98 protein-coding genes, 3 tRNA genes, 1 pseudogene and 1 riboswitch (1 of these 103 running past the window's edge) are annotated in these 115343 nt (G+C 59.1%); of the genes and pseudogenes, 58 read left to right on the top strand and 44 right to left on the bottom strand.

From position 1 onward, the window contains the following. Positions 1-258: 258 nt before the first annotated feature. Positions 259-1731: a pyruvate kinase gene (pyk, locus tag QM007_RS06625; RefSeq protein ID WP_283489240.1), complete on the top strand. Its 1473-nt coding sequence runs from the start codon at positions 259-261 to the stop codon at positions 1729-1731. Between the two features lie 90 nt (positions 1732-1821). Next, positions 1822-2277 carry an SRPBCC family protein gene (locus tag QM007_RS06620; protein WP_283489239.1) on the top strand — a complete coding sequence of 152 codons (456 nt, stop codon included), beginning with the start codon at positions 1822-1824 and terminating at the stop codon, positions 2275-2277. A 338-nt stretch (positions 2278-2615) separates the two neighbouring features. Here QM007_RS06620 and QM007_RS06615 read toward each other — a convergent pair. Continuing rightward, positions 2616-2695, bottom strand: a tRNA-Leu gene (locus QM007_RS06615). Between the two features lie 208 nt (positions 2696-2903). Here QM007_RS06615 and QM007_RS06610 point away from each other — a divergent pair. Continuing rightward, entirely contained in the window at positions 2904-3518 is a 615-nt protein-coding gene (locus QM007_RS06610; RefSeq protein ID WP_283489238.1) for an ANTAR domain-containing response regulator, read from the top strand. A gap of 81 nt (positions 3519-3599) precedes the next feature. On the opposite strand, the gene QM007_RS06605 is transcribed toward QM007_RS06610, so the two are convergent. The 3 genes from QM007_RS06605 to QM007_RS06595 all read right to left on the bottom strand — a co-directional run bounded on the left by QM007_RS06605 (position 3600) and on the right by QM007_RS06595 (position 5593). Further along, positions 3600-3770 (bottom strand): hypothetical protein, encoded by a 171-nt coding sequence (locus QM007_RS06605; protein WP_283489237.1) that lies wholly within the window; start codon positions 3768-3770, stop codon positions 3600-3602. A gap of 25 nt (positions 3771-3795) precedes the next feature. Then, positions 3796-5064, bottom strand: coding sequence for a dicarboxylate/amino acid:cation symporter (locus tag QM007_RS06600; RefSeq protein ID WP_283489236.1), 1269 nt, complete (start codon positions 5062-5064; stop codon positions 3796-3798). 100 nt (positions 5065-5164) lie between these two features. Then, positions 5165-5593 carry a PaaI family thioesterase gene (locus QM007_RS06595; protein ID WP_502949050.1) on the bottom strand — a complete coding sequence of 143 codons (429 nt, stop codon included), beginning with the start codon at positions 5591-5593 and terminating at the stop codon, positions 5165-5167. A gap of 78 nt (positions 5594-5671) precedes the next feature. Between QM007_RS06595 and polA the strand changes: the two genes are divergently transcribed. From polA to QM007_RS06580, 3 genes are all read left to right on the top strand, one after another. Continuing rightward, positions 5672-8485: a DNA polymerase I gene (gene polA, locus QM007_RS06590; RefSeq protein ID WP_283489235.1), complete on the top strand. Its 2814-nt coding sequence runs from the start codon at positions 5672-5674 to the stop codon at positions 8483-8485. A gap of 332 nt (positions 8486-8817) precedes the next feature. Next, complete coding sequence (gene rpsA, locus QM007_RS06585; RefSeq protein WP_185173001.1) at positions 8818-10278, top strand: 30S ribosomal protein S1; 1461 nt, start codon at positions 8818-8820, stop codon at positions 10276-10278. Between the two features lie 328 nt (positions 10279-10606). Beyond that, the gene (locus QM007_RS06580) at positions 10607-12223 is read left to right on the top strand and encodes an inorganic phosphate transporter (protein WP_502949049.1); all 1617 of its coding nucleotides are present in this window, start codon (positions 10607-10609) and stop codon (positions 12221-12223) included. On the opposite strand, the gene QM007_RS06575 is transcribed toward QM007_RS06580, so the two are convergent. Continuing rightward, a complete protein-coding gene (locus tag QM007_RS06575) occupies positions 12220-12909 on the bottom strand; it encodes an IMPACT family protein (RefSeq protein ID WP_283489234.1) in 690 nt (229 codons plus the stop codon). The two genes, QM007_RS06580 and QM007_RS06575, sit on opposite strands and share 4 nt — an antisense overlap. 87 nt (positions 12910-12996) lie before the next feature. Between QM007_RS06575 and coaE the strand changes: the two genes are divergently transcribed. From coaE to QM007_RS06545, 6 genes are all read left to right on the top strand, one after another. Further along, the gene (coaE, locus tag QM007_RS06570; protein ID WP_283489233.1) at positions 12997-13614 is read left to right on the top strand and encodes a dephospho-CoA kinase; all 618 of its coding nucleotides are present in this window, start codon (positions 12997-12999) and stop codon (positions 13612-13614) included. Between the two features lie 230 nt (positions 13615-13844). Next, positions 13845-15677, top strand: coding sequence for a BCCT family transporter (locus QM007_RS06565; protein ID WP_283489232.1), 1833 nt, complete (start codon positions 13845-13847; stop codon positions 15675-15677). An 85-nt stretch (positions 15678-15762) separates the two neighbouring features. Next, positions 15763-17907: an excinuclease ABC subunit UvrB gene (uvrB, locus tag QM007_RS06560; protein WP_283489231.1), complete on the top strand. Its 2145-nt coding sequence runs from the start codon at positions 15763-15765 to the stop codon at positions 17905-17907. A gap of 91 nt (positions 17908-17998) precedes the next feature. Beyond that, on the top strand, positions 17999-19207 hold the full coding sequence (locus QM007_RS06555; RefSeq protein ID WP_283489230.1) for an MFS transporter: 1209 nt from the start codon (positions 17999-18001) through the stop codon (positions 19205-19207). A 162-nt stretch (positions 19208-19369) separates the two neighbouring features. After that, positions 19370-20566 (top strand): TerC family protein, encoded by a 1197-nt coding sequence (locus QM007_RS06550; RefSeq protein ID WP_283489229.1) that lies wholly within the window; start codon positions 19370-19372, stop codon positions 20564-20566. 206 nt (positions 20567-20772) lie between these two features. Further along, positions 20773-21162: an SdpI family protein gene (locus QM007_RS06545; protein ID WP_283489228.1), complete on the top strand. Its 390-nt coding sequence runs from the start codon at positions 20773-20775 to the stop codon at positions 21160-21162. A gap of 106 nt (positions 21163-21268) precedes the next feature. Here QM007_RS06545 and QM007_RS06540 read toward each other — a convergent pair whose 3' ends face one another. Together QM007_RS06540 and QM007_RS06535 are read right to left on the bottom strand one after the other, a co-directional pair. After that, positions 21269-22681, bottom strand: coding sequence for an alpha/beta fold hydrolase (locus QM007_RS06540; RefSeq protein ID WP_283489227.1), 1413 nt, complete (start codon positions 22679-22681; stop codon positions 21269-21271). 229 nt (positions 22682-22910) lie between these two features. Then, positions 22911-25514 carry a DEAD/DEAH box helicase gene (locus QM007_RS06535; protein ID WP_283489226.1) on the bottom strand — a complete coding sequence of 868 codons (2604 nt, stop codon included), beginning with the start codon at positions 25512-25514 and terminating at the stop codon, positions 22911-22913. A 344-nt stretch (positions 25515-25858) separates the two neighbouring features. Between QM007_RS06535 and QM007_RS06530 the strand changes: the two genes are divergently transcribed. The 3 genes from QM007_RS06530 (at position 25859) to QM007_RS06520 (ending at position 29938) form a co-directional block, all read left to right on the top strand. Next, positions 25859-27508, top strand: coding sequence for an ABC transporter transmembrane domain-containing protein (locus tag QM007_RS06530; protein WP_283489225.1), 1650 nt, complete (start codon positions 25859-25861; stop codon positions 27506-27508). Further along, positions 27501-29243, top strand: coding sequence for an ABC transporter ATP-binding protein (locus QM007_RS06525; protein ID WP_283489224.1), 1743 nt, complete (start codon positions 27501-27503; stop codon positions 29241-29243). The genes QM007_RS06530 and QM007_RS06525 overlap by 8 nt, the downstream gene beginning before the upstream one ends. A gap of 65 nt (positions 29244-29308) precedes the next feature. After that, a complete protein-coding gene (locus tag QM007_RS06520; RefSeq protein WP_283489223.1) occupies positions 29309-29938 on the top strand; it encodes a cation diffusion facilitator family transporter in 630 nt (209 codons plus the stop codon). Positions 29939-29986: 48 nt separating this feature from the next. Here QM007_RS06520 and QM007_RS06515 read toward each other — a convergent pair whose 3' ends face one another. Beyond that, complete coding sequence (locus QM007_RS06515) at positions 29987-31495, bottom strand: L-lactate MFS transporter (protein WP_283489222.1); 1509 nt, start codon at positions 31493-31495, stop codon at positions 29987-29989. A gap of 238 nt (positions 31496-31733) precedes the next feature. Between QM007_RS06515 and QM007_RS06510 the strand changes: the two genes are divergently transcribed. After that, entirely contained in the window at positions 31734-33443 is a 1710-nt protein-coding gene (locus tag QM007_RS06510; RefSeq protein ID WP_283489221.1) for a formate--tetrahydrofolate ligase, read from the top strand. A gap of 147 nt (positions 33444-33590) precedes the next feature. Here the strand turns inward: QM007_RS06510 and QM007_RS06505 are convergent, their stop codons facing one another. The 6 genes from QM007_RS06505 to QM007_RS06480 all read right to left on the bottom strand — a co-directional run bounded on the left by QM007_RS06505 (position 33591) and on the right by QM007_RS06480 (position 40028). After that, positions 33591-33839: a hypothetical protein gene (locus QM007_RS06505; protein ID WP_283489220.1), complete on the bottom strand. Its 249-nt coding sequence runs from the start codon at positions 33837-33839 to the stop codon at positions 33591-33593. A 40-nt stretch (positions 33840-33879) separates the two neighbouring features. Beyond that, positions 33880-34047, bottom strand: a complete 168-nt coding sequence (locus QM007_RS06500) for a hypothetical protein (protein WP_283489219.1) — start codon at positions 34045-34047, stop codon at positions 33880-33882. Positions 34048-34207: 160 nt separating this feature from the next. Continuing rightward, positions 34208-35920 carry a D-lactate dehydrogenase gene (dld, locus tag QM007_RS06495; RefSeq protein WP_283489218.1) on the bottom strand — a complete coding sequence of 571 codons (1713 nt, stop codon included), beginning with the start codon at positions 35918-35920 and terminating at the stop codon, positions 34208-34210. Between the two features lie 114 nt (positions 35921-36034). Continuing rightward, entirely contained in the window at positions 36035-38248 is a 2214-nt protein-coding gene (locus QM007_RS06490) for a bifunctional hydroxymethylpyrimidine kinase/phosphomethylpyrimidine kinase (RefSeq protein ID WP_283489217.1), read from the bottom strand. Then, positions 38245-39120, bottom strand: coding sequence for a hydroxyethylthiazole kinase (gene thiM, locus QM007_RS06485; protein ID WP_283489216.1), 876 nt, complete (start codon positions 39118-39120; stop codon positions 38245-38247). The genes QM007_RS06490 and thiM overlap by 4 nt, the downstream gene beginning before the upstream one ends. Further along, a riboswitch (TPP riboswitch) is annotated at positions 39109-39224 on the bottom strand. (Overlaps the previous gene by 12 nt.) 84 nt (positions 39225-39308) lie before the next feature. Beyond that, positions 39309-40028, bottom strand: coding sequence for an MBL fold metallo-hydrolase (locus QM007_RS06480; protein ID WP_283489215.1), 720 nt, complete (start codon positions 40026-40028; stop codon positions 39309-39311). Positions 40029-40192: 164 nt separating this feature from the next. On the opposite strand from QM007_RS06480, the gene uvrA reads away from it, so the two are divergent. The 10 genes from uvrA (at position 40193) to secG (ending at position 52839) form a co-directional block, all read left to right on the top strand. Then, the gene (gene uvrA / locus QM007_RS06475) at positions 40193-43066 is read left to right on the top strand and encodes an excinuclease ABC subunit UvrA (protein WP_283489214.1); all 2874 of its coding nucleotides are present in this window, start codon (positions 40193-40195) and stop codon (positions 43064-43066) included. Positions 43067-43188: 122 nt separating this feature from the next. Then, positions 43189-43875: a lysophospholipid acyltransferase family protein gene (locus QM007_RS06470; protein ID WP_283489213.1), complete on the top strand. Its 687-nt coding sequence runs from the start codon at positions 43189-43191 to the stop codon at positions 43873-43875. A gap of 65 nt (positions 43876-43940) precedes the next feature. Continuing rightward, positions 43941-45941: an excinuclease ABC subunit UvrC gene (gene uvrC / locus QM007_RS06465; protein WP_283489212.1), complete on the top strand. Its 2001-nt coding sequence runs from the start codon at positions 43941-43943 to the stop codon at positions 45939-45941. Between the two features lie 48 nt (positions 45942-45989). Further along, positions 45990-46880 (top strand): RNase adapter RapZ, encoded by an 891-nt coding sequence (gene rapZ / locus QM007_RS06460; RefSeq protein WP_283489211.1) that lies wholly within the window; start codon positions 45990-45992, stop codon positions 46878-46880. Further along, on the top strand, positions 46880-47902 hold the full coding sequence (locus QM007_RS06455; protein WP_283489210.1) for a gluconeogenesis factor YvcK family protein: 1023 nt from the start codon (positions 46880-46882) through the stop codon (positions 47900-47902). Before rapZ ends, QM007_RS06455 begins: the two co-directional genes overlap by 1 nt. A 63-nt stretch (positions 47903-47965) precedes the next feature. Continuing rightward, positions 47966-48946: a DNA-binding protein WhiA gene (whiA, locus tag QM007_RS06450; RefSeq protein ID WP_283489209.1), complete on the top strand. Its 981-nt coding sequence runs from the start codon at positions 47966-47968 to the stop codon at positions 48944-48946. A 303-nt stretch (positions 48947-49249) separates the two neighbouring features. Further along, on the top strand, positions 49250-50254 hold the full coding sequence (gene gap, locus QM007_RS06445; protein WP_283489208.1) for a type I glyceraldehyde-3-phosphate dehydrogenase: 1005 nt from the start codon (positions 49250-49252) through the stop codon (positions 50252-50254). Positions 50255-50404: 150 nt separating this feature from the next. After that, positions 50405-51628, top strand: coding sequence for a phosphoglycerate kinase (locus QM007_RS06440; protein WP_283489207.1), 1224 nt, complete (start codon positions 50405-50407; stop codon positions 51626-51628). Positions 51629-51730: 102 nt separating this feature from the next. Next, positions 51731-52507, top strand: a complete 777-nt coding sequence (tpiA, locus tag QM007_RS06435) for a triose-phosphate isomerase (RefSeq protein ID WP_283489206.1) — start codon at positions 51731-51733, stop codon at positions 52505-52507. A gap of 74 nt (positions 52508-52581) precedes the next feature. Continuing rightward, positions 52582-52839 carry a preprotein translocase subunit SecG gene (gene secG, locus QM007_RS06430; protein WP_283489205.1) on the top strand — a complete coding sequence of 86 codons (258 nt, stop codon included), beginning with the start codon at positions 52582-52584 and terminating at the stop codon, positions 52837-52839. Positions 52840-52910: 71 nt separating this feature from the next. Here the strand turns inward: secG and pgl are convergent, their stop codons facing one another. From pgl to tkt, 5 genes are all read right to left on the bottom strand, one after another. After that, positions 52911-53684 carry a 6-phosphogluconolactonase gene (gene pgl, locus QM007_RS06425; protein WP_283489204.1) on the bottom strand — a complete coding sequence of 258 codons (774 nt, stop codon included), beginning with the start codon at positions 53682-53684 and terminating at the stop codon, positions 52911-52913. Beyond that, positions 53677-54660, bottom strand: coding sequence for a glucose-6-phosphate dehydrogenase assembly protein OpcA (locus QM007_RS06420; protein ID WP_283489203.1), 984 nt, complete (start codon positions 54658-54660; stop codon positions 53677-53679). The genes pgl and QM007_RS06420 overlap by 8 nt, the downstream gene beginning before the upstream one ends. Continuing rightward, on the bottom strand, positions 54657-56192 hold the full coding sequence (zwf, locus tag QM007_RS06415; RefSeq protein WP_283489202.1) for a glucose-6-phosphate dehydrogenase: 1536 nt from the start codon (positions 56190-56192) through the stop codon (positions 54657-54659). The genes QM007_RS06420 and zwf overlap by 4 nt, the downstream gene beginning before the upstream one ends. Positions 56193-56378: 186 nt before the next feature. Next, positions 56379-57485, bottom strand: coding sequence for a transaldolase (gene tal, locus QM007_RS06410; RefSeq protein WP_283489201.1), 1107 nt, complete (start codon positions 57483-57485; stop codon positions 56379-56381). A 26-nt stretch (positions 57486-57511) separates the two neighbouring features. Then, positions 57512-59623, bottom strand: a complete 2112-nt coding sequence (gene tkt / locus QM007_RS06405) for a transketolase (protein WP_283489200.1) — start codon at positions 59621-59623, stop codon at positions 57512-57514. A gap of 455 nt (positions 59624-60078) precedes the next feature. On the opposite strand from tkt, the gene QM007_RS06400 reads away from it, so the two are divergent. Then, positions 60079-61062, top strand: a complete 984-nt coding sequence (locus QM007_RS06400) for a heme o synthase (RefSeq protein WP_502949048.1) — start codon at positions 60079-60081, stop codon at positions 61060-61062. A 98-nt stretch (positions 61063-61160) separates the two neighbouring features. On the opposite strand, the gene QM007_RS06395 is transcribed toward QM007_RS06400, so the two are convergent. The 3 genes from QM007_RS06395 to QM007_RS06385 are packed head-to-tail and all read right to left on the bottom strand — an operon-like array spanning position 61161 to position 64179. Then, on the bottom strand, positions 61161-62339 hold the full coding sequence (locus QM007_RS06395; RefSeq protein WP_283489199.1) for a COX15/CtaA family protein: 1179 nt from the start codon (positions 62337-62339) through the stop codon (positions 61161-61163). Positions 62340-62380: 41 nt separating this feature from the next. Then, positions 62381-63148, bottom strand: a complete 768-nt coding sequence (locus QM007_RS06390) for an ABC transporter permease (protein ID WP_283489198.1) — start codon at positions 63146-63148, stop codon at positions 62381-62383. After that, positions 63145-64179: an ABC transporter ATP-binding protein gene (locus QM007_RS06385; protein ID WP_283489197.1), complete on the bottom strand. Its 1035-nt coding sequence runs from the start codon at positions 64177-64179 to the stop codon at positions 63145-63147. Before QM007_RS06385 ends, QM007_RS06390 begins: the two co-directional genes overlap by 4 nt. A 139-nt stretch (positions 64180-64318) precedes the next feature. Between QM007_RS06385 and QM007_RS06380 the strand changes: the two genes are divergently transcribed. From QM007_RS06380 to QM007_RS06350, 7 genes are all read left to right on the top strand, one after another. Then, entirely contained in the window at positions 64319-65077 is a 759-nt protein-coding gene (locus QM007_RS06380) for a helix-turn-helix transcriptional regulator (protein ID WP_283489196.1), read from the top strand. A 99-nt stretch (positions 65078-65176) separates the two neighbouring features. Then, the gene (gene sufB / locus QM007_RS06375) at positions 65177-66634 is read left to right on the top strand and encodes a Fe-S cluster assembly protein SufB (protein WP_135011742.1); all 1458 of its coding nucleotides are present in this window, start codon (positions 65177-65179) and stop codon (positions 66632-66634) included. 3 nt (positions 66635-66637) lie between these two features. Beyond that, positions 66638-67885, top strand: a complete 1248-nt coding sequence (gene sufD / locus QM007_RS06370) for a Fe-S cluster assembly protein SufD (RefSeq protein WP_283489195.1) — start codon at positions 66638-66640, stop codon at positions 67883-67885. 29 nt (positions 67886-67914) lie between these two features. Further along, positions 67915-68673 carry a Fe-S cluster assembly ATPase SufC gene (gene sufC, locus QM007_RS06365; protein WP_135011738.1) on the top strand — a complete coding sequence of 253 codons (759 nt, stop codon included), beginning with the start codon at positions 67915-67917 and terminating at the stop codon, positions 68671-68673. 27 nt (positions 68674-68700) lie between these two features. Beyond that, the gene (locus QM007_RS06360; RefSeq protein ID WP_283489194.1) at positions 68701-69030 is read left to right on the top strand and encodes a metal-sulfur cluster assembly factor; all 330 of its coding nucleotides are present in this window, start codon (positions 68701-68703) and stop codon (positions 69028-69030) included. 403 nt (positions 69031-69433) lie between these two features. Then, a complete protein-coding gene (locus tag QM007_RS06355) occupies positions 69434-69565 on the top strand; it encodes a hypothetical protein (protein WP_283489193.1) in 132 nt (43 codons plus the stop codon). A gap of 273 nt (positions 69566-69838) precedes the next feature. After that, positions 69839-71101 (top strand): FAD-dependent oxidoreductase, encoded by a 1263-nt coding sequence (locus QM007_RS06350; RefSeq protein ID WP_283489192.1) that lies wholly within the window; start codon positions 69839-69841, stop codon positions 71099-71101. Between the two features lie 109 nt (positions 71102-71210). On the opposite strand, the gene QM007_RS06345 is transcribed toward QM007_RS06350, so the two are convergent. From QM007_RS06345 to QM007_RS06330, 4 genes are all read right to left on the bottom strand, one after another. Then, positions 71211-71465, bottom strand: a complete 255-nt coding sequence (locus tag QM007_RS06345; RefSeq protein WP_283489191.1) for a type II toxin-antitoxin system Phd/YefM family antitoxin — start codon at positions 71463-71465, stop codon at positions 71211-71213. Positions 71466-71524: 59 nt separating this feature from the next. Next, positions 71525-72049, bottom strand: a complete 525-nt coding sequence (locus tag QM007_RS06340) for a mycothiol transferase (RefSeq protein WP_283489190.1) — start codon at positions 72047-72049, stop codon at positions 71525-71527. Positions 72050-72160: 111 nt separating this feature from the next. Beyond that, positions 72161-72412, bottom strand: a complete 252-nt coding sequence (locus QM007_RS06335) for a TipAS antibiotic-recognition domain-containing protein (RefSeq protein WP_283489189.1) — start codon at positions 72410-72412, stop codon at positions 72161-72163. 20 nt (positions 72413-72432) lie between these two features. Continuing rightward, positions 72433-72954, bottom strand: coding sequence for a MerR family transcriptional regulator (locus tag QM007_RS06330; protein WP_283489188.1), 522 nt, complete (start codon positions 72952-72954; stop codon positions 72433-72435). Positions 72955-73343: 389 nt separating this feature from the next. Here QM007_RS06330 and QM007_RS06325 point away from each other — a divergent pair, with 389 nt between their 5' ends. The 5 genes from QM007_RS06325 to QM007_RS06305 all read left to right on the top strand — a co-directional run bounded on the left by QM007_RS06325 (position 73344) and on the right by QM007_RS06305 (position 76156). Further along, complete coding sequence (locus tag QM007_RS06325) at positions 73344-73634, top strand: hypothetical protein (protein WP_283489187.1); 291 nt, start codon at positions 73344-73346, stop codon at positions 73632-73634. 380 nt (positions 73635-74014) lie between these two features. Next, on the top strand, positions 74015-74440 hold the full coding sequence (locus QM007_RS06320; RefSeq protein WP_283489186.1) for a hypothetical protein: 426 nt from the start codon (positions 74015-74017) through the stop codon (positions 74438-74440). Continuing rightward, a complete protein-coding gene (locus QM007_RS06315) occupies positions 74419-74844 on the top strand; it encodes a hypothetical protein (protein WP_283489185.1) in 426 nt (141 codons plus the stop codon). Before QM007_RS06320 ends, QM007_RS06315 begins: the two co-directional genes overlap by 22 nt. Positions 74845-74886: 42 nt before the next feature. Continuing rightward, complete coding sequence (locus tag QM007_RS06310; RefSeq protein ID WP_283489184.1) at positions 74887-75831, top strand: exonuclease domain-containing protein; 945 nt, start codon at positions 74887-74889, stop codon at positions 75829-75831. A 76-nt stretch (positions 75832-75907) separates the two neighbouring features. After that, positions 75908-76156, top strand: a complete 249-nt coding sequence (locus QM007_RS06305) for a nucleotidyltransferase family protein (protein WP_349361505.1) — start codon at positions 75908-75910, stop codon at positions 76154-76156. A 226-nt stretch (positions 76157-76382) separates the two neighbouring features. On the opposite strand, the gene QM007_RS06300 is transcribed toward QM007_RS06305, so the two are convergent. From QM007_RS06300 to QM007_RS06285, 4 genes and pseudogenes are all read right to left on the bottom strand, one after another. Continuing rightward, the gene (locus QM007_RS06300) at positions 76383-77006 is read right to left on the bottom strand and encodes a hypothetical protein (protein WP_283489183.1); all 624 of its coding nucleotides are present in this window, start codon (positions 77004-77006) and stop codon (positions 76383-76385) included. Between the two features lies 1 nt (position 77007). After that, a complete protein-coding gene (locus QM007_RS06295) occupies positions 77008-77391 on the bottom strand; it encodes a hypothetical protein (RefSeq protein WP_283489182.1) in 384 nt (127 codons plus the stop codon). A 52-nt stretch (positions 77392-77443) separates the two neighbouring features. After that, positions 77444-78085, bottom strand: a pseudogene (locus tag QM007_RS06290) (restriction endonuclease subunit S); the annotation flags it as partial. A gap of 19 nt (positions 78086-78104) precedes the next feature. Beyond that, positions 78105-79586 carry a type I restriction-modification system subunit M gene (locus tag QM007_RS06285; protein ID WP_283489181.1) on the bottom strand — a complete coding sequence of 494 codons (1482 nt, stop codon included), beginning with the start codon at positions 79584-79586 and terminating at the stop codon, positions 78105-78107. Between the two features lie 74 nt (positions 79587-79660). Here QM007_RS06285 and QM007_RS06280 point away from each other — a divergent pair, with 74 nt between their 5' ends. Further along, positions 79661-80011 carry a nucleotidyltransferase family protein gene (locus tag QM007_RS06280; protein WP_283489180.1) on the top strand — a complete coding sequence of 117 codons (351 nt, stop codon included), beginning with the start codon at positions 79661-79663 and terminating at the stop codon, positions 80009-80011. Here the strand turns inward: QM007_RS06280 and QM007_RS06275 are convergent. The 6 genes from QM007_RS06275 to QM007_RS06250 form a co-directional block, all read right to left on the bottom strand. After that, the gene (locus QM007_RS06275; RefSeq protein ID WP_283489179.1) at positions 79992-83369 is read right to left on the bottom strand and encodes a DEAD/DEAH box helicase family protein; all 3378 of its coding nucleotides are present in this window, start codon (positions 83367-83369) and stop codon (positions 79992-79994) included. The genes QM007_RS06280 and QM007_RS06275 overlap by 20 nt on opposite strands. 178 nt (positions 83370-83547) lie before the next feature. Next, positions 83548-85470, bottom strand: coding sequence for an ABC transporter ATP-binding protein (locus tag QM007_RS06270; RefSeq protein ID WP_283489178.1), 1923 nt, complete (start codon positions 85468-85470; stop codon positions 83548-83550). Further along, a complete protein-coding gene (locus QM007_RS06265) occupies positions 85467-87221 on the bottom strand; it encodes an ABC transporter ATP-binding protein (RefSeq protein WP_283489177.1) in 1755 nt (584 codons plus the stop codon). The genes QM007_RS06270 and QM007_RS06265 overlap by 4 nt, the downstream gene beginning before the upstream one ends. Before the next feature lie 95 nt (positions 87222-87316). Beyond that, a complete protein-coding gene (locus tag QM007_RS06260) occupies positions 87317-87931 on the bottom strand; it encodes an energy-coupling factor transporter transmembrane component T family protein (protein WP_283489176.1) in 615 nt (204 codons plus the stop codon). Beyond that, on the bottom strand, positions 87928-88737 hold the full coding sequence (locus QM007_RS06255) for an energy-coupling factor ABC transporter ATP-binding protein (RefSeq protein ID WP_283489175.1): 810 nt from the start codon (positions 88735-88737) through the stop codon (positions 87928-87930). Before QM007_RS06255 ends, QM007_RS06260 begins: the two co-directional genes overlap by 4 nt. Positions 88738-88751: 14 nt before the next feature. Then, entirely contained in the window at positions 88752-89354 is a 603-nt protein-coding gene (locus QM007_RS06250) for a biotin transporter BioY (RefSeq protein ID WP_283489174.1), read from the bottom strand. A 191-nt stretch (positions 89355-89545) separates the two neighbouring features. Here QM007_RS06250 and abc-f point away from each other — a divergent pair, with 191 nt between their 5' ends. Continuing rightward, positions 89546-91144, top strand: a complete 1599-nt coding sequence (gene abc-f / locus QM007_RS06245; protein ID WP_237204915.1) for a ribosomal protection-like ABC-F family protein — start codon at positions 89546-89548, stop codon at positions 91142-91144. A 588-nt stretch (positions 91145-91732) separates the two neighbouring features. On the opposite strand, the gene QM007_RS06240 is transcribed toward abc-f, so the two are convergent. Further along, positions 91733-92464, bottom strand: coding sequence for a metal-dependent hydrolase (locus QM007_RS06240; RefSeq protein WP_283489173.1), 732 nt, complete (start codon positions 92462-92464; stop codon positions 91733-91735). A gap of 78 nt (positions 92465-92542) precedes the next feature. On the opposite strand from QM007_RS06240, the gene QM007_RS06235 reads away from it, so the two are divergent. Further along, a complete protein-coding gene (locus QM007_RS06235; protein WP_283489172.1) occupies positions 92543-92809 on the top strand; it encodes a type I phosphoribosyltransferase in 267 nt (88 codons plus the stop codon). An 81-nt stretch (positions 92810-92890) separates the two neighbouring features. Here the strand turns inward: QM007_RS06235 and QM007_RS06230 are convergent, their stop codons facing one another. The 3 genes from QM007_RS06230 to QM007_RS06220 are packed head-to-tail and all read right to left on the bottom strand — an operon-like array spanning position 92891 to position 94617. After that, positions 92891-93859 carry an SURF1 family cytochrome oxidase biogenesis protein gene (locus QM007_RS06230; protein ID WP_283489171.1) on the bottom strand — a complete coding sequence of 323 codons (969 nt, stop codon included), beginning with the start codon at positions 93857-93859 and terminating at the stop codon, positions 92891-92893. A gap of 11 nt (positions 93860-93870) precedes the next feature. Beyond that, complete coding sequence (locus QM007_RS06225; RefSeq protein ID WP_283489170.1) at positions 93871-94113, bottom strand: acetone carboxylase; 243 nt, start codon at positions 94111-94113, stop codon at positions 93871-93873. A 3-nt stretch (positions 94114-94116) separates the two neighbouring features. Next, entirely contained in the window at positions 94117-94617 is a 501-nt protein-coding gene (locus tag QM007_RS06220; protein WP_283489169.1) for a DUF3099 domain-containing protein, read from the bottom strand. Positions 94618-94800: 183 nt separating this feature from the next. On the opposite strand from QM007_RS06220, the gene QM007_RS06215 reads away from it, so the two are divergent. After that, positions 94801-95508, top strand: coding sequence for a beta-ketoacyl-ACP reductase (locus tag QM007_RS06215; protein ID WP_283489168.1), 708 nt, complete (start codon positions 94801-94803; stop codon positions 95506-95508). Between the two features lie 243 nt (positions 95509-95751). Then, a complete protein-coding gene (locus QM007_RS06210) occupies positions 95752-96492 on the top strand; it encodes an SDR family oxidoreductase (protein ID WP_185172947.1) in 741 nt (246 codons plus the stop codon). An 83-nt stretch (positions 96493-96575) separates the two neighbouring features. Here the strand turns inward: QM007_RS06210 and serB are convergent, their stop codons facing one another. Further along, positions 96576-97511 (bottom strand): phosphoserine phosphatase SerB, encoded by a 936-nt coding sequence (gene serB / locus QM007_RS06205; protein WP_283489167.1) that lies wholly within the window; start codon positions 97509-97511, stop codon positions 96576-96578. Between the two features lie 30 nt (positions 97512-97541). Between serB and QM007_RS06200 the strand changes: the two genes are divergently transcribed. The 4 genes from QM007_RS06200 (at position 97542) to QM007_RS06185 (ending at position 100898) form a co-directional block, all read left to right on the top strand. Next, a complete protein-coding gene (locus tag QM007_RS06200) occupies positions 97542-98327 on the top strand; it encodes an ABC transporter ATP-binding protein (RefSeq protein WP_283489166.1) in 786 nt (261 codons plus the stop codon). Between the two features lie 9 nt (positions 98328-98336). Next, the gene (locus QM007_RS06195; protein ID WP_283489165.1) at positions 98337-99215 is read left to right on the top strand and encodes a TrmH family RNA methyltransferase; all 879 of its coding nucleotides are present in this window, start codon (positions 98337-98339) and stop codon (positions 99213-99215) included. A 96-nt stretch (positions 99216-99311) separates the two neighbouring features. Further along, the gene (locus tag QM007_RS06190) at positions 99312-99569 is read left to right on the top strand and encodes a type B 50S ribosomal protein L31 (protein WP_083091002.1); all 258 of its coding nucleotides are present in this window, start codon (positions 99312-99314) and stop codon (positions 99567-99569) included. Between the two features lie 171 nt (positions 99570-99740). Beyond that, the gene (locus tag QM007_RS06185; protein WP_283489164.1) at positions 99741-100898 is read left to right on the top strand and encodes an LCP family protein; all 1158 of its coding nucleotides are present in this window, start codon (positions 99741-99743) and stop codon (positions 100896-100898) included. A 122-nt stretch (positions 100899-101020) separates the two neighbouring features. Here QM007_RS06185 and QM007_RS06180 read toward each other — a convergent pair whose 3' ends face one another. Beyond that, positions 101021-102193 carry an HIRAN domain-containing protein gene (locus tag QM007_RS06180; protein WP_283489163.1) on the bottom strand — a complete coding sequence of 391 codons (1173 nt, stop codon included), beginning with the start codon at positions 102191-102193 and terminating at the stop codon, positions 101021-101023. 115 nt (positions 102194-102308) lie between these two features. Next, positions 102309-104969 carry an aminopeptidase N gene (gene pepN, locus QM007_RS06175; RefSeq protein ID WP_283489162.1) on the bottom strand — a complete coding sequence of 887 codons (2661 nt, stop codon included), beginning with the start codon at positions 104967-104969 and terminating at the stop codon, positions 102309-102311. Between the two features lie 150 nt (positions 104970-105119). Here pepN and QM007_RS06170 point away from each other — a divergent pair. The 7 genes from QM007_RS06170 (at position 105120) to mshC (ending at position 111361) form a co-directional block, all read left to right on the top strand. After that, positions 105120-105205, top strand: a tRNA-Leu gene (locus QM007_RS06170). Positions 105206-105476: 271 nt separating this feature from the next. Continuing rightward, positions 105477-105562 (top strand) — tRNA-Leu (locus tag QM007_RS06165). Positions 105563-105811: 249 nt separating this feature from the next. Beyond that, on the top strand, positions 105812-107317 hold the full coding sequence (locus tag QM007_RS06160) for a protein adenylyltransferase SelO family protein (protein WP_283489161.1): 1506 nt from the start codon (positions 105812-105814) through the stop codon (positions 107315-107317). Positions 107318-107599: 282 nt separating this feature from the next. After that, positions 107600-108562: an L-lactate dehydrogenase gene (locus QM007_RS06155; RefSeq protein ID WP_283489160.1), complete on the top strand. Its 963-nt coding sequence runs from the start codon at positions 107600-107602 to the stop codon at positions 108560-108562. A 153-nt stretch (positions 108563-108715) separates the two neighbouring features. Beyond that, on the top strand, positions 108716-109015 hold the full coding sequence (locus tag QM007_RS06150; protein WP_283489159.1) for a hypothetical protein: 300 nt from the start codon (positions 108716-108718) through the stop codon (positions 109013-109015). Positions 109016-109104: 89 nt separating this feature from the next. After that, on the top strand, positions 109105-109935 hold the full coding sequence (locus QM007_RS06145) for an undecaprenyl-diphosphate phosphatase (RefSeq protein WP_283489158.1): 831 nt from the start codon (positions 109105-109107) through the stop codon (positions 109933-109935). 121 nt (positions 109936-110056) lie between these two features. Further along, entirely contained in the window at positions 110057-111361 is a 1305-nt protein-coding gene (mshC, locus tag QM007_RS06140; RefSeq protein WP_283489157.1) for a cysteine--1-D-myo-inosityl 2-amino-2-deoxy-alpha-D-glucopyranoside ligase, read from the top strand. On the opposite strand, the gene QM007_RS06135 is transcribed toward mshC, so the two are convergent. After that, positions 111358-112248, bottom strand: coding sequence for a PAC2 family protein (locus QM007_RS06135; protein WP_283489156.1), 891 nt, complete (start codon positions 112246-112248; stop codon positions 111358-111360). The genes mshC and QM007_RS06135 overlap by 4 nt on opposite strands. A gap of 172 nt (positions 112249-112420) precedes the next feature. Between QM007_RS06135 and QM007_RS06130 the strand changes: the two genes are divergently transcribed. The 3 genes from QM007_RS06130 to arc form a co-directional block, all read left to right on the top strand. Beyond that, a complete protein-coding gene (locus QM007_RS06130) occupies positions 112421-113488 on the top strand; it encodes a site-2 protease family protein (RefSeq protein ID WP_283489155.1) in 1068 nt (355 codons plus the stop codon). Between the two features lie 65 nt (positions 113489-113553). Then, positions 113554-114588: a tRNA (adenine-N1)-methyltransferase gene (locus QM007_RS06125; RefSeq protein WP_283489154.1), complete on the top strand. Its 1035-nt coding sequence runs from the start codon at positions 113554-113556 to the stop codon at positions 114586-114588. An 87-nt stretch (positions 114589-114675) separates the two neighbouring features. Then, on the top strand, positions 114676-115343 hold the 5' portion of the coding sequence (gene arc, locus QM007_RS06120; RefSeq protein ID WP_283489153.1) for a proteasome ATPase. 1018 nt of this gene lie beyond the right edge of the window; 668 of the gene's 1686 nt are visible here — the first part of the coding sequence; its start codon is at positions 114676-114678; its stop codon lies off the right edge, out of view.

Raw genomic sequence — 115343 nt, 5'->3', positions numbered from 1 at the left:
GTGTGTTCTCAAAGCTGTCAAGCTAGATGACATATTTTGTTTGTTTATGACTGTTCATGTGTGTTTTGGTGGGGTTTGTGTCGAACATTGACACAAAAAGTGCCCAATGCCTCCACCAAAACCTCACGAAGCAACGTATAATGAGGTGTGGACATGTTGGTTTCATGCTGACTATCTGTGAATATGTTGGTTGTTGATTCCCTATCGACAGAAACCGCACCAAAGGTTCTCAGACCCCTACAAACCTAAGGTTGATTGATGAGACGCGCAAAGATTGTTTGTACTATTGGCCCCGCAATTTCTGCTCCTGAGAAGATTGCAGCGGCTATCGAAGCGGGCATGAACGTCGCCCGCCTGAACATGAGCCACGGTGACCACGAGGTTCACACCAACTCATACGCAACCATCCGCGAGCAGGCTGAAAAGCTTGGTCACAACGTCGCGATTCTCGCAGACCTTCAGGGCCCCAAGATTCGCCTCGAAACCTTCAAGAACGGCGCCGAGGTGCTTGAACCTGGCGACACCTTCAAGATCACCACCGAAGACGTTGAAGGCACCAAGGAAATCTGTGGCACCACCTTCAAGGGCCTGCCCGGCGACGTCAAGCCCGGCGACACCCTGCTAATTGATGACGGCAAGATCCGCCTCGAAGCTATCGAGGTCAACGAGACCACCGTGACCACCCGCGTCATCGTTGGCGGCCCTATCTCCAACAACAAGGGCATCAACCTGCCTGGCGTTGCCGTCTCCATTCCCGCTCTGACCGAAAAGGACGAGCGCGACCTACGTTTCGCCCTGAACTTGGGCGTTGACATCATCGCTCTCTCCTTCGTCCGCTCCGGCGACGACATCCAGCGCGTCCACGAAATCATGGCAGAAGAGGGCCGCAAGATTGCCGTCATCGCCAAGATTGAAAAGCCCCAGGCTGTTGAAAACCTGCAGGAGATCGTCGACAAGTTCGACGGCATCATGGTAGCTCGTGGCGACCTGGGTGTGGAATTCCCCCTCGAAGAGGTTCCCCTGGTGCAGAAGCACGCCATTGAGCTGGCTCGCCGCTGGGCAAAGCCCGTCATCGTGGCAACCCAGGTGCTAGAAACCATGATTCAGAACCCCACCCCCACCCGTGCAGAGGCCTCCGACTGCGCTAACGCTATCCTCGATGGCGCCGACGCCGTCATGCTTTCCGGTGAAACTTCTGTGGGTAAGTACCCCATCATCACCATCCAGACCATGGCCCGCATCATCAAGTCCACCGAGGAACGCGGCCTCTTCCGCGTTCCCGAACTGGGCTCATCGCCCCGCACTCGCGGCGGCGCTATTACCCGTGCAGCAGTTAACATCTCTAACCAGCTGGAAGACGTCAAGTACATTGCGGCCTTCACCCAATCCGGTGACACTGCCCGCCGTCTTGCCCGCCTGCGTCCTGCCAAGCCTGTGCTGGCTCTAACCCCTGAGCCCTCCGTCCGAGCCTTCCTGTCCCTGCTGTGGGGTGTTGAAGCTGCTGTTTCACCCACCGCTAAGGACACCGACGAGATGACCGCCGTGGTTGACCGCTACATGCTGGCCAACGGCCTGGCTGAAGCCAACGACATGATTGTCATGGCAGCAGGTTCACCTCCCGGCGTTGCTGGCTCCACCAACACCGTCAAGGTCCACCGTGTCGGTGACCTTGATGACGCCGGCGCTGTGCTGCCTGAAGCTCGCGAAACCGTCGGTCCCTTCACTGACTAAGGGATAAGCGGCTCCGTAAAGCCATGCTGAAGGGCCCCGCTACTTCAAGACCTGAAGTGGCGGGGCCCTTGTCTCTGTAGACTGATCGATATGACACATACTTTACTCACTCGCTCCACCGTTATCGACGCGCCCCTTGAGCGCGTCCGCTCCCTGATTGAGGACCCGCATGCCTGGGAAAGCTGGTCGCCCTGGCAGGAACTAGACCCCGCCATGCAGCAGACCTACTCGGGCGCTGAGAGGGGCGTCGGCGCAAAGATGGTCTGGGCTGGTAACAAGAAGGCCGGTGAGGGCCGCATGACTGTAGTGACGGTGGAGGACAACCTGGTTGAGGTTGATATTGAGTTCATCAAGCCCTGGGCTGCTCAGAACCGTAGCCACTTCAAGCTACAGCCTACCGAGGGCGGTACCGCAGTTGCCTGGTCGATGAGCGGTGAGCAGAATCTGATGATGAAGGTAATGTTCAAGGTCTTTAATATGCAAAAGCGTATCGGTGCTGATTTTGAGCGCGGGCTGGCCCGCCTTAAGGCGGTAGCAGAGGGTTAGGACGCCTGCCTCACCTAAGTTGCCGGGGGAAAGTTCTTCATCATAGAGGGGTCATAGTTGCCTATTGTGATTGAGGAGTGAACTTTAACCTGACTGACAGGTGTAGACTTGTTGTGGTGATTCAGGACCGGAGATTTGGTTTTGAATCGAACCGCCGTAGGAACCACAAGATTAAAGCCTGGCTTCGGTCTTGTTTCCTCACCAGCCCGCCCGAGCCGTCACGGGGAGGGCAGGTTTTATGCGCACAAGAGAAGTAGATTTACTGATCTTGTGTCAACAAAAAACCCTCTCCTGTCAACGGGAGAGGGTCTGTATCGCTCTGACGAGGCGTTTTATTGTGCCCAAGGTGGGACTCGAACCCACACTCCGAAGAACCGCATTTTGAGTGCGGCGCGTCTGCCAATTCCGCCACTTGGGCAAGTGCGAAAGCTCTTCTACAATACACGCTTCTACCCGAGAAAAGCCAATCGAGCATCTTCCTGGAAGAAAAGCCCCGGCCCCTAATATGATAGGGAACAAAGAGGGTACGCACCGTCACCTGTTGCATGCACACCCACAAGGTTGTGCGCGTGCGAAAATAGATAGCGAACCTCAACCAAACGCTGAATTGACCTAAGGAGCAGGGTATGTCAGAGCAGACCACCCAGGAGCCCGAGAACCACGATCAGCAGCCCGCACGCACCGTCGTCGTCGCTGAAGACGAGGCGCTGATCCGCCTCGACATCGTCGAAATCCTCAAAGACCATGGCTTTAACGTCATTGCCGAGACCGACAACGGTAAAAAGGCTGTAGAGCTGGCCGAAGAGCACCGTCCCGACCTGGTTCTCATGGACGTCAATATGCCTATCATGGACGGCATCGAAGCAGCGGGTCAGATTAGCGAGCAGCAGCTGGCCCCGGTCGTCCTGCTCACCGCCTTTAGCCAGAAAGAGCTGGTGGACCGCGCCACTGAGGCGGGTGCCATGGCCTACGTGGTCAAGCCCTTTACCCCCAACGACCTGATTCCCGCCATCGAGGTGGCAATTAGCCGCTATGAGCAGATTCGTGCCCTCCAAGATGAAGTCACCAGCATCAAGGAGCAGTTTGAGACCCGCAAGCTGGTTGACCGCGCTAAGTCCCTGCTGATGACCAAGATGGGTCTCAGCGAGCCTGAGGCCTTCCGCTGGATTCAGAAGACCTCCATGGATCGCCGTCTGTCCATGCGCGAGGTGGCAGAAACCATCGTCAAGCAGGTGCAGTAGGGGAGCGCCCCGTAGCCTATAGCGAAGCCCGCCCTGGCGTGAAGCTGGAGCGGGCTTTACTTTGCTGAAGTAGAGAAGGTGCTAGAGGGCGTCCTTATGGTCGCTCTTAGTTCCGATTCCCCAGAGGGTGATAGCTGCACTCACTGTCACACCAGCCCACCAGAGGCCGCCCTGGCTCAGGGCCGTCACCGTGAAAATGAGGGTCAGGACCAGGAAGATGTTGCCGATGAGTTTGCGGCGTGCTGCAATCATGGTGGGCCTTTCGCGTGCTCAGGGGTTAGTGGGCTGTTGCCAGGGTGCCGTCGCGCTCGTCGGTCTCGGGCAGGTCGTCCTCGTCCGCGCCGAAGGCCTTTGCAACGCGCTCGGTGAGAGAGGCAATAGCGGCGTCACCGGTGACGTTGGTGGCGGTGCCGAAGGAATCCTGAGCCAGATAGAGGGCAATCATCAGGGCAACCATTGATTCATCGAAGCCCAGCATAGACTGCAGCAGGCCGATAGCGGTCATCACAGCACCACCGGGTACGCCGGGGGCAGCAACCATCATCAGACCCAGAACCAGTACCACGGGAATCATGGCGGTGAAGCTCAGGGAGCCGCTGGCCATGTACACCACAGCTACCGCGCAGGAGGTAATGGTAATCATGGAGCCAGAAAGATGGATGGTGGCGCACAGGGGGATAGCGAAGTCCACAATCTTGCCCTTAATACCCACGTTCTTTGCTGAGGCTACGGTCACGGGGATAGTGGCGGCCGATGACTGGGTGCCGATAGCGGTGAAGTAGGCGGGCAGCATGCCACGCAGCATGGTGATGGGGTTGCGCTTGGTGGCGGCACCTGCGACGGTGTACTGGATCGCCAGCGTGCACCAGTGCAGGATGATAACCATGACGAAGACCTTGCCGAAGACCGCAAGAATCTGGCCAACCTGGCCGGCCATGGTCATGTTAGCAAAGACACCCACGATGTGCACGGGCAGCAGGGGGATGATGACGTAGCCCAGGAGCTTTTCGATGATGGTCTGGAAGTCCTGGAAGAGGTTCAGCATGTTCTTGCTGTTCAGGGCGGTGATGCCCAGGCCCATGATGAAGGCCAGAATCAGGGCGCTCATGACCGACATGATGGGGTCAAGAGTGAATTCCAGGTAGCCGGCAGAGAGGGCTTCTTCAGGGTTCTCGAAGGCAGTGAGCTGCTGGCCCTTGAGGATGATGGGGTAAATGAAGTGGGCCACGGTCACGGCAAGGAAGCCCGCTGTGATGGAGGAGGTGTAGGCCAGGCCCACGGTGGTGCCCAGCAGCTTGCCAGCGCCCTTGGCCAGTGAGCCGATGCCGGGCACGATGAAGCCGATGATGATCAGCGGAATCGCGAAGCTCAAGAAGGCACTAAAAATAGTGGAGAAGGAGACGAAGAGCTGGACGACGAAGTCGGTGGGAATGGAGGTTCCCAGGGTGTCGTTGATGCCGGAGATAAGGCCGGGGGTGAAGGCACCGATGAGGATACCGCCGATGATTGCGACGATAATCCACACGAGCAGAGGAATCTTCTTCATGGGGTTCCTTGGTGTTGTGTGGTCTTATGTGCGTTTGCACGGACTGCCAGTTTATCAGGACGCCGTCAGTAGTGCCCGGAGAGAGGGCGGACGCCGGTGGTTAGGGTAGGTCGATGATGTTATTGGTAATGCGGGCGGTGGCAATGAGCTTGCCTGCTTCGTCAGTAATATCAATGGCGTGGACGCAGACGGTGCGGCCCAGCTTGACTGCCCGGCAGGTTGCGGTGACGGTGCCAGAGTGTACTGAACGCAGGTGGGTAATGTTCAGATCAACACCTACAGCCGCCTTCTTCTGATCGACCACCGACAGAAAGGCTGAGATAGAACCCAGTGTCTCTGCCAGGGCTGCTGAGGCCCCACCGTGAAGTAGGCCTACCGGTTGGGTATTACCCTCCACCGGCATGGTGGCGACGGTCAGTTCTGGAGACGCCTCCAGGATGGTAATGCCCAGCTTCTGCGCGAGGGCCCCAGCTCCTAGCTTTTCAAGTATCTGCTGGTAGCGGGCGTCCTGCTCCTGGCTCTGGCTCACGGGTACTCCTTAGAAAATAGGGGGAGATTGTCTGCTTTCAATCCTAGGGTAGGGGCAGGCGGTAGGATGGTAGGCGTGATGACTAGACCTGAAACTTCTGCACCCGGCAAACTCATGCTCATCGATGGGCACTCCCTGGCTTTCCGCTCTTTTTACGGAACTCCGGTGGATGTTTTCGTCAATGCTGAGGGCCAGCACACCAACGCTGTTCACGGCTTCCTGTCGACCCTGATTTCACTCATTAAAAATGAGCAGCCCAGCCATATCATTGTGGCTTTTGACCTTTCTGGGGGTACCTTCCGCACCGAAGAGTACGGTGAGTACAAGGGAGGACGTAACGAAACCCCTCAGGAGTTCTACGGTCAGATTGAGCTAATTCAGAAGATCCTGGAGGCCCTCAACATTCCCTCGGTGACTCTGCCTCGCTATGAGGCCGACGATATTGTGGCAACCTATACCCGCCAGGGGCGCGAAGCGGGTTTTGAGGTGCAAATCGTATCAGGTGACCGCGACGCCTTCCAGCTGGTGACCGATACCGTGACCGTGCTTTACCCGGTGACCACCGGCCCTACCAAGGGTATCCGCTACATGACTCCGGCAGCTGTAGAAGAAAAGTATAAGGTTGCACCTCACCTTTACCCTGACCTTGCTGCCCTGACCGGTGAGCAGGCCGATAACCTACCAGGTGTTCCCGGGGTGGGGCCCGGATTCGCCGCCAAGTGGATTAACGAATACGGCGATTTGAACGGCGTACTTGAAAACGCCGAGAAGATTAAGGGTAAGAAGGGGGAAGCCCTGCGCGAGCATATAGATGATGTGCTCCGCAACCGCCGCCTCAACCGCCTGGTTGATGACCTAGAGCTACCCGTCACCCTGGATGATGCCTACGGTTATACCCCTAATGTAGAAGAACTAGAAGAACTCTTTGACTACCTGGAGTTCAACTCCATTCGCAAGCGCCTAGCGGAGCTTTTTGAGGGTATGGGGCAGGCTATACCTGCGGTTGAGATTGATATTGAAACCGTGGAAACTATCAACAGTGCGGACGCTCTTACCTCCTTCCTGGCGTCCGCCCCCGACGCGCTCACGGCGGTTGAGCGAGCCGTGGAAGTCCCCGAACGCCTAGCTCAGGCCATTACCCTCTGGCCTGTGGTCGATGAGCAGGCCGGCCAAAAGGGGCTAGCCCACGGCCAATCCCTGCACGGTCTCATGCTGGTTACTGGTGCCCGTGCAGCCTATATTGACGTAGAGAAGCAGGCGGACGGCGTCCGCACGGCCCTGTGTGCCTGGCTGGGGGATGCGTCCGCCCCCAAAATCACTTTTGATGTTAAGCAGAACTTTAAGTCACTAGCCGCCTACGACCTGCCCCTAGCGGGCGTCATTGAAGACCCGGTGCTCTCTTCCTACGTCTGTGGTTTCATTCCCACCGTCCGCCGCCGCGGCCACCGCGAAATGCTTGAAGACCTGACCCGCGATTACCTGGGCCAGACCTACCCCGCCGCACCCGAACAAGAGGACCAAGGCGAACTCTTCTCCCTGGAACCGGCTGTCGTTACCGCCCACCAGGCGCTCCTTGCCCGCTACGTTCAAGAACTGGCCTACGCCCTGCACCTTGATCTGGTGGCTAAAAATCAGCTCGGTCTTTACGAAGAAATCGAGCTGCCGGCCGCGTCCGCCCTGGCCCGCATGGAAATTGCCGGTGTCGCTATCGACGCCAGCGCAATCTCAGATCTCAAGAGCTACTACGGTGAACACGTCACTCGTGCTACCGAAGCGGCCTACGAAATTCTGGGGCACGAGGTCAACCTGTCCTCGCCCAAGCAGCTGCAGGGCGTCCTCTTTGACGAACTAGGCCTGCCGACCACCCGCAAACTCAAGAGTGGCTACTCTACCGATGCCGATTCCCTGGAAGGAATCCTAGGCCAGGTGGCCCCCGACAGCCAGGGTGCCTCCTTCCTAGGCGAACTGCAAACCTACCGCGACTACACCAAGCTCAAGCAGACCGTCGAGGGCTTGGGCAAGGCAACGGCCGTGGACGGCCGCATACACACCACCTACCAGCAGAACGCGGCTGCTACCGGGCGACTCTCGTCCACCGACCCCAACCTGCAGAACATCCCGATCCGCACCGAAGAGGGGCGCAAGATTCGCGATGCCTTCGTCGTGGCCCCCGAGCCGGTTGACGGCACCGACTACACCACCCTACTTACCGCCGACTACTCCCAGATTGAAATGCGCATCATGGTGCACCTATCGGACGACGAGGACCTCATTGCCGCCTATCAGGCGGGGGAGGACCTGCACCGCTTCGTCGGCTCAGAAGTCTTCGGCGTCGCCCCCGAGGACGTAACCCCCGAGATGCGCTCCAAGGTCAAGGCCATGAGCTACGGACTTGCCTACGGCCTCTCACCCTTTGGGCTCTCTAAACAGCTGGGTATCAGCGTGGATGAAGCTACCAGCCTGCGCACCAACTACTTCCAGCGCTTCGGCAAGGTCGGTAGGTTCCTGCGCTCCATCGTGCGCGAAGCCCATAAGACCGGCTATACCGAAACCATGTTTGGCCGTCGCCGCGCCCTGCCCGACTTGGCCTCATCCAACCGTCAGCGCCGCGAAGCTGCCGAACGTGCAGCCCTTAACTCGCCCATCCAGGGTACAGCCGCCGACATCATCAAAATCGCCATGATCAACATTGACGAACGCCTGCGTCGCGAAAACCTGGCCACCCGCATGCTCCTCCAGGTTCACGATGAACTCATTCTCGAGGTCGCCGCAGGCGAAGAAAAAATCGCTGAGACCATCCTGGTGGAAGAAATGAGCGGGGCTGCCTCCCTGCGCGTGCCCCTGGACGTGCAGGTCGGTTGGGGTCGCTCCTGGCACGAAGCGGGGCACTAGCAGCCGGTGCGATAGACGTGCGGGCGCCGGTCAACACACCCGGGCGCGGGGTAAGACCAACATCACCCCACTTTCCCGTAAACACGCGGTGAAAACGCCCGCTAAACCATTGACCGGCACACCTGCGCACCCTAGACTTGAATCTGTGCGTGTACAGTGCCCGCCTCGGTGTCCGCACGGCACCCGCACACCATATTGTCCGTATCAACGCTCAATACAGAGAACCATGCGGACCTTACCCCGCGTAGCAGCCCATAGGCTCCACCGCGGGAGCATGTAAGGGCCTGCCTGTATTGACCTAGAAAACTATCCATATTGGAGCCCTACTCTCTATGAGCACCAACGTTCCCCAGGTTGCAATCAACGACATCGGCAACGAAGAAGAATTCCTCGCAGCAGTCGACGCAACCATCAAGTACTTCAACGACGGCGATCTCGTTTCAGGCGAAGTTGTCAAGGTTGACCACGACGAGGTTCTGCTCGACATCGGTTACAAGACCGAAGGCGTCATCCCCTCACGTGAACTTTCCATCAAGCACGACGTAGATCCCGACGAAGTTGTTTCTGTTGGTGACACCGTTGAAGCTCTCGTCCTCACCAAGGAAGACAAGGAAGGCCGCCTGATTCTCTCCAAGAAGCGCGCACAGTACGAGCGCGCCTGGGGCGACATCGAAAAGGTCAAGGAAGAAGACGGCGTCGTTACCGGTACCGTCATCGAGGTCGTCAAGGGTGGTCTTATCCTCGACATCGGCCTGCGTGGCTTCCTCCCCGCTTCACTCGTCGAAATGCGCCGCGTTCGCGACCTGGCCCCCTACATCGGCCAGGAAATCGAAGCCAAGATCATCGAGCTCGACAAGAACCGCAACAACGTTGTTCTGTCACGCCGTGCATGGCTTGAGCAGACCCAGTCAGAGGTCCGCTCAACCTTCCTCAACCAGCTCGAAAAGGGCCAGGTTCGTACCGGCGTTGTCTCCTCCATCGTTAACTTCGGTGCCTTCGTTGACCTCGGTGGCGTTGACGGTCTCGTCCACGTTTCCGAACTCTCCTGGAAGCACATCGACCACCCATCAGAGGTTGTCGAAGTTGGCGACGAAGTCACCGTTGAGGTTCTCCTCGTTGAGCACGACCGTGAGCGCGTCTCACTGTCACTGAAGGCTACCCAGGAAGATCCCTGGCAGGCATTCGCTCGCACCCACGCACTGGGTCAGGTTGTACCCGGTAAGGTCACCAAGCTCGTTCCCTTCGGCGCATTCGTTCGCGTTGAAGACGGCATTGAAGGCCTCGTCCACATCTCGGAACTCGCCGTTCGCCACGTGGACCTGGCAGAGCAGGTTGTCTCCGTTGGTGACGAACTGTTCGTCAAGGTTATCGACATCGACCTCGACCGTCGCCGCATCTCCCTGTCACTGAAGCAGGCCAACGAAGGTGTAGACCCCGAGTCCACCGAGTTCGACCCCGCTCTCTACGGCATGGCTGCAGAATACGACGAGGAAGGCAACTACAAGTACCCCGAGGGCTTCGACCCCGAGACCAACGAATGGCTCGAAGGCTTCGAAACCCAGCGTGCAGCATGGGAGCAGCAGTACGCTGACGCCCAGGCTCGCTGGGAAGCTCACAAGGTACAGGTTGCTAAGGCCCTCGAAGCCGACGCAGAAGCAGCAGCTGCTGCCCCCGCGTCCGCTCCCGCCGAAGCTGCACCCACCTCATACTCATCCGAGAAGCCTGCCGAAACCGGCACTCTGGCATCCGATGAGGCACTTGCGGAACTCCGTAAGAAGCTGACCGGCAACTAGTAGGTGAAGGAAGCGGAGTTCCGATTCCAGCGAAGATTTATTTCCTCGCGCGCTCGGAATCTTCGCTTCCATCCCCGCAAGAAGCTGACCGGCAACTAATTCTCTGAATTAGCCACAGCAAACAGGCGCCCCTTCCACCTTCGGGTGGGAGGGGCCCTTCAGCTTTCCCCGACAATTTTTTGAGGAGGCTAGGAGTAGGCCCAGACTCATACCTATAGTTCATGCGAAAGCTAGGGATAGTTAACCTTGCGTTAACCTTTTGCCCAGACTATTAACAGGGCTCAAATTTTGCCTAAGACCGTATGAACACAACCACAAAGGGGGACTCGTGAATTCCAGCGCGAATTCGGGTTCACAACTTGCAACTCCCGCCTTGCAACGTGATACCACCGACAAATGGTGGCACCTCACCTTCAGCGGCCTCATGGCCGTCTCTCTAACACTCTTTACCCTCTGGTCACTCAACTACGTTGACCAGGAATCACGCACTTTCGTCCTCATTGCTGCTGTGCTTCTGGGCCTCTTCATGGCCTTCAACATCGGCGGTAATGACGTCGCTAACTCTTTCGGAACCTCCGTTGGTGCAGGTACCCTGACCATCAAGCAGGCCCTGCTGATCGCGGCTGTCTTTGAGGTTTCAGGCGCAGTCATCGCTGGCGGCTCTGTGACCGACACTGTGCGTTCAGGCATCGTTGACCTTGGGGCCATCGACCTGGACCCCATGCAGTTTGTCTATATCATGATGGCTGCCCTGCTGGGCGCCGCTATCTGGTTGCTGGTTGCAACTAAGATGGGCTGGCCCGTCTCCACCACCCACTCCATCATCGGCGGTATCGTCGGCGCTGCCCTGACCACCGGGTTCACCACCGGCGCGGGCGGCCTGGATATGGTTCAGTGGAACAAGATCGGCCAGATCGCTATCTCATGGGTTCTTTCACCGGTCTTGGGCGGCCTGTTCGCCTGGTTGCTCTTTGGCTTCATTAAGAAGTACATCCTGGGCTACAACGAGAAGGTCGATGCGGCCATGCTCGAAATCAAGAAGCACCAGGAAGAAGAGCGCGCAGCCCACACCCCCCACGTTGGTGTTCAGCGTATTACCGACCTACAGGCGGACGCCTACGCTAACGCCATGCTGCGTAAGAAGAAGTTCAAGCTCAAGAAGCTTGACCCCGAGGCGCCTGAGAGTGAGTACTACCGTCAGGTACACAAACTCGACATGAAGGCCAAGCGTGCTGACTCACACCGTGCCCTCGAAATCTACGTTCCCATCTTGGCTGCCTTCGGTGCAGCCCTGATTGCTGCCATGCTGCTCTTCAAGGGTCTGGACAACCTTGAGCTGGGTATATCAACCATGGGCAACGTCATGATTATGGTCATGGTCGCAGCCATTGCCTGGGTGAGCGTTTCGGTCTTTGCCCGCAGTCTGCAGAAGCAGGAGCTCTCCCGCGCCACCTTCACTATCTTTGCCTGGTTGCAGGTCTTCACCGCAGCTGCCTTCGCCTTCAGCCACGGTGCTAACGATATCGCGAACGCTATCGGCCCCTTTGTCGCTATTCTTGATGTTCTCAGAACCGGCGCCATCGGTGAAGAGGCTGTTGTGCCCATGCCTGCCCTGGTTACTTTCGGTGTTGCCCTGATTGTTGGTCTCTGGTTCGTTGGCCGTAACGTCATTGCTACTGTTGGCCACGGCTTGACCAAGATGCACCCCTCGTCAGGTTTTGCGGCAGAGCTTGCTGCTGCCGGCGTGGTCATGGCTGCCTCGGTTTTGGGTCTGCCCGTATCGTCCACCCACATTCTGATCGGTGCGGTTCTGGGTGTCGGTATCGTCAACCGCTCAGCTAACTGGAAGCTCATGCGTCCCATCGCCTTGGCCTGGGTTATTACCCTGCCTATTTCAGCCGCTATCGGCTCAGTAGGTGTGCTGGCTATTTCAGCAATCTTCTAGGCTAGATCCACCCACTGGGTTTGACCCCACGAAATGTGCCCTGCGCCGGCTGTCAGCTCGGCCAGGGCCTTTTCTGTATGTGTGAGGGCGGTGCGGTCGTCAAATACTCCCAGGGTGATCTCGGCGCCGCTGGCTGTGTAGTCGGTACCCAGTACTGTATAGCCGAGAGCTCGTAGGTCATTTTCGAAGCGTCCGGCTTCGGCGTGGGAAGCGGTGACGGTACCCAGTCGCAGGCGTTCGCGGGGAACGAGGGGAGCGGCGTCCAGCGTGGCGACGACTGCGTCCGTATAGGCACGCACCAAGCCGCCAGCCCCCAGCTTGATGCCGCCAAAGTAGCGCACCACTACAGCACAAATATCTGAGAGGTCGGTGGTTTCACCGTCGCGCCCTTCGGTGCGACGGGCCAGTAGGGCCTGGAGCATGGGGATTCCCGCGGTGCCAGCAGGCTCGCCGTCGTCGTTGGAGCGCTGAATCTGCCGGTCTGCCCCAATGATAAAAGCAGAACAGACATGGCGGGCGTCGTGGTAGGCCTTGCGCTTGCACTCAATAAAAGCGCGGGCCTCTTCTTCAGTTTCCACGCGCTGGACATAGCCGATGAATTCGCTGCGCTTAATGTCTAGCTGGTGCCGGGTTTGGTCTCGGCTGGCGAGTACGGTATAGCGGTTAGCGCGGGTTTCATCAGTCATGGTGTCTATTCTAGTGTGCGGTGGTAGCGGCGCGTAGGCTGGTGGGAGCGGGCACCGTACCCGGTGCCCAGAGACGAAAGGACGCCTGTGGTTGCGAGAATTGGTCTGACCGGCGGTATCGGGTCGGGTAAGTCGACGGTGGCGAAGATGCTGGTGGAGTGTGGGGCTGTGCTGATTGACGCCGATGCTATCTCCCGGCAGCTGATGGAGCCGGGGCAGGAGGTGCTGGAGGCGACCGTCCGCGCCTTTGGCGAGGGTATTTTGACCCCTACCGGGGAGCTTGATCGGGCTGCCCTGGCGGCCCTGGTCTTTGCGGACGAGTCTGCCCGTGCAAAGCTGAACGCCATCGTGCACCCGGCGGTGCGGGCTAAAGCCGCGCGGCAGCGTGAGGCGGCGGTGCAGAAGCTGGGGGAGGGGGCCGTCATTGTTGAGGATATCCCCCTGCTGGCCGAGACAGGCCAGGCAGCAGACTTTGATGCGGTGATTGTTGTTGAGACGCAGCACGGGGAGCGGCTGCGCCGCCTGGTTGAGGTGCGCGGTATGAGTGAGGCGGACGCCCGCGCTCGCATTGCTGCGCAGGCCAGTGACGAGCAGCGCCGGGCCATTTCTACCTGGGTCATTGATAATTCGGGAAGTTTAGAGAGCACTGCTGCGCAGGTACGCGAGGTGTTTACCAACATCACAGCGGGTTCTGGTGATGAATAAAATTTATGCAGCAGGAAATTGAACTATAAGTCTAAAGAAGTGCTGTGTGACCACTGGAAACAGTTGAGAACGGCGTCCGTTAGTAAAATCAACCGGTTAGCTATCACCTGGAAATCGACCCCAAGCCCGCTTATTATTGATATGTTGCCCAGAGACCGGGTAGCCGCCGTGCGGGCGGTGGATACAAGGGGCCCGCATGGTTACACCCTTACTTCCACCGGGATAATCCTGTGCTGAACAAGCTACACGACAGACTGGGGCTGCGAACTAGCCCTGTCATTTTCTTCTCATCTGCACTCTTTATTATCGTCTTCACCCTCCTCATGACGGCCTTCCCAACGGCCATGTCTAACGGTATCGGAGTGATTTCAGATTTCATCATCACCTACCTGGGCTGGGTCTACACCCTGGGTATTGCCATCTTCTTTTTCTTTTTGATTTACATGGCCATGAGCCGCTTTGGCCGCATCAAGATCGGTGAAGATGACGCTGAACCCGAGTACTCCGGCCTGGCCTGGTTCGGTATGCTCTTTGCTGCCGGTGTGGGCGCCGTCCTGCTCTTCTGGGGTGCTGCAGAGCCTATCACCCACTACGCCAACCCGCCCTACGACGGGGTAGAGCCCCAGTCAGACCACGCAGCGCTTGAAGCTCTTGCTATTGCTAACTGGCACATTGGTCTGGGCGTCTGGATTATTCTCACCATCCCAGCCCTAGCCTTCGGTTACTTCACCTACAAGCGTAAGCTACCCCCGCGCGTTTCCTCCATTTTCCAGCCCCTGCTGGGCGAGCGCATCCACGGCCCCATCGGCAAGACCATCGACTCGGTGGCCATCGTTTCTACCGTCTTCGGCATCGCTGTTTCGGTAGGCCTGGGTGCCCTGCAGATTAACTCGGGTATGGGCATCATGTACGGCGTGCCCCTGGGCGGCTGGATCCAGGCAGCGATCGTCGCTGTGATTACCGCAGCCGGTATTACTTCCGTCATGATGGGGCTCGATAAGGGCGTTAAGCGTCTGTCCTACATCAACATTCTGCTGGCCATTGCCCTGATGCTCTTTATCCTGATGACCGGAGCGACCCGCTTCGTCACCCTGGGTACTATTGAGTCAGCTGGCTACTTCCTGCAGAAGCTACCCGTGATGATGCTCTTCAATGACGCCTTTGCCGATACCGGTTGGATTGGGTCCTGGACCGTTTTCTACTGGGCGTGGACCGTTACCTGGGCACCCTTCGTAGGCCTCTTTATTGCCAAGATTTCTCAGGGGCGCACGATCCGCCAGTTTGTGGTCGGCGTGCTGGCTGCCCCCACCACCTTTACCCTGATGTGGGTGGGTGTCTTTGGTCTGAGCGCCTTCAATATTGAGCGCAACGAAAACGGAACTCTGGTGCATACCGTCGTAGAGCAGGGGGATATTCCCGCTGCCCTCTTTGAGTTCCTGGGCCACTTCCCCCTCTACCAGGTGGTCGCTGCGGTGACCCTGGTGGTCATCACCATCTTCTTTATTACCTCCATCGACTCAGCTGCTCTGGTGATGGACGCGATTGCCAATGGCCATGAGGACCCGGCCCCCGTCAAGCAGCGTATCTTCTGGGCCGCTTCAATCGGCATTGTATCGGCTTCCATCCTGGTAGCGGCAGGCGATAATGGCCTGACCGCCTTGCAGAACGTCATTATTGTGATCGGCTTCCCGGTCTGGCTTATTGGCTTCATGCAGATGTGGATGCTGGTGCGCGCCCTGCGCGAGGACGCCGGTGAGCTGCCTCCCATGCGCACCCGCCAGTGGAAGCAGGTTATCCCCATCGAGGAATACCACCGCCGTGCTCAGGAGGACTTCTCATCGATTGAAGAAGTCACCATCCGCCCCGAATACGAGCTGGGTACCGAACCAGAATTTGAGGGGCTGGTGCCCAACACCGGTCAGATTCCCGTAGTAACAGCCGAAGACATTGCTGAGGACGCCGCCGCTAAGAAGGCTGCCTCAAAGCCGGCTGAAGAGCAGGGCACCCATACCGCTGTAGTAACCGGTGACCTGCCCGCTTCCGACATCGACCCGAAGAAGTAAGGTCTGAGCGACCGCTTGTTAGCCCCCGATGAAACTAGTACATATGTTCTAGTTTCGTCGGGGGTTTTTCGGTAGGGTAGGGGGTATGAGTCTTGCCCAGGAAATCAACCGCGTTGTCGCCCCCTTTGAAGTTATCTCTGAATACCAGCCAGCCGGCGACCAGCCCAAGGCAATCGCGGAGCTGACCGAACGCGTCCAGAACGGTGAAAAAGACATCGTTCTCATGGGTGCCACCGGCACCGGTAAATCTGCAACGTCTGCCTGGCTCATCGAGGCCGTCCAGCGCCCCACCCTGGTTATGGTGCAAAACAAGACCCTGGCTGCCCAGCTTGCCAACGAACTGCGCGAACTGCTGCCCAACAACGCTGTTGAGTACTTCGTTTCCTACTACGACTACTACCAGCCTGAAGCCTACGTGCCGCAAACCGATACTTTCATCGAAAAAGACTCCTCCATCAACGAAGAAGTCGAACGCCTGCGCCACTCCGCCACCAACTCCCTGCTGACCCGCCGCGACGTTGTGGTGGTTGCTACCGTCTCCTGCATTTACGGCCTGGGTACCCCCGAAGAATACGTTGCCCAGATGGTGACCCTGCGCCAGGGCGAAGAAATCGACCGGGACGAGCTGCTGCACCGGTTCGTTTCCATGCAGTATGCCCGCAACGACCTAGACTTCCACCGCGGCACCTTCCGCGTGCGCGGCGATACCGTCGAAATCATCCCCATGTACGAAGAAAACGCGATCCGTATCGAGTTCTTCGGCGACGAAATCGAAGCTATCTACACCCTGCACCCGCTCACCGGCGACGTCATCCGCGAAGAAACCGAAATGTACGTCTTCCCGGCCTCTCACTACGTCGCTGGCGCTGAACGCATGGCCCGAGCCATTGCGTCCATCGAGGACGAGCTACGCGACCGCCTGCAAGAACTCGAATCGCAAAACAAGCTCGTTGAAGCCCAACGCCTGCGCATGCGCACCCAGTATGACCTTGAGATGATGGAGCAGATGGGCTTCTGCAACGGCATCGAAAACTACTCCAGCCATATTGACGGACGCGCTCGCGGCACAGCCCCGCACTGTCTGCTGGACTACTTCCCCGATGACTTCCTGCTCATCGTTGATGAATCCCACGTGACCATTCCCCAGATTGGGGCTATGTTTGAGGGGGATATGAGCCGCAAGCGCACCCTGGTCGAGCACGGCTTCCGCCTGCCCTCAGCCATGGACAACCGACCCCTCAAATGGGAGGAATTTCTCGACCGTATCGGCCAGACCGTCTACCTCTCAGCTACCCCCGGTAAATACGAACTGTCCCAGGCAGACGGGGTTGTTGAGCAGATTATTCGCCCCACCGGCCTGGTCGACCCCGAAATTGTGGTCAAGCCGACCGAGGGGCAGATCGACGACCTGCTCGAAGAGATCCGTTTGCGGGTAGAGCGCGACGAGCGCGTGCTGGTCACCACCCTGACCAAACGTATGGCAGAAGATCTGACCGACTACCTGTTGGAACACGGGGTCAAGGTACAGTACCTGCACTCCGACGTTGATACCCTGCGCCGAGTGGAGCTGCTCAGCGAACTGCGCCAGGGCGTCTTTGATGTACTGGTGGGCATCAACCTGCTGCGTGAGGGCCTGGACCTTCCTGAGGTCTCCCTGGTCGCAATACTGGATGCCGATAAGCAGGGCTTCTTGCGTTCCACCACCTCCCTGATTCAGACCATCGGCCGAGCCGCCCGTAACGTGGGCGGGCAGGTGCACATGTACGCCGATAAAATCACCGATTCCATGCGCACTGCCATCGACGAAACCAACCGCCGCCGCGAGATCCAGCAGGCCTACAACCGCGAGCACGGCATCGACCCCCAGCCCCTGCGCAAGAAAATTGCCGACATCACCGATGCCCTGGCCCGCGAGTCAGAAGACACCGCAGAGCTCCTTGCCACCCGCAAGGGAGCCTCGGGTAAGCTTGCCCCGGTCAAGAAGGGCACCAAGTACGCTGCAACCAGCCCCGAAGCTGAGGAACTGTTCAAGAAGGCAGAAGCCAGGGTACGTCAGGACGGCCTTGCGGCAGCTCCTGCCGAAGACCTACTGGGGCTGATTGAAGAGATGCACGCCCAGATGATGCAGGCTGCTGAAGAGCTCAAGTTCGAGCTGGCTGGGCGCTTGCGCGACGAAATTGCCGACCTGAAGAAGGAGCTACGCGCTATGCAGGAAGCTGGGCATGCCTAGAACAAGAGAAGAGTTTTTCACGGCACTTCACCGGCCTGTGGCATTGGTGTAGACTGGTGCAGTTTGCGTCAGAACCACCCCGGGAGGTCCCATGAGCCAGAAAATCGAGCGCCCCAGTGTTGCCCGTATGCCGGGCATGCCCCAGATTCTGCTCACCTTCGGGCTGACCATCTGTAGCCTCTCCATCCTCCTGCCAGCGTCACCTGCCTGGGCACTAGCAGGTGGGGCTGGCTCTCTGGGCGCAGGGGCCACCAACGCGGTGCTCATGGCTGTCACCGTAGCGACCCAGTTCAGCGTCCCCGCCCTCACCCGCCGCTTCTCCTGGGCGCTCGTGCTGCCGGTGGGTACCCTCTTTATGGGCTTACCCTCCCTGCTGCAGGCTCTCAGCCCCGACCTGCTCAACGTCCTGATTACATCTGGGTTGCGCGGTATCGGCTTCGGTATCGTCACTGTCTGCTGTTCATCAGCTATGTCCTACCTCATTCCGGTCGAATTCCGCGGTCGGGCGGTGGGGCTCTACGGGCTGGCAGCGGCAGGGTCCCAGCTCTTCTTCACACCCGTTGCCCCCTGGGCTCTTGAAACCTTCGGTTACCGTTCGGTGATATCGGCCGGAGCAATCGCCGCCATCGCAGCACCTTTTGCCCTACAGCTGGGGCGACTGGTTGATCACTTTATGGACGAACAGCGCAGCGGGCAGCAGGGGAGCGAACCCGCCCCTGTCACCTCAACAGCCACCATAATTGCCCGCATCTGGCCTGCCCTGCTGACGCTCACTCTGGTCACCAGCGTTGGCGGTGCTTTCATGACCTTCTCTACCGAAATCGCCCCCACTGCCACCCTGGCAACCGGTGCCCTGCTGCTACTGTGTGCCCTGGCAACTCCCACCCGCCTGTACGGGGGCTCACTGACCGACCGTTTCGGCACCCGCCTGCTCATGGCACCCGTCCTGGCACTCAGTGCTCTCGGCGTGGCGTTGGTTAGCTGGGTCAATGGTGCAAGCCTGCCTTCTATCATCTTCCTCTTGACCGGGGCAACGCTCATTGGCTTTGGCTACGGCTTCCTACAGTCAGTCACCATGGTGCGCGCTCTGACGGACGCCGGTGGGCCGGACGCTACCCAGCGCGCCTCGGTCGCCTGGAACTCCCACTTTGATGTGGGAACCGGGCTGGGCTCTCTAGCTATCGGAGCCGCAGCGCAGGCAACTAGCTTTACCGCCGCCTGGACGAGCGCGGCCGTCCTTCTGCTGGCCTGTGCCCTGTTGCTCGGCCTGAGGGATGCCCGCTCATCTGTTCAAAAGTAAGAAGATGGGTTATAGTTGTAGACCGAGCAAGGGAGTATCCCACTAATTCCTGTGTCGTCAGCACGTTGATCGAAGGCGCCCAACCGGGGCAGGAAACCACTTATAAGGTGGTGGGAGAGACTTGTGGATTTTGGCAAACCCCAACCACAAGAAAGGCTCCCAATGCATATCACTGGGTTGCAGTGGGGTGTAACGATTGCGTTCATCCTGGCACTGCTTGCTTATGACTTCTTCTTCCACGTGCGTAAAGCACACGAACCCACCATCAAAGAGGCCGCGATCTGGTCAGCCGTCTACGTGGGTATCGCTCTGCTCTTTGGCTTGGTCATCCTCTTCTGGGACGGCACCCAGTTTGCCGCCGAATACTACGGCGGCTACATCACCGAGAAGGCTTTGAGCGTTGATAACCTCTTCGTCTTCTTGATTATCATGGCCTCCTTCCGCGTGCCGCGTGAGGACCAGCAAAAGGTTCTACTCTTCGGTATTATCTTCGCGATCATTGCCCGTACCGTCTTCATCTTCCTCGGCGCCGCCGCAATTGAGCGTTGGAGCTGGGTCTTCTACCTCTTCGGTCTGATTCTGATTTACACCGCCGGTAACCTCATCAAGGGTGAAATCACCGATAAGGAAGAAGAAGACGAAGCCAACAACATTGTGGTGCGTCTTGCTAAGAAGATGTTCAACACCGTTGACTACTACGACGGCGACAAGCTCTTCACCGTAGAAAACGGCAAGAAGGTCATGACCCCCATGCTGCTGGTCATGGTAGCTATCGGTGGTACCGACATCCTCTTCGCCCTGGACTCCATACCCGCGATCTTTGGTCTGACCCAGGAAGCCTACATTGTCTTCACCGCAACCGCCTTCTCACTGATGGGTCTGCGTCAGCTCTACTTCCTGATTGACGGCCTACTGGACCGCCTCATCTACCTCTCATGGGGCCTGTCCATCATCCTGGCCTTCATCGGTGTGAAGCTGCTGCTGCACGCTCTGCACGAGAACACCCTACCCTTCATCAATGACGGCCAGCCCGTTCACGTTGTTGAAGTAACCATCGGTTTCTCACTCACCGTTATCGTCGGCGTCCTGATTGTGACCGTGCTTGCATCCCTGCTCTCACCCAAGGGCAAAGCCCTGGCTACTATCCAGAAGGTTCAGACCCTGTCTGAGAAGTACCTGAACCTGCCCGCCGATACCTCCGAGGCTGAGCGTGCTGAGATTCAGCGTCAGCTGGATGAGCAGGTTGCTAAGTCCCGCGAGATTCCGCAGAAGTACCGCGACGAGCTGATTGAGTCTGAGAACGAGTACCAGGACCTGGTACGTCGTGCCCGCACCGCTCACGCCGAGCGCAGCGCCTAACCGGCGGTAGGCGTCCGCCCCAAGAACTAGGGGTGCGGACGCCCGCCCCGGCTTCACGACCGCTGGCCCCATCCCGAGAGGGAAGGGGCCAGCGGTCTTTCTATACCTGGGGGAGGGGCGCCATAAAAACTATTACCCTAGAGATGGGCAACTGGTTTGAGTAGAATAGACCTTAACCTATATTCCTGCCCTGGGATGGAGCTTCCATGTCTGCAGCCGAGTACCTTCCCCTGGTCTTTAGCCTCCTGCTCCTGGGTGGGCTCTTTATGGCCATAGCTCGCATGGGTGCAGCCGGTACCCTGAGCCGTAACGGCCTGGTAGGAATTCGCACCGCAGCAACCATGCAGTCAGATGCTGCCTGGTATGCGGCCCATAGCGCGATTGCCCCTACCCTGCGAGCCTGTGCCTGGGTTCAACTAGCCGGGGCCGTTGTCATCCTTGTCCTTGCTCTCTCTATGGAAAATGCGCCTATTATGCCCATCGGTCTAGCATTCCTACTTCTTCCCATTATCGGAATGCTGATTGCTACCGCTACCACGGCTGCTAACGCTGCTAACGAGGCTCACCAGCGAGTAAAAGAGGATTCTCAGGCATAGAAACGCCTGCAACCTTGAAAAGCGCCGCAGGTTTAAACTAGAGCATCGGCGTGCTGACCCTAGTATTAGGGTCAGCACGCCGATGCTCTATTGTTCAGATAAAAACCTAGCGCATATCAGCCAGCAGATTCTTCAGATGGCCCAGAATCAGGGGGCTGTCAGCGCCCAGGCCGTCGTGATGGTGAGTCTTGGACGTCCACACACGGGTGTTCCCCACAAACTTGGCGGTCTTCATCGAGTGGGCGTAATCCACGTACACATCGGGCACGTAGGCCGCTGCAACCAGGGGCACCTCGTTGCGGGCCAGCTGGTCGTGGTCGTAGAGACGGCCCCAGTCCTTCTTCTCAGCCAGCAACTGGGCAACCTCAGCCAGCGGACGCAGAGCCGGGTCCTCCTCGTAATACCAGGGGAAGATATGCTCACCGGTCAGCAGCAGGGGAGAGGCGTCCTCGGCAAAATCCGGGCGCTCAGCGTACATGCGGGCAGCCGACCAGTTGGTCGGCGAAGCGGACGGCGAGGTGCCCCCCAAATCTTGGGCGGGACCGTCCGCATAAATTGTCTCGTGGAGCAGGCCGTAGAGGGGGCTAGCCTGGAAGCTGACCTGGGCGCTGACCTCCGTCAGGAACTGGTCAGAGAGCCAGCTTTCCGATTCAGCGAAAGCTGATTCCAGGACATAGTGCAGACCCCTAGCCCGGCCGTTACCGCCCAAAATATTGCCCAGCATCTGGAAACGGTGCGGGGTGAGGCGCTCGCCGGTGGGCATGTATTCTTCGTTCTTGGCCAGGTGCTCACTGATCCGGACGGCCAGGTCCTGATCTTCGGGGTACCAGCCGTAGTATTCCTCGGTGCGCTCCTTCATACGGTTGAGGGTGGAGCGGTAGACGTCATCCACGTGGGAGCGGATGGGGGCAAGCCCGGCAGTCATGCGGGAATCCTTGATGGACTCGGGGGCGAAGGAGAGGTAGGAGAGGGTGAGGAAGCCGCCGAAGCTCTGGCCCATGGTCGACCAGCGCTTATCTTGGCGATCGGCCAGGAGGAATTCGCGGACGACCTCGGCGTCGGCAATGATGGAATCGGCGCGGAAGAGCTCACAGAACTCAGCCTGTACCTCGGGGCTGCCTTGGGCGGTGATGACGCGGGCAGAAAGCGGGGTGGAATTGCCGGTGCCGCGTTGGTCTAGCAGAATCAGGCGGTGGGTCTTGGCAAGTTCCTGGACCCAGCCGCCTTCAGAGATAGGGCGGGGGCTCTTGCCGCCGGGGCCGCCCTGCAGGTAGACCATGTAGGGGCGCTCATCGACGGGGGTGGTCAGGGTGTCAGAGGTGTCGATGACTTCGCGGGCGAAGACGGTGATGGTCTGGTTGGCAAAGCGGGAGTCCAGAGCAGCTGCCTCGCCCTTGCCGTAGATCAGCCCGTGGGTCAGGGGCACGGTGAACCAGTGGTCAATGAGCTTGAGGGACTCAATGGTGTGGGTGGCGCCGACGCGGTGGGTCGGCTGGGGCAGGTGTGGGTGGGTAGGCATGGGGCTCCTTTGCACACAAATCAGGTCTTTCTTCTACCGATAGGCTACCCTAGCTTCCCCGTGCGGGTTCTGAGGTGGTGCGTAAGAAGTTCTAATGTGACCGCTTTAGAAGAGGGCACCCCTCAACCTTTCCACTCACACAGTAGGGACCAGAAAACTCCCGATAGTATGCCTTCTCCATAAGGATTTCGGTAGGAATCTGGTCCCTAGTGGGTGGGGTGAGAGGATTCTAGAAAGCCCCCACGCTCTCAATCAGCACCACCGGCGCGCCTTCCTCATCTGAGGCGTCCAGGTCGACCCGGGCGACAATCCCGAAATCGTGGTTGTCGTCGGGGTCGGCAAAGACCTGGCGGACCTTCCAGACCCCGGGGTGAGCCGCCGTGTCGTCGTCAATCTCAATCAGGCGCGGGGAGCGGGCCTCGGCGTCCGTATAGATATCCTCATACTCCTCAAAGTAATCGTCCATGGCCTCGGCCCAGCGGTCGGCATCCCAGCCCGAGCGCTCGCCGTCCAGCTCGCCCAGCAGGCGGTCGCGTTCATCCGCAAAAAGCTCCACCCGGCGAAACATCGCGTTACGCACCATCACCTTAAAGGCGCGGACGTTGCTCGTCACCTTGGAAGCCGACTCGGCAACGAGCTCTTCAAGAGAGTCCTGAACCGGGGTGCCTTCCTCACCGGCAGCCAGGCGCTCCCACTCGTCCACCAGGGATGAGTCGGTCTGGCGGATAACCTCGCCCAGCCACTCAATCACATCGGTCAGCTCATCGGTTAGGGCAGATAGGGGCACGGTCTGGCGCAGGGCCTTATAAGCGTCCGACAGGTAGCGCAGCAGAATGCCCTCGGAGCGCTCCAGCCCGTAGAACTGGATGTAGTCGCCAAAGCCCATAGCCCGCTCATACATATCGCGCACCACACTCTTGGGCTCTACCTCAAACTCCTTCATAAAGGGAGCGCCCGCCGAGTAGGTCTCAAAGGCCTGTTCTAGCAGGTCAGCCAGGGGCTGGGGGTAGGTGATTTTGTCGAGCTCAGCCATACGTTCGTTGTAGTCCAGCCCCTCAGCCTTCATCTCGGCCAGGGCCTCACTCTTGGCTTTCTTCTCCTGGCCAATTAGCACCTGGCGGGGCTTTTCCAGGGTGGACTCAATCACCGAGACAGCATCGAGAGCGTAGGACTCCGACTCCTTATCGAGCAGAGACAGCGAAGCCAGCGCGAAGGGGGAGAGCGGCTGGTTCAGGGCGAAGTTCTCCTGCAGCGAGACGGTCAGGCGCACGGTGCGGCCAAACTCGTCGGGCTCCGGCAGGCGCTCCACCACGCCCCCGTTGAGAAGCTCCCGGTAGATGCCAATCGCCTTGCGCTTGAGGGCACGCTGCTTAATCGGTGGCTCGTGGTTGGCGGTGAGGAAGAGCATGACGGTCTCAAAGGGGTCAGCCTCGCGCTGTAGCATATTGAGCATCATGGAGTGGGTCATCTGGAAGGACGAGGTCAGCGGCTCGGGTTCTGCGGCAATAATCTGCTCGAAAGTCTTGTCGCTCCAGGCCACAAAACCCTGCGGGGGCTTCTTCTTTTTACCCCGCAGTGACTGGGCCATCTTCTTCTCGTCCCCGTTGAACTTCTCCCGGGCTTTGGCTTCAAGCCGGTCGTTCTCAATTTCGTGTTCGGGAGCCTGGACCACCACGTAACCGGCGGTATCAAAGCCAGCCCTGCCCGCGCGTCCTGCAATCTGGTGGAACTCACGGGACTTCAGGCGGCGGGTGCGCTGCCCGTCAAACTTGGAAAGGGCAGTTACGAGCACCGTGCGGATGGGGACGTTAATACCCACACCCAGCGTATCGGTACCGCAAATCACCTTGAGCAGGCCCGCTTGGGCTAGCTGCTCCACCAGGCGGCGGTACTTGGGTAGCATGCCAGCATGATGGATGCCGATGCCGTTCTTAATGTATTTTTGCAGCTGCTTACCGAAGCCCGCCGAGTAGCGGAAGCCTGCGGTCAGCTCGTTAATCCGCTCCTTGTCTTCCTTCGACGCAATGGCCAGGCTCATGAGCGAAGCGGCAGTATCAATGGCCTGTAGCTGGGAGAAATGCACAATGTAAACCGGAGCCTGATGGGTGCTCACCAGCTCATCGACCTTCTCCACCAGGGGCTCACGGGAATAGGTGTAGTTGAGGGGGATAGGGCGGGTTTCGCTGGTGACCAAGGACGTCTGGCGGCCGGTTAGCTCGGTCAGCTCCCGTTCAAAGCGGCTGGTGTCGCCCAGGGTCGCGCTCATGAGCAGGAACTGGGCCTGGGGCAGATCTAGCAGGGGGGCCTGCCAGGCCCAGCCACGCTGGGGGTCAGAGTAGAAATGGAACTCATCCATGACCACCTGGGTCAGATCAGCCCCTTCACCCTCACGCAACACAATGTTGGCGAGAATCTCGGCGGTACAGCAGACAATGGGGGCATCGGCGTTAATGGAGGAATCGCCGGTCACCATGCCCACGTTTTCAGCCCCAAAAATCTCACAGAGATCAAAGAACTTTTCAGACACCAGGGCCTTAATAGGGGCGGTGTAGTAGGAACGCTGGCCGGTTGCTAGACCCATGAAGTGGGCAGCAATAGCAACGGTAGACTTGCCCGACCCGGTGGGGGTCGCCAAAATGACGTTGCTGCCCGCAGCCAAGTCAAGCACGGCTTCGTCCTGAGCAGGGTAGAGCCGCATACCGCGAGCCTCGATCCAGGACAGGAAGGCTTCGTAGGCTTCATCGCCCGTGAGCGGGTTAGAGGCAAAATCGCCACGGAAGTAGGGCTTGCTGTTATCGGCTAAAGAGGGGGAGAGAAAGGGAAGAATCTTCATGGTTCTTCTAGTTTAATAGACCGGTCAAGACAAAGGCGGGTGTGACGCTTGTCAAACCTGCCCAAAGTGTTCTAAGGTAAAGGGCAGAACTTAACCGCGTATCTAGCTCACGAAAGGAGGCCCACGAAATGAATAATCGACCTATTCCCTTCAACAGCCTCCCCGTGGGTAGACACATCAATGGTGCGCTCGCTTCTAGCCCGACTGCCGGTTAGACGAGTACGATAACCTGACGTAGACACACCTATCGGGGCAAGCGAACCCGGTAGGTATTTTTATGCCCTGCGGGTTTTCCCTCACACACGACCTGCACACCCGCACGCACACGCTGAAAGAGTAGCCCGATGGCTGAGATGACTGACGAGACAAAGACGCCTAAAGAAAAAGTTAAGTTCCGTATTGCCCCGCCGGGCTTCCGCTGGCGACCCCTCTTCTTTCTGCCCTTCCCCCTCGATATTCTGACCTCCCTCGCCCTGGTCTTCCTGCCGGTTCTGGTGGGGTCGATTATTGATCTGCATACCTCAGGCGATGAGGCAGGTGCCTGGCGGCTGGTCTGGTTGCTGGTGGGTGTGGTGGTTTACCTGTCGGTCGTTGAGTTCGTGGGGTGGGGTATCACCTTTAGGGTGGTGGCCCGCATCGAACGGGACTGGCGCCTCTACATTGCCAGCCTGATGTCCCGCAGCTCTAACCGTGATACCGGCGCCCTCATTGCGATCTTGAACAAGGACGCCCGCTCCATGGCCCAGATGTGGCAGCCTATGATTCTGGCCTTTTCTGCGGTGGGCGTGACTGCCCTGGGAACCTGGCAGCTGTGGCGCATTAGCCCGGTGATTGCTGTGGTGAGTTTAGGCGGCTTGATCCTGACCATGCTGACCCTCACCTGGATTTCCAAGCTACTTGAGAAGCACGCGGACGTCTTCCGCGACAAGGTGGGGGTATCTACCTCCCGCGCCTCTGACGTAGCCTCCTCGATTCGCACCATTCTAGGCCTGGGTGCCCAGCGCCGCATGATGGACCGCTACGGGGCAACAGCCCAGGACGTCTACACCTCCCAGATTCGTCTAGAGAGCGTGCAGACCTGGTCGTATGCGGTGCGCAACCTGCTGGTGGGAACCGTGACCTGGGTGGTCATTGCGCTCGCCCTACGCGGGGCCGCACCCGAGGGTACCTGGATTACTGAGGTTCCCGCTGGCCAGCTGGTCACGGTGGTTGGCCTAATTAACACCCTGACCGGGCCCATCTGGTCAGTGGAAATGTTGCTCTTCTCCTGGCGCAATGCCCGTGTTGCCCTCAAGCGCGTAGATAGACTTGCAGCCGAGGTTGAGGCTAACTCTCAGGTAGAGAGCAAGGACGCCCCCGCCCCGGCGACCAGCGCCGCAGCAGGGCAGGTTCTGGTTGATGTTCCCCGGGCCAGCGCCCCGGTGCACTACATCAACCCGCGCGAAGCCGGGTTGCCAGCCCAGGGCTACGCCGAAGCTCTGACCGAAGCCCTACGCCAAACTCAACCTGCCACGGGCGGGGAGCGGGTGGCGGGCGTCCTCACCGGGGATGAGCGTGTGCTTCTTTCGGAACCCAACCCCATGATTTTTGCCGGCTCCCTGGCTGACCACCTGCAGATGGGCACTGCCGGGTTGAGCCGGGAGCGCATGATTGAGCTGCTGAAGCTCACCGACTCCGAAGAAATCGCCTTCCGACTCGGTGGCCGCGACCCCGAAAACTACCTGGCCAGCACGTTGGCCTCAGAGGGCACCAACCTCTCTGGTGGCCAGCGGCAGCGCCTGGCCCTGGCCCGGGCGCTGGCCCAGCCGGCGTCCGTGCTGGTGCTCACCGAACCGCTGAACTCGGTGGATGAACCCAGCCAGAAGTTCATCTTGAACCAGCTCGAAACCTATACGGGCCAGCCCGGCCCTCTCGAACACATCCGCCAAATTTACCTGGTCTCAACCACCATGGAGGTTGAGCGACGACTGAAAGCAGGTGAGGCCCGTGGCTAACCTCCTCCCCATTACCGACGGTAAGACTACTTGGCGGCTGCTGGCCCTCTCGATTCTCAAAACTCCCTGGCAGCTGGTTTGGCTGGTGGTTTTGTTTGTGGCTAGCTCCGTAGCTACCCTGGTGACCCCCATTATGGTGGGCCAGTTGATTGACCGGGCCACTACCGGGCAGCTGACCGGCTACCCCTGGGCAGAGCTGGCGGTTATTGGCCTTGCTGTGGTCGCCGGTGCCCTGTTGGCCCGTGCCTGGACCTTCCAGGGCCAGAAAATGGGCGTGCGCCTCAATCGCGACCTGGGCATTGACCTGGTGGGGGCCTCCCTGCAGCTGGACGCCCAAACCGTTGAGGACGCCGGCTCCGGCGACCTGGTTGCCCGCCTGACCGATGACGTCGATAGCGTGCGCCAGGTACTGGCCACTGGCCTGCCGGAATTCGCCCATATCAGCGTCTACATGCTGATTACCGCAGCTACCATCTTCACTGTGAACCCGGCAATCGGCCTGGTGACCGTGCCCATGTTTATCGTGATGACCATCGTGCTCTCGATTTTCCTACCACGGATTGCCACGCTCACCCGGGAAAAGACCGAGGCGGTCAGCGACCTGACCGTTGTGGCAACCGAAAACATTCGCGGCGCTGGGACCGTTGAAGAGCTGGGGATTAGGGAGGCCCGTACCCGGGTGCAGGATGAGCGTATCTGGAAAACCTTTGAGGTCAGCGACCGCATGGTCGTGGTGCGCTCCATCTTCTGGGCAGTTGATGCCTTCAACTCATTCCTACCCCTGGTGCTCTCCATGGTCTGGGGCGCCTACTGCGTGGAGCAGGGCTGGGCGACCTGGGGCGACGTTGCCACCGCCTCTATCATGCTCTTCACCATGCGGGTCAACTCGGATATTTTCACCTTCTGGCTTGACCGTCTGCGCGAAATGACCGTCACCATGGGTCGCGTCTTTGGCGTCATCGACCTGTCGAACCAGCAGCAGGCCCGCCGTGCCGCTGGGCAGGTGCCTGCCCCGGCGCAGCTGGCTGAAGGAGGTGCGTCCGCCCCGGTCATCGACCTACAGGGCGTGACCTACGGGTACGACCCGGACGCCCCCGTGATTAAGGGCGTAGATCTGCAGCTGGCGGCGGGGGAGAGCCTTGCTCTGGTAGGACGCTCCGGCTCGGGCAAGACTACCCTGGCTCGCCTGATTGCCGGGTCACTTACCGCAGATAGCGGCACCGTGCAGGTCGGTAGTCAGCTGGTGGGCAACGGTTTGTACCCCACCCAGCCTGATGCCAGCGGACGCCCCGCCCTGCTCATCTGCACCCAGGAGGCCCACGTCTTTGTTGGCTCCCTGGCCGAGAACATGACCGTGGCAGCCCCTGACGCTAGTGCCGAACAGATGCTCACCGCCCTGCGGACAGTGGGTGCCACCTGGGTTGATGACCTGCCCGAGGGGCTGGAGAGTCAGGTGGGCGGGGTCTCTGCGGAACTCACCCGCGACCAGGTTCAGCAGCTGGGTCTAGCCCGCATCGTGGCGGCTAACCCCCACGCGGTAATCCTGGATGAATCAACCACCCAGCTGGAATTGGCGGACGCCCGCCAGTCCCTGACCGCGGTGATGCAGGGCCGGGCCGTCATCATCATCTCCCATGACGCCCGCATCGCCTCACTGGCTGATAGGGCTGTGCTCCTTGAGGACGGTGAGCTGGTAGCTGAAGGTAAACCGGAGCACATCTTTGCACGAGCCTAAACTGAGGTACATCATCAGCACCCCACGCATAGACTGGGTGGGATGCTCGTTGCTAGTCTAGACTCATGAGTTTAACTAAGACCCCAGCAGATCCCGGCCAGTTACGCCGAGCAGTCCTCGTCGTTGCCGGTCTCAACCTGGCCTATTTCTTTGTTGAAGGGGCCATCGCTCTGGCAATCGGCTCAGTGAGCCTCCTGGCAGACAGCGTGGATTTTTTTGAAGACTTCGCCGTCAATTCCCTCATTGCTATCGCCCTAGGCTGGTCGCTGACCTGGCAGGCGAGGGCGGGCAAGGCGTCCGCTGTGATTATCCTGCTCCCGGCCCTGGCCGCAGTCTGGCAGATTGCGGCAAAATTCCCGAATCCGGACGCCCCCGATGCGTTTACCCTCTTCGTTACCGCGGGTGGCGCTGTGGTGGTTAACCTGATCTGCACTCTTATTCTGGCTCGCTTCCGCACCGGTGCGGGGTCGCTCACTCAGGCTGCCTTTCTTGCCGCCCGCAACGACGTTGCCATTAACCTAGCCATTATTCTCATGGCTGGGGCAACTGCCCTTGTTGGCACCGGCTGGCCCGATCTGGTGCTCGGTGCCCTGATTCTAGTACTCAACCTGGGCGCTGCCAAAGAGGTCTGGGAAACTGCCCACGAAGAAGCCCTGGCAGCTAAGGCTTTAGCCGGCGATTTTGACGACGACTAAAGCTCTGCGACGAGTTACGCAGGAAGCTACCAGGGCAGGGGTTTATCTCTAACTAAAGAGCGCCAGGGAGCGAATGACTGTCTGGGCCAGGCCATAGATGAGGCCGCTTGTGACGAGTAGGGTCAGGGCCCAGGCTGCCAGGGTGTGGAGCGGGCCACCGGCGTTGACCTCAACCTGCTGGTCAGCGGTGCCCAGCTTCCCGTGGCCTGCCAGCTTGGCCATGTCCTTCTCTGAGGCATGGTGCTTTTCATGGACCGGCTTGACCAGTAGGTTAGCGATGAAACCAACTGCCAGCACGCCCACCATGATGAAGAGGGAGGGCTGGTAGAGCTCGGCGCCAGCGGCATCGGGGTTACCGTTGCGTACTGTGTCTTGAACCAGGTTGACGATGAGGGGGCCAGCAATACCCGCAGCTGACCAGGCGGTCAGCAGGCGGCCATGGATAGCACCGACCTGCAGGGTACCAAACATATCGCGCAGATAGGCCGGGATAGTGGCAAAGCCGCCGCCGTAGAAGGAGATGATGATGAAGGCGGTGGCGATAAAGAGCACCAGGCTGACATTACCGAAGAGGGCCCAGGTGATGTAGAGGGCTAGGCCTACGCCCAGGTACATCACGTAAATATTCTTGCGGCCGATGATGTCTGAGGTAGAGGACCAGATGAAGCGGCCACCCATATTGGCCAGTGAGAGTAGGCCGACGAAGCCCGCTGCAGCCGCTGCGGAGATGGGGAAGTAGGACTGAATCATAGGGGAGGCTGATTCAAGCAGACCGATACCGGCGGTGACGTTGGTGAATAGGACCGTCCAGAGCAGCCAGAACTGGGGAGTGCGGATAGCCTGAGCTGCGGTGACGTTTTTGTCGGTGCGCATGGTGTTGGGCTTCTGCTGAGATGGGTCGAAGCCACTAGGCTTCCAATCGGGATGGGGAACCCTGATCACAAAGGCACCGAGCAGAATAACGAGGGTGTAGGAGGCCGCGAGAACCAAGAATGAGGGGACGAGCGCTGATGCCTGTTCGGTTTTCTCAGCTGAACCTGAAAAGAGCTCCATAAGCTGGGCCGATACGGGAGAAGCGATGAGCGCACCGCCGCCGAAACCCATGATGGCAAGCCCGGTGGCCATACCCGGGCGGTCAGGGAACCACTTCATGAGAGTCGATACCGGGGAAATGTAGCCCAGACCCAGACCGACGCCGCCGAGTGCGCCGTAGCCCAGGAAAACTAGCCACAGCTGGTTGGTGGTCACGCCGAGAGACGCGATGAGAAAACCTAGAACCCAGCAGGTTCCTGCGGTCAGCATTGACTTACGAGGGCCAACCCGCTCTACCCAGGTGCCACCGATAGCCGCTGAGATACCCAGCATGGCGATTGCGAGAGAGAAGACCCATCCCACTGCGGTTTCGGTAGAGTCAAAGTGGGTGACCAGCTGGGTCTTGAAAACTGACCAGGCGTAGACCTGCCCAATGCAGAGATGGATGGCAAGTGCAGCTGGTGCCATGAACCAGCGGTTAAAAGTGACGGGCGCGATGATGGCTGACCTATCAAGAACTGACATGAAGTGTTCCTCTGAAATGTGTGCCTGAGGGCTTAGATACTGTCTGATGATGCGCTCTACATTATCCCACACCGGGGTCTGAATTGTGCTGCTCACCATAGTTGTGGTGCGCTCAAAGGGTCTTGTTTCATTTTGAGTATTCCTTGAGGTGTTTTGAGGGAGCTGAAACTGCAAAACATGACTCAGGGCACTAGACTGGAAGATGGCAGATAAGCTAGTTAACAAGGAAGTTCACAGTATGAGCAAGCCCTTCCCCTCAGACCTCGAAATCGCCCAGGCAGCGACCCTGCAGCCGATTACCGAGATCGCTTCAGCATCAGGAATCAACGAAGATCGCCTGGAGCCCTACGGCAAGTACGTTGCCAAGGTGCAGCTGACCGACGACACCACCGCAGAAAAGGCCCTAGCTCGCGGGTCCAAGTACATCGTGGTCACGGCCGTTACCCCCACCCCTCTCGGTGAGGGTAAGACCGCAACCTCGGTCTCCCTAGCCCAGGGTATGGCAGCAACCGGTCGTAAGGCCATGCTGACCCTGCGGCAGCCTTCCATGGGGCCCACCTTCGGCATTAAGGGTGGCGCAGCGGGTGGCGGCTACTCCCAGATTGTCCCCATGGAGAAGCTCAACCTGCACCTGACCGGCGACTTCCACGCCGTGACCGCAGCCCACAACCTGCTCGCTGCCATGATCGACAACCATCTGCACCACGGTAACGAGCTGCGCATCGACACCCGCGCCATTACCTGGCGCCGCGTCATCGATATGAACGACCGCGCCCTGCGCAACGTGGTGATTGGTTTGGGCGAGCGCATGGACGGCGTGCCCCGTGAAACCGGCTTCGACATCACCTCAGCCAGCGAAATCATGGTGATTCTCTCGCTCTCCACCAGCTTCGCCGACCTTCAGGAGCGCCTGGCCAAGATCGTGATTGGCCTCAATGTGGACGGCGACCCCGTGACCGCAGCCGACCTCAAGGCTGACGGTGCTATGGCTGTCATCCTGGCGGACGCCATCAACCCTAACCTGCTTCAGACCCTTGAGAAGACCCCCGCACTGATTCACGCGGGCCCCTTCGGTAACATCGCCACCGGTAACTCCTCGGTCGTCGCTGACTACGTTGGTCTTGAGCATGCCGATTACGTGATTACCGAGGCAGGTTTCGGAGCTGACATGGGCGCGGAGCGTTTCTTCAACGTCAAGTGCCGTGTCTCCGGTCTCAAGCCGGACGCCGCCGTCCTGGTGGTTACCGTCCGCTCTCTCAAGTCTCACTCTGGCCGCTACAAGATTGTGCCCGGCAAGCCCCTGCCCGAGGGCCTGCTGGCCGAGAACATCGAGGACGTCGAGGCAGGTGCCGCTAACCTGCTCAAGCACATCGAGATTGTGCGCTCCTTCGGCGTGCAGCCGGTGGTTGCTATCAATGCCTTCCCCACCGATTTCGAGTCAGAACACGAGACAATTCGCCGCATTGCCGAGGAGGCTGGCGCTCGTGTGGCGATTCACCGCGGCGTTGCCGAGGGCGGTAAGGGCGTGACTGAGCTGGCGGATGCCGTCGCCGCAGCTTGCGATGACGTGAGCGAGCTGACCTACACCTACGAGGACGGCGACAGTCTGACCACCAAGATTGAGAAGGTTGCCACCAAGGTCTACGGGGCGGACGGCATTGAGGTCGCCCCCGCTGCGGCTAAGCAGCTGGCTCGCTACGAAGAGATGGGCTACGGCAAGCTGCCGGTTGTCATTGCCAAGACCCACCTGTCCATCTCGGCTGATGCCTCGCTGAAGGGTGCTCCGACCGGTTGGACCCTGCCGGTGCGCGAGGTGCGCCTGGCAGCAGGCGCCGGTTATGTGTACGCCATCTGCGGCACCATGCGTACCATGCCGGGTCTGGCTAAGTCCCCGGCTGCCGAGCGCATTGGCTTTGACGAGAATGGCACCATGGTCGGTCTCTTCTAAATCGCCTTAAACAGGTAGGTACCATCTACATCAGAAAAACCCACGTGACTGGTGGGTTTTTCTGATGTAGATGGTACCTAGTTCCTTAAGCGCGAGGTTACTGCTGTTCGGGGGGCGTGGTCACCGGTAATGTCAATGACCAGCAGGTCAGTTGAAAACCTTCGAAGCGTCGAAAGATGTCGTGATATCGGTGCCGGTTGCGGGCAAGACCGCGCAGTCGAACTCGGTAAACTCAGCCAGCACCTCATCGGTATTCTCAGGGCCGCCAATGAACTCGGGAACACCCACCTCCTTCATATGAGCCGGCAGGGCTTCAAGATCTGGAGTCTTAGGCATGGATGGGCAAACCACCAGCTGCCCGGCCGTATCAATCTCAGCGCTGTTATGCACAATCATCTGAGCTAGGGTATCTACCGCTTCCTTGCGTCCTGCCTTCTCAGGGAAGAGAGTAGCCCAGGTAATCCAGGCGCTCGCCCCCGGCCAGGGAACGGAGCAGCTCCATATCGCGGGCCACCTGGGAGGTTCCCATGTAGTTGGCAATCTCTGAGCCGGCGGCGCATTCGGCAAGCTGCACGGCGGCGACTTCAGAGTCCGACTCGCACATCACGGGGGGAGGACGCCCCCCGATCCCGCGCGGGCAACAGACCGAACCTGGTGAGAATGGTTTTCATGTGTCTGTAAAAACCAGTGTAGTCTCACACCTGTCTTAAGCAATCAGCCATTAGGATGAACCTGCTCCCCGCCTACAGGCAGATAAACGGCAACTAGGCCCAGTCCTTCTTGGGGGAGGTGCCACCGATGCCGGCGTTGAAAGTGTTGGTGGGGTCAAGCTGCTTAAAGTGTTCCACCATAGCCTCGGGCATGTGGTAGAGGCGCCCATAGTTGTGCTCAGCCGGCAGTTTGGCGCCGCGGGCCTCAAGCAGCTCCTGGATATCATCGTGCAGCTTATGGGGGTCAACACCCTTCTTGGCGACGTAGTCCTGGTGCATGACGTGGCAGAAGAAGTGGCCGTAGTAGGCGGTAACATCCAGCTGGCTAGCAATTTCAGGGGGCAGTACCTCTAGCCAGTCCCAGTCATCGCGGCGCAGGGCAACATCGATGGGAATGAGTTCGCCCAGCTCCTTGCGCTTCATGCTGGCGTAGCGGGTGGCGGCGCTGGCAGCGCCAAAGCGGTTGAGGTTGGCGCTCTGTGCTTCGTCCGCCGTGCAGATGAAGAAATCGCCCTCGTGCTCGGGCGCCGCAAAGAAGTCCTTGAGCATGGTTTCGGTCGCCTGCTTCTGGGCCTCGCTGACGGTGAGCAGCAGGTGGTGTTCGAAGCGGTCGCGGTAGTCCAGCATACGCTTGGGCAGCTGGCTGGGGACCAGGTCAAAGATACGCTGGGAGACGGTGTCTGCGAAGGTGGGGCCGATACCTGGAACCTTGCCGAAGACCCCGTTAGCCCAGGTCTTGAAGGCAAACATGCGGGTCTGCAGAGCAGAGCTCATGTACTTGAGGAAGACGAAGGTGTCTTTGCCGTACTTTTCTGCCAGGTCGAAGGCGCTACGGCCCATGTACTCACCCGAGATGGGCAGGGGCATGTCGGCTTCGAGGAAGATGCGGCGGATTTCTTCGAGCTCGCGGGGGTTGTGGGTGCCGATGTAGAACATGGCGGGGTTCTTTTCGAGCGGGAAGGTGCGGGTTCGCACGGCAAAGACCATGATTTTGCCAGCGGATCCGGACGCCTCAAACAGGTACTCGGGGTTGGAGTTGTAGCGGGCGGGGGTGGGCTCCATCTTGCGCAGATGGGCCGCGTATTCGGTCTCGCTGGTGTCGGCGGGGGCAGGGGTGACATCGTCCGCCGACCATGCGCCGCGCTGTAGCTTATCGAGGGCAACTTCGGGGTCCTCACCCAGGGAAATGCCCAAGTGGTTAATGAGCTCGACCTTACCTTCTTCGGTGACGCGGGCGTAGATAGCTTCGCGGGTGAAGGCCGGACCTTTACGGATCTGGCTACCACCGGAATTGTTGGCGATGCCGCCGATGACCGAAGCACCGATGGAGGTGGACCCGATAACTGAGTGCGGCTCGCGGTTGTGCGGGGCGAGTTCTTCAGTCAAGTGGGTCAGGGTAGCGCCGGCCAGGGATATAGCCTCACGGGCATCGTTAATCAGGTGCACCTGGTTAATCAGGTGGGTTGAGATGAGTACGATGGGTCGGTCGTAGTCCTGGAAGCCCGGGCCAGACCCGCCGGTTAGACCGGTGTTGGAGGCCTGGGGGATCACCATAAAGTTGTGATCGACGCAAACCTGTAGAGCCTTCCACATCTGCACGAGGGTTGTGGGGCGCAGCACCGCAAAGAGAGGCCCGCCGCCAAAGCGGTAGCCCTTACTGAAGGGGGCTGTTGCGTGCTCTGCGGTGAGCACATGCTCAGCACCAACGATGTCTTTAAAGGCATCGAGGGCTTGCTGATGGGCTCCAGGGTTTGCTTGGGCGGTCATCTCACTTCTTTCTGTCGGTTCGTATCCCTGCCTGCCCCTGGCACTGTCGTGCTTGAGTTAGGGCTTGGACTATGACAGGGCTCATAGACATCATCCGCCCCTGGCTTGGGGCTGTCAAACAGAAAGGGTGCGGCGGTGAGCCTGGTCGAAGAAATGCAGTTCATGGGTGGACGCCTGCTGGTAGGCCTGTGCCGCGAGGGAGCGGACGCGCGGTGGGGCATCTTCGAGAGCTGCCTCCACGTAGCTGAGGGCCTGCTCGACCGAGGCCCTAAAATCTGCTGACCCGTACATGCTTAACCAGGCGGTGTAGGGGTGATCGGGCGTGTTGGAGGCGGCGAGAAGCTCACCGATTTCTGCATAGAGCCAGTAGCAGGGGAGTACGGCCGCGGCAGCGATAGCGTAGTCCTGCACGCCGGCTGAGGCTGTCAGGAAGTCGGTGTAGGCTCGTGTGACCGGGGACGGGCCTGCCGAAACGTAGTCAGAGCCCAGCCAGCTCCCGTGGAGTAGGGACTCTACCGTGATGCATTCTGCTGCCCCGCGCGCCCAGAAAACCTGCTGCTCGGAGGTGGGAGCCTTGGCGCTCAAGAGGGCCAGGGCCCGTGAGTATTCCCGCAGGTAGAGGGCATCTTGATCCTGGTAGAAAGTGAAATCCTCGGCCGGCAGCGTTCCATCGGCTAGCTGGCGGATGAAGGGCAGGGCCGTGATGCGCTCCCAGAGGCCGCCGGTCATTTCCCAGAGGGTAGCCGTGTGTGGGCCAGCTGCCGGAATCAGGGGAGCCGGGGCGGCGGCGTCCGCAAAAGCACCCAGGGGAATCGGGGTGGCATCGGCAGCCGCCGAGCCAGCCCAGAGGTTCCAGAAGTGGTTAACCGGGCCGTGACCGGCTCCCACCTGTAAGCGGCCGCTGGTGGCGATAGCCCCGTGCAGCCAGGCGATGACCCAGGAGAGGGCCTCCTCGAGGCTGTCACCCGCCCCCAGGCGGGTGGCCAGCGCGGACGATAGGGAACAGCCCGTGCCGTGCGTGTTAGCGGTCGCAAGGCGCTGCCTACTAAAGACCGCCTGTACCCCGTCAGCTGTGACCACCGCGTTCCCTGCCTCGGAGCCGGTCAGGTGGCCACTCTTGACGATCACGGCTGCCCCGTACCGGGTAGCAACCCGCTGGGCCATCTGGCAGGCCTCATCCCAGGTGGCCGGTGGCTGCTCCTGGGCTAGAATCGCAAGTTCCGGGGTATTGGGGGTAAGCACAGTAGCACGGCGGGAAAAGCTGCGCAGGGCCTCTTCTGCGGCAGGTTCTAAAAGCCGGTCGCCGCTGGTAGCAATCATCACCGGGTCAAGGACCACAACCTGCTGGGGGTTATCGTCGAGCCAGGTGGTCACCGTATCGATGAGGTCTACCGACCCCAGCATGCCAATTTTTACGGCGTCGATACGCACATCGTCACTCACCGCATCAAGCTGGGCCCGTAAAAAGTCGGTGGGCGGAATCTCAATGGCCCGGACCCCCAGGGTATTTTGGGCGACCAGGGCGGTGATAGCACTCATGCCGTAGCCGCCTGCTGCCGCAATGGATTTGAGGTCAGCTGAAGCACCTGCCCCACCGCTGGGGTCGGTGCCTGCGATAGACAGAATATTGGGGACGGAGCGGGAACTTTGGTAGCCCTTTGCTGTAAAAAGCCCGCGTAACCGAGCAGCGGTTAGCTCCGGCTCAGATGCCCCCATGAGGGCAGAGACCACGCAGATTCCGTTGACCCCGGTGGCAGTAAGTTCGGCCGCGTTATCAAGCTGGATGCCGCCGATGGCTACGCTCGCGATGCCCGCCTCTGCCGCCCGTTGGGCTAGCGCGGTGATACCCGCAATCCCCAGAGCTGGTGCCGCATCGGGCTTGGTGGGTGTTTCAACCAGCGGGCCCAGGCCCACCACATCGGGGAGCCGAACCCCGGTCGCTGTGCACTCTGCGATACAGCTCTCTAGCTGGTCGCGGTTCTCAATCGACAGGCCAATCATCAAATGATCCGGCAGGAGCTGGCGGGCCTGAACATAGGGCATATCGGACTGCCCAATATGCAGGTGCAGGTCCAACGAGAGAGCAAGCTGCACCCGGTCGTTGACGAAAATTGGCACCCGTCCGCCCACGGCGCGGGCCAGAGCCCGGGCCTGAACTTCAAGCTGCTCGTCACTGGCCTGCTTATCGCGAAGCTGCACCACGCTGACCCCGCCCTCGATGGCCCGCAGAACGTGGTTGGTCAGGTGCTCGGCAGGCTGAAAGGACGGGTCTGTGACCAGGTAGAGCGACCAGTCAACGGATGCACGCTCGGTAGGGGATACAGTCATGCCTGCCCACCTGCTTTCAGCTCCCGCAGGCTGACCCGCCCAAGAATCTGCTCAGCACTCAGCTCGGCCAGGGCATCGAGCCAGGCGACCGCGAAGGAGCCGGGCTTAGTGGCATAAAGACTACCGGCAACTGAACCGGCAGCAGCCGTATGGGCGTGAGCGGCAACCACAGCATCGTGGCGGTCTAGACCTGCTGCCAGCGCTGCCCCGGCATAGGCAGCGACCAGGGCTCCTAAGAAGCAACCGGTTCCAATCACCTGCGCCATGGTGGGGTGCCCGCCTTCTACTGCCGTTACCCGGTCGCCGGCGACAATGTAATCAACCACCCCGCTGATAGCAACCGTGGCACCGGTCTGCTGACTGAGCACGCGGGCTGCGGCGAGTACATCCTCGGCCTTATCGGTTGCATCTACCCCGCGTCCGCCCCGACCGCTACCGGCTAATACCCCAATCTCTGAGGCGTTGCCTCGAATCACGGCGGGGGAGAGCTGCATTACCTCCCTGTAGAAGTCGGTGCGGGCTGTGAGCGCGCCAGCTGCAACGGGGTCCAGCACCCAGGGGGTTCCCGCGTCCTTGGCTCCGGCAATGGCCTGTCGCATTCCCTCGTATTGTTCGGCGCTGGGGGTGCCACCGTTGACCAGCACGCCGGTAGCAATCTGAGCAAAATCGTAGGACTCAGCCGGCGTATCGCACATAGCCGGGGCAGCACCCGCCGCCAGCAGGGCGTTGGCGGTAATGTTACTGACCACAGTGTTGGTCAGGCACTGCACCAAAGGCGTGGTATCTCGCATCGCTGTGATTGCTGCAAGGACGGCGGTGCTTGAGTCAGAGGGCGCATCGAGGCGCGCAGAAATATGGGCATGCTCCTGCATGGGTTTCCCTTCGCTAGTTCTAACTAGAGCAGGTTCAGTGGGTGTGTTCTCAGCCCCTGTCCGCCAGTAAAGAATCGGCAGTAGGGGCACCCCAAACCAGTTGTAAGGTTCATGTTAACAAGTAGACCGGTGGGCGACAAGGTATAGCTTCTGTATTACGGCACCACCGGGCTTGCCAGAGGGGGCTCTTACCAGCCCCGCTCCTTCCACTCCGGCAAGTGGGGGCGTTCCTTGCCCAAGGTAGTGGAATCCCCGTGACCCGGTAGCACCAGGGTGTTATCGTCAAAGCAGCCGAAGATGCGCTCAGACACATCGGCAAAGAGCTGCTCAAAGTCCTGGGGAGAGTTGGTCTTGCCCACCCCGCCAGGGAAGAGCGAATCCCCGGTGAACAGCAGAACCCGCTCACCGGCGTCCGCACCTTCATCACCAGGAACCCGCAGGGCCAGGGCAATTGAACCCGGGGTATGCCCGCGCAGAGCAATCACCTCAAGCTCAATGCCGGCTAAGGTCAGGCGCTCGCCGCCCACCAGGTGTTCTTCAACCTCTATGCCTTCCTGCTTAGCGATAGCTTCAGCGTCGGGGGCGCCGCAGTAGGTTGCCGGGTCCCAGGCTTCAACAGCCTCGGGCAGGGCTCGGATGTGGTCCCAGTGGGAATGGGTGGTTACCAGGGCGCGGACGCCAGCCCCCGCCTGGTCGTGCCGGTCGTGGGCAGCAGGGGAGTCGGCGGCGGCAGTCTGCTGGGCGAAGGTGTTGATGGCGGGAAAGTCGTCCGCGGCATCAATCAGCACCTGCCCACCGCTTGCCCGGTGGGTCAGCAGGTAGACGTTGTTTTCCATCTCCGATACCGCAATGGATCGCACGGTCAGGGCGTTGGACTCAAAAATCAGGGTATTGGTTAGGTCACTCATGGCCCCATTCTAGGCACTCACCCCGCCTTTGTACCACGCCCTGCCCGTTTTAAGCCCTCAGAATGAGCAGGATGTGGTACAAACCGGGAGGGGCTAGGCGCTTTCATCGCTCACGCAAACCTTATAGAATATATCTTCGAAACATTCTCTTAGATAGGTGACTCATGGCAGGCTCAGCCACACAACCCACCGGCAACGACCTCACCCATATCCGTGTGCAGGGCGCCCGCGAAAACAACCTCAAAAACGTCGACCTCGACATCCCCCGCGACGCCATGGTCGTCTTCACCGGCCTCTCCGGCTCCGGCAAATCCTCCCTGGCCTTCGACACCATCTTCGCAGAAGGCCAGCGCCGCTACGTCGAATCCCTCTCCTCCTACGCCCGCATGTTCCTGGGCCAGGTCGACAAACCCGACGTAGACTTCATCGAGGGCCTTTCACCGGCCGTCTCCATCGACCAGAAATCTACCTCCAAGAACCCGCGCTCAACCGTCGGCACCATCACCGAAATCTACGACTACATGCGCCTGCTCTGGGCGCGCGTGGGCCACCCCCACTGCCCCGAATGCGGCGAGGAAATCTCCAAGCAGTCCCCTCAGCAAATCGTTGACACCCTCATGGACTACCCCGAGAAAACCCGCCTGCAGGTGCTCGCCCCCGTTGTCTCAGCCCGCAAGGGCGAGTTCGTCGACCTCTTCAAAGAACTCTCCACCGCCGGCTACGCCCGTGCCCGCGTGGACGGCGAGGTCATCCAGCTCACCGACCCGCCCAAACTCGAAAAGCAGTACAAGCACACCATCGAGGTCGTCGTTGACCGCATCGCCACCAAGGAGAGCGTCCACCAGCGCCTGACCGACTCCGTCGAAACCGCGCTGGGGCTCGCCGACGGCAAGGTTCTCATCGACTTCGTGGACGAGGACGTCGACGCACCAGGCCGCACCCGCTCCTTCAGCGAAAACTTAGCCTGCCCCAACGGCCACCCCCTAGCCGTCACCGAGGTAGAGCCCCGTGCCTTCTCCTTCAACTCACCCTTCGGCGCTTGCGCCGCCTGCGATGGCATCGGCTCCACCCTTGAAGTAGACACCGACCTAATCGTGCCCAACCCCGACCTCTCCCTGGCCGAGGGCGCCGTCGCCCCCTGGGCCACCGGCAAGGCCACCAGCGAATACTGGCTGCGCCTGCTCGCCGGTCTTGCCGACGAACTCGACTTCGACCTTGCCACCCCCTTCAAAGACCTTCCCGCCAAGGTCAAAAAAGCTATCCTGAACGGCAAAGACTACAAGGTCACCGTCGCCTACAAAAACCGCTTCGGCCGCGAACGCCGCTACACCTCCGGCTTCGAGGGCGCCAGCGCCTACATCAAACGCAAGTACGAAGAAACCGAATCAGACTGGTCAAAAGACCGCTACGAACAGTACATGCGCAAGGTCGCCTGCACCTCCTGCAACGGCGCCCGCCTCAACCCCACCATCCTGGCCGTCACCGTCGGCGGCAAGTCGATTGCCGACGTCACCGACATGCCTATGCGCGAAGCCCTCACCTTCATGCGCTCGCTGACCCTGAGTGAGCGCGAGGCTAAGATTGCTGAGCTGGTGCTCAAAGAAATTGATGCCCGTCTGCAGTTCCTGCTCGATGTGGGCCTGGACTACCTGAACCTGGCTCGCTCGGCGGGTACCCTCTCGGGCGGTGAGGCCCAGCGTATTCGCCTGGCAACCCAGATTGGCTCCGGCCTGGTGGGCGTGCTCTACGTGCTGGACGAGCCCTCCATCGGCCTGCACCAGCGCGATAACCGCCGCCTGATTGAAACCCTCACCAAGCTGCGCGACATGGGCAACACCCTGATCGTGGTGGAACACGACGAAGACACCATGAAGGAAGCCGACTGGATCGTAGACGTTGGCCCCGGCGCTGGCGAGCACGGCGGGCAGATTGTGCACTCGGGTACCTTCGCCGAGCTCCTTGAGAATAAAAACTCCGTGACCGGTGACTACATGGCCGGACGCCGCGCTATCACGGTGCCTGCCACCCGCCGTCCGGTTGACCCCAAGCGCACCATCAAGGTCATTGGGGCCCGCGAAAACAACCTCAAGAACGTGGACGTTGAGTTCCCCCTGGGCGTACTCACCGCTGTCACCGGCGTCTCCGGTTCGGGCAAGTCCACCCTGGTCAACGATATTCTCTACACCTCTCTGGCAAATAAGCTCAACGGGGCCAAGCAGGTGCCGGGCCGTCACAAGACCATTACCGGCCTGGAACACCTCGACAAGATTATCCACGTGGACCAGTCACCCATCGGCCGCACCCCGCGTTCAAACCCGGCGACCTACACCGGCGTCTTTGACCACATCCGCAAGCTCTTTGCAGAAACCACCGAAGCCAAGATGCGCGGCTACCAGCCCGGTCGTTTCTCCTTCAACGTCAAGGGCGGACGCTGCGAAGCCTGCTCGGGCGACGGCACCCTCAAGATTGAGATGAACTTCCTGCCCGATGTCTACGTGCCCTGTGAGGTCTGCAAGGGCAAGCGCTACAACCGCGAGACCCTCGAAGTGCACTACAAGGGCAAGACTATTGCCGACGTCCTTGAAATGCCGGTCTCTGAAGCCGCCGAATTCTTCGCCGCCTTCACCAAGATTTCGCGCTATCTCGACACCCTGGTGGACGTGGGCCTCGGATACGTGCGTCTGGGCCAGTCAGCGACCACCCTCTCCGGCGGTGAAGCCCAGCGCGTCAAGCTGGCTACCGAACTGCAAAAGCGCTCTAACGGCCGTTCCATCTACGTGCTCGATGAGCCCACCACCGGCCTGCACTTTGAAGATATCCGCAAGCTTCTTGGGGTGGTGCAGGGCCTGGTTGATAAGGGCAACACCGTCATTACCATCGAGCACAACCTCGATGTCATCAAGAGCGCCGACTGGCTCATTGACATGGGCCCCGAAGGCGGCGATGGCGGTGGCACCGTGCTGGCAACAGGTACCCCCGAGCAGCTGGCAACCGTTCCAGAATCTCACACCGGCCGCTTCCTCGCTGAGATGCTCTAGGGCAGCAGCACCCCGCCGGGGTATGCTAAATAGGTCAAAACAGCCCTAAAATTTCAAAAAGCATACCCCGGGTGGGGTGCCTGCCACGGTAGGCCCCGCCAGCTGTGCACCAAGGAGTTCTCATGTCCCTCAAATACAAGGCAACTCAAAAGACTGTCGAAGCCCTGCTCCGTACCGTCTTCCGCGCCCGCGTGACCGGCCTTGAGAACTTCCCCGCTGAGGGCCCCGTCATCGTGGCCTCCAACCACCTGGCCTTCCTCGACTCGGTGATTATCTCAGCCCTCATGCCCCGCCGGGTTGCCTTCCTCGCCAAGTCTGAGTACGTCAACTCACCGGGTCTCAAGGGCAAGGCCATGAAGACCCTCTTCCAGGTCATCGACATCATTCCAGTCAACCGCACCGATAAGAAAGAGTCCATGAAGGCTCTGGAAACCGCACTTGAGCGCCTGAACGAAGGCAAGGTTTTCGGTATCTACCCCGAGGGCACCCGCTCCCGCGACGGCTACCTCTACAAGGGAAAAATCGGTGTGGCCTGGCTGGCTCACATGACCGGAGCCACCGTAGTGCCTATCGGCCTGATTGGCACCGATAAAATTCAAAAACCCGGCTCCAACATGGTCTACCCCTACCGCTTTACCGTCCGCGTGGGGGAGCCCATGACCTTCGAAAAACTGGGGGAGCGCATGAGCGGTAAGCAACGCCGCCAGACTACCGACCAGATTATGGACGCTATCGCCCAGCTCTCTGGCCAGCCCCGCAAAAACGAATACAACGTCTCACCGTCAGCAGAACGCGACGGGGGAATCTAGCCCAGCACCCAGCGCGGGCTAGAGGCTCCTGCCGCTCCTGACCTAGCTCAAAGGACCTGATACACGTGGCCGATCCTGCCTTCTACCGCCCGGCGTCCGGCGAAATCCCCACCAACCCCGGGGTTTACCGCTTCCGTGACGATGTAGGCCGCATTATCTATGTGGGCAAGGCCAAGAACCTGCGCAACCGCCTCAACTCCTACTTTGCCCGCGTCGATTCGCTCAGCCCTAAAACCTACGCTATGGTGCACACCGCAGCCGCGGTGGAGTGGACGGTGGTGGGTAGCGAGCTGGAATCCCTCCAGCTGGAATACACCTGGATTAAGGAATATAAGCCCCGTTTTAACATCGCCTTCCGCGATGATAAGTCCTACCCCTACCTGGCTGTCACCCTGAAAGACCGCTTCCCGCGCGCCCAGGTCATGCGCGGGGAAAAGAAGAAGGGGGTGCGCTATTTTGGCCCCTACTCCCAGGCCTGGGCTATCCGCGAAACCCTTGACGCCCTCTTGCGGGTCTTCCCGGTGCGCACCTGCTCTACCGGCGTTTTCAACCGGGCGCAGGCGTCCGACAGGCCCTGCCTGCTGGGCTACATCGACAAGTGCGCCGCCCCCTGTGTAGGCAGGGTGAGCCGCGAAGACCACCAGAAAATCGCTGAGGACCTGTGCTCCTTCATGGCCGGGGGAGCCGAGAAGTTCATTGCCGACCTGACCCGGCAGATGAAGGACGCCGCCGCCGACTTTGATTTTGAAAAGGCGGCCCGCCTGCGCGATGACATCGAAGCCCTGACCAAAGCCTTTGAACGCAACGCCGTGGTACTGCCCGATTCGGTGAATGCCGACCTGTTCAACTTTGTTGAAGATGACCTAGAAGCTGCCGTGCAGGTCTTTTATGTGCGGGGCGGACGCATCCGCGGCCAGCGGGGTTGGATTGTTGAGAAGGTTGAGGACTCCTCACCTGAAGCGCTCATGGACCACCTGCTGGTGCAGGTCTACGGTGAAACCGCAGCTGTGCTGGCCGCCGGGAGCTCTGAAGAAGAGATGAACCACAATCTCAATGAAATACCTCGTTACATCAATGTTCCGGTGCTACCCGAGAACCACGAGAAACTCGAGGAATGGCTGAGCGGGGTACGCGGGGCCAAGGTAAGTATCAGCGTGCCCCAGCGCGGCGATAGGGTCGAGCTCATGGCAACCGTCGCTGAGAATGCCAAGCAGGCCCTGAACCTGCACAAGACCCGCCGGGCAGGGGACCTCACCACCCGTTCGGCCTCCCTGGTGGAACTCCAAGAAACCCTGGAACTGCCCGAGGCTCTCATGCGCATTGAGTGCTACGACATCTCCCACGTGCAGGGGACCAATGTGGTTGCCTCCATGGTGGTCTTTGAGGACGGCCTGCCCAAGAAAAGCGACTACCGCAAGTTTTCCATCACCGGGGACGCCGCCCGTGACGACACCGCCAGCATGTACGATGTCATCTACCGCCGCTTCCGCCGCTATCTCACTGACGAGGCCCCAGGGGCCCGGGTGCGGGCGTCCGGCCAAATCAGCGAAGATGACCTACACTCCAAGGAACCCGCCAAGTTTGCCTACCCGCCCAACCTGGTTGTGGTGGACGGCGGCCAGCCCCAGGTCGCTGCCGCGACCCGTGCCCTCGAAGACCTGGGCATTACCGATATCTATGTGGTCGGTATCGCCAAGCGCCTTGAGGAGCTGTGGCTGCCGGGCGATGACTTCCCCGTCATTCTGCCCAGAACCTCTCATGCCCTCTACCTGATTCAGCGCATCCGCGACGAGGCCCACCGCTTCGCCATCACCTTCCACCGCTCCAAGCGGGGTAAAGAAATGGTCAAATCAGCCCTCGATACCGTACCGGGGCTGGGCCCGGTCAAGCGCGAAGCCCTCATTAAGCACTTTGGCTCCCTCAAACAGCTCTCTGAGGCAAGCGCCCAAGAACTTCAGGAGGTACCCGGCATTGGCCCGGCTATGGCTCAAAAAATCCTGGAGCGTTTTACGCCGAGTGTAGGGGATGGCGCCCAAAAGGGAGCTGAGAGTGAACCGGTGCACTAAGCTAGAAGTACTAACCATTTGAAGCGTGGAAGCGAGAGACCCCCATTTATGTCACCCAACTCCAGTGAGCAGGCCGTCAAACCGCAGATTCTCGTGATCACCGGTATTTCTGGAGCCGGCCGATCCACCGCTGCCAACACCCTCGAAGATGAGGGCTGGTACGTGGTCGACAACATTCCCCCGCAGATGCTCGGTTCTCTGGCCCAGCTCGTCAAAGAATCACCGGGCACCTTGCCTAAGGTTGCCGTGGGTATAGACATCCGTGCCCGCCGTCAGCTGGCAGATTTGCCCGAAGCTATCAATAAACTCCGCGCCTCTGATATCGACTTCTCCATGCTCTTTATGGACGCTGCCGATAAGGACATCATCGCCCGCTACGAAGCCCAGCGCCGCCCCCACCCCCTGCAACAGGGAGGTCTGGTTGCCGAAGCTATCGCCGAAGAACGCCGTATCTTTGCTGGCCTGCAAGAAGAGGCCGACTACGTCATCGACACTACCGGCATGAACATCCACCAGCTGGCTAAGAAGGTGCGTGAAACCTACGCCCCGGGCAAGGAACGCCTGGTCAACATCACCGTCATGAGCTTCGGTTTTAAGTACGGCACCCCCTCGGACGTTCACTATATGGCCGATATGCGCTTCATCCCCAACCCCCACTGGGTGCCCGGCTTACGCGCCCAGACCGGGCAGGACGCCGGCGTCCGCGACTTTGTCTTCGCCCAGGACGGCACTGAAGAGTTCATCAGCAACTACATCGCTGCCTTGCAGCCCGTTATTGCTGGCTACCGACGTGAGGGTAAGCTTTATGCCACCTTCGCTATCGGTTGCACCGGCGGTAAGCACCGCTCGGTGGCCGTGAGCGAAGAAATCGCCCGCCGCCTGAGCGAGATAGAAGATGTAAATATCTCCGTGCACCACCGCGACATGGGGCGAGAATAATGTCTGAGGCAACCCGCATGAGACGGTTTCCCGAAACCGGCCTACTGCCCGTCACCGCCCAGGGGCACGACCTACCCGTTCGCGTCACTGCGCTGGGTGGTGGGCACGGCCTCTACGGCTCCCTTTCTGCCCTCAAACTCATTACCACCGCCCTGACCGCCGTGGTGACCGTGGCGGACGACGGCGGCTCCTCGGGTAAGCTCCGCGAAGAGCTGGATGTGCTGCCACCTGGCGACCTGCGCATGGCTCTTTCGGCCCTGTGCGATGATACCGATTGGGGTCGCACCTGGCGTGACGTCATGCAGCACCGTTTCACTTCCCGAAGCGCAGACCGCCCCACCGCTCTTGAAAACCACGCCCTGGGTAATCTTCTGATTGTTACTCTTTGGGAACTGTTGGGCGACACCATCGCGGGGCTGGACTGGGCCGGAGCCCTGCTCAACGCCCGCGGACGTGTGCTCCCCATGGCTACTAGGCCCCTGGTGATTGAGGGCGATATCGTTACCACCAATGACCACGGGGTGACCTTCCGCGATACCGTCCAGGGCCAGGCCACCCTCGCCAAGGCAGGGCGTGTAGACAAGGTCCGCCTGCTACCCGAGAACACCGAAGCCTGCCCGGACGCCGTCCGCGCGGTGTACGAGGCCGACTGGGTGGTCTTGGGGCCAGGATCCTTCTATACCTCCCTGCTCCCGCACCTGCTCCTGCCCGGCCTGCGCGACGCGATCCTCAACACCAGCGCCAAGATTTGCCTCGTGATGAACCTCGAACTTGACGGCAAAGAAACCCGCGGCATGAGTGCCGCAGACCACCTGCTCGTTTTGCGTGAATACGTTCCAGAAATTAGGGTTAATACAGTCATCGCTGACCCCGCCGCCGCAGGAGAAGGCACGACATTTGAAGATGTAGCAGCCCAGCTAGGGGCGAAGGTGCTCTGGGCTGATGTGGCAGAAGCTGACCAACCCGGCGTACACGACCCCCTCAAACTAGCTGCTGCCTACAAGCACGTCTTCAAATACTAACGCCGACCACACACCGGCGCCCCGCGCTGACGAGAGCAGACACAACTTTGGAGGAAGACCCGCATGGCCCTGACGGCATCGGTCAAAGAAGAGCTGGCACACTACGAAGCCACGCGCTCATCTGTGCGCAAAGCTGAGGTAGCCACAATCTTGCGCTTCACGAATGGTCTGCACCTCGTGCAAGGCAAAATCGTGGTCGAAGCTGAAGTTGACCTCGAAACTACCGCAGAACGCCTGCGCTATAACATTGCCGAAATGTACGGCCACGACGCTTCCATTACCTCTATCTCCGGTGGCGGGCTGCGCCGGGGCGGGCGCTACCTTGTGCGGGTTGATCAGGGCGGTGAGGCTCTGGCCCGACAGACCGGTTTGCTGGACGGACGCGGCCGCCCCGTCCGTGGGCTGCCTCCTGCCGTGGTTAACGGCTCCCTGGCCGATGCTGAAGCTGTTATGCGCGGGGCCTTCCTGGCTCACGGCTCGCTGACCGAGCCCGGGCGTTCGTCCGCCCTGGAATTTACCTGCCCCGGCCCCGAGGCTGCCCTGGCCCTGGTCGGTGCCGCCCGCCGCCTGGACGTCATCGCCAAGGCCCGCGAAGTACGCGGGGTAGACCGGGTAGTGGTGCGTGATGGTGAAACCATCTCCCTGCTACTAGAGCGCATGGGTGCTGTTGACGCCCTCGATAACTGGCGGGAACGCCGTGCCCGTAAAGAGGTGAGGGCAACCGCTAACCGCCTCGCCAACTTCGACGACGCCAACCTGCGCCGTTCAGCTCAGGCTGCTGTGGCCGCCGGTGCCCGTGTCGAGCGAGCCCTGGAGATTCTTGGTGACAAGGTGCCCGAACACCTACGCTACGCCGGCGAACTGCGTGTTGCCCACAAGCAGGCATCCCTTGACGAACTGGGCCGCCTGGCTGAACCTCCCATGACCAAAGATGCTATCGCCGGCCGTATCCGCCGCCTGATTGCTATGGCCGATAAGCGGGCAGCTGAACGCGGCATTCCCGGCACTGAAGCCGGTGTGAACGGCGTCAGCCACCTCAACTAGGCTGTGTGGGTTTTTGTTGGTTTGCCCTTTACTGGGTGGTCTTGCTCATGCTCTCACCTGGCAAAACCCATATTTCCAGGTCAAAACGGGGGTGAAGCGTCCTTGAAACGCACGCAAGTCCACTTAAAAAACCGACAGAAACACACCAAAACTCACATAAACAGGGTATGATGGTTAACGAACCGGACGAGAGCTCACCCGCTTGAGCTGAAGGAACTAAGTTTTCCCAAGTTCGGCGATGAAACGCCAGAACCGGCGTCTCGTCCACCAACGTCACTAACTGTATCTAGGAGTTTGATTTCAGTGACTGTACGCGTAGCTATTAACGGCTTTGGCCGCATCGGTCGTACCTTCTTCCGCGCTGCCCAGCAGCATGGCGAAGGTTTCGAAATCGTTGCAATCAACGACCTGACCGACGTCAAGACCCTCGCACACCTGCTCAAGTACGACTCCATCATGGGTCGCTTCGACGGCGAAGTTGCTGTTTCAGAAAACGGCCTGACCGTCAACGGCAAGGAAATCAAGGTTCTGGCAGAGCGCAACCCCGCTGACCTGCCCTGGGCAGACCTCGGCGTAGACGTTGTTCTCGAATCCACCGGCTTCTTCACCGACGGTGAGAAGGCAAAGGCTCACCTCGAAGCTGGCGCCAAGAAGGTTATCCTTTCTGCCCCCGGTAAGAACATCGACGGCACCTTCGTTATGGGCGTCAACGACGACCAGTACGATTCAGCCACCATGAACATCGTTTCAAACGCATCCTGCACCACCAACTGCCTGGCACCCATGGCTAAGGTACTGAACGACAAGTTCGGTATCGAAAAGGGTCTGATGACCACCATCCACGCCTACACCGCTGACCAGCGCCTGCAGGACGCCCCCCACTCAGACCTGCGCCGCGCCCGCGCCGCAGCCCTGAACATGGTTCCCACCTCAACCGGTGCGGCAGCAGCTGTTGGTCTGGTTCTGCCCGAACTGAAGGGCAAGCTGGACGGCTTCGCTGTTCGCGTTCCCACCCCCACCGGCTCCATCACCGACCTGACCTTCACCGCTTCACGTGAAGTTACCGTTGAAGAAGTCAACGCAGCCGTCAAGGAAGCAGCAGAGGGTGCCATGAAGGGCATCATCACCTACTCCGAGGATCCCATCGTCTCCAAGGACATCGAAGGTGAGCCCGTCTCAACCGTCTTCGACGCCCCTCTGACCAAGGTTATCGGCAACCAGGTCAAGGTTATCGCCTGGTACGACAACGAATACGGCTACGTATCACGCCTGGTCATGTTCACCAACAAGGTAGTTGCAGCTCTCTAAGCTGATATCCACCGGTCTTTCATGAGACAGCAATAGGATAGGGTTAGCGAATCGACGCGCACATGCGCGGTTCGCTAACCCTTACCTATACCCGGCACCACCCTGGTGCCCACCCCATCCACCCTCACAAACAATGGAGAGAAAACTCCCATGGCTAAGACTCTCGCAGAGCTCATTGACGGTGGCGTGGCAGGCCGCCGCGTTCTCGTCCGTTCCGACCTGAACGTACCCCTCAAGGATGGCGTCGTCACCGATGACGGCCGCGTCCGCGCTTCCCTGCCCGTCCTCAAGAAGCTCACCGACGCCGGTGCCCGCGTCATCGTCACCGCCCACCTGGGTCGCCCCAAGGGCCAGGTAGACCCCCAGTACTCCATCAAGCCTGCCGCAGAGCGCCTGGCTGAACTGGCAGACTTCCCCGTGATCATCGCAACCGACCTGGTGGGCGAGGACGCCAAGGCCAAGGCTGAGGCTCTGAAGGACGGCGAACTGCTGGTCATTGAAAACGTACGCTACGACGCCCGCGAAACCTCCAAGGACGACGCCGAGCGCGCCGAGTTCGCAGCAGAACTGGCTGCCCTGACCGGCGAGAACGGCGCCTACGTGAATGACGCCTTCGGCGCTGTGCACCGCAAGCACGCCTCGGTGTACGACATCGCCAAGGAACTGCCCGCCTACTTGGGCGACCTGGTCAAGACCGAAGTTGACGTTCTGCAGAAGGTCATCAAGAACCCCGACCGCCCCTTCGTTGTTGTCATGGGTGGCGCTAAGGTCTCAGACAAGCTGGCCGTGATCGACAACCTCATCGGCAAGGCTGACGCCCTGCTCATCGGCGGCGGCATGGGCTACACCTTCGCCAAGGCTATGGGCTACGAGGTCGGCCAGTCCCTGCTGGAAGAAGACCAGCTCGAAAACTGCAAGCGCTACATGGAAGAAGCCCCCAAGAAGGGAACCGAGCTGATCATTGCCTCAGACATCGTCTGGTCAGATGACTTCTCCAACGACGCCAACACCGAAATCCGCCCCATCGAAGACCTGACCGGCGGCAAGCTGGGCGCCAAGGCAGAAGGCCTCGACATCGGCCCCGCAACCCGCGAACTCTTCGCCCAGAAGATCAAGGATGCCAAGCTGGTCTTCTGGAACGGCCCCGTAGGCGTCTTCGAAATTGAAGCCTTCTCAGGCGGCACCAAGGCAGTAGCCGACGCCCTCGTTGAATCAGAAGCCTTCTCCATCATCGGCGGCGGCGACTCAGCATCAGCAGTGCGCAACCTGGGCTTCTCCGACGATCAGTTCGGCCACATCTCCACCGGCGGCGGTGCCTCCCTCGAATACATTGAAGGCAAGACCCTGCCCGGCCTCGAAGCCCTCGGCGCCTAAAACCATTCGGTACTAGCCACCGCTAGTGCCACCAAGGGGCAGGACGCCGCACCCGCCGCGTCCTGCCCACCCACCCCAAGATTTCGCGAAAGGAACGAGCCCATGACTCGCAAGCCCCTCATCGCAGGCAACTGGAAGATGAACATGGACCACACCGAAGGTGTGACCCTGCTCCAGAAGCTGGCCTGGACCCTGGACGACACCAATTTCGACTACGACACCGCTGAAGTTGCCGTCTTCCCTCCCTTCACCGACATCCGCTCCGTACAGACCCTCGTTGACGGCGACAAGCTCAACATCGTCTACGGCGGCCAGGACCTCTCAGACCAGGACTCCGGTGCCTACACCGGCGACATCTCCGGCGTCTTCCTCAAGAAGCTCGGCGCAACCTATGTACTGGTTGGCCACTCAGAACGTCGCACCATCCACGGTGAAACCGACGGTATCTGCGCCGCCAAGGTACAGGCTGCCTACCGCAACGCCCTGACCCCCGTGCTCTGCGTGGGCGAAGGCCTCGACAAGCGTGAAGCTGGCGAGCACGTTGCGTTCACCCTGGAGCAACTGCGCGGCTCTATCGAGGGCCTGACCGCTGAACAGGCTGAAACCCTGGTTGTTGCCTACGAGCCCGTCTGGGCTATCGGCACCGGCAAGGTTGCAACCGCAGCTGACGCCCAGGAAATGAGCAAGGCTATCCGTGAGGAACTGACCAAGCTCTACTCAGCAGAGGTAGCTGACAAGGTCCGCGTACTCTACGGCGGCTCCGTCAAGGCTGCATCAGCTCCCGAAATCATGGCTGAAGCAGACGTCGATGGCGTTCTGGTGGGCGGCGCTTCCCTCGACGCCACCGAATTCGCTAACATCGCCCGCTACAAGGCCTAGAAGATACCCTAACTAGGGGTATAGTAGATTGATGGCGCTTCGAAGCGCTGACCAACCCGACTGAAAGGTTCTGCGTGGAAACCCTCAAGATTATTCTGATGGTCCTCATCGCTATTGCGAGCATTCTTACCATCCTGCTGGTTCTGCTGAACCGCGGTAAGGGTGGCGGTCTTTCAGACATGTTCGGCGGTGGCATGACCACCTCGCTGAACTCATCGGGCATGGCGTCCAAAAACCTGATTCGCCTGACCGTCACAGTGATTCTGCTCTGGGTCTTCGCAATTATTGGCTACGCCCTGGTGATGCGTTTCTCTGAAACCGCCGTTATCTAGGCTTACATCAAAAATTCCCGCCTACCGGTTCACCGGTAGGCGGGAATTTTTTGTCTCTAAATACCTGAACTCTAGGAAACTGAGCCGAGGGCGTCCTCGGTTGCCAGAATCAGGGTTTCGAGCAGGCCGCGGGCCCCAGCTGCCGGGGTCTGGGTGAGGATCTCGGTGGTTAGCTGGGTTTCGGTCAGAGCGGACGCCGCCCGTAGGCGGGCACTTGCCTCGGCCTTGTCGCTACCGGTAACCAGGAACCAGATGCGCTCTGAGTAGTTGATAACCGGTAGGGTCAGGCTCACGCGGGTGGGCGGGGGCTTGGGCGAATCGTACACAGCGAGAGCGGTAGCCTCAGCCTCAAGAATCTCTGACCGGCCGGGGAAGAGGGAAGCGATGTGGCCATCAGGGCCCATGCCCAGCAAGGTCAGGTCAAAGAGAGGAGAGGCCTCACCCTCGGGGGCGAAACGGGCCAGCTCAGCTGCATAGAATTCTGCTGCAGCCTCCGGGGTATCAAAGATGTCAGAGGCGCCCATGATGTGAAGGTTTTCCTCAGGTAGCCCCAGGGAGCTGAGCCAGGCGTCCTTGGCCTGCTGCTCATTCCGGTCAGCGTGGCCGCTGGGCACGAACCGCTCGTCTGACCACCAGAAATGAACCTTGGACCAGTCCACGGTAGCGCTCAGCGGGCTTTCTGCAATACCGGCAAGCACCGCAATGCCCATGGTGCCGCCGGTCAGCGACAGGTGAGCGATACCGCGGGCAGCTACAGCGGTGGCAGCCACATTGATAATGCGGGTGGCACCGGCCAGCTGCAGCTGGGCCTTATCGAGGTGGGGAACGATGACAGGGTTAGGCATCGTAGACCTCCGTATAGTCGGCGCCCTCATCGTGAACATCGTCTACGTTCACATCGACCATGATGTTGCCACTGGTGACAACAGACTTGAGTACCTCGCCGTAAACCTCATCGGGGTCAAGGCGGCGCAGCTCTTCAGCCAGGCAGTCGGCTAGGGAGCGCGCAGGCAGGGAAATCTGCTGGTCGGGCACACCGGGGGAAGAAATGGTGGCGATGTTGCGACCGGGGCGGTGGATGATGATGGAACCGTCTTCGCGTTCTAGCTCTACCTTGTAGAGGCCGCGCTGCACATCGGTGGTGCGCAGGTGCACCTCAGCGTCCAGGCGGTCACCTAACCAGGCACCGAGCAGGACCACCGAGGGGCTCATGGATGAACCCGAGACCACCACGCGCTTGACGGGGGCAGGCTCAATCTGATCGAAAACCGCAGCTATCTGAATACGCCAGAGGGTCAAGCGAATCCAGGCCAGGTCGGTATCGCCGTCCTTGTAGCTGGCAGCCAGTTTCTCAAGCACGCCAAGGGGATCATAGGCGCGGGCTGAATCGGTGATACGGCGCTGGGCAATCTTGCCGATAGAGTGCTCTGCCGGGTTCCCGGGGACTGAGTGGGGCCACCAGGCAACGATGGGGGAGTCGGGCAGAAGCAGCCCTGAAATCAGGGACTCGGTAGCAACCGCCGCCGAGCCGTACCCGCGCAGAATGATGAGTTCTGAAGCACCCGCGTCGCCGCCCATGTAAATGCGGGCATCCAGTCGGTCCTCGGCGTCCTGACCGTAGTCAATGTGGACGATAATACGGGAGGGGTGCTCATAGGAGGCCTTCAGGGCCGCCTCAACGGCGGTCTTGGAGTGCCCCTTTTCGGCCAGAATGACCAGGGTCAGCACGCGAGAGGATGTGGTTGCCCCCTCCTCGTTCCGCAGGCGGGAGAGCTCCTTGGCGACCTCCCCCACGGTGGTGTCTTTGAGTTTCTTCATCATGGGCGCCTCCAAGCACGGCCGTCGCGTTCTAACATTTCGTGGGCGGAAGCCGGGCCCCAGGAACCGGGTGCGTAGGCTTCGGGTTTGATCTTGTTCTCTTCCCAGTATTCTTCGAAGGGGTCAAGAATCTTCCAGGAGAGTTCGACCTCTTCGTGGCGGGGGAAGAGCGGGGGCTCGCCCAGTAGCACATCGAGAATCAGTCGCTCGTAGGCCTCGGGGGATTCCTCGGTGAAAGAATGAGAGTAGCCAAAATCCATGTTGACGTCGCGGATTTCCATCTGGGTGCCGGGCACCTTAGAGGCAAAGCGCAGGGTCATACCCTCATCGGGCTGTACACGGATGACGATGGCGTTCTGCCCGGAGCTATCGGCACTGCCGCCAAAGAGCAGGTTGGGGGCCTTTTTGAAGACCACTGCAATTTCGGTGACGCGGCGCCCCAGGCGCTTACCGGCGCGCAGGTAGAAGGGGACGCCTGCCCACCGGCGGGTATTGATGTTCAGCTTGAGAGCGGCGAAGGTTTCGGTGCGGGAGTCTGCGGGAATATCATTCTCATCGAAGAAGCCGTTTACCTCTTCACCACCCTGGTTACCGGCAGCGTACTGGCCGATGGCAAAGGCGGAGGCAATATCCTCGGGAATCTGCACGGCTTCTAAGACCTTGGCCTTTTCAGCACGCAGGTGCTCGGCGTTGAAGCTGACGGGCTCTTCCATGGCGGTGAGTGCCAGCAGCTGCAGCAGGTGGTTCTGAATCACGTCGCGGGCAGCACCCACCCCGTCGTAGTAGCCAGCGCGGGTACCGATGCCGATATCCTCGGCCATGGTGATCTGCACGTGGTCTACGTTGGTGGCGTTCCAGAGGGGTTCAAACATCTGGTTGGCAAAGCGCATGGCCAGAATATTCTGCACGGTTTCTTTGCCCAGGTAGTGGTCGATACGGAAGACCGAATCGGCGGGGAAGACCCGCTCAACAATGGCGTTGAGCTCGCGGGCGGTTTCGAGATTGTGGCCGAAAGGCTTTTCGATGACCACACGGCGCCAACCCTCGTGCTGGTTGTGGTTAGCCAGGTCGTGATCGGCTAGCTTCTGTAGGACCCGATCGAAGTCCTTGGGAGGAATCGACAGGTAGAAGGCGTGGTTACCGCGGGTGCCACGGGTTTCGTCGAGCTCTGCCAGGGTTGCTTTGAGCTTTTCGAAAGACTCATCGGAGTCGAAGGTGCCGGTGACAAAGCGAATGCCGGCAGCGAACTGGTTCCAGACGTCCTCTCGGAAGGGGGTGCGGGCATGAGCTTCAACGTGCCCGCGCACCTCCTTCTGGAAGTCCTCGTGGCTCCACTCGCGGCGTCCGAAACCGACCAGGCCGAAGCTGGGTGGGAGCAGGCCGCGGTTGACCAGGTCGTAGACCGCGGGGAGTAGTTTCTTGCGCGCAAGGTCGCCGGTGACGCCGAAGAAGACCAGAGAGGACGGGCCTGCCACCCGGGTCAGTCTGCGATCGCGCGGGTCGCGCAGGGGGTTATTTTCGTGAGTGTTGGCCACCGCCGTGAATCCTTCACAGGTTGGTTGGGGCGGCAGCTGCGAAAGGTGTGGGGCTGCCGCGGTTCTCTTGTTCTAGTGTACTAGTGCCCACCGGGCCGGCTGGCGCTTGCCGCCGGGCTTGGGGCGAGGTGAGCGGGTGCAGTGAGGGTGGGGGATATGCCCCCCCACCCTCAGCGTGAAACGGTACTACTTGCTGTCAGCTAGTGCGGCGGTGACGGTGTCGAGCAGTTCCTTCCAGGAGACCTCGAACTTCTCAACGCCTTCGGTTTCCAGCTTTTCTACCACGTCGTTGTAGGAGATACCTACAGCTTCGAGCTGGTTGAGGATCTCGGTAGATTCCTTGTAGGTGCCCTCGATAGCGTTACCCGCAACCTCTGCGTGGTCGAAGGTTGCGTTGAGGGTTGCCTCGGGCATGGTGTTGACGGTTCCGGGGGCTGCAATTTCGGTGACGTAGAGGGTGTCGGGGTAGGCGGGATTCTTCACGCCGGTGGAGGCCCAGAGCGGACGCTGGCGGTTAGCACCTGCGGCTTCTAGGCGGGCCCAGCGCTCGGAGGAGAAGGCCTGCTCGTAGACCTCGAAAGCCAGGCGGGCGTTAGCTACACCGGCCTTGCCGCGCAGGGCGAGGGATTCGTCGGTGCCGATAGCCTCAAGGCGGGCATCAATTTCGGTATCGACGCGGGAGACGAAGAAGGAGGCAACGGAGTGGATCTTTGAGAGGTCCTTACCGTTTTCCAGTGCCTTTTCGAGGCCAAGCAGATAGGCGTTGATGACGGCGCGGTAACGCTCCAGGGAGAAAATCAGGGTGACGTTGACCGAGATACCTTCAGCCAGGGCCTCAGCGATGGGCTCTAGGCCCTCTTCGGTGGCGGGAATCTTAATCATGACGTTCTCACGGCCAACTGCTGAGTAGAGCTCCTTAGCCTGGGCCAGGGTTGCAGCAGATTCGCGGGCCAGCAGCGGGGAAACCTCGATGGAAACGCGGCCGTCAAAGCCCTGGGTTGCCTCGTAGATGGGGGCGAACACGTCGCAGGCATCGCGCACGTCGTCAATCATGGCAGCAAAGCCGGCAGCTTCTGCCTCGGTACCTTCTGCAGCCAGCTTCTTCATCTGCTCGGCGTAGGCTGCGCCGTTGGACAGGGCGGCAGCGAAGATAGAGGGGTTGGTGGTGACACCAACCACGTTCTTGGTGTCGATGAGCTCCTGCAAGTTACCGCTGGTGAGACGCTCGCGGGAGAGGTCGTCGAGCCAGATGGAGACGCCTGCGTCTGAAAGTTTCTGAGTGGGGGTAGTCATAATGTTTTCCTTGAATTTTAGTTCGGTTAGCGGGCAGCGGCGATGGATTCGCGGGCCTTGGCAGCGACGTTCTCGGCGGTGAAGCCGTAGTCGGCGAAGAGTTCTTCGGCTGAGGCTGAGGCACCGTAGTGTTCGAGAGAAACGGCGCGGCCTGCTTCGCCCAGAATGTCCATCCAGGGCATGGCCAGACCGGCTTCAACGGTCACACGGGCCTTGACAGCTGAGGGGAGCACCGACTCGCGGTACTCAGCCGACTCAGCTGCGAACCACTCTCGGCAGGGCATGGAGACAACGCGGGCGGCGATACCCTCTCCTCCCAGCTGGGTGCGGGCAGCCAGAGCAACCTCAACCTCAGAACCGGTGGCAATCAGGATGACGTCGGGGGTGCCCTCGGTATCAGCCAGCACATAACCACCGCGGGCAGCGCCGTTGGCGGAAGCGAACTTTTCGCCCTCGGCGTCCGCATGTAGGTCTTCACGGGCCACGTTGGTCAGGTTCTGGCGGGAGAGCACTAGGCCGGCGGGGTGGTCCTTGATGTCCAGGATCTTGCGCCAGGCGACGGCGGTTTCGTTGCCGTCAGCGGGGCGGACGACATCGAGGTTGGGGATCGCGCGCATAGCGGTCAGGTGCTCAACGGGCTGGTGGGTGGGGCCGTCTTCACCCAGACCGATGGAGTCGTGGGTCCAGACGAAGATGTTGGGCACACCCATGAGCGCTGCCAGGCGGACAGCCGGGCGCTGGTAGTCGGTAAAGACGAAGAAGGTGCCGGAGAAAGGACGGGTGGGTGAGGAGAGCGCGATACCGTTGGTGATAGCTGCGGCGGCATGCTCGCGGATGCCGAAGTGCAGCACACGGCCGTAGGGGTGGCTGGTCCAGCTCTTGGTGGAGCGGGACTCGGGGTTGAAGGACTTTTCGGTATCGATGGTGGTGTTATTGGAGCCAGCCAGGTCAGCTGAACCGCCCCAGAGCTCGGGCAGAACCGGAGCGATAGCGTTGATGACCTTACCCGACGCTGCGCGGGTGGCGATAGAGGTACCAGCCTCAAAGGTGGGCAGGGCCTCATCCAGCTCGGCGGGCAGCTCACCCGCAACCAGACGCTCGTAGAGCTTGGCCTGCTCGGGGTTTGCCTCAGCCCAGGCATCGAAGGACTTCTGCCATTCCTCGCGCTCAGCTGCACTGCGCTCGACCAGGGCGCGGGTGTGCTCAAGAATCTCGGGCTCTACCACAAAGTGCTGCTCGGGGTCGAAACCCAGCACCTTCTTGGTGGCTGCAACTTCGTCGGCACCCAGCTTAGAGCCGTGGATACCGCCGGTGTTCTGCTTGGTGGGGGCGGGGTAGCCAATGATGGTGCGCAGCTCGATGAAGGAGGGCTTATCGGTGACCTTGGTGGCAGCAACGATAGCGTCGTAGAGGGCTTCGATATCTTCCTTGTAGTCGCCGCCAACGGTCCAATCTACCTTGGCAACATCCCAGCCGTAGGCTTCGTAGCGGGCTGTGACGTCCTCGGTGAAGGCCACGTCGGTGTCATCTTCAATGGAGATGTGGTTGCGGTCGTAGATGACAACCAGGTTGCCCAGCTGCTGGTGGCCAGCAAGAGCGGACGCTTCGGCGGTTACACCCTCCTGCACGTCGCCCTCAGAGGCAATGGTGAAGACAGTGTGGTCAAAGGGGGAGGTACCGGGGGCTGCTTCGGGGTCAAAAAGGCCGCGCATGCGTCGCTGGGCGTAGGCAAAGCCCACAGCGGATGCCAGGCCCTGGCCCAGGGGGCCGGTCGTGATTTCGACACCTTTAGTGTGACCGAACTCGGGGTGGCCGGGGGTCAGGGCACCAGCGGTACGCAGAGCCTTAATATCCTCAAGTTCCAGACCAAAACCACCCAGGAAGAGCTGGCTGTACAGGGTCAGTGAGGTGTGGCCGGGGGAGAGGATGAAGCGGTCGCGACCTTCCCAGCGGTCATCACGGGGATCTTGACGCATGACCTTCTGGAAGAGCAGGTAGGCCACAGGGGCCAGGCTCATTGCGGTACCGGGGTGGCCCGAGCCAACCTTCTCAACGGCGTCCGCAGCAAGCACACGAGCGGTATCAACCGCGCGCTGGTCTTTCTCGGTCCATTCAAGCTTCTGATTTAGGTTAGGCATCAGCCGTCCTCTCTCAATCTGGCTACCCAGAAATATTCATCAAATTTATTCTTCTACCCGCCTACCGTCGCTCGAGCGGGGCAAGCCCACACAAGCACACGGTAAAACTGGCACAAGACTTTACTTCCAGGATAGTTCACCTGCGAATATGTGGGCTTGGTTTGTCTCTCAGCGGACGCCCCCGCTTTAGGGGTGCGCTTAATCTATTAGCCAGGGAGTAGGTGGGCGTTATACGATGTGATTTGACCAAAAGCTCTTTTGGTGTGCGCTCAAGCCGATTGCCATCGGTAAAAAGTGATAGTCGCCACCTCAATCTGTGTTGCGGGGCATGCCTTGCCGCGCAGACGGCGTCCACACCTCAACACGCCGAAACCTAGCCGGGATTTCACATAGTGAATAGACCGGGTGGGCATTGAGAGAGCTGCACACACAACAGTCAAGGGAAGTCAGCATACGTGAAGGGCCATGGCATCAAGACCGTGATCGACCGTACCGAGAAAAGCCAGCAGGCCTCAGCTGCGGCTGCGCCCGGCCGCGTCTCCCTGGGCCGAAAAATCAGGGCTTACATTCACCTCACCAAGCCGCAGATTATCGAACTGCTGCTGGTGACCACTGCGCCTACCATGATTTTTGCCGCCGGCGGATTTCCTAACCTCTGGCTGGTGCTCCACACGATGATTGGTGGCTCCCTTGCCGCTGGCGCATCATGTGCCTTCAACTGCTACATCGACCGAGAAGCCGATAGGCTCATGAAGCGCACCGAGAAGCGTCCGCTGGTCACCGGTGAACTCACCGACCGGGAAGCCCTGGTCTTCGCCTGGGTACTGTCGGTTGTTTCTATTGTGTACCTCTACTTCCTGGTGAACCCGCTGGCTGCCGGTCTCGGTGTCGTCGCGATTTTCCTCTACGTTGTCTTCTACTCCCTGTGGCTGAAGAAGCGCACCAAGCAGAACATCGTCTGGGGCGGCCTGGCGGGCTGCATGCCGGTCTTTATCGCCTGGGCGGCTGTAGAGAACACTATTTCCTGGGCGGCCGTGGTGCTCTTTATGGTGATTTTCCTTTGGACGCCCCCGCACTACTGGCCCCTGTCGATGAAGTACGCCGAAGACTACCGGGCCGCTGGCATTCCCATGCTGGGCGCGACCGACTCGGCCAAGAGCGTCTCGGTTCAGGTGGTGTTGTACGGCTGGGCCATGGTGATGTGCTCCCTGCTGTTGGTGCCCCTGGGCGGCGCTGGTTGGGTGTACACCGCAACCGCTGTGCTGATTGGGGCCTGGTTCCTTTACCACTGCCACAAGCTGCATCGCCTGGCCCTAGCGGAGCAGGCAACCAGCCGAACCGCTATGGTGGTCTTCCACGGCTCAATCACCTACCTGACCGTGCTGTTTATTGCCCTGGCGGTCGACCCCTTCGTGGGCGGCCCGGTGCTCCCCCTCTAAACGCTTCCCTACAAGGGGACCTGATTTTCAAAAAGGGACCGCATATTATGCGGTCCCTTTTTAGTTTTGCGGTCCCCTTGGAGCGGAGTAGGGGAAGGCTACGCCGTCCGGACGCGCCCCGCCGCCTTCTCGCGCGCAGCGGGGGACGAGAGCACCAGCTGACGCTCAAACAGCGATGATGCCGCCAGCGCGAACACACCCGACCCGATCAGGTGCATCTCCACCAGCCAAATCGGCAGGCCGTTGAAGTACTGGGTGTAGCCCACGATGGCCTGGTAGCCCAGTACCACCAACACAAAGGTCAGAGACTTCCCAAAGATAGGGGCCCACCCCTTTGACCGCCACAGCGCAAAGAAGCCCAGCACCGAAGCGCAGTAGATCCACACGAGAGAACCGTGCAGGCGGGTTACCCACACGGGGTTAAAGGCGTGGCGGTGGGTCTCGGCATCCCCGGCGTGCGGGCCGGTACCCGTCGTAACGGTGCCCATGAACATCAGTGCAACAACCAGCACCACGCCGATCCATCCGAGTGCCCGCATCAGATGGGCGGACGCGGGGGTGCCAGCGTCCGCGCTCTGAGTTGGGGCATGAGCCGGGTTGGTGGCGGGGATGAGCCCCTCGCGGGCTGCGGTTCCCTCAAAGTAGCGGTAGACGCGGTTGAGGTAGATGCCGGCAAGCATAATCATGAGAGCTGAGAGCATGTAGTGGGCGGTAATCATCCAGGGGTTGAGGCGCTGCCAGACCGAGATTCCGCCGACCACAGCCTGCACCGGAATACCCCAGAGCAGCAGCAGAGTCAGGTTGAAGAGGTCAGAGTAGCTGGAGCGAGGGGCGACTAAGCCGCGGGACTCCAACCAAGCGCCGATACCTTGAGCACGGAAGTTCTCAGAGCGGCTGCCTACGAGCAGACCCCACATGAAGCGACCCAAAGTCACCCGCCCCGGGAATACTACCCGCAGCACTGCCAGGAAGGCGATCATGGTTACGGCGACCAGTACGAAGGTCAGCAGGCGGTTGCCGAATTCGACCAGGCCGTGGATGCCCATTTCGGGGGTGGTGGTCCAGGAGCCGTCCGAGGTGCAGCGGGGCCAGGCATCACAGCCCAGGCCGGAGCCGGTGAGACGGACGATACCGCCGGAAATAATCAGCACGATATTGGCGATGGCTACAGCCCAGGCGGTCTTTTTGATCCAGCGGGTGTAGTGGCGGGGGATGAGGCGTTCACCCAGGGTCGTTGGCTGGTAGGTTCCAGCGGTGGGCGTGTGCGGGGTCGGCATGGAGCTTTCCTTCACAAAGGTTGCGGACGGTCTGGGTCAGACTAGGCTGACCATTTAAAGAATCGGGTGGCGAGGGCAGCAAAGAGAACTGTTGCTACCAACAGGATCAGGTGGGGTAGCAGTAGGAAGCTGTGGTAGATGTAGTCCCCGCGTAGGGCGTTGCCCAGGGCTGCTGAGGGGAGCAGGTCAATGACGGGGGATAGCCAGGTGGGGTAGCGGTCGGTGGGAATGAGAATGCCACCGGCAGTAGCCAGCAGTACCCAGGCCATATTGACGATGGCCAGGGTTGCTTCGGCGCGGACGGTGCCTGCAATCAGGAGCCCTAGGGAGGTAAAGCAGGCTGCCCCCAGGAACAGGGTGGGTAGTGACATGAGGACGCCGGGTACGGTGGCCGTCCAGCCCAGCAGCTGGCCAAGTGCCCCCACCAGCAGGTACTGAATCAGGAGCACTGAGAGTACCGCCAGCACCTTGCCCGCGATTAGGCCTCCCTTGCCCAGCGGGGTGGTGGAGATAAAGCGCAGCACCCCGTAGCGGCGGTCGAAGCCGGTGGCGATGCCCTGGCCCGATAGTGCGGTGGAGAGTACACAGAGGGCTAGAACACCGGGCACAGCAATATCGACGCGGCTAACCCCGTAGCGGTTGGCCCAGGGGTCTAGAAAGCCCGTGAACGCCAGGGCGAGCAAGCCCATGATGGGGAAGGCGATGTTGAGCATGAGTTGCTCACCGTTTTTGAGCATGGCAAGCGTTTCGAACTTGCCCTGGGCTAGCACGCGGGTGAGGGTTGGTGCGGCTGTTGAGGTGGTGCTCATCGGATATCCCTGCCTGATAGTTCGAGGAAGACGTCTTCTAGGGTGCGGTTGGCCAGGGAGAATTCGCCGGGCATGATGTCCCGGACGGCCCAGTAGGTGGTAAGGTCGGCCAGGTGCTGGGCCGTGAGTGGGCCGCTCAACCGGTAGTGCCCCTCGGGGCTCTCCGCCAGTTGGAGGGGGGAGTCTACCTGCGGCCAGATGGCATCCAATGTGATGCCGGGTGGGGCGGTGAAGGTCAGGCAGCGGGTATCGTCCTGCCCGCTTGCTAATACCTGGGACATAGTGCCTGAGAGCACTACCTTGCCGTGCTCAATCATGTAGACGTAGTCGGCGATGCGCTGGGCGTCATCGAGCAGGTGGGTGGTGAGTACAACGGCGACTCCGGCGTCGCGCTGTTCGCGAATGATGTCGAAGACGACGCTGCGGGATTGGGGGTCAAGCCCGGCGGTGGGCTCGTCGAGAAAGAGAATGTCGGGCTGCCCAATGATAGCTGCAGCCAGGGCAACGCGCTGTTTCTGCCCGCCCGAGAGCCTGCGGATGGTGGTGCCGTTAAAGGCATCGATACCGAGTCTGGCTGCTAGGGCGTCAGCGTCGAGGGGGTTGGTGTACATGCGGGCTATGTGCCGCAGCAGGGGAAGTGGACGGACGGACGGGGGTAGGCCACCGTCCTGCAGCATAATGCCCACGCGGGCACGCAGTTCGGGGGAGGCTCCCCAGGGGGTGTGACCGAGCAGGGAGATGCTACCGCCGGTGGGCTTGAGTAGCCCCTGGGCGCAGGCAAGGGTGGTGGTTTTTCCGGCCCCGTTAGCTCCCAGCAGAACCGTTACCTGGCCCGGTTCAATGGTGAGGGAGAGGTGGTCGACCGCTCGTTTGAGCCCTTCGCTGGTGAGGGCTTCGGGGTGCTTGCGTGCGAAGTCCTTGGATGGAGTGAAGTCCTTAACCAGGTTGTCAATAATGAGAGCGGCGGACGCGGGGGCGTCAGATGCGCTCTCACGTGGGCTAAGGCTGGGGGGAAGGTGGTGTGTCGTCACCCGTCTATTCTAGCCCTTTCGTTTCGGCTCTGGGCGGACGCCTACCGCTGTACTGCCTTAAATAGGTTGGCCTTACTAGCTTAAGGTGCCACAATTACGACATACTTTATTTGTGTATTCCGCAGAGAAAGGCAGAACTGTGTCCACTAAAACTGCCCGCCCTGCAGAAACAGAGGAACGCACGCGCGACCGCGTGCTCCAGGGAGTTCTCACTCACGGCCCTGTTTCTGCGGCCAAACTGGGTGAACTGCTCAGCCTCACCCCGGCAGCCGTCCGCCGCCACCTCGACGCGCTTGAAAAGAACAACCTCATCGAGGTTGCCTCCCACCGCCAGTACGGTGCCGGAGCAGGCCGTCCTGCCCGCCGCTACGTCATCGCCCCGCAGGGGCACAGCGAACTAGGCAACGACTACCTCGACATCGCCCGTGATGCCCTCACCATGCTGAAGGACGCCGTCGGTGAGGACGCCCTGCGCCAGTTCGCCTCGGCCCGCGCCCACGACATGGCAGAGCGTTACCGCCCCATCGTCGAGGCGGCAGGGGACGATGTTTCAGCCCGCGCCGAAGCGCTGGCAGAAGCAATGACCCGCGACGGCTTTGTCGCCACCGCCAATGAGATGGCCCCGGCTGTTGGCATGAGGTCTAAGCTGCCCGATAACCTGCTGGCATCCATCCAGCTCTGCCAGGGCCACTGCCCCGTGCGAGACCTCGCCGAAGACTTCTCCGTCTTCTGCGACCAGGAAACCGAAATCATCTCCGAACTTCTCGGGGTCGATGTGCGCAGACTCTCCACCATGGCAGGTGGCGCCCACGTCTGCACCACCCACATCCCGCTCGGCCGACCACCGGCGTCCGCCCCGCTAAACCCCGAAGAAACCGCAGGCGACACCGCCCCCTAAAACTTTCCACCGGCAGGGCATGCCCAGCAGATCCTGCCACTGAGAAGAAGATTTCACCGACTTACCTCGGTGAAAACCAACCCACCAAGAAAGGCCGTAATGACTGAACAGGTTGAGCGCACCGCCAACAACACCGTCATTTCAGAAATTCTGGAGGCAAACCCCGAACTCGAAGGTATCGGTACCTACGAGTACGGCTGGGCTGACTCCGATGAAGCAGGCCAGGCTGCAAAGCGTGGTCTTGACGAAGATGTCGTGCGCGACATTTCAGCCAAGAAGAACGAACCCGAATGGATGCTGGACCTTCGCCTGAAGGCCCTCAAGTTCTTCGACCGCAAGCCCATGCCCACCTGGGGTGCAGACCTCTCGGACATCGACTTCGACAACATCAAGTACTTCGTCCGCTCCACCGAGCGCCAGGCCGAAACCTGGGAAGAACTGCCCGAAGACATCCGCAACACCTACGAGAAGCTCGGCATCCCCGAAGCAGAACGTAACCGCCTGGTCGCCGGCGTTGCCGCCCAGTACGAGTCAGAGGTTGTCTACCACCAGATCCGCGAGGACCTCGAAGCCCAGGGCGTTATCTTCCTGGACACCGACACGGCCCTCAAGGAGCACCCCGAATTCTTCGAAGAATACTTCGGCTCCGTCATCCCTGCCGGTGACAACAAGTTCGCCGCCCTGAACACCGCTGTATGGTCAGGTGGCTCCTTCGTTTACGTACCCCCGGGAGTTCACGTAGAGATTCCCCTGCAGGCCTACTTCCGCATTAACACCGAGAACATGGGTCAGTTCGAGCGTACGCTCATCATCGCGGACGAGGGCTCCTACGTTCACTACATCGAAGGCTGCACCGCCCCCATCTACAAGACCGACTCACTGCACTCAGCAGTGGTTGAAATCGTGGTCAAGAAGAACGCCCGCGTTCGCTACACAACCATTCAGAACTGGTCGAACAACGTCTACAACCTGGTGACCAAGCGCGCCATCGCCCACGAGGGTGCCACCATGGAATGGATCGACGGCAACATCGGCTCTAAGGTTACCCAGAAGTACCCCGCTGTTTACATGGTCGGTGAGCACGCCAAGGGTGAGACCCTCTCCATCGCTTTCGCAGGCGAGGGCCAGCACCAGGACACCGGTTCCAAGATGGTCCACATCGCCCCCAATACCTCATCCACCATCGTGTCCAAGTCTGTGGCTCGTAACGGTGGCCGTGCCGCCTACCGCGGCCTGGTCCAGGTGCGCGAGGGTGCCTCCCACGCTAAGAGCTCGGTGGTCTGTGACGCCCTGCTGGTCGACACCATCTCCCGCTCAGATACCTACCCCTACGTAGATATCCGCGAGGACGACGTCACCATGGGCCACGAGGCAACCGTCTCCCGCGTTTCAGAAGAACAGCTCTTCTACCTGCAGCAGCGCGGTCTGCCCGAAGACGAAGCTATGGCCATGATTGTGCGCGGCTTCGTGGAGCCCATCGCCCGCGAGCTGCCCATGGAATACGCGCTTGAACTCAACCGCCTGATCGAACTCCAGATGGAAGGATCCGTAGGCTAAATTATGGCTAACGCAGAAAACCAGGGTCACAACAACCCCGCGATTCCCGGTATGGACCAGGAAGGTGAGAAGCTCGCAACCGAGCTGGCCACCGACGACACCATCCGCGTCTCAAAGCACAACACCGACAAGGTCGAGATTGACGGCTCCCGCGCCGAACGCAAGACCTCCTACAAGGTTGAAGACTTCGCTGCCCTCACCGGCCGCGAAGAAGACTGGCGTTTCACCCCGCTCAAGCGCCTGGGCGGTCTGCACACCGATGAACTCACCGGTGCTGCCCCCGCCGTAGAGGTCAACGTGCCTGCCGGCGTCAAGGTTGAGACCATAGCCCGTGACGACGCCCGCATCGGCTCAGCAGGTATTCCCGAGGACCGTGTAGCGGCCAACGCCTGGAGCACCTTCTCCGAGGCAACCGCCATTACCGTTCCCGCCGAAGCTGAACTGGAAGGCCAGATTGAGGTTGCTATCAACGGCACCCACAAGGACGCCGCAGCCCAGCACCTCTTCATCGAGACCAAACCCTTCTCTAAAGCCGTTGTCGTGCTACGCCACACCGGCTCAGCCGTGCTCTCCCAGAACGTTGAATTCAAGGTGGGTGACTCGTCCTCCCTGACCGTCATCACCGTTCAGCAGTGGGAGGACGACGCGATTCACGCCTCAGCCCAGTACGCTGCTCTGGGTCGCGATGCCAAGTTCAAGCACGTCAACATCTCCCTCGGTGGCGACCTGGTGCGCGTCACCCCCTCCACCAAGTTCACCGCCCCCGGCGCTGAAACCGAGATGTACGGCCTCTACTTTGTCGATGCCGGCCAGCACATTGAGAACCGTCTCTTTGTTGCCCACACCGAGCCCAACTGCAAGTCCCGCGTCACCTACAAGGGTGCCCTGCAGGGCAAGGGCGCACACTCGGTATGGGTAGGCGATGTGCTCATCGGTAAGGACGCAGAAGGTACCGACACCTACGAGCTCAACCGCAACCTGATTCTCGAAGACGGCCCCCGCGCTGACTCCGTGCCCAACCTGGAAATCGAAACCGGCCTCATCGAAGGCGCCGGCCACGCCTCCACCACCGGTCAGCTCGACGAGCAGCACCTCTGGTACCTGCAGGCCCGCGGTATTCCCGAGGCTGAAGCCCGCCGCCTGGTCGTCCGCGGCTTCCTCAACGAGATTATTCAGCAGATTCGCATCCCCGAGCTCGAAGAACAGCTCACCGATGCCCTCGAAGCTGAACTCGCGATTTCCAACAACTAAAGCTTTACCTTTTACAGGAGAAACAAACTATGGCAACCCTTGAAATCAAGGACCTCCACGTCTCCGTTATTCTGGACGACGAAAACACCAAGCCCATCCTCAAGGGCGTTAACCTCACCATCAACTCCGGTGAAATCCACGCCATCATGGGCCCCAACGGCTCCGGTAAGTCCACCCTGGCCTCTACCATCGCCGGCCACCCCAAGTACCAGATTGACTCCGGTGAGATCCTGCTCGACGGTGAAGATGTCACCGAGATGTCCGTCGACGAGCGCGCCCGCGCCGGCCTCTTCCTGGCTATGCAGTACCCCGTCGAAATCCCCGGCGTCACCATGAGCAACTTCCTGCGTTCAGCCAAGACCGCTGTTGACGGCGAAGCTCCCGCCCTGCGCACCTGGACCAAGGACGTCAAGGCAGCTATGGAGAACCTCTCTATCGACCCCGCCTTCATCTCCCGTAACGTCAACGAAGGCTTCTCCGGCGGCGAAAAGAAGCGCCACGAAATCCTGCAGCTGGAACTGCTCAAGCCCAAGTTCGGTATTCTCGATGAGACCGACTCCGGCCTGGACGTCGATGCTCTCAAGGTTGTTTCTGAGGGCGTCAACCGCGCTCACCAGGCTAACGACATGGGCGTTATGCTGATTACCCACTACACCCGCATCCTGCGCTACATCAAGCCCCAGTTCGTTCACGTTTTCGTGGACGGCAAGATGGTAGACCAGGGTGGCTCCGAGCTCGCTGACCGTCTTGAAGAAGAAGGCTACGAGCGCTACCTGGCTGCTAAGTAGTAGCGGCTGGACTGAAAGGTGACTGCTATGTCAGAAGCCCCCGCTGGTGCCCCCAGCCAAGAGGCCATTGAAGAGGCTCTCATGAACGTGATTGACCCCGAACTGGGTGTCAACATCGTTGACCTGGGCCTGCTCTACGGTATGCGCTGGAATGACGAAGGCGCCCTCGTGCTTGACATGACCCTGACCACCGCCGCCTGCCCCCTGCAGGACGTCATCGAGGAACAGGTTCAGCAGAACCTGGAAACCATGATTGATGAGTGGCATGTGAACTGGGTTTGGATGCCCCCGTGGGGCCCCGAGCGCATCACCGAGGACGGCCGCGACCAGATGCGCGCCCTCGGCTTCAACATCTAACCAATGCGGTTAACATGTGAGGACGCCGCCCCGCACCTTCCCCGTCTTCGGGCAGGGGAGTGCGGGGCGGCGTCCTTGTTGTAACCGGTCATGGTGAGCCGGTGTGGCTGGTTCCACAGCTTGGTCTTTTTCGCGCTGAAGACTCATCTTAGGTGCTGTACGGGCTTTCACGTGGGCGTATATCCTGGCCGGTTTTTATTTGTGGGCCGGTTGGTGGCTCTTAGCCTCAGCCATGACCACACCCCATAGCAGGCAGAGCAAGCCAAGCAAACCCTAAGCTAGATATACACACCTTGCACCGCCCATCAGCCGGTGGGCAACTCGCACTTGCTACAGCAGTAACCCCTCTCTACCGGGGGCAACCGCATCAGATACCTACACCCCCGACGGTAAAACCGGCGAAATGATGAAGCCGGTACTCTCCATGTACCAGGTCAACTTCCTGGGCACCAGCGAGCAGGGCTGCCGCGTGGGCTTTGCTTATGGCCCCGTTGCCCGCGGCTCCGATAATGCCACCACCCCGCTGGTCATTTAGATTCCGGCCTCTGAGCTGAAGCAGGGCAAGAACTCCATTGCGGTGATGGTCAACTCCAAAACCAAGGGTGCAGCAACCACCTTCGACGTGATTGGCGATGTGCGATAGCGCAGGTTTGAAACCGAGCTATCCCCTGAAAACTCCCCGTTCCTAGATGTTCAGCGTCTGGTGCGGGAGTTTTTTCTGCGCGAAATTGCTGGGCGGGTGCCCGGGGCGGAGACCTGCTGGGAGTAAGGTAGGCAGGGTAAGCCCCTAAGAAACTACAGAGGAGTCATGATGGAACAGCTCACCGTCGATGTACTGGTGATTGGTTTTGGCAAGGCAGGAAAGACCATTGCGATGAAGCGGGCTGCTGCCGGCGATAGGGTAGCACTGGTGGAACAAGACCCGGCCATGTACGGCGGTACCTGCATCAATATTGGTTGTGTGCCCACTAAGTTCCTGCTGGAGCAGACCCACCTGCACCGGGAATTTACTGAGGCCCGCGATGACCGCAATACTTTCATCGACCGCTTGAACGCCGCTAACCAGAAGATGGTGGAAGACAAGGGAGTGCTGCTTCTAGACGGCGCTGCCAGGTTCCTTGATTCTTCTACTGTTCAGGTGGGGGAGCAGGTGCAGGTGAGCGCCTCGACCATCATTATTAACACCGGGGCCAGCTCGGATGTTGAGGTGGGCGGACGCGTGCACGACTCCACCAGCATTCAGCAGCTAGAGCACACCCCGGCGTCCCTGGCCATTATTGGCGGCGGGCCGATTGGTCTTGAGTTCGCCACCATGTTTTCGGGCTTCGGTAGCCGGGTGACCATGTACAAGGGCGAGGGGGACTTCCTGCCCGCCCTCGACCGGCACATCGCCCAGGCGGTGCGCGAGCACCTGGAGAATCAGGGCATTACAATCGTTGATCAGCGTATCTCAGTGGAGCAGGCCGCCGAGCAGCTTGACGATGAGGCTATTCTGGTGGCGACCGGACGCCGTCCTGTAGTTGCCGGGCTTGACCTTGAGGCTGCCGGGGTCAAGTACACCGAGAAGGGAATCGAGGTCGATGAACACTGCCGTACCAGCGTGGAGGGTATCTACGCAGTCGGGGACGTAACCGGCGCACCCCAGTTCACCTACGCGTCCTATGATGACCACCGCATTGTGCTGTCGCACCGCTGGGGCGATGGAACCCGAACCCGCACCGGCCGTCTGCTGCCTACCACCACCTTTATTGACCCGCCGCTCTCAACCGTGGGTCTGACCGCCGAGGCTGCTGGGCGTGACTACAAGGTTGAGGTGCGCGAGTCAAAAATTGCTGACCTGGCGATTGTGCCCCGCCCCAAGATCATGGGTCAGCCTGAGGGTATCGCCCAGTTCGTGGTAGAGAAGGAGAGCAACCAGATTCTGGGTGCCACCCTCTGGTGCATTGATTCCCAGGAGCTAATCAACACGGTAGCCCTGGCCATGGTCCAGAAGATTCCGGCTGCTGCGGTCGGTGAGGGCATTTATACCCACCCCTCGACCTCCGAGGTGTTCAACGCGCTGCTGGCTTAGGTGAGCGAGCGTGCACCAAACTGGGTGAGTCTGTTTTCTATTTTTATAGACTTCTCGCCGGTGACCGATTGTTAGAACCAAGATGATGAGCCGTCCTTGTAGTTAGCTGTCATGAGAGCTTGATGCCGAGCTCATCCATGAGCTGGTCAAAGGGGATTTCGTCTGCTGCTTGGCGAGCTTGACGGGCTTTAGCAGTATCAAGTTTGTCTTCAAGTGCTTCGAGCGCTTGATCGAAAAAGACGGGGGAGACAAGGACGGCTCGGCGGCGGCCTCTGCTTTCGATAGCAACGGGCTCTCGCTGCACTTCGTCAAAGTAGTGGCCGAGGTTCTGGCGAAATTCTGCTGTTCCGGTAGTCGTTGTCATGTACTAAATGTACATTATGTACAGGGTTAGGGCTATGGCTGAGCAGATTATTTTTCAACTTAGTCGCCGGTTTCTCCGTCAATATTCTCTCGGAGCAGGTCGGCATGGCCCAGATGCCTGCCCCACTCTTCAATGAGGTGCAGGGCGACCCAGCGGTAGCTAAAGCGGGTGCCATCTTTCAGGGCACCTTCGCTGAGGTCATCCCAGTTGCGTTCAGCTAGCAGTTCCCGTGTAGCTTCCATGCTGGCCTGTAGGTTCTCTAGAACCTGAGGCAGGGGAAGGGGCAGGTGCCAGTCGGCGTCCGCATCCTGCTCCCAATCGAAAGACGCCCATGGCTCAGGTAGGCTACGACCGAGTAGGATTTCTTCCCGCCAGTAGTCCTCAACGAACCAGAGGTGCCCAGCCATACCGGCTAGAGTCATGTTGGTGGGGTGCAAGGGAGTTGCAAGGACGCTCTCACCCAGCCAGGTGCCGTCCGCGCCCTGGAGTTTGCGCAGGAATACCTCCTGCTGAAAACGGATATAACCGAGCACCAGCTCTTTTTCGGAGCCGGTCAGGGGCGGGTCTGTAAAGGGAATTTTCATAGGGTCAGTGTACCGGCGGTACAACGAGCGTGCACCACATCGCCGAGCGTGCGCACGGTCGGTGCACGCTCAGCGATATGACGCACGCTCGGTTAGGGGGCGAGATGTTTGTTAGTCCCAGGTGGGGTTAGCCAGGTCCACTCCGACCCGTTGGGACTCGGCTTCGATGGCGTCGGCCAGCCACTGAGCCAGGCCCGGCTGCTGGGACTCGTAGTAGCTGGTGAACCGCTCATCCGTAACGTAACCGCGAGAGATAAGGTAGTGCTTGGCGGGGGTGACGGGGAAGAACTCGCTCAGCAGCTGACGGTGGGCGCGGACGAGCTCGCCCGCCTCGGTGCTGTCTATTGGTAGGCTGCGGCGCACGGCGTCCGCTAGTTTTCCGTCTATCTCAGCAGCGCGATTCTTGTACCTGCCCAGTCCTCATGATTCCAGGTGGCGGTGCGCTGCTGGCTGATAGCCCAGTCGTCCGTACCGGCGTAGCGTTCCTCAGCTTCGGCCTGGTAGCCGGCGAAGTTGGCATTGCCAAGGATTTCACCGATGTCGGTGAGGGTGAGTTTCTTGTTCGTCATTTCGTTCTCCATGAGGGTGTCGATAGCAGCGACCATAGCTGAAAGCTGCTGTTGCTGGTCCATGAGAGCCTGGCGTTGCCTGCGGAGGTGCTCCATACTGGTTGAGCTACTGGCCAGGGCATCTTTAATGTCGGTGAGTTTCATGCCGGTTGCTCGGTAGATGAGGATCCTTTGCAGGGTCGCAATATCGTTGGGAGCGTAAAGCCGATAATTCGACCAGGTACGCTCAGCAGGGGCAACGAGCCCGAGGGATTCCCAGTGGTGCAGGGTTCGCACCGTGACACCGAGCGCCTGTGCTACTTCCCCTACCGTGTATAGGGTTTCTTGATCCTTCATGTTTCCATTGTGGGGTCTAACGTGGCGTGAGGGTCAAACAAGATGAGAACTGCGGCTGCAGCAGTGGGCGTTACCGGTATTGAGGTCATGCAGTGGGTGGAGGATAAGTTCACCCTACCTTCAATTGCCGTGCCCTCATTCGAGGGAATAGCCCCAAGGGTAGCTGCTCAATTGCTTCGTGAAGAGTGGGGGCTAGGTACTAAGCCCTTACCGAATGTGGTGCAGTTATGCGAGTCGCGGGGTATTAGTGTGATGGTGCTTCCAGACGCTGCCATGCAGGTCGATGCTTTCTCCCTCAGAATGCCTCGGTAAATGATCTTGTAGAGGCTAAATACATTTTTCAGGTATCTGCCTTTGCTTTGGTAACTTCTTTGCATAAGGCTGGGCGGATGACTGATTGGATTTACCGCAAGGTGTGTATTGAGCTAACACGCCGGGGGTATAGGGACGGCGAGCCTGAGGGTATGGGAGTGTTTGAGCAGTCCAGGCTTTTCTCGCAGGTATTCGCTGCAGATAAAATCGGTGCTGTGACGGCCGAGCGTATTGCTGCTGATCTTGCGGTGCCGGTTGATGATGTGCTGACCTTGACGTTTAGTACTCGTCTGCGCCTGGTGCAGAGGGAGGGCAAGAGCGAAAAGCATAGTGTAAGCGGACGCCCGGCCCTGCGGGTAGTGCGATGAGCCGCACCCCCAATCTGTCAGATTATTTCTACCACAACACTTGAGGGTGGTTTACCGGCTGAGCGTATGGCCACTGTTTTCCCCTGGCCTAGCGCTCAATGCTGAGGACCGTGAGCTTTGTACCCGTGAACTAATAGATACGGCCCGAGCTGCTTTTGCTACCAACCAGCCAAAGACTTTGCTAATAGGGGTAACGAGCTGGTTTGAGTCCGCAACTGCGCTTGCTGCTGGGATGGATCAGGTAGAGGCAGAGTTATTGATTGAGCCTGTGAACGTAGAGGTTCCTTGAAAAACTAATTGCTTTAGTCATCGCTAGCGAATGAACAAGCCTGTCTAATATTGCTATGATAATCGAAGATGTATTCGAGAGGTGGTGCAAAATGGCAGGTCATCAGAATCTTACTCCAGGTACAAAGTTTCATAGTCGGTGTGATGATTGTGTGGAGACTACCCCAGCGATTAGGTATCACTTAGATGAGTTGCGGCAGCTGGAAGCAATCGATAGGCATATTACTTGCGCTTCATTTTCTAGGGAGAATCCTTTGGTCGTAAATTTCAGTGTTGGGCTACTGGCTTATCACTCTCCGCTGAAAGCCGTAGTTGATGTTATTCGAGCCTGTTCAGCACACGAAAATTTTCACTATCATGTTGGCGATTACCTGAGGCCGAAAAAGAAGTTACCCGCTCGTGGCATCAGAGAGTTGCACAGTGCTCAAGATAGCCAGGAGGCGTATGATGAAGCATGTACCTACATCATCGGCGGTGCGTTTGAAAGGTGGCAGGAATGGCATCCGAAAAAGTATTGATGAAGAGGGCCCAACTGGCAGCGTCATTCAGCAGGGTAGCTAGGATGACTGCTGAAGGTAAGACATTTGTTGAAGCTCTTATGGAGGGCTCCCCTGAGCAGGCGGAACTGGTTGTGGTTCCTGCTGCAAGCGAAGAGCCAGCTGTTCTGACTTTTCACCGGATAGAGCGGCTACATGTACCTGTCGTAGTGTTGGTAACTAACGACGGGGACAAGCTAGTAGCGCGAAACCTGCTGTGGTCCAGTCAGGAAGCTAAGCTTGATTCTTTCACAGATATTTCTTCGGAAGTGACGACTTCGGAATGGATGAAGTCTATGGAAGAAAATCCCGGTCAGAGTTTCGCTGTAACTGGTTCTGAATTTTCGGCGAGAATCAACTCTTTAGCTACCTTGACGGTGGCATAAATCCGCTTTTACACCCTGTTTGAGAAAGTAGAACTGTTTACCGTGGTTGCCTCTCTTGTTGATTTTGTAGCCCTTGATTTTGAAACTGCTAATGCGAGCCGGGCTTCGGCTTGTGCGGTAGGCCTGACGGTGGTGAGGAAGGGCCAGGTTGTAGAGACTCTTTCTTGGCTGGTGAAGCCTCATGAGTCTGTTGCTGATTTTCACCCCTTGAATGTGAGTATTCACGGTATTACCCCGCAGATGGTTGAAGCTGATGGTCTGGGATGGGTTGAGACCAGTCAGAAGATGAAGGAGATCATTGGTGATTTGCCGGTGGTTGCCCATAATTCAGGCTTTGACCGGTCTGTGTGGAATCATGCCAATAAGGTTGCTGGTATTGATGAGTTAGCTCCTGATTTTTATTGCACATTGAGCTTGTCTCGTAGGTTGAGTAAGACTGGTGTACTTGAAGGTTTGGAAGAGCACCGTCTTGATGTTCTTGCTGAATTTTTTGGCCTGGAGCAACTTCATCACCATGATGCTGGTGAGGATTCCTTGATGGCAGCTTTGGTTGCTTTGCGGTTGGTTGAACTTGTAGGTGCTTCTTCGGTTGAGGGCGCTTGGGGCGGACCAACTAGTTCAGGCATGATTCGTACTGACCGCGTTCCGGTGCCTCGTAAGGTACGACGAAATAACGTTCCGTCTGTTGTTCCGGTGGCTCCTGCGCCGGAGGGAATCGCAGGGGAAACTTTTACCTTGACTGGTGGGCTTGACGCTATGACCCGTGAGGAATGTTGGGCTGCAATTGAGGCTGCTGGTGGTCTTATTGCTAAATCGGTGACGAAGAAAACCACTGTCTTGGTGATTGGTGCCGGGGCTGAGGAAAGCATGCCGCCTTTGTTGGGTGAAAACCGTAAGGAACTTAAGGCTATTTCTTTGATTGAAGCTGGTCAGCGGATCGCAGTGATTGGGGAGCCTGATTTGTTGGCACTGTTAAGCGAAAACTAGCTTGAGGCCTGTAGACCGTTTACAGAACCCTAGTTTTGCTGTGGGGAGCCTCTTGTAGGGTGAGGTATATGAAGCTATCTCACATCTTGAGCAGGAACGAATCAGCGGGCTGTGTGAACAGTACGGTGTAGCTAGGCTTGAGGTTTTTGGGTCTGTGGCTAAGGGACTTGCTACGGACGCTAGCGACATAGACATCCATTACACCATGAAACCTGGTAGACGCATGAGCTGGGACATTGATGACCTGGCTACAGCCTTGGGGGAGGTGTTTGGGGGCAAGGTTGATTTGGTGGCCCGGAAGTACGTCCACCCGCTTCTGGCGTAAGAGGTCTTGGGCTCTGCTGAGGAACTGGGCATAGAGGTTTACTCATAAGAGTATGCCAGGCTCAGAACTCCGCAGGCTCGAGTTCCCACATAGTTCGCTAGACTTACATCAGTTTCCATTTCTACTATGGGTAGAAATTGTTGCTCCCCACGCAAACCTTTATCAATCCAGTAAATTTGCTGTGAGCTAGTTAGCTTATCATCGCATGAATAACCCTACGATTAGTCTATTTATCTGTTTCTTTCTTTTTAAATCTTGCAACATTTCCGCTGGAGCTCTGATTGCTATTCATGTTAAAAATATCAATTTTTGATGTCATATGCTGGTAAGAGTTGCTTAACTGAACCAGGGAAATGCTAAACAAAATCAAAACATATATAAAAATTGAAATCGTCAAGGATAAGGTTATATTGCCGATGAATTTTAATGCCTGAGAACTTTCATCATCAGGGAATAATTTAGTAAAAACTGCAAGTGCAACACCCATCGTTGACATAAAAGATGTAGCAATCGCATGGTTCACAACTTCATCAATGATATCTACTAAATTCTTATCCTTCATTAAATTTTTCGAGAGCTGTTGTCGCCAGTTAGATATAACTCCAAAAACTGCGAGAAGTGCAGTCGCCAGGAGGGTAAATATCATAATAAATGAATCCTCAAGGCTCGGCCTTTTATCTAGAGAAAACATCAAAAGCAAGGATATAATTAGAGAGAATATCGGTAATAATATAATTACCCATCTGGACGCTAGTCTATAATTTTTCCTGCCTGGGCGAAGATCTTGTATTGATGTAAAACTTGTTTTTAATATATTAAATACCTTTAGCCTTGAGTCAATGCAGAGCATTCTATGCACCTCTAGAAATTTCGTTTATCTGCTCAGGTTCAATTGGGCCTATTTCTGATAAATCCGATCTGAGATCGTCAATATTCCACCTCGACAGATTTATTTCATTCGAACTTGATAGTTCCTGCAATTTAGGTGTAATTTGATGCAGCCAGCTGGCCTCTGTAGGGTGGTCTGTATCAAGAGGGTAGGAAAATGTTTTTCCAAGAAGTTCGTCGACTGAGAAATACTTTTGATTAAATTTAAATCTGACTTCTTCAAGACTGGAGAAACTATCCAGGGGTGTTTCACTATCATTGATTGGTCTGAATATTATTGTCTTCATATCGTTGAAAGCCTGTTCATCTCTATTTTGAGAATTATTCCAGAAAGCTATTTTATTCATAATTTCACTCTTAATAGATAAAGAGTTTGTGCGATCAAATGTGAATCTCAGGTCAACCTTTTTTAAATCGGTGGAAGCATTGCTTTGTAATAGTTGCAATATCATCAAGTCGCACCATAGGTAAACCCTTGGGGTTCGTTATAGGGTTCCCAAATTCTTCAATAAATCTTGCCCGTTCAAATTCCTCGAAAAGCTCCTGCTGGCGCTCACGCTTCTGAGCAATCATTGACTGAAGGTCGCGTATCTCAACTTGCTTTACCTGCTCTTCCAGGGGAGGAAGGTCGAGCTTAATATTCTCCACTGTCTTTTTGGATAGCTCCTTGAACGTCGCACCTACCCCAAGAGATTGTAGATACTCTTTATGGTCCATAAGCCAGTAATACAAAAATTTTGGCAAAATCTGGTCACCAGGAATCAGGCTTTTAAAACCCTGGTTAGTTGCCATCGGAACAGTATTGATAGCAACGTGACCGATGGGGGCTCTTGAACTCAATAACACAGAGTTCTCTGGAAGCAAGTTTGTAGCACAGCTATTGAAACCAGCTTCGGTAATTTTTCGTGGAGTCTCAGAGATATATGCGCCTGAAAGCTTACTTAAATCAGCAGGGGTTACCCAATTTATATCCCCATCCCAATACTCTTTAACTGAAGTTTTAGGGGTAGCACCAGACACAACCTGGCAGACATCGCCGAGCCTGACCGTCTTGTCTCGCTCACAGCCCCATCACCTTCTTCAGCTGCTCGATGTGCTCGCCAATTTCGCGCTGGGTCTGTTCCAGCTCCGCAATAATCTCCTCAGGGGAGCGGTAGGCCACCTCTTCAAAAACCAGCTCCTTATAGCGGTTGATGGAGAGGTCATAGCCCTGCTCCACAATCTCACTCTTCGGAACAGTAAAAGACTTCTCCGTGCGGGCCCGCTCACGCTCAGCCCCATCACGGTTAGCCCAGCGCTTCAAAACCTCCGGCAGGTCATTAGCCTCAACGGGGTTACGCTTATCATCCAAGCTGAACCCATCAGCCTCAACATCAAAGAACCACACCTCATCAGTGCCACCCGAATTCGTCTTCGTAAAAAACAAAATCGCAGTCGATACACCCGCATAGGGCTTAAAGACACCCGAAGGCAACTTCACCACAGCATCCAGCTTCTGGTCCTCAACCAAGGCGCGGCGAACGTCCTTATGCGCCTTCGACGACCCAAACAAAACACCATCCGGCACAATCACCGCAGCCCGCCCACCAGGCTTCAACAACTTCAAAAACAGAGCCAAAAACAACAGCTCAGTCTTCTTCGTCTTAGCGACCTTCAACAAATCCTGACTCGTCGCCTCATAATCCAAGCTCCCCGCAAACGGCGGATTCGCCAGAATCAAGGAATACTTCTCGGCGTCCTCGCTAGCACCCTCACTCAAAGAATCACGGTAGCGAATATCAGGGTTATTCACCCCGTGCAACATCATATTCATCGACCCAATACGCAACATGGTCGAATCAAAGTCATACCCGTGGAACATACCCCCATGGAAATGCTCCCGGTGCTTCGCACTCGTAAACGGGTCACGATTCTCACGCACCCACTCAGCAGCCGCCACCAAAAAACCAGCCGTACCGCAAGCAGGATCCACAATGACATCCTCAACATCAGGAGCCATCATCGCCACCATCAACTCAATAATGTGACGCGGAGTGCGGAACTGGCCATTAGTACCCGACGTAGCCAATTTCGACAGCATGTACTCATACAAGTCACCACTCGTATCAAGATCATCGAGAGCAATCGCGTCTAACTGGTCAACAACCTTAGCCAACAAGGCAGGGGAGGGAATACGGAAAGTAGCGTCCTTCATATGCTGCGAATAAGTGGACGCCTCGCCACCCACCTGGCTCCCCAAGTTTCGTAAAAAGGGGAAAATCCCAGAATTCATCAGGTCAAACATGACCTGCGGGTCCTGATTCTTAAAATTCTGCCACCGCAACAGCTCCTGACCCTCACCAAACACCGGGTTTTCCACCGGGCGGCCAGTCAGCCGAGCCTTCTTCTCAGCACGAGTCTGCGCATCATCCAAACGACGAATAAACAGCAGATAGGTCATCTGCTCAATAACCTCTAGCGGGTTAGAAATACCACCCGACCAAAAATCATTCCAAATACGATCAATACGCGATTTAGTCTCGCCCGAGATTGCAATAGCCATAGCTCTAAGTATATGGGGTCATGCCTCTGGGCGGCCTCTACCCAGGGAAGAAAACCTTGCGTAGACTAGGGAACATGACAGCCAGCGCAGACTCACTGAGACTACAGAAACTCATTGCTGATAACAGCGACGCTATCGGCGCAATCTTCCGCAAGTATGGAGCCACCAACCCCAGGCTTTTCGGTTCAGTCGCACGCGGGGACGCCCATGCACAGAGCGACATCGACATCATGGTCGACATTGACGACACCAAAGGCGCAACCATCATGAAACTCGCTGGAATTTCAGAATCACTCAGACGGCTCTTAGGCGTCAGGGTAGACGTTGTTACCTCCACAGTTGTGCGAGAGAAAATCTCAGCAGAAGCCAAGAAAGACCTAGTCACCATCTGCCCAAAGATTTCCCTTAAGCCACCTCCGCCGTAGCCTTGATTCGGTTGAGAATCGAAACAATCTCAAAGGCATCATCGTCCCCAAACATTTCAAGCGGGTCACCCAAACTCACATAGGGGTCCTCATAGAGACGCGACGGATCAACCGTGCCGTTCTCACTCAGCTCATCCACAATGCGCTGCACAAACCGAATCTGCGTCGCAGAATACCGCGACTCATCCAAAAAGACCGCAAAAGCCGCCCGGGCCTCGTCCCGGCTCAAGCCCACCAGCGAGCGCACAAACACACCCAGACCCCCGGACTCCCGCGCCACCTGCACATTTGCGGGCCCGCCAATACCCGAAGCATCAATCAAATCAGCCAGAGCCGCAAAATCCTCGTCCGTCAGCTGCTTGCCGCGAAGAACCTTCTGCACAGCAACTGAATCCAGGTGTTCGCGCAGGTACTCCTGCATTTTCTGCTCAAACCGCTCCTGGTTCATACCCACCTGGGTACGTACCACCTCGACCTCAACCGGGTCGATGAGCTCGTCCTGAAAATTGGTGTAGACAATCTTCTTCTGACCCTTATCAAGCAGGTGGGTGACACCGCGCAGCTTCTTACGCATGAACTCCAGCAGGGCAGGGGAGACATCCTCCCACCAGTCATCTGCGGCCAGCTGCTCCAGGTGGGGCAGGACGGCCGCGATGGCAGGTACCGCTGCCTTAGCCAGTAGGTCCTCGGCGAGAGTCTGGGCCACCTCTTTGGTGCGGGCCAGGGCGGCAGAATCACCGGTGAGGGCAGAGAGCTGGGCCCCGAGCATGAGCAGGTCAAACTGCTTGGCCTCCAGGGTCCCATCAACATACACAGTTGAGGCAACAGCCCCCAAGCTCAGCGCCAGCTCGGCCTCTGCCTCAGAAAGCTGCGCCCAGGCGTCCGCGGACGCAAAACGCTCCACCGCAGCCCGGTGGGGGCGCACCAGCACATTGCCCATATCGAACCTGCCCACAAAGGCAGCCAGGTCAGAGCGCACAGCCACCGCGTAATCGTCCCCAGCGCTCACGGTGCCGGAGCCTACCAGAGCCCGGGCCAGCCTCACCCGGGTTTCAAAGACCCGCTGGGAGACAGGCTTAGCCAGCTGGCCTTCAGAGCCGGGCAGATCCTGGCTGAAATACTCCAGGTTCTGGCAGAAATCGAAGACCAAGAAGTCCGTCTTATCGGCCCCGGGGCCAAAAACATCGGGAGCCAGGCGGGTACCGCGCCCCAACATCTGCCAGAACTTGGTCTTCGCCCGTACCAGCTTGAAAAAGACCAGGTTCAGAATCTCGGGCACATCGATGCCGGTATCGAGCATATCCACGCTAATAGCAATGCGGGGCAGAGACTCCGGCTCAGAGAACCTCTCAATCGCTGACTCCGCCGCATACGTGCGGTTAGTAATCACCTGGGCATACGAGCCGCCGTAACCGGGGAACAGCACGTTAAACCGCTCATAGATAAAATCAGCGTGGGCCTGGTTCTTGGCGAAAATGATGGTCTTGCCCAGCAACTCACCGTCAGCTACCCGGTAGCCGTGCTCCATGAGCGTGGTCAGTACCTTATCGACCGTATCAGCATTGAACAGAAAGCGGTTCAGGGCCTCGCTGGTAATCTCATCGGGCACAGCATCGCCCCAGTCAGCAGACTCCCACTGCTCCTGCTCCGCCTCACTGAGCTGGTCGTAGCGGATACCTTCGCGCAAGAAACGGGTACCCACACTAAAGCCCCGGGCAGGAACCAGGTAACCATCGCTCACCGCCTGATCGAGAGTATAGGCGTCGGTAGGCACACCGGCTTCTAGGTCAAAGAGGGCATAGGTGTTGAAATCAACCTCGTCTTTAGGGGTAGCGGTGAGCCCCACCAGCAGGGCGTCAAAGTACTCAAAGATTGCCTTGTACTTGGCATAAACTGACCGGTGGGCCTCATCGACCACAATCAGGTCAAAATAGCCGGGGCCGAATTCGCGCAGGGTGGCTTCGCCCTCAGCCCGGGTGCGGTTAATGATGTTCAGCATGGTGGGGTAGGTGCTGGCATAGACTCGGCCATTGGCCTGCTTATCTTCCACCAGATTCACCGTAGCCAGGTTCGGCAGGTGGGCCTTGAAAGCCTTGACCGCCTGATTTACTAGGGCGGTGCGGTCAGCCAGGAACAGGACGCGCTTGACCCACCCGGCGCGTGAAAGCAGGTCCACCAGGGCGATGGTTGTGCGGGTCTTACCCGAACCGGTCGCCATCACCAGTAGGGCCTTACGACGCCGGGCATCAAAAGCCTCAGCCACCGAAGCAACAGCCCGCAGCTGATAATCGCGCCCAGCAATCTCAGTATTCACCTGCTGCCCGCTCAACTGCTGGCGGCTGGTCCTGCGCTCAATCATGAGGGCCAGCTCATCCTCGGTGAGGAAACCCTGCACCTCACGCGGCGGGTAACCGGCAGCGTCATCCCACAGATAGTGGGTATAGCCGTTGGTATAGAAAATAACCGGGCGGACGCCGGTCGCCGCCTGGAGCGCGTCCGCATAGGCCTTTGCCTGGTCGCGGCCAACATCCACCGACTCCCGGGCCTGCTTGGCCTCAACCAAGCCGAGGGGGCGGCCGTCCCTACCCCACAGCACGTAATCAACCCGGCCCGACCCGCTGGGTGTGGGCAGGCCCGTCACCGGGTACTCGCGGTCCCGCGTATTGGCAAGGGGCCAGCCAGCCTCACCCAGGAGCAGGTCGATGAAGTAGTCGCGGGTTTCAGCCTCGTTATAGTCATGGGTGTCGGGCAGAGGTCTAGCAGCCTGGGCTTCAGCTAGCTGGGCGCGAAGACGCTCTAGCTCGGCGTCCATAGCGTCAACCCGCGCCTGGTGCTCAACAGCCAGTCTCTCCAGCTCAGCCGTGCGCTCGGCCTCAGCCTCAGCCATGCGCTGCTGGGTCAGGGCTCGCTGCTCTGCCTGGCGGCGTAGCGTAGGGATTAACTGGTGGTCAAAAGCCTTGCCCAGAGGAGCAAGGGCTGGGTTTGCCGAATGGTTGTACACACCCCAGACCATCAGGTGATACAGGTCGGTCACCGCCCGCTCGGCATCCCGCCCAGAAAGGACCTTCCGGGAGTTATGGGCCGCATCGTTTCCCAGGTGGCGGATAGTCTTGAACTTCAGGCGCTTATCATTATCGAGAAATACCGAGAAAGCCTCATTGCTGGTCAAAGTCGCCAGCGTGGCCTGCTCCGGGCGATAGATACCCCGCACCCGGTAGATATGCTCAACCAAACCCTCGATAGCCCGCCGGGCGTAGAAGCAGGCGGTGGGCGCGTCCGTCACCAAATAACCCTCAGCCTTGGCGCAATCCTGGTAGAGCTCCGGCAAAGCCTGGTAAACAAAAGCAAAGTTAGACATAGCGCCTCGTGACTGTGCGAGAAGGTGTAGGTGCAATCACACATATTTTAGCCTGGTCAGCACTTGGAAGGGGACCTCAAAACCTCAAAGGGACCGCACATTATGCGGTCCCCTTTGTGGAAATCAGGTCCCCTTGGAGGGGGCGGGCGGTAGCGAGCGGGAGTCTGCTCCGCCCTCCCTACTCGTCCGCCCCTGCGAACTGCGAGTTGTAGAGCTCGGCGTAGAAGCCACCGCGCTCCAGCAGCTCAGCGTGGGAGCCGGATTCCACTATGTCGCCGTCGCGCATAGCAAAAATGACGTCGGCATCCCGGATGGTAGAGAGACGGTGGGCAATCACAAAGGAGGTCTTGCCCACTGCCAGCTGCCCCAGGGCACGGGCAATCAGCAGCTCGGTGCGGGTATCGACCGACGAGGTCGCCTCATCCAGAATCAGTAGGGGTTTCTGGGCCACCATGGCGCGGGCAATCGTAACCAGCTGCTTCTGCCCGGCAGAAAGCTGGGTCTGGTCGGTCAGTACCGTGTCGTAGCCATCGTGCAGCTGGGTAATCAGCTCGTCCAGACCAACCGAGGCCATGACCTCATCCAGGCGCTCCTGGCTGACCTCACCAGCCCCGTACACCACGTTCTCACGCAGGGTACCCTCAAAGAGCCAGGTATCTTGCAGCACCATGGCAAAGAGGGAATCAACCTGCTCACGGGTCAGGTCGGTGGTGGGCACCCCGTCGATGCGAATCTGCCCCGAATCGAGCTCGTAGAAACGCATGAGCAGGTTGACCAGGGTGGTCTTACCGGCCCCGGTCGGGCCCACAATCGCCACCTTCTGGCCGGGGGCTACCGAGGCGGTAAAGCCGTGGATAATCTCCTTGCCCGGCTCGTAGCTGAACCGCACGTCCTCAAAGTCCACAGCGCCGCGCACGGGCTGGGGCAGGGGAGTGCTCTTGGTGGACTCGTCCGCCAGCTCCTCGGCCTCCAAGAACTCAAAGACGCGAGCGCCCGCAGCTGCCGCCGACTGCAGGGAGGTAGCCGACTGGGCCAGCTGGCCCAGGGGGTTGGTGAAGAGGCGGACGTAGACGATGAAGGCGACGATGACGCCGAAGGTGATGGTGTTGTTCAGCACCAGGGCTGCACCAACCACGCAGACCACCACGTAGCCCAGGTTGCCGATGAATCCCATGAGGGGGAACATGAGGCCCGAGAAGAACATGGACTTCCAGGCCACCTTGTAGAGGTCGCTGTTGCGGTTAGCAAATTCGGCGCGGGCGGCGGTTTCGCCGTTGTAGGCGCGAATCATGGAGTGGCCCGAGAAGGTCTCTTCGATGTGGCCGTTGAGCTTACCGAGGAGCTGCTGCTGGGCCACGAAGTACTTCTGGCTGCGAGAGAGCACGAAGCCAGAGGCAACTACGCCTAGCAGAGAAGAGACTATAGCGGTGAGGGCCATGCGCCAGTCGGTCACAAACATCATGACCGCTGAACCGACCAGGGTGACCACGCCGGTGACGGTGGTGGCCAGGGAGTTGTTGAGGGTCTGCTGCAGGGTGTCCACATCGTTGGTCACGCGCGAGAGGGTATCGCCGGTTGAGCCCCTATCCATGTAGGCCAGGGGGAGCCGGTCAATTTTGCGGTCCAAATCGTGGCGCATGGAGCGCGATACCCAGACGGTCGAGCGGGCCATAATCTGCCCCTCCACCAGGCTCAAGAGCAGGGAGGCCACCAACATGCCGATGGAGATCCACATCAGGCGGTAGATTTCACCCATGTCCAGTTGGCCGGTGAAGCCCTTCTGAATCTCATCGGTGATCGCCGAAAGGAACTGCGGGGCAACAATGGTGAGAATCACCCCGATGACGGCAGCGACAATAGCGATCACCATGCCCGGCAGCACCGGGCGCAGGTAGGCCAGGAGCTTGCCCATAGTCTGCTTAAAGGGGGCGGACGCCTGCCCCGGCATAGGTGCGCGCGGCGGGCCGCCAGGCCCGCCGTGACCTCCGGGGCGTCCTGCCTTCTCGCTTTTGAGCTGGCTATCGCGCAGCTTCTTGGCAGACTCTAGGCCCCGGCGGGCTGATTCTAGCTCTTCGGGGGTAAAGACTGGTGACTGGCTCATGAGCGAAGTTCCTCCTCAGAGAGCTGGGACAGGGCAATATCCTGGTAGACCTCGTTGGTAGCCAGCAGTTCTTCGTGGGTGCCAGAGCCAACCAGGCGGCCCTTATCAAGCACCAGAATCTTGTCGGCCTCCCGTACCGTACCGATACGCTGGGCCACCACCACAATGGTTGCCCCCTTGGCGGAGTTCTTGAGCTGGCTGCGGATATCCCGCTCGGTCCTATAGTCCAGGGCTGAGAAGGAGTCATCGAAAATCATGATCTCCCCGCCGCGGGCAAAGGCCCGGGCCATCGATAGGCGCTGCCGCTGGCCGCCCGAGAAGTTCTTGCCGTTCTGGGCAACCGCCGAGGCGTAGCCGTCCTCTTTCTTCCCCACGAACTCAGCTGCCGCAGCAGCGTGAGCCGCCGCCACCACGTCCTCGGGGGTTACCGGGTGCAGGCCCTCACCCAGGGCCAGGTTCGAGGCCACCGAGCCAGAGAAGAGCACACTCTTTTGGGGCACATAGGCCAGGCGGTCGCGCAGGTCCTTCTGGTTCCAGTCGCGCACATCAACGCCGTCCACCAGCACCGACCCCTCGCGCACATCGGCAAAACGCGGAATCAGATTCACCAGGGTCGACTTGCCCGAGCCGGTCGAGCCGATAATCGCCACGGTCTCACCCGGGTCAGCCGTAAAGGAAATCGAATGCAGGGCGTCCCCGTCAGCCTCGGGGTAGCGGAAGGACACGTCCCTAAACTCCAGGGAACCTGCCGGGGCAGCCCCGGCGCTCGCACCGCCGTCCGCAATCGCAGGCTTGGTGGAGAGCACCTCACGGATACGACGCCAGGCAACCAGGGCTCGCGGGCCCATAACGAAGATAACCGTCATCATCATGAAGCTGGTCACCACCTGCAGGGCATAGGTGGAGAAGACCACCATCTGCCCAAAGAGGGTGACGCGCTCGGTCAGGTCGGCGGTACCGTCAATCAGCACAGCACCCAGCACATAGATGGAGAGGGACAGACCCGTCATGATGGCGGTCAGCAGGGGCATGATGAAGGCCATGGTGGAGTTGACGAAGAGGGTGGTGTTGCGCAGGTCGGTGTTGACCTCTTCAAAGCGCTCTTCGTGGAAGTCCCCGGTGGTGTAGGCCCGAATGACGCGCAAACCGGTCAGGTGCTCGCGGGTCACCCGGTTGAGGCGGTCGGTGATTTTCTGCATGCGCATCATGCGGGGGATTGCCAGGCCCATGGCAACGCCCAGCACCAGCAGGGTGGCGAGGACGGCGATCCCGGTAGGGATGGTCCAGGTCAGCGACTGGGTAGCGATTTTGGAGCTAGCCCAGACCGCCATGATGGGGGCCTTAATGCTCATCTGCAGACCCATGACCACAAACATCTGCACCTGGGTGACATCGTTGGTGGAGCGGGTGATGAGGCTGTCGGTGCCGATGTGGTTCACCTCGGCACTGGAGAGGTCAAAGGTCTTGTTGTAGGCCCCGGCCCGCATGCGCCGGGCTAGAGTGGTACCGAAAATTGCGGTGCAGAAGCCGGTGATAATGGCACAGACCATAGAGGCCAAGGCTGCTGCCAGCATGAGAGTGCCGTCAGAGGTGACGTCCCTCAGTTCGGACCCGGGGGTTGAGATGGTGAGGGTGATGTTCTCCATGTATTCGGGCACCTTGAGGTCAAGGTAGACCTGAGCCACGATGGACAGCACCGCCACCAGGACGAGTAACCATTCTCGCCGGTGAATGAGTTGGTTGATTTTCATGGAATCCTAGGGCGTTTTCGTCAAAGAAAAAAGGTGCATCTCTGCACCTTCGTTCTTTCTATTATGCTCCTCTTGGCTGAGCTTGCCTAGATTCCTTATCGGTCAAGGCCCCTGGCAGCCAGGGCGTCGCCGGTTTCGTGGGCGTAGGCCACCGTGGCAATCACCAGGGGGATGAAAAGCCGGAACTGGGCGACCTTGATCCCGCGGGCGGCCACCGCCGCCTGAATCAGCTGCCAGCTTTCCATAATCACCGGAATGGAACGCACCATCAGGGCCAGAGCCAGCCCCACCCGCTCAGGGGAGCCACCCATCCACTTCAGGGGGGTACACAGCCAGATAAACCCGTCAATCAAGACCGGCAAGGGAGTTGACCATAGTAGCACCTTTGAAGCTGCAATCATGGTGAGCAGGGTCAGCAGGACGTCCGCCCCCGACTCTAGCTTGCTGCTTACCAGGTAGTAGACCAACAGAATTGCCAGCAGCCAGGAAAGGGAAGCCAGGGATTGTACCCAGGTGCGCCAGGGGACCTTGGCTAAGGCTCCGAGGGCAAGCACGAGGGTGAGGGCTGCCAGCCCAAAACCCCAGTGGGTTGTGGCAGCGAGGTAGAGGCCCAGTAGCAGTATGAAGCTGCCTTTAGCCCACAGAGGTGCCCGGTGCACCGGGGTGTTCAGGGGCTGGTAGGTGCCAAAGAGCTGGTTGGCTAGGTTCATGCCCTGCTCCCGTCAGGACGCTCGGGGTCAGCTGATTCGGGTATGGCGGGGAAATCTGTAGTGCACCAGCGCCGGTAATCTTTCAGAACCTCACAGGCCGGCCCGTGGGCTAGGAGATAGCCGCGGTGAATGATGATTGCTTCATCGCAGGTGGCGGCTAGGTCAAGGTCGTGGGTGGAGATGACCTGTTGCTGGGGAATGGAGTCAAGCAGGTCAAATAGCCTCAACCTATTCTTGAGGTCTAAAAGCGTTGTGGGTTCATCTAAAAGTAGAACCTTAGGGTCTACGGCGAGTACGGCAGCTAGGGCAGTTAGCTGTTTTTCACCCCCTGAGAGGTTATAAACAGAGTCAAAGGCCCGGTGCTCAACCCCGCGCTCCGCCAGGGCGGCCAAAGCTGCTGAACGGCGGGCGTCCTTACCCTTAATATGCTGCAGCGACAGCTCAACATCTTCAACCCCCGTAGGCATCACCAGCTGGGCGCCGGGGTCTGAAAAGAGCATGCCCACCCGCGAGCGCACCGCGGCCAGGTTCTCACTGACGCTCACCCCGTGAACGCTTACCTCGCCTGAGGTCAGGGGAGAGAGACCGTTGAAAAGCCGCAAGAAAGTAGATTTGCCCGACCCGTTGAGACCCAACACCGCGGTGCGCGGAGCAGAGAGCTCCACGGTGATGTCATGTAAAAGGGTGCGGTCACTGGTGCCGGTATCAACGGTTGCGGTGGCTGAGCGGGTGGCAAGCAGCCCGTCGTCCGAAAACCGAGCCGACGGGCTTGCAGCACTTGCGCGCGAAGAGCGAGAAAAAAACACAGGCTCTATCGTACCTAGCGGCGAGATAAGGCTGGGAAGGCCCGGTGGACGGCTAGGGCAACGAAGACTGCTACTAGGCACTTAATGAGGTCGCCAGGAACATAAATGAGGGCGGCAGCAACAGCGGCACCCAGTTCTAGGTGGGCGTTGGTCATCATGCCGGCAATACCGAAAATCTGAATGAGGGCAAAACCTGCCAGCACGGCTACGACAAAAGCGCCGAAGAGGCCGGCTCCACTTAGGCGGCGGCGCAGGGCAGCATAGGCAAGGCTGCCGGTGAGTAGGGCGCCGGGAATGAAGCCCAGCAGGTAGCCAAAGGAGGGGGAGGCAACGGTGCCGAAGCCACCGCGTCCGCCGGAGAAAACAGGCAGGCCAATCAGACCAGCAAGCACGTAGAGGGTAACAGCTAGGGTGGCGCGGGTACCGCCCAGGGTGAGAGCTGTAATATAAATCGCCAGGGTCTGGAGGGTAATCGGTACGGCTGCCGGGCCGACCGGGATGGCAGGAAGTAGGGCGCATACGGCAACGAAGGCTGCAAACACAGCGATGAGAGCCAGATCGCGGCCGGAGTTGGCTACGGCGCGCACTGGGCGGGGAGAAGTCTGTGAAGATGTCATGCCCATTACTATAAACAGGTTTTGAACACTGTTCAAAATATACTCTCCACACTACTCATTACTCCCGCTCTTTGCCCATGTGCCCTGCGCCTGCCTATAGCCTGCCAGAGCGGTCACATCGACCCCGCAAGCACCGGGCGGTAAGATAGAAAGCTGGCCACCCACCCCCTTACTTTAGGAGCAGTAGACCCGTGCTGTCAGTCAACAACCTAGAACTGCGAGCTGGCGCTCGCCTGCTCATGGAGGACGTCACCTTCCGCATCGATAAGGGCGATAAAGTCGGTCTCGTGGGCCGAAACGGCGCCGGTAAAACCACCATGACCAAGGTGCTGGCCGGGCTGACCTTGCCCGCTGACGGTACCGTCACCCGCGGCGGCACCATCGGGTATCTACCCCAGGACCCCAAGGTCGATGACATGACCCAGCTGGCCAAGGACCGGATCTTCTCGGCCCGCGGCCTGGACGGGGTGGCCCGCAAAATGCGTCAGGCCCAGGAGATGATGGCCAGCGAAGACCCCGCAGAGCACGCTAAGGGTATGCGCCGCTACGACCGGCTCGAAGCTGAGTTCATTGCCGGTGGCGGCTATGCGGCCGAGTCTGAGGCAGCTACCATCACCGCCAACCTCGACCTGCCCGAGCGCGTCCTCAACCAACCCCTCTCCACCCTCTCAGGTGGCCAGCGCCGCCGCGTTGAGCTGGCCCGCATTCTCTTTGCTAATGCTGACACCATGCTGCTCGATGAGCCCACCAACCACCTGGATGCCGACTCGGTGGTCTGGCTGCGCGAGTTTTTGAAGAACTACCAGGGCGGCATCCTGGTCATCTCCCACGACGTGGAACTCATGGAACTGGTGGTCAATAAGGTCTTCTACCTGGATGCCAACCGCTGCGTCATTGATATTTACAACATGGGCTGGAAGAACTACCTGCTGCAGCGCGAGCAGGACGAGGCCCGCCGCAAGCGCGAGCGCGCCAACGCCCAGAAAAAGGCCTCGGCCCTGATGGAGCAGGCCAATAAGATGCGGGCTAAGGCCACCAAGGCGGTTGCGGCCCAGCAGATGATTAAGCGAGCTGAAAAGCTCATGCGAGGTTTGGAAGAAGAGCGTCAGGTCGATAAGGTGGCCGCGATTCGCTTCCCCGACCCTGCCCCCTGCGGCAAGACGCCTCTGTCGGCGACGGGGCTGTCCAAGAGCTATGGCTCCCTCGAAATCTTCACCGACGTCGATTTGGCCATCGACCGTGGCTCCCGCGTGGTGGTGCTGGGCTTTAATGGCGCCGGTAAGACCACCCTGCTGCGTATGCTGGCGAAGAGCACCCAGCCCGATACCGGCGAGGTCATCTACGGTCACGGGGCCAAGGTGGGATATTTCGCCCAGGAACACGAGATTCTGGACCACGACCGCACCGTCTTTGAGAACATGAAGTCGGCGGCCCCTGACCTTGATGATACCCGCGTCCGCACCATCCTTGGCTCCTTCCTCTTCTCGGGGGACGACGTTGATAAGCCTGCCGGCGTGCTCTCCGGCGGCGAGAAGACCCGCCTGTCGCTGGCAACCTTGGTGGCCTCGTCCGCCAATGTTCTGCTGCTTGATGAGCCCACCAACAACCTCGACCCGGCCTCGCGCGAAGAGATCTTGAACGCCCTGAAGAACTATCAGGGGGCTATTGTGATGGTCTCCCACGATGAGGGGGCAGTTGAGGCCCTTGACCCCGAGCGCGTGCTACTGCTGCCCGATGCGGTGGAAGACCTGTGGAGCAAGGAATACCAGGATCTCATCTCCCTGGCTTAGGCAGGAATGGGTGGACGCCCGCCCCGCCCGGTAGCTGACCGGGCGGGGCGGTCTCGTATCGACACCCCTTCTTTGGTCCGTACAAATAGGCTTGTGTGTCTGTTTCTTACACAAGCCCACTGTTGGGGCCACCACACTCTACGAAAAAGACCTGTGTGTTTCGTGGGTTTTTCTTTCCCAAACAAAGGTCACGAAATGATAACGGTCCTATTTGCCTGGTGCAGGGTGGACTAGTCGGCGTAGAGTAAATACCAGCTTCGGAAGTCAATCTTCCCCAGCTGCACCTCAAGAATACCGCCTCACCGATGAGGCGGCACACAAATCCAACACCGACGTTGGGCCGAACCTTGAAAGGATGATTCAATGCTGGAATCACACGACGTACGTTACCCCGAAATCGCTGAAGAGGGCGTAGAGGTCGACGTTTTCTGGACCGAAGACTAAACATCGTTCGCCCAAGCGGCACAGATATATTTTTTGTTTTCCTTCCCACCCCACCTCAATGAGTGACTACATAGAAGTGATACACGGGTGAAAGACAGGGGGCCGGCACCACGCGGTGTCGGGCCCCTGTCTTTGTCTGAAGTCTTAGGCTCCTGTGAAGAAGTCGCTAATCAGCTGGGCTGGAAAGCTGGTGGGAAAACCGAAAAAGGCCAGGATGTAGGCCCCGATATAGACGGTCAGGGCGGTGGTGAGGAAGTTCTCGCGGGCTGAGCCAGCATCGCCCAGGATAGGTAAGGCCATGTAGCCGCTCTTACGCCAGAGCTTGCTGGCTACCACTGGCTTTAGGGTAGCAGGCCAGAAGGGGTTAACGCCACGGGTGGTCAGCGCATCTCCCACGATATGGGCGGCCGCCCCGGTAAGAACAGCCCAGGGCATCAGTGTCAGCGAATCGGTGTAGATGGTTCCGGCAATGACCGCGAGCGCCCCCAGCCAGCCTCCTGGTGCCTTGAAGGTGCGCAGGGCCAGGCCGCCAGCAAAACCGGCCAGGGCCAGGGCAACCACCGGAATACCAGCGTAGGTAAGCCGGTCAGCAAAATAAGCCAGGGTCCAGAAAACTGCCAGTCCCACCAGAGAGTGGGTGCCCTTACGGTGCCCACCTGATAGTCGCCCGACGATCAGTGCAACCCACTTGCTCACCGGTGGAATCGAGTGGGCGATGGTGCCGTTGTGGTGGTCGATGTCGGGCAGCATACCGGCGCCGGCTGCCGCCAGGGTTGTGACGGCCAGTGTGGTTGGATCCTCAATGCCTAAGACTCCAGCTTCATTGAGGGCGAGCCAGGCTGCCGCTGCGCTAATGGAGTGGGAGTAGCCCATCATGGTGGTGTAATCCTTACGAGTAATCCTCCGGATGTGAAAGCACCACTTTAACACATCTTCGAATATTTGTTCTAAAAGATGATTGGGACAGTTCCACAAGCCTACCCCGGCAGCTGTATTATCGATGACTTCCTCGCCAACGGCCAGGCCCTGCACGGTCTAACCCACCTCTGCGAACAGGGCGGGGCCGAGGTAGCCGGGATCGGTATCGCCATCGAAAAGGTCTTCCAAGGCGGCGGCAAAGAATTCCGTGACCGTGGCTACGACGTCTACTCCCTGGCTATGATTGACCATTTCACCGACGACGGGGTGGTCTTTACCCACGAGGTAGACCAAGCCCAATAGGACCGTCGCCGGGGTAAGAAATGCTCCCCTCCACCTGAAGCGGTGGAGGGGAGCATCTTCTATCTCAATCACCCACAAAGCCTAGCGGTAGAGCTGCTCATCGAGCAGGGCGTCCTCCACCTCTTCATCGGTAATCTTCCTACCGCGCTTAGGAGCTTTGGGGCGCACAATGGACTTCATATGCGCGGGCATATCATCCACAAACTCCATGCGGCGGCGCACCACCTCTTCGTCCTCATCGCCGATATAGGTGCCATCAGCATCGAAGAACTGACCAAAATAGGCCTCAAGCTCAGCGGCAACCTGCGCATCGAGCTCATCGTTGCGCACCTTCTGGCGGGCAGACCAGAAATAGGCAATATAGAACATGGCCGCAAAACAGTACCACTGCACCGAATACGACAGGTTCGGCCCGTAATCCTCCTCCGGCTTATCCTTAGCGACCGGGGCGCTCGCCGGGGCCGGGCTCTCAGAAGCCATCACACCATAGTTGACCGTATCAACATCAAGACCGGTCACCTCAGCAACCTCGGGAAGGTCAATACTGCTAATCTGCCCATCCACCGATGAAGCACCCGTATCGATCTCACCCTCCACCAGGCGAACTGTAATGGTCACCTGCCCAGCCGGGGGAGCAGGCACCGGGGTAGCCGTCGAACCGGCATCCCCAAACGCAGCTTCCATCCAGCCGCGGTTGACCACCACAGTATGGCCCTGGTCGGTCTGGAAAGGCACCAGCACCTCATACCCGTTCAATCCGTTATAGGGCCGGTTACGCACCAGAAGCTGATGCTCACTCAGGTACCGGCCGGTCATGGTCACCGGCTGCCAGCGCAGCTCAGAATTGGCGGATGCAAACAGGGTCAGGTCATCTGCAAAAGCCAGGGGAGTGGCATCATAGTTCTGCGAAATACGCTCATTCGAAAAATCAAGCGCCTCCTTGCGGCTCATCTGCCAGCTCGCCAAATACAGGCACACCAGCGAGGCGACCACCGTCAGTACAAACAGGCCAACCCACTTACCAGAGAGCAAAAAACCGTATTTCTTCACAACCAATCACCCTATCCCAGAGGGACAGTCTGCTTCCAAAAACTACGCGCCACCAAAAAATCCTGCAAATACTGCACGTGCTCCTCACAGGCCGCCCAGCTCTTGAGCCGATCCGGGGTATGCACCTTCGGGTTGTTCCACAGCACCTCAAAACGAGCCTGCCCCTGGCAGCCCTTACGGCTACACTTCACAAACTCAGGCCCCTGGTCCCTGCCAACGGCCTGACCTTGATTCAAAGAACCTAAAATATCCACCCGCTACTCCTTACCGTCCTCATCAAAAACCACTTCACCATCAATAATCACCGGCTCACTAGAACCCTCAGCCGCAGAATCTGCCGAGTGAGCGCTCGCCTGGGTATGGCTACCCACTGGCCCACCGGCGTCCACCCCCTCAGCTGCAGCGGCACGAGCCGCCCGATCAGCCTGCGCCGCCTCAATGGCAGCCTGTTGTTCTGGCGGCAACATGGCAGAAAAACCGCCACCACCCTGCTTAGCCTCACCGTTAGCCACCACCACTGCCGTCCAGGGAATAATCGCCGCAGCCGCCAGGCACACCCACTGCCACACACCGTCCACCATCACCGCAGCAATAATAAAAACAATGCGCAAAAACATCTTGAAGGCATACACCTTAGCCCGCGAACTAACCCCCACCGACTGCCGCTCAGCGGCGTCCGTAATCTCAAAAACCTCAGAAACGCCCGAAGAGTAACCGGCACCCTTCAAATCCTCAGCAGTCCAATACTTCTGCGCCACCGGCACCCTCCTCACACAGGCTCAAACTCACCCCACCAGTCTACCCCTCGCACGCACACCCCGCCCGACCCCCTAACCAAACCTGCCAGGCCAAATAACACGCGCCTACTTGAACAAACCACCACTTTTTTCTCAAGAGCGTAAGATAGGGGCAGAAACAAAACTCCACAACAAGGTGAAACAATGACCAACCCCACCGTACTCATCACCGGCGGCAACCGCGGCATCGGCCACGCCATCGCCACCGAATTCAAAAAAGCCGGCTACAACGTCGCCATCACCTACCGCAGCGGCGAACCCCCCGCCGACTTCTTCGCCGTCAAAGCAGACGTCACCGACTCAGCCTCCATCGACGCAGCCTTCACCGCCGTCGAAGCAGAATTCGGCCCCGTCGGCGTCGTCATCGCCAACGCAGGCATCACCAAAGACACCCTGCTCATGCGCATGAAAGAAGACGACTTCACCTCCGTCATCGACACCAACCTCACCGGCGCCTTCCGCGTCGCCCAGCGCGCCACCAAAGGCCTGCTCAAAAACAAGGGCGGCCGCATCATCTTCATCTCCTCCGTCGTCGCCCTCTACGGCAACCCCGGCCAGGTCAACTACTCCGCCTCCAAAGCAGGCCTCATCGGCATGGCCCGCTCCATCACCCGCGAACTAGGCGCCCGCAACATCACCGCCAACGTCATCGCCCCCGGCTTCATCAAAACCGACATGACCGAGGAACTCTCCGACGACCTCAAAAAGCAGTACACCGAATCCATCCCCGCCCGCCGCTTTGCCGAACCCAAAGAAATCGCCGACGTAGCCCTCTTCCTCGCCTCCGACGCCGCAGGGTACATCTCAGGTGCCGTGATCCCTGTTGATGGCGGTTTGGGTATGGGGCACTAATACAGCCTGGCCGGTGTGTGCCAGTGAAGGGCGGCAGCTCCCCTCTGCCGACTAACCTTCTCGTCGGTTCGCTAACTGGCTCGCATGCTCGCCAGATTCGCGCCGAGATTATTTTCCTCGCTTGCTCGGAATCTCGGCACTCATCACGGCGATTCATGCCAGCCCCAGCCAGTCGGCTGCCGGGGAGCTGCCGCCCTTTACTTCTCACAGTAATCATTTGTACAACGCTTATAAGGACTAAGAATGTCACTTCAGAACAAGACCATTATCATTACCGGTTCCTCCCGCGGCGTGGGCGCAGATACCGCCCAGATTCTTGCCGCCCAGGGAGCCAATATCATTGTCAACTACCGCTCCAAGGCACCCCGTGCCACCAAGGTTGTTGCCGCCATTGAAGAAGCCGGCGGCAAGGCCGTTGCCGTACAGGGCGATGTGACCAAGGCTGAGGACGCCGCCGCCCTGGTAGAGGCTGCCATCGAAAACTTCGGCTCCCTGGACTACCTCATTCTCAACGCCTCTGGCGGCATGGAGGCCGGCATGCCCGACGACTACGCCATGGTGCTCAACCGCGACTCCCAGCTGCGCCTGGCCCGCCTGGCAGCTGAAAAGATGCCTGAGGGTGGCCGCATCGTCTTTGTGACCAGCCACCAGGCCCACTTCATCCGCGAAGTAGAGACCATGCCCGAGTACAAGCCGGTTGCTGAGTCCAAGCGCGCCGGCGAGGACGCCCTGTTAGCAGAGATTCCTGCCCTGACTGAGAAGGGCATCTCCCTGGTAGTTGTTTCTGCTGACATGATTGAGGGTACCGTCACCGCGGCCCTACTCAACCGCCTGCACCCCGGCGCCATTGAGGCCCGCCGCGAAGAAGCCGGCAAGCTCTACACCGTCAACGAGTTCGCACAGGAAGTTGCCAAGATGGTAACTGCCGACGTTGAAACCGGCCACATCGAGCTGGTCGGCGGCGCAGGCGGCTTCATCAAGTAGTCTCCTGTCGAACTTTGTACCGCGCTCTGCCCGTTTTTAAGGTCAAAAGTGGGCAGGGCATGGTACAAACCCGATGATTTAGTTTAGAGCCCAGCGAAGTGGCGCACCGCGTCCAGGCGCAGGGTATTAATCTGGGCGTCGGCGACCTCAAGCAGGGCAGTCTTGGCATTGAAAGCAACACCCAGCTCCGCCTCAAGAATCATCAGCACATCGTTGGCACCATCGCCCACAGCAATGGTCTGGGAGGACTTAATATCGAACTCCTTAGCCCACTCCTTCAGCGACTCCTTCTTGACCTCACCGGTAATGACCTCACCACTTACCTTGCCGGTCAGCTTACCCTCGATGATGTCAAGGACGTTGGCGCGCGCCTTGGAAAGGTTCAGGTAGCCCGCCAGCGGGGAGAGAACCTGCACAAACCCGCCCGAGACCACACAGACCTCGTGGCCAGCAGCTAGGAAAACCTCAACCAGCTTGGTAGCACCGGGGGAGTACAGCACCTTGGAAGCCACCTCATCAATCACCGACTCATCGAGACCAGCAAGGGTAGCTACCCGCTCACGCAAGGACGCCTCAAAATCGAGCTCCCCGCGCATCGCCCGCTCGGTCACCTCAGCAACCTCAGCGCCGCGTCCTGCCGCAGCTGCCAGCTCGTCAATGACCTCCTGGCGGATCAGAGTAGAGTCAACATCCATGACGAGCAGCTTCTTCTCATCGTTGGCCAGCTCAGCAGGCACCACATTCAGGTCAAAGCCCAGCGAGCGCGCCCCATCCAGAAGCCCCAAGGCACCGCGGGCATCCTCTACTCCGCCACGCTCCCACTGCGCAGAAGCCAGATAAACCGAATAGGCTGGCCCCTCAACTTCCCGCTCTACGCGAGAGGCAGGAACCTCCATCAAAAGACCCGACTCAAGCTCCAGACCCTCAACCGCCTGCAGCGCAGCAACCAGCTGCTCCTCGGTAGCAAGTAGGGGGGCATCCGCACGAGAAATAGCAACAATATTCACAGAAGTACTCATAGGCACCATTATCTACTAAAGTTGTGAACCATGGCATCAGTTCTTGAACTTAATAAGGTTACTGTCTCACGAAGCGGTAAGAACCTCATCCACAACATCACCTGGTCTGTCGAAGAAGGCGAACGCTGGGTCGTCCTTGGCCCCAACGGCGCGGGCAAAACCACCCTGCTCTCCATCGCAGCAGCCCGCCTGCACCCCACCCGCGGAGAAGTCGACATCCTCGACGAAATCCTCGGCGCCGTCGACGTTTTTGAACTACGCCCCCGCATCGGCCTCTCATCAGCCCCCATGGCCACCCAAATCCCCGGCAACGAAACCGTGCTCGATGTCGTCATCACCGCAGCCTACGGCGTAGCAGGCCGCTGGAACGAAGAATACGACTCCTTCGACGACAACCAGGGCAAGGCCCTGCTCGACGACTGGGGGGTAGCCCACCTAGCTGACCGCCCCTTCGGTACCCTCTCGGAAGGCGAAAAAAAGCGCGTACTCATTGCCCGGGCCCTGATGACCGACCCCGAAATGCTGATTCTCGATGAACCCGGCGCCGGCATGGACATCGCAGGCCGCGAAGACCTGGTCAAGCGCCTCACCCACCTGGCCCTCGACCCCTACGCCCCCGCCACCATCCTGGTCACCCACCATCTGGAAGAGATTCCCGCAGGGTTCACCCACGCCCTGCTCCTACGCGAAGGCGAAATCGTAGCAGCAGGCCCCATCGAAGAAACCCTCACCCAGGCCAACGTCTCAGCCACCTACGGCCTCGACCTCCACCTGACCATTCACGAGTCCGGCCGCTACTCAGCCTTCGCCCGCTAGCTCCCAAGCATGAAACCCAAACAACTCACCCCCGAGCAGCTAGCAGAACGCTCAGCCCGCGTCACCGCCCTGCCCAACACACGCGCTCTCAGCACAGCCCCGAGCGAGGCCACCCGCTTCTACACCCACCTCACCGACGTCAAACTGCGCTCCATCAAAGAACCCGAATGGGGAATCTACATTGCAGAATCCTCCAAGGTAATCCGCCGGGCGCTCGCCGCCGGGCACCGGCCTCTCTCCTTTCTCATGAGCGAAAAATGGGCCGACGACCTCATTGACGTACTACAGGAGCACCCCGAGGTGCCCGCATTTGTGGGCAGTGAGGACGAGCTGGAGCAGGTCACCGGCTTCGCCCTGCACCGCGGGGCCCTAGCCACCATGGCCAGGCCCGAACCCGCCCCCTTAGAGACCCTGCTTGAGGGGGTGCGGCGCATCGCAATTCTGGAAGATATCGTGGACCACACCAACGTGGGTGCCATCTTCCGCTCGGCAGCCGCCCTCGACGTCGACCTAGTGCTGGTCACCCCGCGCTGCGCCGACCCACTCTACCGGCGCTCAATCCGCGTCTCCATGGGAACCGTCTTCCAAGTACCCTGGGCCAGGCTGGACTCCTGGCCCGGCGCCCTCGACACCCTGCACACAGCGGGCTTCACCACCGCCGCGCTCGCCCTGGAAGAAGATTCTTTGAGCCTGACCGAACTGGCAGACCGCAAAGACGAGAAGTTGGCGTTGATTTTGGGTACCGAGGGGCACGGGTTAGCCACATCCACCCTGGCTGCCACCCAGCACACCGTCATGATTCCCATGAGCCACGGGGTCGACTCCTTGAATGTAGCGGCCGCCTCAGCCGTTGCCTTCTGGGAAACCCGCCCAAAGATGGTAGAGTAGTTCCTCGGTTGTAAACCGCAACCACCGGTAGGCACCCGCCCCGGTAGCAACAAGATATGCACTGGCAAAATCCAGGGCACGAAGAAGGTAAATATCATGCAGGCTGGCATCCACCCTGAATACAACTACGTTCTCTTCCGTGACCTCGCATCAGGCGAGACCTTCCTGACCAAGTCAACCATGACTTCTCAGAAGACCGAAAAGTGGGAAGACGGCAACGAGTACCCCCTCGTAGAAGTTGAAATCTCATCAGCTTCACACCCCTTCTACACCGGCAAGCAGCGCATCATGGACGCCGCTGGTCGTGTTGAGCGCTTCAACGCTCGCTTCGCAAACTTCGGCAAGAAGGCCTAAGTTTACAGCCAGCCTATTCAGGCTTAATATCACACCCCGTGACCGTGATTTATCACGCGTTACGGGGTGTTTTTGTAGGTTCACTGCGTAGAATTGGGTTCGATTCACTCCGCGCACTGCGCCCTTTTGCCGGGTGGGTGCGCCCCTTTTGAGATTAGTTAGGGAGGTACCGTGTCCGTTGCGGCTCACGAAGAACCTAAAAAGAAGAAAAGCAAGAAAGCCCTCTGGATTACCCTGCTCATTCTGCTGCTGATTCCGGTTATCGCTGTGGGTGGCTACCTGTTCATGATTAATAAGGCCTGGAATAAGTCCGAGACCTTTGATAACGCCACGCCCAATGAGGACGGCACCGTCACCACCCCCCATAATGACGAGCTGCAGGCCCTGGTTGATCAGGCAGCTGAGGCAACTATTACTAATGAGTCGGGCGCTACCTTAGAAAGCAACGTCTCTGAAGGCGATACTAACGGCGACGGCATTTTGGATGCTGTAGCCGGTGGCGCTGTCACCGACCGTCCGGCCAACACCGCCTCCACTGATATTCTGCTGCTGGGCTCTGACCAGCGCTCCGGTGCCGAAGCCCAGTATGTGACCGGTGCCCGCGCTGATACCATCATGGTGCTCCACATCCCTGAGGACGGCTCAGCCGCCTACCTGATTTCAATTATGCGTGATACCTGGGTCAACATCCCTGGTTACGGTTCCCACAAAGTGAACGCTGGCCTGAACTACGGTGGTGTTGACCTGCAGGTTGCTACCATCGAGCAGCTCCTCGGTATTCAGATGGATCACGTTGCTGAAATCGACTTCCAGGGCTTTAAGGCTCTGGTTGATACTCTGGGCGGGGTAACTGTCGATGTTCCTCTGTCCTTCACCGCTTCTGTGCCCGGCTACTCCTTTACTGCTGGCCCCCAAACTATGACCGGTGGCGAGGCACTGGTCTTTGTACGTGAACGGTACAAGTTCTCAGACGGTGACTACCAGCGCGTCCGTAACCAGCGTGCCTTCCTGCGTGGCGTCTACAACGAGCTGAAGGCTGACGGAGCCCTGTCGTCAGCAAGCAAACTGCTCCAGATGATTGAATCGGTTTCACCCTATATGAGCGTAGACCAGGGGCTATCACCCTCAGCTATCGTTGGTATCGCCCAGCCGGTGCTTTCCAACGGTAATACCCAGCTGGTCTCCATGACCCTGCCGAATGCCGGTACCGGCTGGTCCTGGGACGGGCAGTCCATCGTGGTGCTCGACGCTGCTGCAACTAGCGCCCTATCCTATGCTCTGCAGACCGATACCATGCCGAACTACATTGCCACCTACGGATCAGACTAACCAAAGCTAGCCCCTCCTGAGTAGAGGGCACAATATAAGGGGAGCTCCACCGCTCGGTGGGGCTCCCCTCTTAGTAGTATGCAGTATCAAGAACAGGTAAGGTTCGTCTCCATGCGGGGCACCTAGTGTTCAAGTGGATCTGCTGAGACTTCTTCTTCGGTATAGCTGTTATCACGGCCCACGAAGAGGGCAAGGAAGGCAAGAGAGCCCCCCAAGACAATGCCGAGCACACCCAGCAGAGGCTTGAAGAAGACCAAAACTAGGCTAGCAACAAGGACAAGACCACCTACTAAGCCTAGCAGCACAGAGATACGTTGCAGGCCCAGCGAAGAAGAGGCAACTGGGTTCGGTACAGCTTCAGAACCATGTGCTTCAGTGGTCGCGCCCTCACCTGCAGCCGGACGGCTGGGCATCAGGGAGCGCTTTTTCTTAGGCGCGCTGCTGCGGGTAGCCTCACCCTCTGTCGCCACGTAAGCAGGCGGTACTTCATACGCTGGAGCCGAAGGCAAGAGCTCAGGGAGATAGTTGGGCAGCTCCTGGAACCACTGTGCAGGAATCTCAGAGGGGCGGACGGCCTGCACCGTCAGGGACAGCTCAAAGGAGTTGCCGCGGATGGTGCCCCAGGCACTGGTGAGCTTATCGTGCTCGTAGGCGTAGCGGATGACGGGGGCTAATTGCTCGGAGATTTGGGTGGAGAGGCGGCCGACTACCTTTCGGTCGTGCAAAACATCAACTGAATCAACCACACGACCATCTGCTAGCTTCATCTGGTTATTCTCCAGGGAGAGAATCACTCGCCCCTCACCCGAAGGGGGCAAGATAGAGTGCAGATACTCGGAGTGGTCTTTCTCATCGAGCACCTTCATTGAAGGCCCCTGGGGGAGCAAGGTCGCCTGAGTGGGAGCATTATTGAGCGGGAAGAGAGAGCCTGGAGCGCTAAGAGAGAGCTGGCCGCTACTTTCAATATGAGTCTCACCGGTTACTCCGCGCAGAACAGCAGAAAGCTGCATACGGGTCACAGCGTCATAGCCTGATGCAACAACACGGGTAATCGGCCCCCAATAAGCCGCTGAATCCTCAGCAGACAGACGACCCAACTTGAGCTCTTCAGCATACACAGCAATAGCCTGAGGCTGATAAGGGTTATCGGGCTCAGGCACAAGCCGCACCTCACCGTTCCAAACCCGTTCACGGTCAATCAAGAGTTCTTCAAAAATCTGAAGAATTTCTGCATCGTAATAGTCATCGGTAATGACCTGCACGGTGCCGCGATCGCCCAGTACGTAATCGGTCACAGTAGGCTCCTTATCCCAGAAAGTTACTCCCTATAGCTTCTCACGAAAAAGCCGGTTTTGGTTCGCAATGCTGCTTCCCAAAACCGGCTTTCTGCGTAGATTCCCAGGTAAAGACCTAGTTGCCCGCCGCCTTATCAGCAACGACTGTGTTGAACTCCTGGGCCCTCAGTATACGGGTAGCATCATCGAACAGCTCCCGCACCAAACGAACCAGGGCGGTGGGCGCATCCGCATGCTCCGCCAACCAACGCTCAGTGGCCTGGACGACCGGATGCGTCGCCGCGTCGCCCTCAGTAATCTCTACCGCCGGGTAAAGACCACGAATCACACGAGTCGCCATACCACCGGTGCGTGCAGCCCAGGTGGGGGCAAGAAGCTCAAAGAAAGCATCCCGATAACCAACACGCAGTTCCTCCGGCCCGTGCTGGAAACCAGCAGCGGTCGCCGACAGCAACTCATTAGAAAGGCCCATATCTTCAGTCACCAGCTTCCAAGCGGCCTGCTTCGCAGCCGCCACCGGCAGAGCAGCGGTCGCAAAAGCATAGCCACGCTCAGCCGTGGCAGAAGGACGGAAAGACCGCGCCTCATCCAGCACCTGCTGGGTCACCGCGTCCTGAACCGCAAGCGCCCCCAGAGCCTTCCACCCCAGCGTTTGGTTATAGCTCATACCAGGCGCATCAGAAATAAAGCCCTCAACCTGCCCGCGCGCACCCTGAGCCACATCCTGAGCGAACTCAAGACCCAACTGCGAATGCGCCGACACAGACAGTAGCGCCCGCACCAGAATTAGCTGCTCATCGCTACCCTCCTTCGCGCTAGCAAGAGCCTCAGACAGTGCAGCATACAGGGCATCCCACAGCTCACCACGAGCACCCGCCGGGGTATACAAAGAAATCGCAGCCTGCGCCTGATCCACAATATTCGACAGCAGGGTAGCGGACGGCTCAGCCGCCGCAGCCTGCCCCACAGCCAACACAAACCGGCGGCTAGCAAGCTTCCCATCACGCACCATATTCCACAAGCTACCCCACAGCAACCCGCGCGACAGGGCATCGTCCACCGTCGAAACCTGACCCAAGGCCAACTCAAGACCATCAGCCTCAGCCAGGGCAACCTTCGCATAGGTCAAATCCTCAGCATTGAGCAAAACCACATCAGCAGCAGCCACAAGAGCCTGCTCCTGCTCAGTCAACACAACCAACACCTCATTCTGACCCACAGGAATATCAACTGACACCACACCCGTAGGCACCAGACGCCCGCCCTCAGACGCGAACAGGGCAATCTTCAACAGATGCGGACGCCCCAACTCAGCCGGAACACCCACAGGCAACTTCTGACGCACCACCAACTGCACCGAATCATCAGCACCGGTTACACGCTCACACGACAGCTCAGACAAACCACTGGTCTGCAACCACGCCTCAGCCCAGGTGCGCACATCACGATCAGAAACCTCATCAAGCACACCCAAGAAATCATCAAGAGTCGTATTGCCCCACTCAAACCGCTTAAAGTAAACCCGCGCAGCCTCAATAAACTGATCAAAACCAACATAAGCAACCAGCTGCTTCAGGGCGCTTGCACCCTTGGCGTAGGTAATACCGTCAAAGTTCTGACGGGCAGCTTCAAGGTGGGGGATATCCGCAACAATCGGGTGAGTTGTCGGTAGCTGATCCTGACGGTAAGCCCAAGCCTTACGGGAATTCGCGAAGGTGACCCAGGCGTCCTTATACCCATTGGCCTCAGCAGCGCCCAGGTGCCCCATGAAGTCTGCAAAAGACTCCTTGAGCCACAGGTCATTCCACCACTTCATCGTGACCAGGTCACCAAACCACATGTGGCTCATCTCGTGGCAAATCACATTAGCCCGGCCCTCAAGCTGGGACTCATCAGCACCGGAGACAAAAATGTACCCCTCGGTGAAGGTCACCAGACCGGGGTTCTCCATTGCCCCCAGGTTGTACTCGGGAACAAAAGCCTGCTCGTACTTGGGGTAGGGGTAGGCATAGTCAAAGAGGTCCTGGAAGAAGTCAAGGCCCTGCTTGGTCACGGCAAAAATGTTCTGGTAGTCAAAATGCTCTTTGAGCGACTGACGGCAGTAGGCAACCAGGGGGATAGGCCCAGAATTAACAGCGGACGCCGGGGTATAGGTATCGAAAGCTGTAAAGTACTCGCCCGCCACAATAGCGGTGATATAGGTAGAAATACGGGCAGTCGGCTTGAAAACACGCTTAGAAATCGATGAGTCTGACGGGTCGTCAATTTCGCGGTCCAGCTCAGCATTCGAGCTCACCACCCAGCTCTTGGGAGCCGTAATACGGAAGTTGAACACCGCCTTCAAATCAGGCTGCTCAAAATTCGGGAAAACCCGGCGGCAGTCGGCAGGTTCGTACTGGGTGTAGAGGTAAATCTTGCCGTCGGCAGGGTCAATGTAGCGGTGCAGGCCCTCACCCGAGCGGCTAAAGTACGACCGCCCCTTGATAGTGAGAGTATTCTCCGCCTGCAAGCCCGGCAGCGCAATACGAGAGCCCTCAACCACCTCATCAACAGGCAGCGACACCCCATTCAGCTTCACCGACTCCACCGACTGATGAATGTAGTCAATAAAAGTACTAGCACCTTCCGTCGCCGTAAACCGAACAGTCGTAGCAACCGGGTAAGTTTCAAAATCAGAGCTGGCATGGGTGAGATCAACATGCACATCGTAGGTATCAACGCTGATAGTACGGGCGCGCAGAGCGGCCTCTTCTTGAGTCAAATTTTCGTTATTCACATCACTATAGTAAGCCCCTGTATGTACAAGGTCGAGCTGGGAGGCGCTAGCGGGGTGGTGGTACCAAGCGGTTTGCGCACGCGCTAAACCTTGTGTATAGTAATAACTCGTTGCCAGTACGGCTTCAGTTGAAGAAGTGCAAAACGCCTTGCGCGGGTGGCGGAATAGGCAGACGCGCTAGCTTGAGGTGCTAGTCCTCGTATTAGAGGGTGGGGGTTCAAGTCCCCCCTCGCGCACAATAAAACCCCATGTGGGACATAGAAAAAACCGGCTCCTGTTGACAGGAGCCGGTTTTTTGTTGACTTAGGTTCTTTTACTGAGCTCATCAGGTTGGGACGCTTGGCTGCTGGTTAGCAGGGGAGTGGTTGACTACTGTTTAGTTTGAGTTCGCTATGTGATGGAGCTTATGCTCACTTGGGGCCTTTCTGGTTTGCTTGCACCAGAAGCTGCCGGTATAGTTATTACTCGTTGCCAGCACGGCTTCGAAAGAAGCTTGCAAGACACCTTGCGCGGGTGGCGGAATAGGCAGACGCGCTAGCTTGAGGTGCTAGTCCTCGTATTAGAGGGTGGGGGTTCAAGTCCCCCCTCGCGCACAATAAAACCCCATGTGGGACATAGAAAAAACCGGCTCCTGTTGACAGGAGCCGGTTTTTTGTTGATTTAAGCCCTGCTGTCGCGAATTGGCTCCTGGCAGGATTTTGTACCTTGATAGATTATCAACTTTACTCATCAGTTAAACTGATTATTTTCGGCTGGCGCCCTTAAAAAATTTTGGAACCGGTGGCAGCTCCCTGCCTCAAAGTCGGTCTCTCTAGCCTTCGACCGGGCGATAAACTAGCCCTATGCAGCCTACTGAACCCCGTGCGTCCGCCCCGCTCCTTGACCATACCTACAGCGAGGCCTTTCCTGGCCTCACCCGCCATGCCCAGCCGGACATTCCGCAGGGTACCCGCCTGGCCTGGCTCAACGAGAATCTTGCCCGCGACCTGGGGCTGGACCCGACCTGGTTGCGCACTGACGCCGGTCTAGCCTGGATGACGGGCAGGGGAGAGGCCCCCACGTTCGCCCTGGCTTATTCGGGGTATCAGTTCGGGCAGCTCTCGCCGGTGTTGGGCGACGGTCGGGCCCACCTCATCGGTGAACTGGCTGTACCCGCGCGCGAAGTGCGTAGTTGCGCTACCCGTGTTGAGCTGCACCTGAAAGGCAGTGGCCGGACGCCCTTCTCGCGCCCCGGCTCGGACGGTAAGGCGCCGCTGTCGGCGGCCTGGCGCGAGGCTGTCATTGGGGAGTCCCTGCATGCACTCGGCCTGCCGACCACCAGGGCCCTGGGTGTGTTTGAGACCGGCGAGAAGGTGCAGCGCCGCGCACCTGAACCGGAGCCAGCGGGCCTGGTTCTGCGTGTTGCCGCGAGCCACCTGCGGGTAGGTACCTTCCAGTTTGCCCAGTACCACTGTGACCCTGAGGTGCGGGGGCAGCTGGTCGATTATGCTCTGGCCCATCATTACCCCGACCTCACCCTGGGAGAAACCCGCAGTGAGCGGGCCCTTGCCCTGCTTCGGGCTGTGGCGAAGCGGCAAGCTCACCTGGTAGCTAGCTGGCAGGCCCTGGGTTTTGTGCATGGGGTTCTCAATACCGATAATGTGGCTATTTCCGGTGAAGCTATTGACTTTGGCCCCTGCGCTTTCATTGATACTTTTGAGCGGGATAAGGTCTTCAGCTCCATCGACCGCCAGGGACGCTACGCCTATAACCACCAGCCCGGTATTACCGCATGGAACCTTTCCCGCTTTGCCGAAACCCTGCTCGATATCATCGACCCTGAAGAGCCGAACCGAGCAGTCCACCTAGCCACCGAGGTGATATCGGAGTTCGAAGATGAAGTGGTCGAGCAGCAAATAGTTGCCTTTGCTGCCAAGCTGGGGCTTGACCTGGATGGGGTTGGTGAGGACGCCCGCGCCCAGGTCGGTAGGTTTGGGCAGGCTACCCTGGGGCTGCTGGAGCGGCACGCGCTGGACTTTACGGGTTTCTTTAGGTCGCTGGCTGAAGGGTCTTGCCTGTTGCCGGAAGGGGAGCGGCAGACTTGGCTGGCTCAATGGGAAGAGCTGAAGAGCGCTACAGGTACTACCCCTGAACGGGTCACGGAACTCATGCTGGCACATAACCCGGTCTATATCCCCAGAAATTTGGCCCTCGATGCTGCCCTGCGGCAGGTGGAGCGTGGAAACCAGCAGCCGCTTGAGGAGCTGTTGGAAGCCGTCAGCAACTCCTTTGAGCGCCGTGCCGGCCTGGACTACCTGGAAGGCGCTCCTGCTGAGTCCCGCTTCTTCACGAGCTTTTGCGGAACGTAGCTTTAGTTCTTGGGGCGAACTGTGAGTGCTACATCATCAGCAGTCATGATTGACGGGAATATAAGATGCCTTGTCTGTGTGAAGTAGAAATGTTATGTGGTGATGTGACCTTTCACAAAAGGTCACTCTGCACATATTTGGGTTTGTGGGGTTTTATGAGTAAAGGTCGGTAAAACCCCAAATGAAAAGCAGATAAACCCACATAAAAGCGCATTTTTTCTGGCATACTTGAGATGTAACGAACACAAACAACCCCACAGCATCTGCTGAAAGGAACCTCCCATGGCTCTCGAAAAGAAGAACACCAAGCTCGGCGTTATCGGCGCAGGTGGTGTTGGTTCAGCAACCGCCTACGCAGCAACCCTGCGCGGGGCAGCTGATGAAATCGTTATCTACGACATCGCCGGTGAACGAGCAGAGGCAGAAGGCCTCGACATCGCCCACGGCACCATGTTCGCCCACGAAGCTGAAGTTTCAGGCAGCGGCGACGTAGAAATCCTGCGCGACTCAGACCTGATTATCGTGACCGCAGGTGCCCGCCAGAAGCCCGGCCAGCCCCGCCTGGAACTGGCAGAAGCAAACGTCAACATCTTCAAGTCCATGCTTCCCAAGGTCATGGAGGTAGCCCCCAACGCTATCCTCATGATTGTCACCAACCCCTGCGACGTCCTCGCCGTTGTAGCCCAGAAGATTACCGGTCTACCCACCGAGCGCTGCTTCGCATCCGGCACCGTGCTCGACTCATCCCGCCTGCGCTGGCTGATCGCTGAAAAGGCCGGTGTCTCCATCAAGTCAGTTCACGCCAACATCGTTGGTGAGCACGGCGACTCAGAATTCCCCGTCTGGTCAGCAGCCAACATCGGTATGGTTCCCCTTAACGAGTGGACCAACGAAAATGGTGAAAAGGTCTTCACCGAAGAGGTCAAGGCAGAACTGGCAGAAGAAGCCATGCGTGCAGCCTACAAGGTCATCGAAGGTAAGGGTTCCACCAACTACGCCATCGGTATCTCAGCTACCCGCATCGCCGAAGCTATCCTGAATGGCCAGGACGCCGTACTTAACGTCGCAACCCAGGTACGCGGCCGCTACGGCATCGAGGGCGAAGCCGCTCTCTCACTGCCCTCAGTTGTCTCCCGCGACGGTGTCAAGCGCGTCCTCGACGTCCCCATGACCGACGAGGAAATCGAGCGTCTGCGCGCCTCGGCCAACGCCATCAACTCCTCACTGGCAACCCTGGGCTTCTAAAACCGGATAAGCTACTAGCGCATCTGAAGCCTAGCCTTATAGGCAGTGCTGCCCCGCTCTCACCCGAGCGGGGCGGCATTCTTATGTGTGATTCACCAAATTTTCATCGCCCGGTATTTCCCACCCACTGAGAAAGGGAGTAACGTCTACTGTATGAGTAATAATCCTCGTGCCGAACTGGCTCACCTGATCGCCGCCCTCGAAGAGCACCTCAACGCTATTATCAATAGCCGCGGTGAACACGACGCCGCCGTCGACAACACCTATGTAGCCATCGCAAACGCCTTTGAACGCTACGAAGAAGCCCTGTTCGACGCCTACGAAGAGGTCACCCCGCTCGAAGTTTTCATCGAAGATGAAGATGACGACGATGACTTTGACTACGACTTCGATGAAGAAGACGACGAAGACGATGACGAGGTGGAGTACTACCTCGATGAAGAGAAGAAGTAGACCGGTTACCTAGGTTCTACCTGTTATTCCCAGCACAGCACCGCGAGCGGTGCTGTGCTTTTTCTTTGACTCGCGTAGAGTTTTCTGCTGTGGAATGGATACAAGCAATCATCCTGGGTCTCGTCCAGGGTCTAACTGAGTTTTTGCCGATTTCGTCATCGGGCCATATTCGTATCGTGGGTCAGTTCTTACCGAACGGTGAGGATCCCGGTGCGGCTTTTACCGCTATCACCCAGCTGGGTACTGAAGCGGCTGTTTTGGTCTTCTTCTGGAAGGACATCGTTCGCATCATCAAGAACTGGTTCGGTTCTTTGGTGGGCAAGGTTGATAAGAAGAATCCGGACGCCCGCATGGGCTGGTTCATCATCATCGGCTCCCTGCCGATTGGTATTCTGGGCATCCTGCTGGAGGACTACATCGATTCAACCTTCCGTAGCCTTTGGATTACCGCAACCATGCTGATTGTGTTCGCAATCTTCCTGGGTATCGCAGACCGTATCGGTCGCGAACAGCGAGAGCTGAAAGACCTCACTATCAAGCACGGTATTCTGTACGGTTTTGCGCAGGCGCTGGCCCTGGTGCCCGGTGTTTCACGCTCCGGCGGCACCATCATGGCTGGTCTGCTCATGGGCTACACCCGTGAGGCTGCCGCCCGTTACTCCTTCCTGCTGGCAATCCCCGCGGTTTTCGCATCGGGTCTCTACAAGCTGGCAGGCAGCATCTCTGAGGGCTTCACCGGCTACTACGGTTTCGGCTCCACCATGGTCGCAACCCTGGTTGCTTTCGTGGTTGGCTACCTGATTATTGGCTGGTTCCTCAAGTACGTTTCCAACAAGAGCTACAGCATCTTCGTCTGGTACCGTATCGCCCTGGGTCTTGCCCTGTACATCCTGCTGGGCACCGGCGTCCTCGCCGCGTAGACCTGTCTCACTTTTTACCCGCCCGGAAATACCTTTCCGGGCGGGTATTGTTTTAGGAAGAGAAAAAGCGCCGCCCGAGGCTATTTTGGGGTAGGCGCACATCAACTATCGTGAGGTTTTCATGCGAGCTTGGAACCAGCCCACCATTCCGTCACTCCCGGGGCAGGCGCCCCTTCCCACCGTCTTTGATACTGCGGCCGGAGGTAGGCAGACCCTCGAGCGTGAGAGCCGCGCAGGGCTGTACGTCTGCGGTATTACCCCCTACGACGCGACCCACATGGGGCACGCCTCTACCTATGTTGCTTTTGACGTGCTGAACCGGGCCTGGCGTGATGCCGGAGTAGAGGTAACCTTCGTACAGAACGTCACCGACGTTGATGATCCCCTACTTGAACGCGCCGAAGCAACCGGCGTTGACTGGCGGCAGCTTGCTGAGGAACAGACCGAGCTGTTCCGCACCGATATGGTGGAGCTGAATGTCATTGCCCCTGACCACTACGTGAGCGTTGTCGACTCGGTGCCTTCTGTGGCGGCTGCCGTGCAGAAACTACTGCACGAGGGTGTGGCCTACCGCGTGCCCGGTTTCACCGATGAGCAGGGTCTTACCCATCCCGACGGTGATATCTACTTCGATATTGAGGCCGCTCAGAAACTGGGTGAAGGTCGCGAAGGCGGCTGGTCGCTGGGTCAGGTGGCCCACTACAGCCTGGAAGAGATGCTGACCATTTTTGGTGAACGTGGCGGCGACCCTGATCGCCCCGGTAAGCGTAACGCCCTTGACCCCCTGCTGTGGCGCGTTGAGCGGGCGGGGGAGCCTGCCTGGGACGCAGGGGAGCTAGGACGCGGCCGCCCCGGTTGGCATATCGAGTGCAGCGTGATTTCGAGTGAGTTCCTGGGCGCACCCTTCTCTGTTCAGGGCGGTGGCTCTGACCTGATTTTCCCGCACCACGATTTGGGTTCGAGCCATTCCTTTGCCCTGAACGGTGAGCCTATGGCCCGCCACTACATGCACACTGGCATGGTGGGCCTTGACGGGGAGAAGATGAGTAAGTCCCTGGGTAACCTGGTGTTGGTGTCGAAGCTGCGGGCTGCCGGTGTAGAACCTGCCGCTATCCGCCTGGCGATTATGGATAACCACTACCGCACCGACTGGTTCTGGCAGGAAGATTTGCTGACTAAGGCCCAGGGGCGTCTGGAAATCTACCGTTCGGCTGTGGCAGCTGCCGAGGGGCAGGCCGATGAGCTCGCGCTGGCTCTGCTTGAGACCGTCCGCCAGCAACTGGCTGACGACCTCAACACCCCCGCCGCCCTGGTTGCCCTTGACCAATGGGCTCTCTCTACCCTTGAGAACGGTGGTGCCGGCGGTCAGCTGGTAGCCGACCTGCTCATGGCCCGCCTTGGCGTTGAGCTGGTGCCTGCTGCCTAGTTGTCGTCCTGGTCCTTGAGGAACTTCTCGAACTGGGCCGCAATATCTATTTGGCTGAGGTCAGCGATATCGTCGTTGGTCTCAGCTATTGATTCTAGGGTTCGTACGTAGCTGGCCAGCTCGGGCTCGTCCTCGATCAGGGCGGCGGCCTGGTGGTTCCAACTGGCGATGTCATCTGCGCTGCGCTCTAGGGGCATGGGGAAGCCCAGAATCGCTTCGAGGGCAGAGAGCAGGGTGAAGGTCGCCTTGGGGTGGGGCGGCTCAGGCAGGTAGTGGGGAACCGACACCCAGAGGGAGAGGGAGGGTACGTGAGCCTGACCGGCCTCGAACGCCAGCACACCGAGCAGACCGGTTGGGCCCTGGTAGGCATTGGCTTCTACGCCCTCTAAGGCGAGGACGCTGCTGGTATAGCTGGTAACGCTCAGCGGCAGGGAGCGGGTATGGGGGACCGCATCGAGTAGGGCCCCGCAGAACACCACCAGGTCAACCTGTTCCCGCTGCACCAGGTCTTTAAAACGCTCGATGTAGGTCTGCCAGTTCATGGAGGGCTCGGGGCCAGAGAGGGTGAGTAGGCGGACGCCGGCGGTGGTGTGTGCCTCGGTAAAGACGGTATCGGGCCAGGTAATGCGCTGGGTACCGTCCTCGTCGATGCTCAGAAGAGGTCGGGTTTCGGTGTAGTTGTAGCAGCCGCTCACGTCAAAGCCTGGTGCCGGTGTGGCGGGGTAGTGCTCCCATAGCGCATGGAAGGCGTCGATGACGGCGTCGCCGGCATCATTCCACCCTGTGAAACCGACCAGGAGCACGGTGGGGGTGTGAGCCGGTAGGGTGGAGGTGCTTGCAAAATGGTTCAGAGCGTTGAGGGGGAGGGGCTGATTAATCACCCCCATATCCTACCCCTGATAGGCCGTAACCTCTACAGGCAATAGACTAGAGAGTTCCGGGGCGGCAGCTCCGGTGATGCAGCGCTCAGGAGGTAAAGGTATGACGTCCCATCCGGGTCTTCGGGTTGGTTCTTTCGCGGGGGCGCCAATATATCTACGGCGCTCATGGTTCCCCCTCATGGCTTTGGTCGTGATGGGTTACGGTATGAACCTGGCGTCTTTGCGGTCTTTAACGGAAGCGCAGGGCTATCTTGCTGCTGGTGTGGTTGCCAGTACTCTGGCGCTGGGAGTCTTCGCCCACGAACTGGCACACGCTGCGGTCGGCCGGGCCCGGGGGGTGCGGATCTCATCCATTTCCTTGAACATGTGGGGTGGGCAGACCAAGATGCAGACCGCTTCGGCAGCTACCTCGCTGCTGGTGTCGGTGGCTGGCCCGCTGGTTAACTTTGCGGTAGCGGCCCTGTGCCAGCTGATATGGCTGATGACGGGTTCCGCTGACTTCTTTGGCTTCGCCTTAGCCGCCCAGGTCAACCTAGCTATCGGCATTTTTAACCTGATACCGGCCTTCCCCCTCGACGGCGGCTATGCCCTTGAAGCCCTGGTCTTTATTCTGGTAGGCCGCCGGTCGGTGGCAACCCGGGTGACTGCCTATACGGGGCTTCTGCTCCTTGCCCTCTTAGCTAGCGCCCTGCTCTTCACCGGCCTGTGGCGGTCCCCCTGGGTGCTACTGGTAGCCGCTGCCCTGGCCTTTTATCTGTGGAGCGGTACCAACCACTCCCTCAAACAACTCGCGCAGGATTCTGACCCTCGCCACCCCCTACGGGCGTCCGCCCTGATGGTCCCCGCCCAGCTCGCTGACCCGCGCAGCAGCGTCGGTGGCGCCCGTCAGCGCTGGGACGGCGTATCCCACTTGCTCCTGGTAGATCAGCAGGGGGCGTCCGTGCGTCCTTTGGCCTTTGTTGAACCTACAACGCTCGCTGCCTCGCTGGACTCCCTTGACCAGCAGCCCCTGGCCGCTATCGCCCAGCCCCTTGCAGCGCGCACTCTGAGTGTCCAGACCAGTTACATCGACACCTTCGATGAGTACAGCGGCTTTGCCCACTACCGTCTGCCCGAAGAGCAGAGGGGGCAGAATCTCACCTGGGTGGTGATGGACGCCGCCACCCCCGTAGGGCTGGTAAACTCCCAGGCCATGACTCAGGCGGTGCTCGCCACCGTGGGCGCTAGCACGTCTTCATCTAAATGACCCCACCGCGCTTTTCTGAGACAATAGAAGAAACTAGACCAAAAACGAAAGAGAAATCTGACCTTATGAGTACCCCTACCGGTAGCGTCAACCGCCGTGGCCCTTTCCGCCCGGGAGAGCGCGTCCAGCTAACCGACGAACGCGGACGCATGACTACCATTACCCTGGCTGAGGGCGGGGAGTACCACTCCCACCGCGGTTTCTTTAGGCACAGTGAGCTGATCGGTAACGTTGAGGGCGCCGTCATTGAGAACTCTGAGGGGTTCAAGTTCCAGGCCCTGCGCCCGCTGTACAAGGATTTTGTGCTGTCTATGCCCCGTGGCGCTGCGGTGGTTTACCCCAAGGACGCCGGTCAGATTGTGGCGATGGCCGATATCTTCCCCGGTGCCCGCGTGATTGAGGCCGGTGTCGGTTCCGGCGCCCTGTCGATTGCCCTGCTACGCGCTGTAGGCGACGGTGGCCACCTGCGTTCTTTTGAGCGCCGTGAGGAGTTTGCCGACATTGCCCGGGGCAATATCGAAACTTTCTTTGGTGGAGAACATCCCGCCTGGTCCTTGACTCTGGGCGATCTGGCTGAGGCCCTGGGAGAGGTTGAGGAGCCCGGTTCTGTAGATCGAGCTGTTCTCGACATGCTGGCCCCCTGGGAGTGCCTGGATGCCGTAGCCACCGCCCTGGCGCCCGGCGGCGTCATCATCTGCTACGTTGCAACCGTCACCCAGCTCTCCCGCGTGGCTGAGGCCCTGCGCGCCGATGGCCGCTTCACCGAGCCCGAATCCCACGAAACCATGGTGCGAGGCTGGCACGTAGAGGGCCTGGCCGTGCGCCCCGACCACCGCATGGTAGCCCACACCGGCTTCCTTATTACCGCCCGCCGTCTAGCTGACGGGGCAGAGCGTCTTGCCCCCAAGCGCCGCGCCTCAAAGACCGATTTCTCAGAAGAGGATATGAACGCCTGGACTCCCGCAGCCCTGGGTGAGCGTAACGTCTCTGACCGTAAGCTCCGCCGGGCAGGCCGAGATGCCCTGAACCTGGCTGAAAAGGCCGCCTCTGCCGCCCAGAAGGCTGAGGCAGCGCAGGCCGACCAGGATTCCGAAAACTAAAACCCCATGACGGCCCCGCCACCCGACGTTTGGGGTGGCGGGGTTCTGACTCACCGGTGAGTGGTCACCAGAAAGAAGTGCCCCAGCATGAGTGAACGTTTAACCGTTTCGTCGGTAGATTACGAGCGTATTCTGCGGCAGCTCAATATCGCTAACGATAATCGCCGCAATCTTGATCGGCAGTTGCGGGCGGCTGGCGAGCGCAACCAGAAGCTGGTGACGGCTCTGACCAAGACGAAGAACGAGATTGAGCATCTGCGCATGGCGCTGGCTCAGGAGGTGGTTCCGCCGCTGAACTCTGCCCTGGTGCTGGGGGTACACGGGGCGATGATGACCTACCAGGATCTTGCCGAGGGTAAGACTCCGGCTGAGATTGAGGAGCATCTTGATGTTCTCTTGGGCGGCCGTCTGGTGCGTATCACCTGCTCACCCCTGCTGCCGATTGCGCAGGTGAAGCCGGGTATGACCGTCCTGCTCAACGAGCAGACCCAGGCCGTGGTATCGCTGGGGTTCGAAGGCTACGGTGATGTGGTGACGGTGCGGGAGGTGCTCGATCACGATCACCTGGTGGTTGACCTGCCCAACCAGTCTAAGGCTGTGGCCCGTATTTCGGGTGCCCTGGACCCGGACGAGCTGCGGGTGGGGGATACCGTTACCTACGATTCGCGTATTCAGATGGTGACCTCCCTGGTTCCCCATACCGATGCCCAGGAGTTGGTGCTGGAAGAGGTGCCCGATGTTACCTATGACAATAT

The sequence above is a fragment of the Rothia sp. SD9660Na genome (assembly GCF_030064065.1).
Taxonomy (GTDB): domain Bacteria; phylum Actinomycetota; class Actinomycetes; order Actinomycetales; family Micrococcaceae; genus Rothia.
Note: the sequence above shows the minus strand (reverse complement) of the source record. Positions and strands in the feature narration are given on the sequence as shown.

Excerpts from the sequence above, each read along its gene's own strand:
- pyk (WP_283489240.1), top strand. The coding sequence starts at position 259 with ATGAGACGCGCAAAGATTGTTTGTACTATTGGCCCCGCAATTTCTGCT.
- QM007_RS06620 (WP_283489239.1), top strand. The coding sequence starts at position 1,822 with ATGACACATACTTTACTCACTCGCTCCACCGTTATCGACGCGCCCCTT.
- QM007_RS06610 (WP_283489238.1), top strand. The coding sequence starts at position 2,904 with ATGTCAGAGCAGACCACCCAGGAGCCCGAGAACCACGATCAGCAGCCC.
- QM007_RS06605 (WP_283489237.1), bottom strand. The coding sequence starts at position 3,770 with ATGATTGCAGCACGCCGCAAACTCATCGGCAACATCTTCCTGGTCCTG.
- QM007_RS06600 (WP_283489236.1), bottom strand. The coding sequence starts at position 5,064 with ATGAAGAAGATTCCTCTGCTCGTGTGGATTATCGTCGCAATCATCGGC.
- polA (WP_283489235.1), top strand. The coding sequence starts at position 5,672 with ATGACTAGACCTGAAACTTCTGCACCCGGCAAACTCATGCTCATCGAT.
- rpsA (WP_185173001.1), top strand. The coding sequence starts at position 8,818 with ATGAGCACCAACGTTCCCCAGGTTGCAATCAACGACATCGGCAACGAA.
- QM007_RS06575 (WP_283489234.1), bottom strand. The coding sequence starts at position 12,909 with ATGACTGATGAAACCCGCGCTAACCGCTATACCGTACTCGCCAGCCGA.
- uvrB (WP_283489231.1), top strand. The coding sequence starts at position 15,763 with ATGAGTCTTGCCCAGGAAATCAACCGCGTTGTCGCCCCCTTTGAAGTT.
- QM007_RS06555 (WP_283489230.1), top strand. The coding sequence starts at position 17,999 with ATGAGCCAGAAAATCGAGCGCCCCAGTGTTGCCCGTATGCCGGGCATG.
- QM007_RS06550 (WP_283489229.1), top strand. The coding sequence starts at position 19,370 with ATGCATATCACTGGGTTGCAGTGGGGTGTAACGATTGCGTTCATCCTG.
- QM007_RS06545 (WP_283489228.1), top strand. The coding sequence starts at position 20,773 with ATGTCTGCAGCCGAGTACCTTCCCCTGGTCTTTAGCCTCCTGCTCCTG.
- QM007_RS06540 (WP_283489227.1), bottom strand. The coding sequence starts at position 22,681 with ATGCCTACCCACCCACACCTGCCCCAGCCGACCCACCGCGTCGGCGCC.
- QM007_RS06535 (WP_283489226.1), bottom strand. The coding sequence starts at position 25,514 with ATGAAGATTCTTCCCTTTCTCTCCCCCTCTTTAGCCGATAACAGCAAG.
- QM007_RS06530 (WP_283489225.1), top strand. The coding sequence starts at position 25,859 with ATGGCTGAGATGACTGACGAGACAAAGACGCCTAAAGAAAAAGTTAAG.
- QM007_RS06520 (WP_283489223.1), top strand. The coding sequence starts at position 29,309 with ATGAGTTTAACTAAGACCCCAGCAGATCCCGGCCAGTTACGCCGAGCA.
- QM007_RS06515 (WP_283489222.1), bottom strand. The coding sequence starts at position 31,495 with ATGTCAGTTCTTGATAGGTCAGCCATCATCGCGCCCGTCACTTTTAAC.
- QM007_RS06510 (WP_283489221.1), top strand. The coding sequence starts at position 31,734 with ATGAGCAAGCCCTTCCCCTCAGACCTCGAAATCGCCCAGGCAGCGACC.
- QM007_RS06505 (WP_283489220.1), bottom strand. The coding sequence starts at position 33,839 with ATGATTGTGCATAACAGCGCTGAGATTGATACGGCCGGGCAGCTGGTG.
- QM007_RS06500 (WP_283489219.1), bottom strand. The coding sequence starts at position 34,047 with ATGTGCGAGTCGGACTCTGAAGTCGCCGCCGTGCAGCTTGCCGAATGC.
- dld (WP_283489218.1), bottom strand. The coding sequence starts at position 35,920 with ATGACCGCCCAAGCAAACCCTGGAGCCCATCAGCAAGCCCTCGATGCC.
- QM007_RS06490 (WP_283489217.1), bottom strand. The coding sequence starts at position 38,248 with ATGACTGTATCCCCTACCGAGCGTGCATCCGTTGACTGGTCGCTCTAC.
- thiM (WP_283489216.1), bottom strand. The coding sequence starts at position 39,120 with ATGCAGGAGCATGCCCATATTTCTGCGCGCCTCGATGCGCCCTCTGAC.
- QM007_RS06480 (WP_283489215.1), bottom strand. The coding sequence starts at position 40,028 with ATGAGTGACCTAACCAATACCCTGATTTTTGAGTCCAACGCCCTGACC.
- uvrA (WP_283489214.1), top strand. The coding sequence starts at position 40,193 with ATGGCAGGCTCAGCCACACAACCCACCGGCAACGACCTCACCCATATC.
- QM007_RS06470 (WP_283489213.1), top strand. The coding sequence starts at position 43,189 with ATGTCCCTCAAATACAAGGCAACTCAAAAGACTGTCGAAGCCCTGCTC.
- rapZ (WP_283489211.1), top strand. The coding sequence starts at position 45,990 with ATGTCACCCAACTCCAGTGAGCAGGCCGTCAAACCGCAGATTCTCGTG.
- QM007_RS06455 (WP_283489210.1), top strand. The coding sequence starts at position 46,880 with ATGTCTGAGGCAACCCGCATGAGACGGTTTCCCGAAACCGGCCTACTG.
- whiA (WP_283489209.1), top strand. The coding sequence starts at position 47,966 with ATGGCCCTGACGGCATCGGTCAAAGAAGAGCTGGCACACTACGAAGCC.
- QM007_RS06440 (WP_283489207.1), top strand. The coding sequence starts at position 50,405 with ATGGCTAAGACTCTCGCAGAGCTCATTGACGGTGGCGTGGCAGGCCGC.
- tpiA (WP_283489206.1), top strand. The coding sequence starts at position 51,731 with ATGACTCGCAAGCCCCTCATCGCAGGCAACTGGAAGATGAACATGGAC.
- pgl (WP_283489204.1), bottom strand. The coding sequence starts at position 53,684 with ATGCCTAACCCTGTCATCGTTCCCCACCTCGATAAGGCCCAGCTGCAG.
- QM007_RS06420 (WP_283489203.1), bottom strand. The coding sequence starts at position 54,660 with ATGATGAAGAAACTCAAAGACACCACCGTGGGGGAGGTCGCCAAGGAG.
- tal (WP_283489201.1), bottom strand. The coding sequence starts at position 57,485 with ATGACTACCCCCACTCAGAAACTTTCAGACGCAGGCGTCTCCATCTGG.
- tkt (WP_283489200.1), bottom strand. The coding sequence starts at position 59,623 with ATGCCTAACCTAAATCAGAAGCTTGAATGGACCGAGAAAGACCAGCGC.
- QM007_RS06395 (WP_283489199.1), bottom strand. The coding sequence starts at position 62,339 with ATGCCGACCCCGCACACGCCCACCGCTGGAACCTACCAGCCAACGACC.
- QM007_RS06390 (WP_283489198.1), bottom strand. The coding sequence starts at position 63,148 with ATGAGCACCACCTCAACAGCCGCACCAACCCTCACCCGCGTGCTAGCC.
- sufB (WP_135011742.1), top strand. The coding sequence starts at position 65,177 with ATGACTGAACAGGTTGAGCGCACCGCCAACAACACCGTCATTTCAGAA.
- sufD (WP_283489195.1), top strand. The coding sequence starts at position 66,638 with ATGGCTAACGCAGAAAACCAGGGTCACAACAACCCCGCGATTCCCGGT.
- sufC (WP_135011738.1), top strand. The coding sequence starts at position 67,915 with ATGGCAACCCTTGAAATCAAGGACCTCCACGTCTCCGTTATTCTGGAC.
- QM007_RS06360 (WP_283489194.1), top strand. The coding sequence starts at position 68,701 with ATGTCAGAAGCCCCCGCTGGTGCCCCCAGCCAAGAGGCCATTGAAGAG.
- QM007_RS06355 (WP_283489193.1), top strand. The coding sequence starts at position 69,434 with ATGATGAAGCCGGTACTCTCCATGTACCAGGTCAACTTCCTGGGCACC.
- QM007_RS06350 (WP_283489192.1), top strand. The coding sequence starts at position 69,839 with ATGATGGAACAGCTCACCGTCGATGTACTGGTGATTGGTTTTGGCAAG.
- QM007_RS06345 (WP_283489191.1), bottom strand. The coding sequence starts at position 71,465 with ATGACAACGACTACCGGAACAGCAGAATTTCGCCAGAACCTCGGCCAC.
- QM007_RS06340 (WP_283489190.1), bottom strand. The coding sequence starts at position 72,049 with ATGAAAATTCCCTTTACAGACCCGCCCCTGACCGGCTCCGAAAAAGAG.
- QM007_RS06330 (WP_283489188.1), bottom strand. The coding sequence starts at position 72,954 with ATGAAGGATCAAGAAACCCTATACACGGTAGGGGAAGTAGCACAGGCG.
- QM007_RS06325 (WP_283489187.1), top strand. The coding sequence starts at position 73,344 with ATGACTGATTGGATTTACCGCAAGGTGTGTATTGAGCTAACACGCCGG.
- QM007_RS06320 (WP_283489186.1), top strand. The coding sequence starts at position 74,015 with ATGGCAGGTCATCAGAATCTTACTCCAGGTACAAAGTTTCATAGTCGG.
- QM007_RS06315 (WP_283489185.1), top strand. The coding sequence starts at position 74,419 with ATGGCATCCGAAAAAGTATTGATGAAGAGGGCCCAACTGGCAGCGTCA.
- QM007_RS06300 (WP_283489183.1), bottom strand. The coding sequence starts at position 77,006 with ATGCTCTGCATTGACTCAAGGCTAAAGGTATTTAATATATTAAAAACA.
- QM007_RS06295 (WP_283489182.1), bottom strand. The coding sequence starts at position 77,391 with ATGAATAAAATAGCTTTCTGGAATAATTCTCAAAATAGAGATGAACAG.
- QM007_RS06285 (WP_283489181.1), bottom strand. The coding sequence starts at position 79,586 with ATGGCTATTGCAATCTCGGGCGAGACTAAATCGCGTATTGATCGTATT.
- QM007_RS06280 (WP_283489180.1), top strand. The coding sequence starts at position 79,661 with ATGACAGCCAGCGCAGACTCACTGAGACTACAGAAACTCATTGCTGAT.
- QM007_RS06275 (WP_283489179.1), bottom strand. The coding sequence starts at position 83,369 with ATGTCTAACTTTGCTTTTGTTTACCAGGCTTTGCCGGAGCTCTACCAG.
- QM007_RS06270 (WP_283489178.1), bottom strand. The coding sequence starts at position 85,470 with ATGAGCCAGTCACCAGTCTTTACCCCCGAAGAGCTAGAATCAGCCCGC.
- QM007_RS06265 (WP_283489177.1), bottom strand. The coding sequence starts at position 87,221 with ATGAAAATCAACCAACTCATTCACCGGCGAGAATGGTTACTCGTCCTG.
- QM007_RS06260 (WP_283489176.1), bottom strand. The coding sequence starts at position 87,931 with ATGAACCTAGCCAACCAGCTCTTTGGCACCTACCAGCCCCTGAACACC.
- QM007_RS06250 (WP_283489174.1), bottom strand. The coding sequence starts at position 89,354 with ATGACATCTTCACAGACTTCTCCCCGCCCAGTGCGCGCCGTAGCCAAC.
- QM007_RS06240 (WP_283489173.1), bottom strand. The coding sequence starts at position 92,464 with ATGATGGGCTACTCCCACTCCATTAGCGCAGCGGCAGCCTGGCTCGCC.
- QM007_RS06235 (WP_283489172.1), top strand. The coding sequence starts at position 92,543 with ATGATTGGGACAGTTCCACAAGCCTACCCCGGCAGCTGTATTATCGAT.
- QM007_RS06215 (WP_283489168.1), top strand. The coding sequence starts at position 94,801 with ATGACCAACCCCACCGTACTCATCACCGGCGGCAACCGCGGCATCGGC.
- QM007_RS06210 (WP_185172947.1), top strand. The coding sequence starts at position 95,752 with ATGTCACTTCAGAACAAGACCATTATCATTACCGGTTCCTCCCGCGGC.
- serB (WP_283489167.1), bottom strand. The coding sequence starts at position 97,511 with ATGAGTACTTCTGTGAATATTGTTGCTATTTCTCGTGCGGATGCCCCC.
- QM007_RS06200 (WP_283489166.1), top strand. The coding sequence starts at position 97,542 with ATGGCATCAGTTCTTGAACTTAATAAGGTTACTGTCTCACGAAGCGGT.
- QM007_RS06195 (WP_283489165.1), top strand. The coding sequence starts at position 98,337 with ATGAAACCCAAACAACTCACCCCCGAGCAGCTAGCAGAACGCTCAGCC.
- QM007_RS06190 (WP_083091002.1), top strand. The coding sequence starts at position 99,312 with ATGCAGGCTGGCATCCACCCTGAATACAACTACGTTCTCTTCCGTGAC.
- QM007_RS06160 (WP_283489161.1), top strand. The coding sequence starts at position 105,812 with ATGCAGCCTACTGAACCCCGTGCGTCCGCCCCGCTCCTTGACCATACC.
- QM007_RS06155 (WP_283489160.1), top strand. The coding sequence starts at position 107,600 with ATGGCTCTCGAAAAGAAGAACACCAAGCTCGGCGTTATCGGCGCAGGT.
- QM007_RS06150 (WP_283489159.1), top strand. The coding sequence starts at position 108,716 with ATGAGTAATAATCCTCGTGCCGAACTGGCTCACCTGATCGCCGCCCTC.
- mshC (WP_283489157.1), top strand. The coding sequence starts at position 110,057 with ATGCGAGCTTGGAACCAGCCCACCATTCCGTCACTCCCGGGGCAGGCG.
- QM007_RS06135 (WP_283489156.1), bottom strand. The coding sequence starts at position 112,248 with ATGGGGGTGATTAATCAGCCCCTCCCCCTCAACGCTCTGAACCATTTT.
- QM007_RS06130 (WP_283489155.1), top strand. The coding sequence starts at position 112,421 with ATGGCTTTGGTCGTGATGGGTTACGGTATGAACCTGGCGTCTTTGCGG.
- QM007_RS06125 (WP_283489154.1), top strand. The coding sequence starts at position 113,554 with ATGAGTACCCCTACCGGTAGCGTCAACCGCCGTGGCCCTTTCCGCCCG.